Here is a 115343-nt window from a genome sequence, read left to right as displayed (position 1 = left end):
AAATTGTATCGATGAAAATGGACATGTAATGGACGGTGCATCTGATAAATTACGTACGCTCCGAACAAAAATTAGAACAAATGAAAGTCGGGTAAGAGATCGCTTAGACAGTTATACGAAATCCAAGGCTAAAATGTTATCTGATGCAATTGTGACGATTCGTAATGATCGCTATGTGTTACCAGTCAAACAGGAGTATCGTGGAGCAATTGGTGGAATTGTGCATGATCAATCATCTTCGGGACAAACGTTATTTATGGAGCCTCAAGCAGTTGTAGAGTTAAATAATCAACTACAAGAAGCAAGAGTACAAGAGAAAATGGAAGTTGAGCGGATTTTACGTGAGTTAACGATGCGAATTGCAGAAGATGAAGGGTTTTTAAGACAAAACGTTACAACATTAGCTACTTTAGACTTTATCTTTGCTAGAGCTAAATTGGGACAATCAATGCGAGCAGCTATGCCGAAAATGAATGATCAAGGAATTATTAAAATGAAACAAGCACGTCACCCATTATTAGGTGATGATGAAGTCGTGGCAAATGATGTTGAGTTAGGTGATAGTTACCATGCGATTGTTATAACAGGACCAAACACAGGTGGTAAAACAGTTACGCTAAAAATGGTCGGTCTCTGTACACTAATGGCACAATCAGGATTGCAAGTACCAGCACTTGATGGGTGTGAATTGGCTGTATTTGCTGATGTATTTGCTGATATTGGTGATGAGCAGTCAATTGAACAAAGCTTAAGTACATTTTCTTCGCATATGACAAATATTGTAGATATCTTAGAGCGTGTCAATGAGAAGACTTTAGTTTTATTTGATGAGTTAGGTGCTGGAACAGATCCACAAGAAGGCGCGGCTTTAGCAATGGCGATTTTAGATGACGTTGTAGGTCGTAATGCACGAATTATTGCGACAACACACTATCCTGAATTAAAAGCCTATGGCTATAATAGAGTTGGTGTAGTCAATGCCTCTGTTGAATTTGATATCGAATCATTACGTCCAACATACCGGTTATTAATTGGTGTACCAGGTCGAAGTAATGCGTTTGAAATATCGCGTCGATTAGGTTTGAGAGAGGACGTCATTGTTTCTGCTAAAAGTCATATTGGTACGGATTCAACCAGTGTAGAAAATATGATTGCTTCGCTTGAAACTGCTAGGCTTAACGCAGAGAATGACTATGAAGAGGCCGAAAAAGTTTTAGCTGAGTCAGAACAATTGAAAGAAGATTTAGAAAAACAATGGCAGTTGTTTGATCAAAAAAGGGAATCTCTTTATCAAAAAGCGGAGAAAAAGGCTGAAAAAGCATTACAAAACGCCCGTGATGAAGCAGAACAAATTGTAGCTACCATTCGTGAAATGAAGCACGGGGCAACATTAAAAGAACATGAATGGATTGAGGCGCGGAAATTATTTGATGAGGCACAACCGAACCTGTCAACGAAAAAAGCAACAAAACCATCGAAACAATCAGATAGCACAACTGAATTAAAAGTTGGCGATGAAGTGATAGTAGCAACTCTAAATCAGAACGGGATAATTATAGATCAACCAGGTAAAAATGAATACCAAATTCAAGTTGGAATGATGAAGATCAAAGCCAAACGTAAAGACTTACAATTCATTAAAAGAGATGAGCCAGTTGTAGAAAAAAAGGTGACTACTGTTAAAGGCTCGAATGGCCATGTGAAAACAGAACTTGATTTGCGAGGCGAACGTTATGAAGATGCACTTCGTGAATTAGAGAAATATGTGGATGATGCACTGTTAGCGGGTTATCCAAATGTTTCGATCATACATGGTAAAGGAACAGGTGCACTTCGAAAAGGTGTACAGGAATTCGCAAAAAAACATAGACATATTAGCAACCAACGAGCAGGAAGTATGAATGAAGGCGGTAGTGGCGTAACCATATTAGAATTTTGATTCGGGTTATATCACTATCTAAATGCCTATTTCTATGATAAAATGCTTAGTAATAATAGGTTGGGGTGTATACAATGACTTCTTTTTGGGAAAATATTTATATTGAAACTGCTGCACGCTATAGTGTTGTAATATTATGTATTATTCTATCTCTTGTCGTGTTTGAGTTAGTCACTTCTTATAAAAACTGGGATGAGATAAAAAAAGGTAACCTTGCGGTGGCAATGGCTACTGGCGGGAAAATTTTTGGTATTGCTAATGTCTTTCGTTTTTCCATTGAACATAATGATTCGATACTAGAAAGTGTTGGATGGGGTGCGTTTGGCTTTTTCTTATTACTAATTGGCTATTTCATTTTTGAATTTATAACACCAACGTATAAAATTGATACGGAAATTGAAAATGACAATCGTGCTGTTGGATTTATCTCGATGGTGATTTCAATTGGATTGTCGTTTATTATTGGAGCAAGCATTGGTTAAAAGAAGTTTGTATGAGGTCATTTTTAACGGGTAAAGTAAGCTATGAGCAAACTAGTAGCCAGAGCGTAAATGAGAATGATATACTCAATGAAGAATTAAATATTGTTTAGAAAATTAAGAGGAGGCTATATAAATGGCAATTGTAAAAGCAGACGACAAAACATTTTCAGAAGAAACGGGTTCAGGTGTAGTATTAGCAGATTTTTGGGCAACTTGGTGTGGACCTTGTAAAATGATCGCGCCAGTATTAGAAGAAATCGATAGTGAAATGAGCGATAAAGTTAAAATCGTTAAATTAGATGTTGATGAGAATCAAGAAACAGCTGGAAAATACGGTGTCATGAGTATTCCAACGCTTCTTCTTTTCAAAGATGGAGAAATCGTAGAGCAAGTTGTTGGCTTCCAACCAAAAGAAGCATTAGTTGAATTAATTAACCAACACGCATAAACAAAAAATAGTATCTAGCAATTTTAATCCCTTGTTACTTTTATGGTAGCAGGGGATTATTCTTTGTTATAATAGAGTATAAACTGAATGTGGAGTGTCTGGATATGTCTGATAAAATAAAAGAAAAATTGGCAGTGTTACCGGCACAGCCTGGTTGTTATTTAATGAAAGACAAACATGGTACGATAATTTATGTAGGCAAATCAAAATTATTAAAAAACCGTGTGCGTTCTTACTTTACAGGTGCAAATGATCAAAAAACACAGCGATTAGTTCAAGAGATTGTTGATTTTGAATATATAGTCACGTCTTCAGAAATTGAAGCATTAATTTTAGAAATGAATTTAATAAAAAAGTATGATCCTAAATACAATGTATTGTTAAAGGATGACAAAAGTTATCCTTATTTAAAAATCACAAATGAACGGCATCCTAGATTGCTAATTACTCGACGCGTATATAAGGACAAAGGAAAGTATTTTGGTCCTTATCCAAACGTTATTGCAGCAAGGGAAACAAAAAAATTATTAGATCGTATTTATCCGTTACGTAAGTGCAATAATCCACCTGGAAGACATTGTTTGTATTATCATATGGATCAATGTCTTGCTTGTTCAGAAGAGCAACCTTCAGAGGAAAGGTACAAAACAATCGTGCAAGATATTGTTTCCTTTTTAAATGGTGGGCATCAAGCAATTAAACGAAATTTAAAAGAAAAGATGGAAAAAGCTAGTGAGATATTGAATTTTGAACGTGCAATGGAGTTACGGGATCAAATCCAGCATATTGAAGCGGTTATGGAACAACAGAAAATGACATTAAAAGATGAAGTGAATCGTGATGTTTTTCATTATGCGTATGATAAAGGCTGGATGTGTGTCCAAGTTTTCTTCATCCGTCAAGGAAAATTAATTGAAAGAGATGTGTCTATTTTCCCGTTTTTTGATGAGGCAGAAGAGACTTTTATGAGTTTTATTGGTCGGTTTTATTTACATCAAAACCATCCAAAACCGAAACAAATTCTTGTTCCTGCACCGGTAGAATATCAGCTCCTAAAAGAATTATTGGAAGTAGATGTGACAATTCCGTATCGAGGAAGAAAAAAAGAATTGGTTGATTTAGCAGGTAAGAATGCTGAAATTGCTTTAGAAGAGAAGTTCTCCTTAATTGAACGAGATGAAGCACGTACGATTAAAGCTGTGGAAGATTTAGGTGAACGATTAAATATTGAAATACCACATCGAATTGAAGCATTTGATAACTCAAATATTCAAGGAACAGATCCTGTATCAGCAATGGTTGTGTTTAGTGATGGTCGACCATTAAAGAAAGAATACCGTAAATACAAAGTTCGTGATGTAATAGGGCCTGATGATTATGAAACAATGCGTGAAGTTATCCGTCGTCGTTACACGCGTGTTTTAAAGGAAGGGTATCCTCTTCCAGACCTTATTGTAATTGATGGTGGTAAAGGGCAGATGAATGCCGCATTTGATGTATTAGAAAATGAGTTAGGATTGGATATTCCATTGTGTGGTTTAGCGAAAGATGATAAGCACAAAACGAGTGAATTGTTATATGGAAATCCACCAGAAGTTATTGAATTAGAGCGACAGTCACAGGAATTCTATTTAATTCAACGGATACAAGATGAAGTGCATCGATTTGCGATTACATTTCACCGACAGTTACGTGGGAAAAGTGCTTTTAAATCAGAGTTGGATTCCATACCTGGTGTTGGAGAAAAGCGCCGTAAATTGTTACTAACACATTTTAAATCGATTACCGAAATTAAAGAAGCTTCTTTAGAAGAATTAAAACGGTTAGGGATCCCAGAACCAACTGCCCAGATAATATTAGAACATCTAAAGAAGGATAAAGGCCAGAACGAAACGGAGACCACTAAAGAATCATAAAATTTTCAGTGGCCTCCATTCACTTATTGTCTATTTATTATCTTTATGCTGAAAGTAATAAGGAGAATGTTTGTGTTTAAAAGAAAATTAGTAGTTGCACTTTTAACAACAATAAACGCTGGGATAATATATATGTTATTTAATAATGGTATTACTCTGGAAAATAGTATTATTAGTTTTATATCAGACTTATTTGTATTTACAATTTTGATTTCGATCGTCTATGTTGCACCAATAGTTTTTATTCTTGGAATCCCAATTTCAATTGGGATAGATAAAGTAACAAATAAAATAAGAAATACACTGACTAAAGTTGTAAGTCGATTTTTATTGCACGCGGTATCAGGAATCATTTTTTTATCAGTATTGTTTTTTTTACAGGGCTCTTTACCGATTATTTCGGATGGAGGCGATATAATAAATCTAATTCTAGTGAGTATTTATCCGAGTACTTTTTTTGGATTGATAGACCTAGTAATGAAGATACCGTCTGATGTCTTTGGAAATGAATTCAAGCCATTATCAAAATAAAAAAACTAGAGCAATTAATTGCTCTAGTTTTTTAGTACGTTAGTTGAGAAATACTTATAGTTAGATCTACTTTGTATATAAGATGTGAAAGGCAACAATATTTTTCTTAGGATAAATTTCTTCACTACATTCACAAGCTTGGCCTTTTATTTGTTGGAAAGCTTCTGCTAAAAAACCAGCCTCTAATCGATAATCAACGACAATATCGGACTTCATACGTTGGGTAATTGCTTCGCCTGTTAATTCGAAAATATGTTCGCTTCTTTTTTGTTTAATATCTGCTAGTGTTCCCCAACCAGTTTTGTTAAAAAAAGCAACGACTTGATCAAATGTTTGCCACTCTATTTGTCTTGCAATATTTTTACCAAGTACATATAAAATTGTAGTAGCATCTTTTCCAAGTAGGTCTGGTAGGCATACATAACGGAGTAAATCATAACCAGAACCAGTTGTTTGAAGTTGCTCTGCTACTTGATCTGTCATATTTAAATTGTGATGCACAAGTCTGTCCCCTTCCGTAACTATAACAATAAATTAGTCTATTCATTATTATCGCTTGAAATTGGAGTGATTGCAACCACCATTTAGCCCATGTAATTGTAAAAAAATAAAAAAAAGTCGTGACAGCTAAGCTAAATAGTTTTAAAATAGCTTCTATGACTAAAAAAATGGATTTAAATTAGAAAATCAACTAAGAGGTGTGTGCGTTTGCGAAATATAGGTAAAATCTTTAAAACGGACTGGTTAAATATAATTAAAACTCCAGTTGCTCTATTTTTGATTGTAGCTTTGATGATATTACCATCCCTTTATGCTTGGTTTAACTTAAAAGCTTCTTGGGATCCATATTCCAATACAAGTGATATTGCCATAGCAGTAACAAATGAAGATATCGGCGCAACAATCCGAGATGAAGATGTTAATGTTGGAAACCAAATTGTAACGAATTTAAAGGAAAATGATGGACTTGGTTGGCAATTCGTTTCAAAACAAGAAGCAGAGGAAGGCGTAAGGCATGGAGACTTCTATGCAAGTATATATATTCCAGAGGACTTTTCTGAAAAGATCGGAACATTATTAGGTGATGAACAAACTAAACCAGAGATAATATATAACGTTAATGAAAAAATTAATGCGATTGCACCAAAGATGGCATCTTCTGGAGCAACATCGATTATAGGTCAAACAAGTGATACTTTTATAGAAACAGTAAGCGAAGCCGTATTAACTATATTCAATGATATTGGAATCGAGTTAGAAGAAGAGTTACCTACAATAAGAAATATTGAAGGTAAAATTTTTGCGTTAGAAGATCGTTTACCAGATATTGAAGAGATGGGCAATAAAGCCATTCAATTGGAAGATAAAATTCCTGAAATTAATAAACAGGCAGAAAAGATTTTAGAGTTAGAAGCCGAGATGCCAGCAATCATGGATGCTGCACAAACAGTAGTTAAACTAGAGGATAAATTACCTGAAATAAAAAAAGTCGGGGATGAAATTTTAATTATCCAAGAAAAGATGCCAGAAATTCAGCGTATTGCAGATGCAATTATCGAAGTAGACGAAAATTTCAATCAAGTTGAGCAATTGGTAAGTGATGCATTAGTAGACATACAAAAGGCACAAGAAGTCGTATCACGTGCACAAGATGCTTTACCTGAAGTAGAACGGATTGCAGAAACCGGCACCGCGTATGCTGACGCAATGGCTACCTTTTTAGAGGAAAATAAAGATGCATTTGACACAGTTGCACCTGTATTAAAACAAAATTTACTTCTTTATCAACAAACAGCAGAAGAGGTTCACCAATTTGCGTTGGCACTTGATAACGATGAACTATCATCAAGTGAAATAGAAGAAAAAGTTCCAGCTTTAAAAGCCGATGTACAAGCGAGCATTACAAGTATTGATCAATCTGTACAGGTAATGGAAGCAATTAATCAACAACAAGGTGATGACGGACTTACATCCGATATAGAACAAATCCAAGCACTCCAAGTTAATTTTGAAGAAGAATATGCTTTACTAACGGAGATGCAACAAAGTGCGGATAATATTCCTCAAGGGCAAATTGATCAACTAGTTCATTTATCGGAACAGGCGGTAGTTACTTCCACTGATATGGTTGACCGATTTGATGAAACAATTAATCCGTTACTTAATAGTGGGCTTGGACAATTACAAGAAGATGCAACTAATGCGTCAGAAGATATACAACAAGCGCAAGAAAACTTACCTGAAGTTAAAACGATATTAGAAAACACAGAAAAATCATTACAATATGGTGAAGAAGAAATAAACCTATTACAAGAACAACTACCTGAGATTGGTGAGGAAATTCATCAAACAGCAACAACGATAAATGAAAAAATAGATGACGTAATGGCTGGAATTGATCAAGCAGCAGACTTTTATCAAAACAGTTTTCCAGAGATAGAGAAAAAAATTCACCAGGCAGCAGACTTTGTAAACAATGATTTACCAGAAGCTGCAGCCGAAATTGCAAAAGTAGCAGATTTCATTGAAAACAAACTGCCACAGGTAGAAGAAGCTGTTGGAAAAATTGCTGATCTTGTTCGAGATGATTTACCAGGTTTAGAAGACTCTGTTCGAAATACAGCGGATAAGATTCGAGAATTTGAATCAGAACAAGACTTAGCAGATATTATTAAGCTATTAAAGAATGATATCGAACAAGAAAGTGATTTCTTAGCAGAACCAATTGAATTAAAAGAAAACAAGGTGTTCCCAATTCCAAACTATGGGTCAGCAAACTCCCCATTTTATACAACATTAAGTTTGTGGGTGGGTGCATTACTTTTAATTTCATTACTTCGCGTGGATGTTGCGAATAAGGATGAGTTGTACAAACATACACATATCTACTTTGGTAGGGGACTAACTTTTGCTTCGATAGGTATCATGCAAGCACTCATCGTAACATTAGGTGATATGTTCATTTTGGATGCATATGTCGCAGAACCAATTTGGTTTGTTATATTCGGTATCTTCATTAGTATCGTGTTCATGTCGATTGTATACACGCTTGTATCTGTATTTGGCAATGTCGGTAAAGGTGTTGCAATTATATTCCTAGTGCTGCAACTATCTGGGTCTGGTGGAACTTTCCCAATTCAAGTCGCACCACCATTCTTTCAAGCGATTCATCCTTATTTACCATTTACCTATGCGATTAGTTTATTACGTGAAGCGGTAGGAGGAATGGTCCTAGGTATTGTGATTCGAGATATTTTAGTATTACTAGCCTTTATGATTGTTGCGATTATGTTTGCAGTGTTTTTGAAGAAACCATTAGCGAAAAAAATCGAACACGTTTCGAATGAAGCGAAGAAAAGTGGATTGATCCATTAAGAGCAATTTGTAAAGTTATATAGTAAAGCCACACTACAACTTAATGGTTAGTAGTGTGGCTTTACTTCTTTGTTTAAAAACAAGGTAAATGACTGCGTTACCATAGGACAAAGGTGTATTTCTATTTAATCGGGATAGAAGCAAGCACGGAAAGGATTTTTTTAACATAGAATACTTTGACTAAATAAATACCCTTCACAGTGTGACTCTAAAGACAGCAAGGAGGGGTTAAGACTTGACAGATAGTGACTACAAGCCGAAGCAACTATTAACGAAACGTGAAAAAGAAGTATTTGAGCTATTAGTACAGGACAAAACAACAAAAGATATAGCCCAAGAACTGTTTATATCCCAAAAAACAGTAAGGAACCATATTTCAAATGCAATGCAAAAGCTTGGTGTAAAGGGGCGTTCGCAAGCAGTAGTAGAGCTTTTAAGAATGGGTGAATTAAAGCTCTAATAAAAACCGACTTTCTAATGGGAAGTCGGTTTTTTGCTTACTGTTGCACAGTAAAAGAAACAATGTTGATGGACAGCAATATTGTTTATAAAAATGCTGGTATTTCAATCCATACATAGGTTATCTGAAAGAATTTTTGTAGGTATCAAAATAGTATATAATTAAATATAACAATTAGTGTATAAGGTATTATGTTTATGCATAGCAAAGAATAAAGTCTTATTCAACAAACGCTTTTAGCGTGAAAAACAGAAGATAATCATAGATTAATTTAATCGGTGTTATATTATATGAATTGTATAAAAGAATTTTGTTCATCTTTGAAGGAAATCCATTCATTTTGAATGAATACAAAATCTTGATGTGAAACGGAATTTGCAAGCAGTTGTAAAGCTACTGTGAACAGGTGAATTAATGCTCTTCTAATGGCAAGCCGCTTTTTTTCTACATGTTGCAGCGTAAAAGAAACAATGCTGTTAGAACAGCAATATAGCTCACTTTAAAAAATATGCATGATAAAGAAATGAACTCCATTTTTTAAAAAAATCGTCAAAGCAAAGGAAGGTAAGTATATGTCTAAAAGAATAGTGCTTTTTTTATTGAGTTGTGCTATATATTATTTCTTATTTAAAATTACTAGTTTTATATTTAATGTTTGGGCACCTTTCAATAATTTTTCTAATGTAATTGCTTTGTTCGTACTTACAATTTTTAATATACCTTTAGCTGTTATATTATCAACTTATATTGAAAAAATAATTAAAGATAATTAATGAAAGAACATATATGAATACTTCGGTTTTATTGATTGTCGTTTGTAATAAAGCTGTTAGTAATCGAATTGTAAACACCACACAATGGGTTCCAATAGACCGTAAGATTTAAATAGAAGGAAGTTTCGTTAAATAAATAAGGCCTCTGTTTCATCTAGAAACAGAGGCCTTATTTAATAGATTACTATAGTTGTTAGCTATTGACTGGACTAATTCTGACTGTGCTCACTTTAAAACCTGGCATTTTGCACTGAGGATCTAATTCATCAGAAACTAATCGATTTACATTTTGGGATTCTGTCCAGTGGAATGGCACAAAAACAGTGTCTTTCCGTATCGTAGTAGACCATTTGGTTCTAACAACAATAGAACCTTGTTTTGATTCAACTTTCACAAGCGTTGTTTCTTTAAGATTATATTTCAATCCTGTATCTGGATGGACCTCCATGAATGCTTCAATATTTCTTGCAGCAAGCGAAGGACTTTTTCTTGTTTGCTCACCAGTTAGGTAGTGTGACATGACACGACCGGTTGTTAAATAGAGTGGATATGTCTCGCTCGGTGTCGGCTTGGGTATTTTTAATTTGTGCGAAATGGCTGCCATTTTTGCTTTTCCATCTGTATGAGCAAATGAATTTTCAAATAGACGATCTGTGCCAGATTCATTTGGATCTGGACATGGCCATAAGACACCATCTTCTTTTTGAATCCGATTATAGGTGATGCCATAATAATCTGCTCTACCACCTCGGCTTGCGACTCTAAGTTCTTCAAAAATATCTTCAGCACTTTGGTATTGGAAGTACTGTTCTTTTCCTAATACTTTAGCTATATCACAGATAATTTGCCAATCATGTCTTACTTCACCAGGTAGGGGAAAGCTAGCTTCTCTTAACATGACACGACCTTCGACATTCGTCATTGTTCCTTCATCTTCTAGATATGAAGAGGCTGGTAAGATGATGTCTGCTAGTTTTGCTGTTTCTGAAATGAACATATCTACAACTACTAAATATTTTAATTGTTCCAATGCTTTTTTGACGAAGTTAGCATTTGGATTTGATACAACTGGGTTGGAACACATGACAAACATACCAGAAATGTTTTGCTGATCTATTTCCTCAAACATTTCATATGCTGATACGCCTTTCCTAGGAATGTCTTGTTCATTAACTCCCCAAACATTTGCAATGAATGCTCTATGTTCGTCATTTTCAATCGAGCGATAACCTGGTAATTGATCCGACTTTTGACCGTGTTCTCTAGCGCCTTGACCATTGCCTTGGCCAGTAACTGCTCCAAAACCAGAGTTAGGTTTTCCAATTTTTCCAGTAGCTAAAAGTATATTTATAAAACAACGTACTGCAGCTGTTCCATCAATTTGTTGTTCAATGCCTCTTGCGGTAAAGATCATTCCTGACGATTCTTGTCCAAAAGCAGTAGCAGCTTGTTTGATCTGCTCAACAGTTAAGCCTGTTAATTGCGCTGTTTCCTCAAGCTCAATAGATGTTACTAGTTCTTTTACTTCTTCAAATCCATTTGTTCTATCCTGAATAAAAGCTTCATCAACTAAGTTATTTTCAATAATTACCTTTAATAATCCATTAGCTAAGGCTACATCTGAACCTGGTTTGTTTTTTAAGTGCAAATCAGCTAGTTTGGTAGTTGCTGTTTCGCGAGGATCAATAGCAATGATATATGCACCATTTTCTTTTGCTCTTTCAAAATAAGGCATGATGGTCGGCTGACACTCAGCAATATTAGTTCCAGCTAGGATAATACAGCGCGTATTAGGAATTTCTTTTATTGTATTAGTAAATCCGCGATCGACACCAAACGTTTGATTTGCACCTGTTGCAGCAGCTCCCATACATAAACGGCCATTGTAATCGATGTGTTTTGTTTGTAAGCCAACCCGCGCGAATTTACCTAATAGATACGCTTCTTCGTTTGTAATTGAAGCACTTCCGTAAACCGACAAGGCATCTAGACCATCTTGTTGTTGGATCTCTTTGAAATTCTTTTTGATTTCTTCTAATGCGACTTCCCAAGAAACGGTGACGAATTCGCCGTTAACCTTCATTAATGGTTGTTTAATGCGGTCTTTATGAAGTGCATGCTGATGGGCATTTAATCCTTTTATACAAAGCCGTCCTTCAGAGGTTGGGTTATCTTTTCCAATTGTTTTATATGTTTTTCTGGAAACAACTTTTTGTTCTACTAATTGCATCTTACATTGCATACTACAATAAGGACATTGCGAATCGTAAACTTTCTCTGTTTCAGCTTTTTGTTGCTTATCTCTGAAGTATTTCAAAAGTAACTCTGTCAAGATATCTCATCCTTTACTCGCTGATTTTTAATTGAGTTCTAGTTTGTAGCGTTAAGAAAAGTATGAAATCTATCAGTTATTTAGTAACAGCCTTTTACGTTGCTTCACACTTTTTTCTAATCTATCAATTAAATAATACTGTAATTCTTCATCAAAAAGTACTTCGCGAAGGTGAACTAAACTTACACGCTCAATCCATTGCCATGTTCGTTCTAAATAATTGGCGGATTCACGATAATATTGGACAAATCCAAGAATAATATTAACTGCTTCATTTTGTGATTCTGCGACAGCTAACAATTCACCTAATCGACTATTGCGACCGCTACTTCCGCCAATATAAATTTCCCAGCCTCTATCCATTTTGATAATACCTACATCTTTTGTTGTGGAACCAGCGCCATTATGTTTGCAAGCAGATGCTCCAATCCTGAGATGATATGGTGTTTTTAGAAATTCCATTCTCCGCTCAAGTTCGTGTGCTATCTGATAGCCTGGTAATTTATCACACTCGCATAAATGGTCGCCACTACTAGTTTTAATACTTTGAACCGTATTTGCGGCTGCAGAGTGAAGGCGCATATTGAGATCTACCCAAACAGATGATAAATCTTCCTTTTTAATACCTTCTAAATGAATTCTCTGTGCACTTGTTAATGGTAGCGTAGTAATGTTGTACTTCTCTGCAACTTTAGCAATAGTTTTCAATTGACTGGTCTGAGCTGTTCCACCATACAGTTGTGGTACAACCGTATAAGTGCCATCTTTACGAAGTTTTGCATTCATTTTTTCATTTATATAGATTGTTTCTTGATTTTGTTCATATTCTGGATAAATCATTTCTAAATAATACTCTATTGCAGGAATACAAATGGCACAACCATCATTCGTTTCCCAATCTAGTGTCTCGATAACTTCCGTAACACTAGCTAAATTATTTGTTTGTATTTCTGTAACTATTTCATCTTCCGTTAATTTAGTACAAGAACAGAAACTTTTATCTTCAACTGCTTCATTAAAATATTCACTATTTATATATGCAAGGAGTTCACTAACAATTGGTTTACAACCACCACAGGAACTCGAAGCTTTCGTGCATTGGCGGACTTCATCTACAGTAGTAAGCGTGTGCTGTTGGACATTTTCAATAATAGTACCTTTAGACACGGCATTACATGTACAGACAAATTCACTTTTGGGCATTGTTGCTACATAAGATTCACTTGGATCTAAAGGCGTAAGTAAAGCAATTTTTTCTTGATCAGCGACAAATTTTTGTTTTACAATGATATCTAATAGTCTAGGACCTTCTTTGGTGTCGCCAAACATAACACTGCCAACCGCTTTGTTACCTCTAAAGAAAACTTTCTTATAGGTTGAAGCAACTTCGTCATGAAAATGAATTGCTTTTGTTTGGTCGTCGGTATAGAATTGTCCAACAGAAAATACATCGACACCGGATATTTTTAATTGCGTAGATAAAACAGATCCAGTATAGGGCTGATTATGCTTGGCGCACAAATGACGGGCAAGTACTGCTCCTTGTTCATAAAGCGGTTTGACAAGACCATAGACCATTTCGTTGTGTTCGGCACATTCACCAACAGCATAAATATCCTCTGAACGTGTAGCTAAAAAATCATCGACGAGAATACCTCTGTTTGTTTCAATTCCGGCTTTCTGGGCTAATTGAATGTTTGGTTGTACACCAACTGCCATCACAATAAGATCTGCTGCAGCTACTGTACCATCATTAAATCGGATTCCTTCAACCCTGGTGTCTCCAATGATTTCTTCGGATTGTTTTTCTAATAGAAAATTCATGCCTTGTAACTCTAATTCACTTTGAAGCATACGTGCTGCTGTTTCATCTAATTGTTTATTCATCAAATATTCAGAATTATGAACAACTTCAACTGCCATTCCTAAATTTAATAAGCCTCTTGCTGCTTCAAGACCAAGGAGACCGCCACCAATTACTATTGCTTTCTTGTAGTTTTTTGCTGTGTCTATCATTTTGTTACAATCTTCTATTGTACGAAAAGATACAACACCTTCTTTATCATTACCAGGTAACGGTAACATAAACGGGTTAGAGCCAGTTGCGATAATGAGTTTGTCAAAAGGAGTAATTGTTCCATTATCAGTCTCTATTATCTTTTTATCTTGATTGATATTTGTAACTGTTATACCGGTATGGAGATGAATATGATTGTCATCATACCAGTTACGGTCATTTATTGTTATATCATTAAATGTGGTATCCCCTTGCAGAACGGAAGATAACATAATCCGACTATAATTAACGTGGGGCTCACTGCCAAAAATGGTGATATCGTATAGGGTATTATCCTCTTTTAATATATTCTCGATACAGCGCAAACCTGCCATACCGTTTCCGATTAACACAAGTTTTTGCTTTCCCATCATAGTTATCCTCCAGAAAATTTGAATTTGGATTTAATGTTAGCATACATATGGTAAATAATCCGTTTGTTTGTAAGGAAATGTTACAAACATAATTATCGAAAATAGATTGGATATAAACGACGAAAGACTTATTGAAGCTAGCTTTATAGAAAGTCAAATGATAAAGTAAGTACATATATAAACAGTTAGGATGAAGGAAATGCAGAATGAAGTGCAATTGAAAATCAAAGATAAATTTTCCAATAAATTTAAAGCAGGTTTTCCACATATTTTTAAAGAAGCTATCTTAAATATGGAAGTATTACATCAAGAAGGAGTAATCGTTCAATTAGTTGATGAGAAAGATCATTTTCTAGGGAGAGGTTATTATGGAAGACAAAACAAAGGATTTGGTTGGGTTTTAACCCAAAACGAACATGAACCAATCGATCAGCAATTTTTTGATAAGAAGATAGATGCTGCATTAGATAAAAGAAGTACCTATTATAAAGATAAAGATACAACTGCTTTTCGTGTCTTTAATGGGGAAGGCGATGGAATTGGTGGTTTGACTGTTGAATACTATGCGGGTTTTTATGTTATAAACTGGTATAGTCAGGGGATTTACCAATTTAAAGATTTAATCCTTCAATCACTCATGAACTTGGTTGAATTTAAAGGTATTTACGAGAAAAAAAGATTTGATACTGGTGGTAAATACGTAGAAGACGATGATTTTGTTACGGGAGAACGTGGTGAGTTCCCGGTTATAATAAAGGAAAATGGTGTGAACTTTGCGGTCTATTTAAATGATGGTCCAATGACTGGAATATTCCTTGATCAAAGGCAGGTAAGAAAAACAATTAGAGATAAGTATGCGAATGGTAAAACAGTATTAAATACATTTTCATACACAGGTGCTTTCTCTGTTTTTGCCTCACTGGGAGGTGCTAAAGAGACGACGAGTGTTGACCTTGCGAATCGTAGTTTACCTAAAACGATTGAACAATTTCAGGTAAATGGGGTAGATGAGAACGATCATACCATTCGAGTTATGGATGTTTTTAATTATTTTAAATATGCAGTTAAGAAAGATCTAAGTTTTGACATGGTTATTCTTGATCCCCCAAGCTTTGCTAGATCAAAGAAACATACGTTTAGTGCATCAAAGGATTATGTGAACTTGCTTAAAGAAACAATTGCTATTACAGCGGACGAAGGAGTTATTGTTGCGTCAACGAATGCTAGTAGTTTTGGCATGGATAAGTTTAAGAACTTTATTGATCAGGCTTTTAAAGAAATGAATGAGTCTTATAAGATCATGGAAACATTTTCGTTGCCAGACGATTTCAAGACAATTAAACAGTATAAAGAGGGGAACTATTTAAAGGTACTCTTCATTAAAAAAGTCTAATAATACAGTATGTACATACAAAAAAAGGAATCCTTTCATTTAGCTAAGGATTCCTTTTTGTATTAAGAAACGATTTCCGCAATTTTCTTCTCGATTTTAGCTGGCTCAACTTTAGGTCCAAAACGTTCGATAACAGCACCATTCTGATCAACTAAAAACTTAGTGAAGTTCCATTTAATATTTTTACCTAAAAAACCTTTGGAATTACTTTTCAAATGTTGAAACAACTCATGTGTATTGTCTCCATTTACATCAATGATTTCATGGATTGGGAATGTTACGCCAAAATTGATTCGACAAGATTCTTCTGCTTCTTCTGATGTACCTGGTTCTTGGTTAGCAAACTGATTACTTGGAAACCCAAGTACAGCAACGCCTTTATCCTTATACTTCTGGTGAATTTCTTCAAGGCCATCAAATTGACCGTTAAGACCACAATTGGATGCGGTATTTACTATTAACATAACCTGATTCTTGTATGCATCAAGTTGATATGTTGTGCCATTAGACTTTTTAACTGTAATATCATAAATACTCATAACAAATCCACTCCTATTTTTTAAAAAATTAGATTGTGTACAATATAATTAGTATAACACTTTATCGAATAATGACTAGCAATATCACTTCATTTTTCTAATTTTTTATTGCGACTGAACCGTTTTTTTTAAAACAATGTCTTGAATATAGAGTGAATTATTTTATGAAAAAAAAGAAAGTTATTGTATTATATTTATTAGTCAACTTTCTCACTTGAAAAATAAACGCTAATCGTTTGCTGATATGAGTTTGGAATGTGTTCATTATAAAGCTTGAAACTATTTAAAAAAAGTTGTTTATTACTGAATAAACATAGAATTTGTCGTAACTGCATGTTGATTTCCGCTTCAGGCAGTCGCTTTCCGAGGGCAAGTCTTCAGCTAACTTCGAAAAGCAAAAAGCACTTTTCGAAGTGGATCTTCAGATCTTGCTTTTCCCGCAGGAGTCGACCGCCTTACGCTACAATCAATCAGCATAATGTGAGAAGCTGTTGTTATAAGCACAATAAAACTATATGACCAGCAGATAACGTACTACTTTTAAAGTCTATCCAGCGGAGGAAGTAAATGGGTGAGACTCCTGTGGGAACAGCACAAGTCGAAGATCCACTTGGTGAAACGTTTTTCTTTACCAAGTTAGCTGAGACTGTGCCCATGGAAAGCGAATCGATTTACTGACCTAGCGGGTAAGAGTCTTCTCTTACGACAGAGTTTCTCTCAAGTGCGTCAGATCAAAGCACTGATGATTACCAGTTAAGTGTGAAGTCTTGTTATACCAAGACTTAAGTGCTTGTTTTATAGTGAGAAATTTGGTTATTAGTTTGAATTTAGCTTTTAGCTGTAAAGGTGGAGAATAATGTATATAGAAGATATTAAGGTCGGTCAACAATTTAACTTGGAACCGATAAAAGTAAAGGAAGAAGATGTTTTAGAATTCGCGAAGAAATATGATCCACAACGTATACATACGGACCATGAATTTGCAAAACAAGGAATGTTTAAAGGGATTATTGCTTCTGGTTATCAAACAATTGGACTGGTGTGGTCCAAGTGGATTGAAGCTGATATATTGGGAGATGAGGTGATTGCTGGTACTGGAGTTGATCAGATTAGATGGACAAAGCCTGTTTATCCAAATGATATATTAATTGGTCATGTAGAGGCAATAAATAAGCGGTTATCATCAAGAGGTGGAAAAGGGACAGTAACTTTTTCATTCATTATAAATAATCAAAATAAGGAAACTGTGACAACCTTCTCAATTGATGTGTTGTTAAAAAGTAGAGAATGAAATAAATCGTACAATTATATAGTTTCAGACTAATCTAAACGCTATTCTTTCTTGAATAGCGTTTTTTTAGTAGGAATTGTTGTGGTAGTTATCTTCAGGTTTCATAGACATGAATTTATTATAGTTAATAAGATAAAAAGTAAAAGATAAAATTCTACTAAATATTTCAATATTTTGGTTGTAAATTCCTTGTTTATAAATGTATAATTAGTATTATATTGATAGATTAGTAGAAAATTTTGCGAGTAGTACCGAATGATTATAATGGCATAATTTTTGTGAATCTTGATTTATGTAATGTTTTTAATTTGAGGGGGTTAGTAATGAATTTTATTAAACGAGGGTTATTAAGTATTTCAAGAAAAAAAGGTAAGTCAATCATTTTATTGGCTGTTATTTTCATCTTAGGGAATGTCATATCAGGTGCTATCTCGATTCAACAGGCTACAGACAATGTAGAAACAAGTATTAAAGATAAATTAGGTGCCGCAGCAACTGTGGAGCTTGATTATGAAGCGCTAGAGAATATGGGCGAAGAAGATCAAATGACACTAGAGATAGATAATGTAGATCTTGAATTAATAAATCAAATTGGTGAATTGTCTTATGTGAAATATTATGACTATAACCTGTCTACATATTTAGGATCAGAGAACGTCCAAAGTTATCAAGGTGAAGCTATGGAAGAGATGGAAGAAGATATGATGTATGAGGGCTCTAGTGCAGACTTCCAGTTGAAAGGTGTTAACTATGCACCAGTTATTGATTTTGAAGAAGGAGTAGGAAATTTAATCGAGGGTCGTGTTTTTGAACCAGGAGAAGTAGAAAATGGTTCAAGTGTGGCGATTATATCTGCAAAATTGGCAGAGATGAATGATTTGCAAATTGGTGATAATATCACGCTAAATAACGCTATTTATACTTTTGATGATTCAACTGGAGAAGAAAAATTAGCAACTTCTCGTGACGTTGTTTTAGAAGTGATTGGTTTATTTACACCAGAATCTGCAAGTGTAGAAGAAAGTGAAGAAAACGGTGAAATGGTTGATTTCATGAATATTGAATATCAAAATACTGTCTATGTACCTAATGCAGTAGTCAGTAGTGAGTCAGCTTATTGGAATGATGAGTATATGAAGGTTGATGAAGAATATGCTGCAATGGTTGAAGAAAATGAAGAAGCTCTTACGGAATACTATGCACCTATCTATGTATTGAATAATCCAGAGGATAATGTTGCATTTGCGGAAGAAGTTCAACCGTTGTTACCAGAACTTTATAAAGTTACCAATGCAAGTGATCAATATGAGACAATTGCAGCGCCAGTTGAATCAATGTCGAAATTAGCTGGTTATGTCTTACTTGTAGCCGTAATTGCAACTGTATTAATTATTGGTTTGGTTGTACTATTGTTCCTTCGAGACCGTAAACATGAATTAGGAATTTACCTATCTTTAGGTGAACGACGGGCTCGTGTGGTAGGCCAAATTTTAATTGAAGTAATGGTTGTCGCACTAATCGGTATTACCTTATCGCTATTCAGCGGGAATTTTTTAGCTCAGGGTATATCTGAAACTTTGCTCAATGCTGAAGATACTCAAAGTGAAGAGGACATGATGTATTACAGTGAATTAGAAGCGTACCAATCTAGTGTAACAACGGATGATGTAATGGAGTCGTATGAGGTAAAACTAGATTCTAGCTATATACTGATGTTTTATTTAGTAGGACTATTAACGATTTTAGTATCAACGATTATCCCATTAATATATATTGTTCGATTAAATCCTAAAAAAATAATGATGTAGGAGAGAGGTGAAATAGATGATATTAGAAGCAAAAGATTTAAATTATTTCTATCAAGATGGAGAAAGTCGTCGTTATATTTTAAAGGATACAAATGTCGGATTTGAAAAAGGGAAGTTTTATACGATTTTAGGTCAGTCTGGATCCGGAAAAACAACACTTTTAGCATTACTTAGTGCCCTAGATTCACCACAGAGCGGTACGGTATTATTTAATGAAAAAGACATTAAAGAGATTGGTTATGAGAAATATCGTCGCAATAATGTCGGGATCATTTTTCAAAGTTATAATCTAATTCCTGCCTTTACGGCTGTAGAAAATGTACTGGTTCCGATGTCTATTACAGAAAATGAAATTCCAGAGGACAAAAAAACAGTTGCTTATAACCTATTAGACTATATTGGAATTGTGAAAAGTAAAGCAGATCGTTCTGTAAATAAACTCTCTGGTGGTGAACAACAACGCGTAGCCATCGCGCGTGCATTAGCTACAAATGTTGAATTAATTCTTGCTGATGAACCTACTGGAAATCTTGATGAGGAGATGGAACAAGAAATTATTGATATTTTCAAAAAGTTGGCGCATGAACACGATAAATGTGTTGTGGTTGTAACACACTCGAATGAAATTGCGCAACAATCTGATCAAACTTTCACCCTTCAGAAAGGTAGATTAGCAGCTTATGAGTGATTTTTTGTCAAAATTCAATAAAGAAAAGTATGATAGTACTTTGGGTGAACAGGATGAAGATAAATCAAAAGGAACGCAAGATTCGATTGAAGAACCAAAAGAAAGCCTTGTAGATGATAAGGAAGAGGAAGTTATACCTGAGGAAAAGCCTAGTACTTCAACTGGTAGACGTCGAAGTGTTGTAGGTGAAGAAGTAGAGATCGATCCAACTTACCAGAAGAAAAAGCGACGTAAGCTGTTCGTTATTATTATTGGATCAACTCTAGCTTTTATATTAATGTTCATTACGTACTATAATGTTGTTCATGCGGAAGTGGAAGATTTTACAGATAAACCAGTATCTGACGCCCGGGCATGGGCAAATACAAACGATGTAGAAATAGAGTTAACAGAGGAATACAGTTCAGATTTTGAAGCTAATCGAATTATCTCGCAAAGTTTAGATGAAGGGAAAAATGTTCGAAAAGGGAAAACGATTACGTTAGTTAGTAGCTTAGGGCCGGATCCAGAAGCTGTTATTCCCTTACCTGACTTTTCAGAAATGAATCAAAGTGATACAGAAGTCTGGATAGAGGAGCAACAGGCAGAAAACCTAAAGGTTGTTTCAGAATATAGTGATAAGGTCGAGTCTGGTTCATTTATTAAACTTGTTATTAAAGATAGCGAAATTGATGAAGCAACATATCGTCGCAAGGATAGCGCTGCTGTTTATTACTCTAAAGGGGAAGAAGTATTTGAGAAGAATATTAGTGTACCAGATTTTTCTGCAAGTACAAAAGAAGAAGTACAACAATGGGCAGATACGAATGAAATCGCATTAACGTTGGAAGATAAAGATTCTAATACGATAGAAGTTGGCAAAGTTATCAGTCAAAGTGTAAAAGCTGAAGAAAAAATTGCTAAGAAAGATAAAATGACCGTCGAGGTATCTGTAGGTAAAGCGATAGTCGTACCAAATTTCGGTGAACTTGCAATGGATGAAGCAGCAAGTTACCCTGGACTAACCGTAACGATCAAACAGAAATTTCAATCAAAACTATCTTATGGAAGATTAGTTTCTCAATCGATTGAAGCGGGCACTAAATTGACCGGTGATGAAGCTCCTGCTATCACAGTAACTTATTCAGAAGGCAGACCTTTTCTTGCTGATTACCGTGGTGTGTTGGAAGGGGATTTACCGAAGTTATTTTATGAAGATTATCAATCTAAAGGGGCAGAAATTGATTATATCGTTAAATATGTTGATTCTGCTGAAGTAAAAGGAACAGTAGTTAGTATGAGTAAATTTAATGCATTTGTTTCGATGGACTATACCGTTGAAGTACGGATTAGTAATAATGCTTCAGCTGCATCAACGTCTAATCCTATGGAAGATGACGAAGGAGAATTTGAACAACCAATAGAGCCAGTAACAGATGAAGAAATGCCAGAAGAAGTTGTGAAATAATATAAGGATAACGCATGGGTGCTAATCATGTCCATGCGTTATTTTGTGTTGCAGTATTTTTATCTGCCGCTCTAGTTATTTGCTTCTTTAATGAAATAGATAAATCAAATTTCGCCCTAATTTGATGAAAAAATGATATGATACAAGTAGAATTAGCTTAGTCAAAGGAGGTTAAGTTTTCGTGGATGAAGTGAAAAGCGCGGCGACAATTGCGGAAGTTGAGAGAGAACTCCGATATATTTCTGGAATAATTAAACAAAAGGGTCGTGAAATTTTAAAAAACTATCCGATAACGACACCTCAATTTATAGCGCTACAGTGGTTATTAGAAGATGGGGATTTAACAATTGGTGAAGTTTCGAATAAAATAAATTTAGCATTTAGTACAACAACTGATTTAATAGATAGAATGGAAAAAAATCTTTTAGTTGAACGGAAAAGGGATACAAAAGATCGGCGTGTTGTTCGAATACATTTATTAGACAAAGGTAAAGATATTATTCAAGAAGTAATTGAGAAAAGACAAGATTATTTAGAAGATGTCTTAGAAGATGTTTCAACAGATCGTGTTGATGTATTGTATGATATTTTACAGTTGCTTCACAATCAAATGAAAATCGACAAAGAAAAAAATAGTAATGTGTAAACATTTAAGATAAGAGGGGATTAATAGTGGATCAACCGATTGGAGTCATTGACTCAGGTGTTGGTGGTCTGACAGTAGCGAGTGAGCTTATGCGTCAATTACCAAAAGAGCGATTAATTTATTTAGGGGACACATTACGTTGTCCTTATGGTCCACGGCCAAAAGAAGAAGTAATTCAATACACGTTAGAAATGGTTAACTTTTTACTGAAGCAAGATATAAAGTTACTTGTTATCGCATGTAATACTGCAACAGCTTTCACTTTGGAATTGCTGCAAGAACAATTAGATATTCCTGTCATTGGAGTCATTCAACCGGGAGCGCGAGCGGCGATCAAGATGACGAAAAATATGCAAATTGGTGTTATTGGAACAGAAGGAACAATTAGAAGTCGGGCGTATCCCGACGCGCTACATGGCATTAATTCTGAAATAGAAGTTCAAGGACTATCATGTCCAGACTTTGTACCAATGGTTGAACAAGGTGTAATTACAGGTCCTGAGGCATATCAAGTAGTAGAGACCGCCTTACAATCTATAAAAGAAAAGCAAATAATTGATACATTAATTTTAGGCTGCACACACTATCCTTTATTAAAGGACACGATTCAAGCTGTGATGGGAGAAGACGTCCATATCATCTCATCAGGTGAAGAGACCGCGAGAGAAGTCAGTGTAATCTTAGGTTACCATCAAACATTGTACGAAGGTGATCGTTCACCAAAGCATCGGTTTTATACTACTGGTCCTTGGGAAATATTTGAACGCATTGCGATTCAATGGTTAGACATACCAATTAATATAATTGAGAATGCAAATATAGAAACGAATTAAACAAGTGTGAAGAAGCACTTGTTTTTTTAGTGTCTAAACTGTTGACAAAACAGTTTAGGTTAATTAAAATTCAAGTATTCAATTAAACGATTGAATAGATTGAGAGGATAATTTTCATGACGAATGAACGTAACTTAAAAGATCTTTTATATGGAGAATTTGCGAGAGTTGGTAAAAGTATTTCTAGCCCAAAGCGGATAGAGATTATTGATCTATTATCACAAGGTCCAAAGTCTGTTGATGCTTTATCAAAGGCTACTACTATGTCTATTGCGAACGTTTCGCAGCATTTACAAACGCTCTTAAACTCAAATATGGTTAAATACACGAAAAAAGGAAATTTTGTTATCTACCAATTAGCGGATGAAATAATAGCAGAATTTTTAGCTTCCTTGCACAAATTATCAGAGAGACAATTAGTGCAGGTACAACAAATTAAACAAGAATTTTTGAATAGTCACTTAGGATTAGAAGGAGTAACGCTTACGGAATTGAAAAATAAGATGGATAAGGGAGAAATCTTATTGTTAGACGTTAGACCGACTGAAGAATATATAGAATTACATATCCCTGGTGCTATTTCTATTCCAGTTGAGGAACTGGAGGATAAAATTGCAACACTCCCTGCTAATTGTGATGTGGTTGCTTATTGTAGAGGTCCATACTGCTTAATGTCGGCAGAAGCAGTGGAACTTTTGAAATCAGTCGGAGTGAATGCTTTTCGGTTGGAAGAAAGCGTACAAGATTGGTTGCAATTCGAAGGTAACATAAGATAAGAAGAGCGTTGGATTTTGACTAGAAGGTTATAGAAGTATTTAGATTTGTTAACACGTCGTACTTATTTGAAAGGGTTAGCTATAACTGAAATATAAATTTTATAAAAAGGAGGTTGAATATGTCTAATCAAGTAGATGATTTGACGCAAAGTTATATGAATTCTCCAAGTAAGCAAAAAAAATTGTATAAACGAACATTAATAATCGTTAGTATCTCACAAATTTTTGGAGGAGCTGGATTAGCTGCTGGTATTACAGTTGGTGCTCTTCTTGCGCAGCAAATGCTTGGAACAGATGCATATGCTGGTTTACCGACAGCTTTATTTACTTTAGGTTCAGCAGGAGCTGCATTAGTAGTTGGAAGACTTTCACAACGATATGGACGTCGTACTGGGATTACAACTGGTTTTATAGCTGGAGGAATAGGCGCAATTGGAGTTGTAATAGCTGCTATTATAAATAGTGTGTTCCTTTTATTTATTTCTCTTTTAATTTATGGGGCAGGAACAGCTACAAATTTACAAGTTCGCTATGCAGGGACTGATCTAGCAAATAAGGAACAACGAGCTAAGGCTATTAGTATTGCAATGGTTTCAACAACTCTAGGGGCATTCGCAGGACCTAATCTTGTAGACTTTATGGGTAAATTTGCTCTTTCCATCAATGTGCCCGAACTTGCAGGTCCCTTTATATTATCAGGATTAGCTTTTATATTAGCAGGTGTTATTATCTATCTATTTCTTCGCCCAGATCCTTTTTTAATAGTTAAATCAATGAATACCCATAAAATACATAACAATGAGAATTCTGTAGAAACCTACGAAGAAGGTAATAAAAGAGGTATAACAGTTGGTGCTAGTATTATGATCCTTACTCAAATGATTATGGTGGCTATCATGACAATGACTCCCGTCCATATGGCACATCATGGACACGGATTAGGGGCAATTGGCCTTGTTATTGGCGTTCACATAGGATCAATGTATCTTCCTTCACTTATCACTGGTGTTCTTGTGGATAAATTCGGACGAAAAATAATGGCTGGCGTTTCTGGGGTAGTTTTATTGCTTGCTGGTATGTTAGCGGCAATTGCACCAACTGATTCAGTAATTTCATTAATTATTGCTCTTTCTCTTCTTGGAATCGGATGGAATTTAGGTATAATAAGTGGAACTGCACTAATAGTTGATTCAACTATCAGCTCAAAACGTGCTAAGACACAAGGGTCAGTAGACGTGTTTATTGCGTTAGCAGGCGCATCAGGCGGTGCTATGTCTGGTATGATTGTTGCAGGTGCGAGTTATACAGCTCTATCACTTATTGGTGGAGTGTTGTCCCTTCTTATCGTTCCGATCGTGTGGTCTAACCGTAAGAAAGTTAAGATTTAGTGCTATTTAAAACACGTTATATATTAAAATCAATAAGAACAATTTCATATTCTGTGTTGTTTTAAAAGTATCAAAGAACCGAATCTACAATAGACGTAGACTTGGTTCTTTTTTATTTGAAAAATAATAGCGTTTATAAACGTGTTTTTCTTATCTGTTAATGCGCAAAGTTATTTCTTTATAATCTATGAGCGAAGATAGGTCTATTTTGCTGAATAGCTCGTATACATAATAATACAAACCATCGTAGGAGGGAAAAACATGAGTATGCGATTAGGCAGACTGACAATACGAATTGGATTACCGATTTTGTTTGTATTATTTTTGACAACTGGATGTGGACTTTTTCAAGGCGAACAAACATTGGAAGAAATAGATGTACCAGTTGGCCAAACAACTGATACGGACCAAACGGATGACACAGTTGAGGAAGAGACGATTGAAACGACAGATGAAGAAACAGACGCAGATGTTACAACAACAGAGGCAGAAACAGTTCCGAGAGAATTATATTTAATAAATGAAGAAGGAATGGTGGTTCCACAAACAATGGAATTACCTAAAACGGAAACAAATGAAGTAGCTACACAAGTATTAGAATACTTAATTAAAGATGGTCCTGTCACAAATAGTTTACCAAGTGGATTTGAAGCAGTATTACCAGCAGGTACACAAATTCTAGGTTTAAATTTAGAGGAAGATGGTACATTAGTTGTTGATTTATCGAAAGAGTTCACAGAATATCTACCAGAAGAAGAGCAGCAAATCATTCAAGCAATGACATATACACTCACACAATTTGATAATGTTAATAAAATTAATCTTTGGATTAATGGAATTGAACAAAAGGAAATGCCTGTAAATGGGACACCATTAACAGATGGGTATTCACGTGCAAATGGTATTAATGTTTATCATGCAGATGGTGTTGATCTATTGGATAGTAAAGCTGTAACGCTTTACTATCCCACACAGCAAGGTGAACAATTATATTATGTGCCTGTAACACAGCATGTTGAGATGATTGAAGATAATGTTTATCAATCAGTTGTACAAGCATTGTTAGATGGGCCGTCTTATGATCTCGGTTTACTAAATGTTTTCAATCCTCGTGCAACAATAATGGAAGAACCGACGATAGAGGACGGTGTCTTGCAGGTAACATTTAGCAAGGAAATTCTAAGTGATGAGGCAAGTGGAGCGATATCTGATGAAGTGATGGAAACACTCGTATTGACATTGACAGATCAAGTTAATGTAGAAGCAGTCTCTGTAAATGTCGATGATGTTGAACAAGTATTTAATGAACATGGTGTTCCTTATAGTGAACCTGTTTCAAGGGAAACCTTTGTACCAGTCGGAAGTTTGTAATAGGAAAAGGAGCTGGAACAATCAGCTCCTTTTTTCTTTGCATGAAGTTATCGAAATGGGTAAAAATATGTTACGATTAGAAAGAATTAGAAGGAGGAAGATTAGATGAGACCAAGTGAGCGTGAAGTAGATCAACTAAGAGATATAAAAATAGAGACCGGTTATACAAAACATCCAGAAGGTTCCGTGTTAATTACTGTTGGAGATACAAAGGTAATATGTAATGCAAGTATAGAAGACCGTGTTCCACCATTTATGCGTAATAAAGGAAAAGGCTGGATAACAGCAGAATATTCTATGTTGCCACGTGCTACTGACACAAGGAATATTCGTGAATCTTCAAAAGGAAAAGTATCTGGAAGAACGATGGAGATTCAACGTTTAATTGGACGTGCTTTACGTGCAGTTGTCGATTTAGATAAGATTGGCGAACGTACAATTTGGATTGATTGTGATGTTATTCAAGCCGATGGTGGTACACGTACTGCATCGATTACAGGTGCATTTGTTGCAATGGTTCATGCATTTGGTACATTGATCGAAAAAGGAACAATTAAAGAAATGCCAATAACTGATTATTTAGCAGCAATCTCTGTTGGGGTAATGCCAGATGGGACGGAAGTTTTAGATTTAGAATACATCGAAGACTCGCAAGCACATGTCGATATGAATATCGTGATGACAGGTAACGGAGAGTTTGTAGAGATTCAAGGAACTGGTGAAGAAGCTACATTTAGTCCAGCGCAATTACAAACGATGTTAGGTTTGGCAGATAAAGGTTTAAAAGAAATATTTGATGTCCAAAAAGATGCATTACAACAATGGGCAACTTATTTAGAAAAGTAGAGGGATAAATGATGAAAGAAATCATGATTGCGACCCAAAATAAGGGTAAAGTAAAAGATTTTCAATTATTATTTAAAAAATATAATATTAAAGTGACTTCTTTATTGGATTTAAAAGAACCGATTGACGATATTGAAGAAACAGGTAGTACTTTTGAGGAAAATGCCATTATAAAAGCGGCGACAATTGCAGAAAAGTTTAAAATTCCTGTTTTAGCTGATGATTCTGGTCTAGAAATAGATGCATTAGACGGACGACCAGGTGTATACTCTGCTCGTTATGCAGGAGAAGAAAAAGATGATCAAAAGAATCTACATAAAGTATTAGAAGAAATGCATGATGTAGCTGATGTAAACCGCTCTGCTCGTTTTGTTTGTGTACTTGCGGTAGTAAGACCAAACCAAGAACCAATCGTTAAACGTGGAACGTGTGAGGGGAAGATAACACATGAACCAATTGGCACGTCTGGATTTGGTTACGATCCAATTTTCCAACCACATGGGAGTAGTCTAACAATGGCGCAGCTCACCTCTGATCAAAAAAATGATATTAGTCACCGAGGAAATGCGTTAAAACAAATAGAAGAATGGGTAAAGAATCTTTAGAAAGCGAGGGGTACTATGCCAAAAGTATTAATAACCAGTGATAGTCACGGGTTAACAGAAGAACTTGAAAAAATTAAAGAACGTCACAAGGATGAGGTTGACCAAATGATTCACTGTGGCGATTCTGAATTAGACTTTGATGCTAGTTCAATGGATAACTTCATGAAAGTCACTGGAAATTGTGACTTTGATTCACAATATCCGGATGAATTAGATTTTGCTGTCGATGATTTAAAATTTTATGTAGCTCATGGTCATATGCATCAAGTGAAAACTTCTCTGAAGCCGATTGTTAAACGAGCAGAAGAATTAGGAGCAACAATCATTTGTCACGGTCATTCCCATATTGCTGTAGCACAGAAAATAAACAACAAAGTAATCATTAATCCCGGTAGTATCCGATTACCGCGCGTTCGTGAAGAAAAAACCTATGCGATTTTATCTTGGGAAACAAGTGGACAATTAGCAGTTGATTTTTATGATGTTGATGGTAATCGAGTAAAGGATTTAGGCCTCGAGACAACAATAAAATGATATTCTATACAAGAAATATAGATTATTTATATTTCTTGTATAACTTTTTTCTTAAATATATTGACAAAAGCCTAAAAACTTAATATAATAAGTCTTGTCTGTTGCGAAAGTTAGTGTGTTTTTCGTACATAAATCAATACCACGCGGGTGTAGTTTAGTGGTAAAACCTCAGCCTTCCAAGCTGATGTCGAGGGTTCAATTCCCTTCACCCGCTCCATTATGTCCCAGTAGCTCAGCTGGATAGAGCAACGCCCTTCTAAGGCGTGGGTCGGGAGTTCGAATCTCTCCTGGGACACTATTAAAAAACGGCGCTAAGCCACGTTATATAAGCCTTCTAATCCGTTAGTTGTATCGGTCACTGAACCGGTCAACCTGCGATTAGGAGGCTTATTTTTTTATGACCAAACGCAAACCCTCGCTCACAGTTCGAACGGACTTATCCGGTTTATTCAACTCGAACTCAAAACCCAAACGAAATAACGGGCCTTAGCTACGGTGTCGAGACAAATGAAGGCGGCTGGATTAAATGATAGAACTATTAGCGATTACGAGTTACATCGTTTATTCGTTCGTAAGTATATTAACGCTACGATCGGCGCGGGATAATAACATTAGTTCGTAAAATAAACCTCCAGGGACATGACCGCCGATGACCGCCTGCCACGTCGCGACATATTGCTTACAGAAATTGAAACGTCACGGACTAAAAAGAAGGGCGAGCGTATTCTCGTCCTTGCCCACAGGGGTGAATTACTAGATCAAGCTGAAGATAAGTTAGAACAAGCAACAGGACTAAAATGTGCGACTGAAAAAAAGCAGAGCAAACATCATTAGGTAGCTTTTATCGAGTGGTAGTAGGTAGTGTTCAAACATTAATGAGAGATAAACGATTGAGAAAATTTGATGCAGACTTTTTTGACACGATTATCATTGATGAAGCACATCACTGTATATCTGATAGCTATCAAAGAGTTTTGAATCATTAGCTTTCGAATATACCTTGCCAAAAGCCATAAAAGAAGGATATCTAAGCCCAATAAAGGCATTAACAATCCCTTTGAAATTAGACTTGTCAGCAGTTGGCCAACAAGCAGGTGACTTTAAAACAAGTAAATTAGGAAGTGCGCTTGATCCATATCTTGAATCAATTGTAGATGAAATGGTTAGAGTGGCTAGCGACAGAAAAATAGTAGTTTTTCTTCCACTTGTCAAAACAAGTCAAAAGTTTACGGAATTACTTAATCAAAAGGGATTTAAAGCAACAGAAGTTAATGGAGAGTCAAAAGATCGAGCAGAAATATTAAGAGATTTTGATAGTGGTAAATACAATGTCCTTTGTAATTCTATGTTATTAACAGAAGGTTGGGATTGTCCATCCGTAGATTGTGTGGTTGTTTTAAGACCTACCAAAATAAGAAGTCTTTATATCCAGATGATTGGGCGTGGTACCCGACTATATCCTGGGAAAACTGAATTATTGTTACTTGATTTTTTATGGCATCCAGCTCATTTGATTGCCAGCTATTACTGCAGGATCTAATTTAAAGAAATAATTTATAACTGCAATAATAACTATGAAATTCACTATTGTAATTAAGGAATTAATAATATATGTTGATAATAAATTTACTTAATTAGGTATCTTAAACTGTCTTTTTATCATGATAAAACAATCCAATAACTGATAAAATTTTATAACAATACAAATGAACCTTTAGTAGAAGATTCTGAAACCATTGAATATAAAGTTGGTAGTTACAAGATAATAATTTCCAATTTTAGTATAGGAGAATCTATCGTCAATGATGGAATAACATTTAATTTCGACAAGAAATCCAAATAAGGTTGTCCATTGTTAATTTAATGTGGGAATTGCTTTCTTTTTGACGAATGTAACAGTTATAGAAAAGGAGATGATTTGTATGGGTAATGAGAATTATAGTTATGATGATTTCCATGCTGATTTAGTTAAAAGACAAATTCCAATATATTTTGATTTAACTAAAAAGCTGCCTAGAGAATTAGAAGAAGTTATTGAAAAGAAAGATGTTAAGCATTTTTATGGAAAAAATATCTTTGCCGAAGGAAAAAAGATATTTACCTCTTCTACACCGATAAAGTAATTCATGTAATCATAGACCAAAGATCAGTCGATTTTGAAACAATAAAAAGTAAAATTGTAAAAGCTGATTACAATCAAGGCGATAGTTATAATGCAACCCTTAAGATCCATTTTGAAAACGGGCAAGTATTTAACTTCAACAATAAAGAAGATAATGTTAAGCAATGGAGAGAAATTTTTTCAGAAAACCTAAAAGAAATATACAAATCAATATGAGAGAAACAAGCATCCAACATGGGTGCTTTTTCTTTTGGGATACGTGAAGGGATTGTAGCAATAGGCGGAGGTTGCACTTATATCATGTCGAATAAAGCTATTCTAAGCAGGATTATTATTGTATAAGATAGAAGAATCCAATATAGAGGAATGGATAAATATGAGTAATACGTTTTATAACAAACTAGGAATTTTTATTATTATAGTAGGTGCAATAGGAGCTATCGGAATTATATCAGCATTTGATTGGGAAACATGGAATGATATTAAGGACTATCCTTCTACGCATGCTGATGAAATATTGTTTTTAAAACCACAACTAACTAGCATGTGGACTTCAGCAATTACTGCATTATTAGGCAGCGTAGTGCTTGGTGCCATATTGATGGCTTTAGGTAAAATTGTTGAACAACAAGCAGAAGGCAATGAGTATTTGAAAATGATATATCGAATCGAAAAGCAAGATAAGACATCTGAATGAGGTGTCTTTTTTGTAATTTATTGCAGGAACCGAAAGAAAATATTAACCTATGAAAAATTCTACTAAGCACACAATACAGTGCTTTTGAATTATGGTAAAAGAATCCAATAAATGATATAATTCTATGTAATAATACATAGGGGGTTAGGGTTTGAAAAAGTTATTGGTTGTTTTAATTAGTTTTTTATTTTTACTAGGAGCATGCAATGATAGTGAAGCTACTAGTGAAAATGAACTGCAAGAAGAAGAGGCTAACAGTGATGAAGTGTTAACAGAAGAAGATACTCTAGAAATTGAAGAGAAAATTGAAGAGAAAATAGAAAAGTCGAATGAAGCACTGCCAACAGACGCAATCGGAAGGGCTGAGTATCGCTTAGACAATCAAGCGTTCTCTAAAATTGGATTAAAAGAGCAGCTAGAGTCTGAAGAATTTAGCACTGAAGAAGCAACTGACGCAGTAAACCAAATAAGTGTTGATTGGAAAGAACAAGCGATACTAATGGCTGAAGGATATTTAGTAGATTCATCGTTCTCTAAAATTGAATTAATAGGGCAGCTAGAGTACGAAGGATTTAGTAATGAAGAAGCAACTTATGGAGTAAACGAACTAAGTGTTGATTGGCAAGAACAAGCAGTACTAGATGCTGAAGTTATTTTAAAATATAATGAAAATTACACAAGAAGTTCATTGATTAACCAGCTAGATTTCAACGGATTTAGTGAAGAACACGCAAATTATGCCGCTGATGAAGTAGGACTTTAACATTATTGAAAATGATAACAGAAGAAAAACAAACCTAAAGTCATCTCAATGAGGTGTCTTTTCTTTTTGTGATTAGTTGCAGGATTTCCCTCATTTCTTGTCGAAATATATTGATAGGGAGGGTGTTAATTTGAGTTTAATAGAAGACATTGAAGGACTAATAATTGATGCAGAATTCAAAAACCTTAAAAACTTTAATAAGTATTCACTGTTGGTAAAGGCGAATGATATTAGTAAGGAACATTATAAGACTAAGACCGATGACTTTATTATAGATCCTGCTGGTAATATACCTGAACAATTTAGACTACCTGTAGAGATTGTTTCTTCTGACTTGCGTAGGGACAGAATAGTGAACATGTTCGAGGGTGAACTGAAGAATGTTGTTGTAGAAGATTATTTTATACGAACGATAAGTATTCTAGATATATTACTGGAGGAGATATACTCCGCTATTCTTAGAGACCAAGGGAAGGAGGAAAGAAAGATTTCCGAAGAGGTTGGCTTTAGCCCCAAAAAACTTCCTCATGTTTTATTGGCAGAGATACCAAAGTTCAAAACTTTTACTAATAGTAAAGGATTTGGAGTAGTTGATTACTTTTATATATATGAAATTTACAGGCAATATAGACACGCTATCATACACAGTAATGGCACATTAAACGAAAGACATCTTAAAAAAATTAAGAATACTTGCACAACATTAACTTCGCATACTGGACAGGAATTTAAGTATGAAGACCTAATGTTTATAAAGGATAATAAAATTGAACTAACACTCGAAGGAATGGCCATTTTGAGACACTGGGTAATTACATTTTCATCTAGTATGTTAACAAGTTTATCTAAATAGTTTATGTAATAAACATAATGAAATCGATGCGTGAAACGAGAGCAGTCATAAAGCAATACAATGGCTTGCGCGAAGAAGTTGGTCTTGTAAGAGAAGATTGATTACCCTCAACTGTGTCTAAATCTGTGCTTACAGTGGTCATAAACATTTAGTTTACAAGGTTTCTGATAGTGTCCCAGGAGAGATTCGAACTCCCGACCCACGCCTGAATCATTCTTCTCTTAATTTATAAATAATGATACGATTACAAACCCTACAATGAGTAGGATAATCATAGTTCCAGTGAATTTCCAACTTGTGCCACCGAGTGAGCGAGAGAGGTTGCTTCCTTGAAAACTGCTAGAGGAATGTTTTAGTTCTTTTTGAAGCATTCTTTCCCTTCTAGCTTCAGGTTTTTCTTTCTCTTTATCCATTCCTTCACCTCCAGTTTCTTTTTATTTTAACACTTACATACTGTTTTTTTGTAATTAAATGAAAAATATTACAGAAAATCTAGGTTTTTAGATTAAATCATAGTATTTCCTATTAAATGCTAAAAAGATTTTTAATCTTCACGTCCTTATCAAAACGCAAGCATTCTGGCACTAAGGTGTATATTTTAACTGTTTTCAAACAAAATATACAGGCAGAGTTCAAGCGTGAATAAGGAGTGGAGCAATAAATGAAACAATCATTAAAACCAGTTATTGGCATTACAAGTTCAAACGTTACACATAATAAACTCCCGAGTATTAATTTGCATGAAAAATATATTCAGGCAATAGTAACAGCAGGAGGTGTGCCAGTTGTTATTCCGACAGGTCCGAAAGATATGGCTGAAGTATGGGTGTCCATCTGTAATGGAATCATTTTAAGTAGTGGTGAAGACGTTGATCCTTATTCATATCATGCCAATCCTGAACCGAAATTGCAGCAAACCAATTTAAAGCGAGATCTAATGGAGATTGATCTTGTTAAAAGTGCGCAACAACAAAATAAACCACTCCTTGGAATATGTAGAGGTATAACGATGTTAAATGCCGCGCTGGGTGGAACGGTTATTCAAGATATTGAAACGGCTAACTCTAAAGCAATTAAGCACTACCAGCAAAGCGATAGGGAAGATCCAACACATGACGTACAAATTAAAGAAGGAAGTTTATTATATAAAATCCTTAATGATACGAAAATACGGGTAAACAGTATGCATCACCAATCGATTAACAAGCTTGCACCTAATCTTATAACGGTAGCAACTGCTCTTGATGGTGTAATAGAAGCAGTCGAAGGACCGAGTGATGCTCCGTTTATGTTAGGCGTACAGTGGCATCCAGAGGAGATGGCACATGTAGATTCTCGAATGCAAGATCTTTTTCAAGTATTTGTTCATGCCTGTAGCAAAGTTGAAAATATTAATTTCTCTAAATCTCCTTAGGATGTGACGTAATGGATCAGAAGTTGAAAAAGCTCGAATATGTTTGGTATGCCAGCTATGGCTCAAATTTAAATAGAGATAGATTTTTATGTTATATAAAAGGTGGCAAGCCAGAGGGTTCTTCTAAAGTAGAAGTCGGGTGTAAAGATAAGTCACTACCATTAAAAGAAGCAACATATAAAATGAATTTACCTTTATATTTCGCGAAAAGTTCTGTACGTTGGCAAAAACAAGGGGTAGCATTTATTGGATTGAAAAAGGATGGAAAATATCTTACATATAGTAGAAAATATTTAATTACAGTCGATCAGTTTTTGGATGTTGTTAAACAAGAAAATAATCAAGCGGAGTTAGATATAGATTTAGCTGAATTGATTAAAAATGGTGTCATGACATATAGAGATTCGTGGTATGGTACGCTACTTTATTTAGGTGATGTAGATGGCTATCCAATTGTAACATTTACGGCAGACTGGGATTTAGATGTTCCTTTTCGTAAACCTTCTGAGGAATATCTCACCATGATTATCAAAGGATTGAGACTCACCTTAGAACTTGAAAAAGATGTAATTGTCGATTATATATCTTCTAAGCCAGGTGTGATCAATCATTACAAAAGAGATGCTATTGAAAAATTGATCAATTGAGACGGGCTATTCGCAATTAGCAGCTATATCTAGACAGTGCATTTGATTCTCTGAGTAGATGTGTGAAATAATGTAAAGGTATTCATTAAATGTAATCAGAATTTAATGGAAATAGTACATTATGAATTGGATTTATATGTTAAAATTAAGATTATGTAAGCTTAGGTGATTGAGAAGGGGGACTTTTCATTGTTTATAAATGATATTAAGAATCTTGAGTTTTTTAGCCATCTTTCCTTAAAATATGTGGAAGACCGTCTGCTCATTAATGCAGTGTTTCCTAAAGAATTTCTTGTTGAAAACAATATGACAGAGCCTTTCCTATACGTAACGCTTTATGTTCGTGGTGGTGAAAGAATTAAAATAATTGATGAAGGGACAGCAAAGATCTATAGTCCTTCTAGAAATCAATTTGATCAACATACCTACAAACAAATTATTCAGTTTGCAATGGAACATTCGAAGCAGTTTACGCATTTAGTTGAATAGTAATTTTATGGAATTATAGTTGGGCAAAAGGCAATCTACATACTAGTAGGTTGTCTTTTTTGTGTTATTTATCTGCGTTTTAATGTAAGCGCACGCAATAATTACACTGTTAGCTTATCTAACAAGTAAATTGAATACATGTTTTAAGTGTGTTTATATTAGTTATAAGATAAATTATCAGAAAATTAAACTATTTGGAGGAGTTACTCACATGCCAAAACAAAAGTTGCTTTTAATTGGAAACGGGATGGCAGGAATTAGAGCGATTGAAGAAGTATTAAAACTTAAACCAAATGAATTTGAGATTACCGTTTTCGGTAGCGAACCATATCCGAACTATAATAGAATTCAATTATCAAAAGTTCTACAAGGTGATACAGATGTAAGTGATATCACATTAAATGAATGGCAATGGTACGAAGATAATAATATACGACTATACCCAGGCGAAACAGTCATAAATATAGATAAAACAAACCAAGTAGTATTTACGGATAAAGGTCGAGAAGAGCTATACGATAAATTAATTATAGCAACTGGATCTAAGGCGTTTATTTTACCTTTACCAGGTGCTGATAAAGAGGGTGTTACAGGATTTCGCGATATTAAAGATTGTGAAAAAATGATTGAATATTCCAAAAAATATAAAAAGGCAGCAGTTATTGGTGCTGGTTTACTTGGTCTTGAAGCAGCTCGTGGTTTACTAAACTTAGGTATGGAAGTGGACGTGATCCATATAAATGATTATTTAATGGATCGTCAGTTAGATGAATCAGCAGGACGACTTCTTGAAAAAGAATTAAAAGAACAAGGAATGAATTTTCTATTAAATAAACAAACGGTAGAAATTACTGGCGACGAAAAAGTGAGTGGTCTTAAATTTAATGATGGTGAGGAAATTGAGGCTGACTTAATTGTTATGGCAGTTGGTATCAAGCCTAATGTAGCATTGGCGATAGAGAATGGAATTAAGGTTAATCAAGGTATCATTGTTAATGATTATATGGAGACTGAGACGCCAAATATATTTGCTGTTGGTGAGTGTGTCGAACACCAAGAGATGGTATATGGACTAGTAGCTCCTTTATATGAACAAGGGCAAGCATTAGCAAAGCAGTTATGTGGTGTTACAGGTGTTGGTTATCAAGGAACGGTTGTTTCTACACAATTAAAAGTTTCGGGTGTTGATGTCTTCTCAACGGGTAAAATAGTTGAAGATAAAAATACGAAATCAATAAAAGTATTTGATGAATGGAATGGCACTTATAAAAAGTTAATAGTAGAAGATGGTAAATTAGCAGGTGCTGTTTTATTTGGTGATACAAAAGATGGTACACGACTGTTAAGTCTTATTAAAAAGGCAGCAAACGTAGAAGAATATTTAAATGCTAACGATAGTGAACAGTCAGGGGCAAGTTTAGTAGCTGAAATGCCAGATGATGAATTAATATGTGGATGTAACGGGGTAAGTAAAGGCACAATTGTCGATGCAATTAATACAAAAGGTTTAACGTCACTTGAAGAAGTAAAAGGCTGTACAAATGCATCTCGCTCTTGTGGAACCTGTAAATCACTTGTATCTGATTTGCTAGAATACACACTTGGTGATGATTATAATGAAAATCAAAAGGTATCTGTTTGTGGTTGTACAACGTTATCTAGAGATGAAGTAATCGAGGAAATTAAAGAAAAAGGACTAACACATACGCGTGAAGTTATGAATGTTTTAGGTTGGAAAAATGAAGAAGGTTGTTCGAAGTGTAAACCGGCTTTAAATTATTATTTAGGTATGCTTAATCCAACTGATTATGAGGATGAAAAGGAATCTCGATACGTTAATGAACGTCTACACGCCAATATTCAAAAGGATGGCACGTTTAGTGTTATTCCTAGAATGTATGGTGGTGTAACAAATGCTGTTGATCTTAGGAAAATTGCAGATGCAGCAGATAAATATGATGTCGGTATGATTAAGTTAACAGGAGGACAACGAATAAATTTACTTGGTGTTAAGAAACAAGACTTACCAGATATGTGGGCAGATCTAGGGATGAAATCTGGTCATGCGTATCAGAAAGGTCTTCGTACAGTTAAAACGTGTGTAGGTTCTGAATTCTGTAGATTCGGTACACAAGATTCAACAGGTATGGGAATTAAATTAGAGAAAAAATTTGAAGGTATATCTGGACCACATAAATTAAAAATGGCTGTATCTGCTTGTCCTAGGAATTGTGCAGAAGGCGGAATTAAAGATGTCGGTATCGTTGGTCTAGATGGTGTCTGGGAGTTACATGTTGGTGGTAACGGAGGTACAGAACTTAGACAAGGTGATCTATTGTGTAAGGTGAAAACAGAGGATGAAGTAATGGAATGGGTCGGAGCATACTTGCAATATTATAGAGAAACAGGAAATTATTTAGAAAGAACTTCTGGCTGGGTAGATCGCTTAGGTATTGACCATGTTAAAGAAATATTAGCAGTCAAAGAGACTCGTGATGAGCTAAATGAACGGATGGATATTGCTTTGGATGCCATTCAGGAACCTTGGAGTGAAGTAATTAATAATGAAGAAACACTAAGAGAACTGTATGAAAAAGTAAATGTTCCGTCTATTTCTAAATAAATCAATCGGGGGATATCGATATGGAAAAAACGCAACGACGCATTTTCGTGGGCAATTATTCTGAATTGCCGAAAAAGCTTGGAAAAACTGTTATAATTGGTGATCAAGAGGTTGCGGTCTTTAAATTAGCTAGTGGAGATATCCGTGCCATTGAAAATCGTTGTCCACACAAAGGCGGCGTATTAGCTGAAGGAATGGTAAGTGGTGACCATGTTTTTTGCCCAATGCATGATTGGAAGATAAGTATGGTTGATGGAAAGGCGCAAGCACCAGATGAAGGTTGTGTCCAAACTTATACTACTGAGGTTACGGAAGATCAAGTATATGTATTAATGGATCAGAAGTAAGTAGACTTTCTATATGAAAGTATAGTAGTCTCTTCATGTTAGTGGCATCAACAGTGACGGTCTTAAATCTAGAGAGGAGGGTTCATTATGGGGAAAGTGTATATTGTTGGAGCAGGTCCAGGTGATCCCGAATTAATAACGGTAAAAGCATTAAAATTGATTAGACAAGCGGATGTTATTTTATATGATCGCCTTGTTAATAAAGCGTTACTTAAAGAAGCTAAGACAAATGCCAATTTAATTTATTGCGGAAAACTACCAAAGTATCATATGATGATACAAGAAACGATTAATAATTTATTAGTTAAATATGCATTGCAAGGTAAAACAGTTGTAAGACTTAAAGGTGGCGATCCTTTTATATTTGGGCGTGGCGCTGAAGAAGTGGAAGTGTTAGCTGAAAATGGAATAGATTATCAAGTTGTTCCTGGAGTTACTGCAGGAATTGCTGCCCCAGCATATGCGGATATTCCGTTAACACATCGAGAGTTAGGTAATTCTTTTGCGGTAGTTACTGGACATTGTCAAAAGGGTAAGCCTAATGATATTAAATGGGAGAGTCTTGCCCATGCAGTGGATACGTTAGCTATATATATGGGGATAGGAAATTTACCTTATATTTGTGATCAACTTTTAAAGCATGGAAAGAGTGAGGATACACCTGTAGCAATCATCCAGCAAGGAACAATGGATGAGCAGAAGACAGTAGTAGGGACAATAGAATCAATCGTTTCTATTGTTGAAGCGGAAGCGATTCAAAATCCAGCTATGATTGTTATTGGAGAAATTGTTCGTTTCAGAGAAAGAATTAACAAATTGAAGCAAATTAATTCTAGTAAGGTTGATTTTGAATTAAAAGAAGCCTATTAGAATGGAACGTTTATGTGTAATAGCAAAAAGGAGTGGTTAAGATTCAAGCTGTATTATATGTTTGTCATGGTAGTCGCGTAAAAAAAGCAGCACAAGAAGCAATTAATTTCATTGAGAAGACAATGAAGTTAGTTGATACCGAAATACAAGAATATTGTTTTTTAGAGCTGGCAAAACCATCTATTATGGAAGGTATCGATCAATGTGTTAAGCAAGGAGCAACAAAAATTGCTGTTGTACCTGTTTTGTTACTAACAGCTGGTCATGCTAAGAAAGATATACCGGAAGAGTTAGAACACGGCCAGAATAAGTATAAAGACGTGCAGTTTAGCTATGGGAAACCTATTGGTGTTCAGGAGAGAATGAATGATGTATTAGTAGAGAGATTAGAAGAGCAGACTGTCTTAACGTCTAATACGAAAATCTTACTCGTTGGCAGAGGTAGTAGTGATCAAGATGCCGTAAATGATATTCAATCAATTGCAGATTCTTTGCAAGAAAGAGTGCATGTATCCTCTATTGAAAAATGTTTCCTCGCTGCAGCTACACCTAAATTCAAAGAAAAACTGCAAGCAACAGTCTCAACTGGTGCAGAACATATCGTAATCCTGCCTTATTTGCTTTTCACAGGGATATTAATGAAGGAAATAAGAGAATTCGTAGATGAACTAAGTTTGAAACCAGAGCAAGAAGTAATTATTTGTGATTATCTTGGAGACCATGACTATGTTTGTGAACAATTAAAAAATAGAGTAGAAGAAGCAATTAAGAATGAAGAACCTATTCCAACATTGATTTGATAATAAAAAAGCTAGCGAATGATTTATCAATAGATCATTCGCTAGCTTTTTTATGTAATTCTATTCTTAAAGAATGAAGTGTTTTTTTTTGTAAGTGTGAATCAAGTAATTCTTCATTAATAAGTGAATGTAATATTTTTTTCTTTTCGTTACTATCTATGTTTGCAGTTTTTACTAATTGACGTGCATCAAATAAAAAATCCATATAGGCTTGATACCGTTCATCATATTCATTTTCTAATTCATGTTTTATTTTTTTTGCAAACGCTGGACTTGCGCCAGTTGTTGAGATCGCAATGGATAGTTTCCCACGTTTCAAATGGATCGGAAACTGTACATTTCCTTGTGTAGCATCTTCAACTGCATTAATTAATGCGTTTTTAGGAGCTGATTCAATCACCCAATGGTTAATAGCGGAGTTATTAGTTGCAACAATGATAAGAAAAGCATGATCTAAATCACTTTCTTCAAACACCTTTTCCTGCCAATAGACACTTTTTTGAATATGTAATGATTCGATTGTTTTCGTTACTGTTGGACTTATTACACTAATAATCGCATCAGTATCAAGTAGGGTCGTAATCCTTCTTTGGGCTATCTTTCCACCACCAACTACTACAACCTTTTGTCCTTTTACATCAATCATCATTGGTATAGAAGCCATCATTATCACAACCCTTTGTTAGTATTATCTTGTGTTACCAAACTAATAATTTGCATCTTGTACGCCAAGATGGTTTAACAAATTACGTAATTCTTCAGCCGCTAGGCCCATCATTTTAAAGTAAGTTTTTGTATCACAGTCATTTAGTATTCTATAGTTATCAATCATAGAGTCTAAGGTAATTCTTTCTTCGCTGGTTGCATTTAGATAATAAGGAGCAAGAGAAGCGCAAATAATTGTAAAGGCGCCATTTTGATGCAATATAAAATCCTTTGAGATAGTACCAGACATTCCGCCTTTATGCTTTATATTTAACGCCCTTCTAGCAACAACTTCTAATTTAATCGCACTCTGTTCGTTAGACATGAATTACACCTCCTATACCTCATATTAACCTATAAAAGTAGTATGATATACAAATAAGTAGTGTTATGATAACAGAATTTTCAAATAAATAAAATGAAAGTTTTTAATTTTGATGTAAAAGTAGTATTATAATAAGTAATAAGGAGGAGCATTTAATTAATATGTAGATAAACGGATAATAATTTAAAATATCGGTTAAAGTAACACCTTCTAAATTGTTACAAATATAAATATAAATTGATTGGAAAACAGATTACGTAGTAAGGATTTGTATTTTAACTGAAAAACTGTCTTGTTTGAATCGATTTAAAAAAGGGAATGATTTATAAGATAAAATAGTAAAAATAGAATAATATTGCCTAGGTTTATTGTTTCCAATAACATAGCAATACAAACTATTATCTGAGAGTGGGATGTCTCATGCAACATAATGAACAAAAAGTCGTCCTTTTCCCAAAATGGAAGAAGGATTTAGAAAGTGAAGCGTATCAAGCTTTGCGTGAAAAAAGGTTTCATGAAGCTTTAGATGGATTTGACACATTACTTTCGTATGAAATTAATAATCAAGAAATATCCGTTGGAAAGCTAACGTGTTTAATGGAACTTGGGATGCAGGAAGAAGCAGAAGATTTATGTGAAACATTACTTGCAAAGAAAGATGATAATTACTTCTCATACATACATATATATGCTACCTTATTGTTTCAAGCGAGTAAATATCAAGAAGTATCTGAATTGTTAGAGGATGTAATTCACGAACGACTTCCTGACCCTTTCAAAACGCAATTAGAAACGCTTTATCATTTAAATGAAAGGTTACGAGAAGAGCAACAAGAAAAACAGGCTATGTCGACAGTAAAAGAGCTAGAGGCTGCTGTTGAGCAAGAAGATACAGTATTACAATGGCACTTAGTTAATCATTTACATCAAAGTGATTTATCAGCGTATCTAAATCTATTTCAAGAAGTCTTATTAAATAAGACTGTGCATCCAGTAATTAAAACCTCCATATTGGGTTTATTACAAGCAGAGTCAATTGACGAAGACATAAGTATTGAGAAATTTTCAAAAGTAATGGTTATTAATTCAAGTACATACCCTTTTATTATGGATCACCCTTTTCGTAATGACATAAGAAAAAGTTTAGAGAAACTCGAACAAGATAATCCATCATTATTTGAGCTTGCAGATCAATTGTTATACAGATACTTATATGTAAGATATCCCTTTATTGTGGATAAGTCGGAAACAAATACGATGAAAAAAGCTTTATTATACCTTGTTAATTCATCGTTTATTGACGAAACAAAAGTAGTTGAAACACTACAAAATGAAGATGTTAAGCATTACATAGATGAAATATTATATTGCGAGAAAATCTACTTCTCAATAATGGAAGAATAAGTAGAATTAGAAATAACATTTGATCTTGATTCTAAATCTTGAAAGGCCGGACGTTTATGTTATAATAAGGTGGTTGCAATTTGCGTTCGGTCTCGTATAAGAAGTATCGTACAATGAATGAACGGCAAATATAATTATTTATAGATTTTTTTGGAGGGAATAGTATGACAGCAAAATGGGAAAAACAAGAGGGTAATAAAGGCCTTTTAACAGTTGAAGTGGAAGCTGAAAAATTCAACGAAGCATTAGATCAAGCTTTCAAAAAAGTAGTGAAAGATGTACAACTACCTGGATTCCGTAAAGGTAAAGTACCTCGTGGATTATTTGAACAACGTTTTGGTGCAGAGTCACTTTACCAAGACGCGGTGGATATTATTCTACCAGAATCTTACACACAGGCTATTGAAGAGACAGGTATTGAGCCAGTTGATCAACCTGAAGTTGATATTGCTCAGATTGAAAAGGGAAGTAATCTTATTTTCACAGCGACTGTTACAGTTAAGCCTGAAGTAACATTAGGTGATTATAAAGGTTTAGTAGTTGAAGAAGAAACTGTTGACGTAACAGATGAAGATGTTACAGGTGAATTAGAACACCAAAGAGGACACCAAGCTGAGCTTGTTGTTAAAGATGAAGGTTCAGTAATAGAAAACGGAGACACTGTTGTAATGGACTTTGACGGTTTTGTAGACGGAGAAGCCTTTGAAGGTGGAGCTGCTGAGAATCATTCATTAGAAATTGGTTCTGGTTCATTCATTCCTGGATTTGAAGAACAACTAGTTGGTAAAAAGGCTGGAGAAGAATCAGAAGTTACAGTAACTTTCCCTGATGAGTATCATGCAGAGGAACTAGCTGGTAAAGAAGCTACATTTAAAGTGAAAATCCATGAAGTTAAAGGTAAAGAGTTACCAGAATTGGATGATGAATTCGCTAAAGATGTTGATGAAGAAGTAGAAACTCTTGCAGAATTAAAAGAAAAAATTAAAACGCGTTTAGAAGAAGAAAAGAAAACAGAAGCTGAAAATAATAAGCGTGAATCACTTATTCAACAAGCATCTGATAATGCACAAGTTGACATTCCAGAAGTAATGGTGACGAGTGAATTAGATCGTATGTTACGTGAATTTGAACAGAAGTTACAACAACAAGGTATGACACTAGATATGTATTATCAGTTCTCTGGTCAAGATGCCGACGCGCTTAAAGAACAAATGAAAGAAGATGCTGGAAAACGTGTAAAAACAAACCTTACACTTGATGCAATCGCAATTGCAGAAAGCATTGAAGCAACTGACGAAGATGTAAATAAAGAATTAGAAACAATGGCAGGTATGTATCAAGTTGATATCGAACAACTTACACAAATGCTTGGTGGAAATACTGATGCGATTAAAGACGACCTTAAATTCAAGAAATCAATAGACTTTCTTGCAGAAAACAGTAAAACAAAATAAGAAGTTTAGATTGAGTTAAGAGATTATAGGGATTAGAAAACGAGGTACATCGAATACGTGCCTTGTTTTCTCTTCTATAATTCAAAGAATAGAACAACATACATAACATAACTTACAACAAATCATTTGACATGTAACAAATATTATACATAATAGAGTGAACAATTAATTAAAAGTAAACAAACGTTGTAGGTGATTTTAATTCAACGTTTGTTTAGTAACAAGTAAGATAGGAAAGACTGTTTTTAGATTTAAATGTGTATTACTTTGTAATCATGCTTTTATCTGATATCATGTTGAAGAGAGGCTATAAGGTACAGGGATGTAGACGCTTCTTCCTATCAAATAGATATTTTTACACTTGAGGGGTGAAATAGTTGTATAAATTTAATGAAGAAAAAGGACAATTGAAGTGTTCGTTTTGTGGAAAAAGCCAAGATCAAGTAAGAAAGTTAGTTGCTGGTCCAGGAGTTTATATATGTGATGAATGTATTGAATTATGCACAGAGATTGTGGAAGAAGAGTTAGGAACAGACGAAGAAGTAGAATTCAAAGATGTTCCAAAACCACAAGAAATACGTGATATTTTAAGTGACTATGTAATTGGTCAAGATAAAGCGAAGAAGAATCTTTCTGTAGCCGTATACAATCACTATAAACGAATCAACGCAACAAGAGGTACTGATGATGTAGAACTTGCGAAGAGTAATATTGCTATGATCGGTCCAACTGGTAGTGGTAAAACACTATTAGCACAAACATTAGCACGTATATTGAATGTTCCATTTGCAATTGCTGATGCAACATCATTAACGGAAGCTGGGTATGTTGGTGAAGATGTAGAAAATATTCTATTGAAGTTAATTCAATCAGCTGACTACGATGTAGAAAAGGCTGAAAAAGGTATTATCTATATAGATGAGATTGATAAAGTTGCTCGTAAATCTGAGAACCCATCGATTACACGTGATGTTTCTGGTGAAGGTGTCCAGCAAGCATTACTGAAAATTCTTGAAGGTACTACTGCTAGTGTGCCACCTCAAGGTGGACGTAAGCATCCGCACCAAGAATTTATTCAAATAGATACAACGAACGTTCTATTTATTTGTGGTGGAGCTTTTGATGGTATTGATCAGATTATTAAAAGTCGTTTAGGTAAAAAAGTGATTGGTTTTGGTGCTGACACAGAGAATAACGAAATGGATAAAGGTGAACTTCTATCAAAAGTGTTACCAGAAGATTTATTGAAGTTTGGTCTAATACCTGAATTCATTGGTCGTTTACCTATTATTGCGAGTCTAGAGCCATTAGATGAAGCGGCACTAATAGAAATTCTAACAAAACCAAAAAATGCATTAGTTAAACAATATGAACGATTGTTCCAAATCGATAATGTTGAATTAGAATTTGAGGAAGATGGACTTGTAGAAGTTGCTAAAAAAGCAATTGAAAGAAAAACAGGTGCACGTGGACTGCGTTCAATTCTTGAAAGTATCATGTTGGATGTGATGTTCGAATTACCTTCACGTGATGACATTGTTAAATGTGTTATTACAAAGGAAACTGTTACATTGGAAAATGGTCGTCCGAAATTGATCTTAGAAGATGGAACAGTGCAAGATGAAAATAAAGAGACACCTAAAGAAGAAAGTGCTTAAAGCATTATAATTTGATAGAAATCCCTTGTTATCTAATAGCAAGGGATTTCACTATACATATAAGTTAATTCGTTTTTTTTTGGTTTAGGTATTGAATTTGAGGAAATACTAACAAGTATCTTAAATTTCGGAGGTAGCATATGGATCTTGTTAGTATAGTAATGATTATTCAACTGTTTTTTGGCATTATTATTGGGCTTTATTTCTGGAATATGTTAAAGAGCCAGCGATCTAGTAAAAATGTCATTGAAAAAGAATCAAAGAGAGAACTTGAATTATTACGTGCAATGAAAAATATCCGATTGACCAAGCCATTATCAGAAACAGTTAGGCCAAAAGTTTTATCAGATGTGGTTGGACAAGAAGATGGAATTGAAGCATTACGTGCAGCAATATGTAATAGTAATCCGCAGCATGTTCTAATTTATGGACCACCAGGCATTGGGAAAACGGCTGCAGCAAGATTAGTATTAGAAGAAGCGAGAAAAAATAAAGATTCACCTTTTGTTATGAGCGCTCCTTTTATTGAATTGGATGCAACAACAGCGCGTTTTGATGAACGTGGTATTGCTGACCCCTTGATTGGTTCTGTTCATGATCCTATTTATCAGGGTGCAGGCGCGATGGGGCAAGCTGGAATCCCTCAACCTAAACGTGGAGCAGTTTCAAATGCCCATGGAGGAATATTATTTATTGATGAAATTGGCGAATTACACCCAATTCAGATGAATAAATTACTAAAAGTGCTCGAAGATGGTGTTGTCCATTATGAGAGTGCTTATTACAGTGAGGAAAATCAAAATATTCCACGTCATATTCATCGGATCTTTACAGAAGGATTACCTGCTGATTTTCGTTTGATTGGTGCAACAACACGCATGCCAGAAGAAATTCCGCCCGCAATCAGATCGCGTTGTTTGGAAATATATTTCCGTGACTTAGAGAAAGAGGATATGATAACAATTGCAAAGCGCGCCAGTGGTAAAGTAGGTGTGCCATTATCAGATGAAGCTTTAAATATGTTAGCTGTTTATGCACAAAATGGTCGTGAGGCAGTTAATCTTATTCAAATAGCTGCAAGTGTTGCAATGAAAGAAAACAGACAATCAATTGAAATAGCTGATATGGAATGGGTTACTGAAATAAGTAGGTTAACACCACGTCCTATTAGTCAAATACCATTAGAAAGTAAAATTGGTAAAGTAAACGGATTGGCCTTGCTTGGTCCTAGTACAGGTTATTTGTTGCCACTTGAAGTATTGCTGTTACCAGCAATAAAAGATTCTAAAATAATCATTACAGGTATAGCAGAGGAAGAAACGATAGGAACGCAATCAAAGTCGATTAAACGAAAAAGTATGGCCAAAGCTTCTGTAGAAACTGTGGTCACCTTTTTAAAATCAATTGGCGTACCAGCACATCAGTATGATATTCATGTCAATTTTCCTGGTGGGACGCCAGTTGATGGTCCTTCGGCAGGTTTAGCCATCGCAATGGGTATATACTCCTGTATGAAAAAGATTCCGATTAGTTGTAATGTGGCAATGACGGGAGAAATGGGTCTTTATGGACAAGTCTTACCTATTGGTGGCGTTACAATAAAAATAAAAGCAGCCAAAGATGCTGGCGCTACAAGGGTATTAATACCGAAAGCAAATCACCAAGCATTAACACAAAAGATTGAAGGAATTAAAGTCATCCCTATTGAGACATTTCAAGAAGCATTACCGTATGTGTTAGAAACAAATACTACATCAACAGAAAAGCTTTATAATGATAAGAAATCAAGTTAATTTATGCGATTTGGAGGTACAGAAATGACTGAAACAAGCAATATTAAAATACCACTACTTCCATTGCGGGGCATTCTTGTGTTTCCCACGATGGTTTTACATTTAGATGTAGGTAGAGAACGTTCCGTACATGCCTTGGAACGTGCAATGGTAGAAGATAATACCATTTTTCTTGTAGCACAAAAAGACAGTTCAATAGATGATCCAAACGAAACAGATTTACATCGAATTGGTACAGTCGCAAAAGTAAAACAGATGTTGAAGCTACCTAATGGCACCTTTCGTGTGTTAGTAGAGGGTTTAAACAGAGGGCAGATTGTTCAATTTATCGAAGACAAAGAACAATTTATTGTAGAAATAGAAAACTTTAAGGATGAACATGCTAGTAAAAATGAAGAAATCGCTTTAATGCGTTCTTTATTGGAACAATTTGATCAGTACATAAAGATTTCAACAAAGCTAAATAAAGAAACCTACGATGCAGTAAAAGATATAGAAGAAGCAGGTACTTTAGCAGATATTGTTGCTTCTCATTTGTCGCTTAAAATAAAAGTTAAACAAGAATTATTAGAAACAAATGAGGTAAAGAAACGCTTAAAGTTATTGATTCAATATATCTCAAATGAAAGAGAAGTATTGGATTTAGAAAAGAAAATAGGACTACATGTAAAAAAATCAATGGAAAAAACCCAAAAGGAGTACTACTTACGTGAACAAATGAAAGCTATTCAAAAAGAATTAGGCGATAAAGATGGCAAAACAGGTGATGTTGCAGATTTAAAAGAAAAGATCCTTGCATCAGATATGCCAGATCGTATCTTGAAAATTGCAAATAAAGAATTGGATAGATTTGAAAAAGTACCCCAAACATCAGCAGAAAGTTCCGTAATAAGGAATTATATTGAATGGTTACTAGCATTACCATGGACGAATAAGACAGATGATAATTTAGACATTCATCACGCTGAAATGATCTTAGATGAAGATCATTATGGTTTAGAAAAAGTTAAAGAAAGAGTATTAGAATACTTAGCTGTTCAACATTTGACAAAATCATTAAAAGGACCAATTCTCTGTTTAGTTGGTCCACCAGGGGTTGGAAAAACCTCGCTAGCTAAATCTATTGCCCGGGCAATAAATCGAAAGTTTGTTCGTGTTTCTTTGGGCGGTGTTCGTGATGAAGCTGAAATTAGAGGGCATCGTAGAACATATATTGGTGCAATGCCTGGAAGAATCATGCAAGGCATGAAAAAGGCGGAAACAGTGAACCCTGTCTTTTTATTAGATGAAATAGATAAAATGGCAAGCGATTTTAGAGGTGATCCATCATCAGCAATGTTAGAAGTATTGGATCCAGAACAAAATAGCAACTTTAGTGATCACTTTATTGAAGAAACATACGATTTAAGCCAAGTGATGTTTGTTGCGACAGCTAACACGCTACAAACCATTCCACGTCCTTTATTAGATCGGATGGAAATTATTTCGATAGCAGGGTATACGGAGTTAGAAAAACAACATATAGCTAAAGAACATCTACTTTCTAAACAGACAAAAGAAAATGGACTACAAAAAGGGCAACTCCAATTAAGAGATGATGCCTTGTTAAAATTAATTCGTCGCTATACGAGAGAAGCTGGTGTTCGTGGATTAGAACGTCAATTAGCGTCTTTAAGTCGAAAGGCTGCCAAGATTATTATTTCAGAAGATAAAAAGAAAGTGATTGTAACAGATAAGCAATTGGAAAACTTATTAGGTAAACCTTTGTTTCAGTATGGTATGATGGAGGAAGTAGATCAGATTGGAACGGCAACGGGACTGGCTTATACGTCTGCTGGCGGAGATATACTTTCGATTGAAGTTAGTATTGTACCTGGTAAAGGTAAGTTAACGTTAACCGGTAAGTTAGGTGATGTCATGAAAGAATCCGCACAGGCAGCCTTTAGTTATATTCGCTCACGTGCCGAAGTGCTAAATGTGGATCCGGATTTTTATCAAAAAAATGATATTCACATTCACGTACCTGAAGGTGGAACACCTAAAGATGGTCCTTCTGCTGGAATTACGATAGCAACTGCATTGGTATCAGCACTTACTAATCGTGCTGTAAAAAAAGAAGTTGGTATGACTGGTGAGATAACCTTACGTGGTCGAGTGTTACCTATTGGTGGTTTAAAAGAAAAAGCTTTGAGTGCACATCGTGCTGGAATAACAACCATTATTATTCCAAAAGAGAATGAAAAAGATTTAGACGAAATACCTAAAAGTGTACGTGAGGAGTTAACATTTATACCTGTGCAACATTTAGACACAGTATTAGAGCATGCTTTAGTGGGGGATTAATATGAAAGTAACAAAAGCAGAAATAATTATAAGCGCCGTTTCACAAAAACAATATCCAGCAGGGGGTCTTCCGGAAATTGCGTTAGCCGGGAGATCAAATGTTGGAAAGTCTTCATTCATTAATAAATTAATTAATCGTAAGGCGTTAGCTAGAACATCTTCAAAACCAGGAAAAACACAAACACTTAATTTTTATAAAATTAATGATTTCTTTCATTTTGTCGATGTGCCTGGCTATGGTTATGCAAAAGTTTCAAAATCAGAACGTGAAGTATGGGCAAACATGATTGAAGAATACTTTTTGGAACGTGATAACTTACGAGCTGCTGTTCAAGTTGTAGATATGCGTCATCAGCCTAGTGTAGATGACGTTTCGATGTATCATTTTCTAAAACATCATGATATTCCGGTTATAGTAGTCGCAACAAAATTAGATAAAATTAAAAAAAATCAAGTTGCAAAAAATGTGAAAAGAATAAAAGAGACGTTGAATCTAGAAGCAACAGATACGATTATTCCTTTCTCTTCCGAAACGGCACAAGGGAAAGAAGAAGCATGGAAAACAATAGATTCTTTTCTTCAGAATAAATAACAAAAAAAATAGCAAGTCAGCATAATACTATGCGACTTGCTATTTTTTATTGAATAATAAATAGGCACCAAACAATACAAGTGCGAGTGGCCAAAAAGTTTCTAATAAAGCCATAAACTCATTTATCCAGTGGAACCAGCCAGGTTGATTAGACGCAAAGATAGCAATAAATGATAGTGCTAATAAAATTAAACCAAGAAATAAACCTGACTTTGTTTTTTGATAACGTATTAAAAATGCCAAACCAATTATTATCGTGTAAATTCCCCAATGATCAATCCAGAAAGCATAATGCGTTAATCCATGGTGATGAATTCCAATACCTAATATAATCACACCAGGAAATAATTTATCATAGTCCTTAGCGATATAACTATGTAAAAGAAAAGCAATTCCAACAATGATCAATAAAGTAGGCCATGAGTAAAAATCAGTAATAATTGGGAATTGTAATTGTTTTAATAAAAAATAAGTTCCAATTCCAATTAACAAAAAAGCCGTTAGCGTGTGTTTTTTGCGCATTTGTAACTCCTTTTTATAATAATTATTAAATAGTATTAATTTGTTGATTGTAGCTATTAAATATGATAAAGTATGTATATAATTAAGTTTTATACTTATACAGCCGACATTACTTATCTTACCATAATCTTGGTAGGTAAAGATAAAAAAGTGATGTTTTTAATTTTGAGAATATATTGTCAAAAAGTTGTGCTATTTAATAACGTTTGATTCATATAAAAAATGATATAATAAGATATGTAACCGTGTGTTACGGAAACTTGGGGGTAGATAGTGTGCATATCCTGATGGTTGGTGTCAATTATAGAACTGCTCCAATTGATATCAGAGAGAAGTTAACGTTTCAAGCGGATGAGCTTGTTGAAGCGATGCAAACGTTAAATAAACAGAAAAGTGTCTTGGAGAATGTAATTGTTTCTACTTGTAATCGTACAGAGATATACGCTGTTGTAGATCAAATACACACAGGACGTTATTATTTGAAACAGTTCTTAGCGAATTGGTTCGATATAGATAAAGAAAGCTTTTCTTCTCATTTAGTTATTTATGAAAATGATGGTGCAAAAGAGCACTTGTTTCGTGTGACATCTGGACTTGATTCAATGGTTGTCGGAGAAACACAAATATTAGGACAAATAAAACATTCATTTTTACTTGCGCAACGTAATAGTATTACAGGGACGATGTTTAATCAGCTATTTAAACAATCGATTACCCTTGCTAAACGTGCGCATAAAGAAACAGCAATTGGAGAGAATGCTGTCTCAGTAAGTTATGCAGCAGTTACATTAGCCAAAAAGATGTTTCCTAATTTAGCTTCTAAGCATATTGTGATTTTAGGTGCTGGAAAAATGGGAGAACTAGCTGCGAAAAATTTACAGGGTTCGGGTGTTGAACAAATTACTGTGATAAATCGTACGTTTGAAAAAGCACAAGCACTTGCAAAGCAGTTCCGAGGACAAGCACGTTCGGCACAAGAATTTGATGATGCGTTATTAGAAGCTGATATTTTTATTAGCTCAACGGATTCTAAAGATTTTGTTTTGACAAAGGATATGCTTGCGCCAATTGTAGAAAATCGACAAGGAAAACCATTATTTATTGTAGATATTGCCTTGCCGCGTGATATTGATCCTGCTATTGCAACGTTAGAGGGTATTAGCTTAAATGATATAGATGATCTACAAGGTGTTGTAGATCAAAATAATTATTCAAGACAATTGGCGTCAGAACAAATTGAAATGATGGTCGAAAAGGAAATTGTTGAATTCAATGATTGGGTAAAGACCTTAGGTGTTGTTCCAATTATTTCATCATTACGCGAACATGCATTAAGTATTCAAGCTGACACAATGAAAAGTATTGAACGGAAAATTCCAGGACTAACAGAACGTGAACGTAAAGTGATTAGTAAGCATACGAAGAGTATTATTAATCAGTTATTGAAACAACCTATCTTACAGGCCAAAGAATTATCAGGAGGGCCTGAAGCCGATGAATCGTTGAAGCTATTAACTAAGATTTTTGGAATTGAAGATTTAGTGAAAGATAAAATAGCTGAACAAACGGAAGATAATAATGTGATCGCATTAAAAACTGTTAATAAAAAAGCCAATATAAATTTGGAACCAGTTTTAATGCGTTAAACAATACCCCACCCTTTGTAATTAATGGTGGGGTATTGTTAAAATGAATTACATAAATGTTTTAAATTAGAGAGGAATGATAAAGCGTGCGTAATATCATTATTGGTTCACGAAAAAGTCCTTTGGCTATAACGCAAACAGAATGGGCAATTGAGCAATTAAAAAAAGTAAATGCACCATTTACTTTTGAGATAAAAAAAATATCTACTAAAGGAGACAGAATTTTAGATGTAACCTTGTCAAAAGTTGGAGGTAAGGGATTGTTTGTTAAAGAAATTGAACAGGCAATGTATAACGAGGAAATTGATTTAGCGGTTCACAGCATGAAGGATATGCCTTCAAAAGTTGCTACAGGTTTACTTATTGGAACGATCCCTTCAAGAGAAGATCATCGTGATGCGTTTATATCAAACAATCATATTGCATTTAAAGATTTACCTGAGGGTGCAATCGTTGGAACAAGTAGTTTACGTAGAAGTTCACAAATTCTAGCAATTCGTCCAGATATAGAGATTAAGTGGATTCGTGGTAATATTAATACACGTTTAAGAAAGTTAAAAGACGAGGATTATGACGCGATAATTTTAGCTGCAGCTGGCCTTAGTAGAATGGGATGGAGTAAAGAAGTCGTAACAGAATATCTCGATCCAACTATTAGTGTACCAGCTGTTGGTCAGGGCGCATTAGCCATTGAATGTCGTGAAACAGATACAGAGCTAATTTATTGGCTAGAGAAAATTCGTGATGAAGAAACCACTCGGACGGTAACAGCAGAACGCACATTTTTACATCTATTACAGGGCGGATGTCAAGTTCCTATAGCAGGCTATGCTCAATTAGATGGGAATGATATTGTATTATCTGCACTTGTGTCAACACCAGATGGAAAAACGATTTTACACGAAATTGTACGTGGAGAAGACCCGGTAGCAGTTGGGCAAGAGGCTGCAGCACGTTTAAAAGAACAAGGTGCAGATGAAATAGTACGGAAAGTGAAAGAGGAGCTAGAAAACGAATGATTGCCCCATTGCAAGGAAAAACAATTCTTGTAACACGTGCAGAAGAACATGGTGAGATTTTCTCCAAGCAATTAGAAAATGAGGGCGCTAAAGTTATTCATATTCCATTATTAACTTTTCAATTGCACAAATCTTCTAGTACGCATCGATTATTAAAAAGTATGGAAGATTTTAAGTGGATTTTTTTCACAAGTGCGAATGGTGTTATTTATTTCTTTGAGCAGTTAGTTAGATATAACATTAATGAATCTGTATTAAAAGGGCTACAATTTGCTGTTGTTGGTAAAAAGACAGAGCAAATGCTACAATCATATGGATACGAAGCTGCTTTTTATCCTACACATTATCATGGTGAGGCAATGGCTGAAGAGTTTGTTGCCCATTTTGGTTCAGATGAAAAAGTGTTGTTGGTGGTAGGAAACCGCTCTCCATTAGAAGTGAAAGCTGTATTAGAGAAAAGTCAGGTCTACATAGATTATGTGATTGTCTATGATACGGTGGTGAACCGAGACAATCAAACTGAATTAATAAAACGTATTAAGCATAATGAAATTGACGGTTATACTTTTACAAGTCCGTCAACCGTTGAAGCATTTGATGAGCAATTAGAATCTGTTCAAGCAGAATTAGTTAGGATAAAGCAAAATCGTTTATGTGTTTGTATTGGCACAACGACTGCTAAAACAGCAAAAATAAATGGTTTTAAAAAAATACGTTTACCTCAAGAATTTACCACAGAAAAAATGGTAATAGAAATAGTTGACTTTTTTTCACAAGAAAGAGAAGGTGAAGATAATGAAAGAACATAATTTTAAAAGGCACAGAAGGTTAAGATCCTCGGCTAATATGAGAGCTTTAGTAAGAGAAACAGTGTTATCAACAAATGATCTTATTTATCCCATGTTTGTTGTTGAGGGTGAAGACATCAAAGACGAGATTTCTTCTATGCCAGGTTGTTTTCAAGTATCATTAGATAATTTGAATGAGGAAATAAATGAGCTAGTGCGCCTAGGGATTCATGGCGTATTGTTATTTGGAATTCCAAAAGAGAAAGATGAAGTTGGCACACAGGCTTACTGTACAACTGGTATCGTACAACAGGCTTTGCGTCAAATTAAAAATAACTTCCCTGAAATGTTGACGATTGCGGATACATGTTTATGCGAATATACCTCACATGGACACTGCGGTGTGATACATAACGGTGATGTTGATAATGATCAATCATTACAATTAATTATAGAAACAGCTGTGTCTCAAGCAAAAGCTGGTGCAGACATTATTGCACCATCTAATATGATGGATGGCTTTGTTGCAGGTATTCGTCAAGGCTTAGATGATGCAGGTTTTGAAAACACTCCGATTATGTCCTATGCAGTAAAATATGCATCTGCTTTTTATGGTCCTTTTCGCGATGCAGCTCAAAGTGCGCCGCAGTTTGGTGATCGTAAAACATATCAAATGGATCCTGCTAATCGATTGGAAGCACTTCGTGAGGCAGCAAGTGATGTAGATGAGGGCGCGGATTTTTTAATCGTGAAGCCAGCATTAGCATATATGGATATAATAAGAGATGTTCGGGAACGTCATGATGTTCCAATTGTTGCTTATAATGTTAGTGGAGAGTACTCGATGGTGAAAGCTGCCGCGCAGAATGGCTGGATAGATGAGCGAAGTATTGTCTTAGAAAAATTAACATCGATGAAACGTGCGGGGGCAGATTTGATTATGACCTATCATGCAAAAGACGTTGCTAAGTGGTTGCAAGAATAGCAGGAAGAGGTGCATTACAATGAGGAATTTCGATAAATCAATTGATGCTTACAAAGAAGCGGTTGATCTTCTACCAGGAGGAGTTAATTCACCGGTTCGAGCATTTAAATCAGTTGGAATGAATCCAATTTTCATGGAAAGTGGAAAAGGATCAAAGATTAGCGACATTGATGGTAATGATTACATTGATTACGTCTTAAGCTGGGGCCCGTTAATTTTGGGTCATGCGGATCCTAGAGTGGTTGATAAATTAAAAGCGGTAGTTGAAAAAGGTACAAGCTTTGGTGCTCCAACTTTATTGGAAAACGAATTAGCAAAACTCGTCATTGATCGAGTTCCATCAATTGAAATGGTGCGAATGGTTAACTCAGGGACAGAAGCAACAATGAGTGCTTTAAGACTTGCTAGAGGATATACGGGTCGCGATAAAATCCTTAAATTCGTTGGGAACTATCATGGACATGGTGATTCATTGCTAATTAAAGCTGGTTCTGGTGTGGCTACCTTAGGATTACCTGATAGCCCTGGCGTGCCTCGCTCTGTTGCGCTGGATACCATTACTGTGCCATATAACGATTTTAAGAGCGTTCAGTATGCATTTGATCAGTTTGGTGATGATATTGCTGCGGTAATTATTGAGCCTGTTTCAGGTAACATGGGTGTTGTGCCACCACAAGCTGGTTTTTTACAAAACTTACGGGATATTACCGAAAAAAATGAATCCCTTCTTATTTTTGATGAAGTGATGACCGGATTTCGCGTTGGGTATAATTGTGCACAAGGACACTTCGGTGTAACACCAGACTTAACTTGTCTTGGTAAAGTGATTGGTGGAGGACTTCCTGTAGGTGCCTACGGTGGAAAAAGAGAAATCATGGAGAAGGTTGCTCCCACTGGTGATATCTATCAAGCAGGTACATTATCGGGTAATCCACTAGCAATGACTGCGGGTTATGAAACATTAAAAGCAATGGATCAGGACGCATATGTGAAGCTTAATCAAAAAGTCGATCGCTTAGTCGATGGGTATATGAAAGCCGCTAACGAATTTGATATAGACTTACAAGTTAATCGTGCAGGCTCAATGATTGGCTTCTTCTTTAATGCAGAGCCAGTGACTAATTACGAAACAGCGAGTAAATCTAATGTAGATTACTTTGCGAGTTACTACCGTTCGATGATTGAAGAAGGCATCTTCTTACCTCCGTCTCAGTTTGAAGGCATCTTTTTATCTACCGCACATACTGATGGTGACATCGACAAGACAATTGCAGCGGCTCACGTTGCATTTAAAAAAATATCAAATGAATAAATGAAAAGTGTAGCTGAGAATTAACTCAACAGCTACACTTTTTTTTGTTCTTTTGGTAATCAAATTTAGTAACGATCATATAATTAGAGTAGGTTAGATTTTTGCTTCTTTATCCAATGATTTTTTTGCATATATTTTAATTTGGTACATATATCTGTAAAAGAAAGGTACGTTGTTTTATTAGGAAGGAGGAATAGCAATGTCCTATGATGATTCATCTGTCTTTACATTTGATTTAAATGAAGTGCTAAGCTTTAAAAACGGACAGGAAGTTAAAGAAATGATTGGTATCTCTTTAGAACCGGAAATTTCGGTTCAAGAATATCGAGAGTACGTTTCAATTCGAGGTGTTATGGAATTAAAAGGAGAGTATTTTTTTGAAGATCAAAAATTAGATCTTGAAGCTGTTGCTAATAGAGAAGATATCGACAGTATCGACTATCCAACGCATCGTTATATGGATGAAGTTAAACCACAAGATGAAGGTGTGAATCAATTTTCGCATCATTTTCCTGTTGAGGTGTCTATCCCATTGAATAGAGTAACCAATTTAGATGAGATAATGGTCGGAATTGAAGCATTTGATTATGAACTACCGGATAGTAGTCAATTGAAAATCCGTGCTTCCATTGCAATTCATGGTGTGCATGATGATGAAGTAAAGGAAAGAGAAGAGCTAGAAGAAATAAAACAATACGAAGTTGAAGAAGAATTAACAGAAACAGTGAGTGATGTAGAGGATCCTTGGATTAATAGCGAGGATACATTTACTTTTGATCTTAAAGAAGCAGCAGATGAAAAAGAAGCTGAAGATAATCGTAGTCCAGAACCTCCAATAATAAAAGATGTTTCAAAAGAAGTACCAGAAGAAAAAGAGGTAAAGGAAGAAAAGGAAGAAAAGGAAGAAAGTATCGAACGCTGGCCAAACAAAAAGTCACAATCTTTTGCTACCTTTTTTGATCATGAGGATTCAAATGAGGAATCAATAGAATCCATTGCATCAGTCGAACTAATCGAGTCGGTTGAATCCATCGAATCCATTGCTTCAGAAGAATTATTAGAAGCAAATGTAGAAGATGATGTAGAAGTTAATCGAATAGAGGTAAAAACAAAGGATTCAAAACGAGTGGATGACGAGCAGCAAGAAGCAACTTATTTGTTAGATATATTTAATGAAGAAGAAGAGGAACAAGCGTATACAAAACTTCGAATGTGTATCGTTCAAGGCACAGACACGTTACAGACATTAGCAGATCGTTATGATCTATCTCCTTTACAATTATCACAAACAAATAATTTAGCGAATGATGATTTGAAGAGCGGCCAAATTTTATATATACCAGAAAAACGTAAAAAAGAGAAGAAATAATAGGTGTACGGTAGCATTCACTTCTAGCCATGTGGGTGTTATCGTTTCTTTGTTTCAATACAAAGGTGGAGGTGTTTAATGGTGGAAGGTATAACAGAAATTTTGCATGCTTATGGCATTCATTCATTCACTGTAACAAAAGTAACTCCAAGACTTTGGAAAATCACTAGTAATAATTATAATTTCGCTTTAAAACACGCAAGATTGGAAGAAGATACGGTTGAACAGTGGCAAGAACTATATCAATTAAAGGCTGCTAGAGATCTGTCTTTAATTTCACCTGTTTATCGAACTATTGAAGGACAAATTTATTGTAAACATCAAAAGGGAATTTACTATTTATCCCCTTGGTTTGATAGTGAAAAAGGTGATCATACAACCGATAAACAACAGGCGATATTTGCAACTGTTGGTCGTCTGCATGTGGAAACCAAACAAGCGTATTCAATAGAAATAGAGACAATCGAAAAGAAAATTGAGGATGAAAAGAAGAAGCATGAAGATGTTAAATCCTTGCTCCTTCAATACATAGTTCATTTTGAACAGATTCGTTACATGCCACCATTTGGTTTAGAAGTTTGTACACAGCTTCGAGATATATTAAATGCTTTGAGGCAACTTTCTAAATGGTATGACAATTACTTAACCGATATAAAGGAAGAACAAACAACGTATCAATCAATCTGTCATGGTTATTTGTCTGCAACGCATCATATATTTACATCGGATCAAACAGTTCTAATTAACTGGGAGCATGCACATTTTGGTGATAGTATGCTGGATCTCCAAAACTACTTGCATCGAGCGTGTTTTCAGCACGACACAAACATGACAAAAATCATTGAGGATTTTTCTTATTACGAAAATCAGAATCCACTAAAAAATAGTGAGCGAAGTTTATTGGCGATTCATTTATTACAACCTTTCCCCTACTTACAAGTCATACAAGAGTTCGATCAAGCCCAAGCACATCCTTTTCAGATTAGACAGCTGTTGCAACAGTATCGTCGGTTGTTAGCTGGTGTAATGTTTCAAGAGATGCTTGAACATAATCGGAACGCAGTAATTGAAAATCAAACAAAAGAAGAGAATGACTAGATCCATTTAAAATAGAATGCAATATATATCCCCATAAAAACACCTAGTAATAGCACATCAAATGTGGTTGGAAAAAATAAAGTTCTTACGCATTGTACGATTAAGATAGGCATCATACAACGTTCAATAATAAGTAACCACTGCTGACACCATGGAGGCAAACGAAAACGATAAAAGCGGCTCATTTAGGTTACTCCTCTCTAATTCTTTTGGTGTATTTTATGACAGGTAGCATGAATTGTGCCTGTCTTTTTGAGTTGCTTATTGACTTTTCACTAATACATTGTATAAAATAGCTGTTATAAGTATAATTGAAATTAAAATGCGAAGAAAAGGAAGAGTACAAAAGAGATGCCATTAGAGAGAGAAATCATTTGCTGAAAGATTTCTTAGGATAATCTGTTTTGGAATGTCGCCTTGGATGCAGCTTCTTTGAATGTTGAGTAGGAGAAGCCGGTGAAGAACCGTTATATCCTATTGAGTGTGCATTTTTTTAGAAAAATGTAAACAAAGGTGGTACCACGGAAATCAAGCCCTTTTCGTCCTTTATTGGATGTTAAGGGTTTTTTTATGTTTTCGGAAACGAATTGATGATAATGAGGAGGAAAAATGTTATGAGTGAAGAGAGTAAAAATTTACCGCCAAAATATGATGCAACAGCAGTTGAAAAAGGACGCTATCAATATTGGGTTGATGGGAAGTTTTTTGAAGCTGATGGAGATAAAAAGAAGAAGCCATATACAATTGTAATTCCACCACCAAACGTGACAGGAAAACTGCATATTGGTCATGCATGGGATACAACGTTGCAAGACATGATTACACGTATTAAACGGATGCAGGGCTATGATGTTTTATATTTACCTGGAATGGATCATGCTGGAATTGCTACGCAAGCAAAGGTAGAAGCTAAACTTCGTGAAGAGGGTATAAGTAAATATGATCTTGGTCGTGAAAAGTTTTTAGACAAAGCGTGGGAATGGAAAGATGAATATGCTTCATTTATCCGTGACCAATGGGCAATGCTAGGACTTGGTTTAGATTATTCTCGTGAACGTTTCACATTAGATGAAGGTTTATCTGAAGCTGTAAAAGAAGTTTTTGTTACGTTATATGAAAAAGGTTTAATTTATCGTGGAGAATACATTATTAACTGGGATCCTGCGACAAAAACAGCTTTATCGGATATAGAAGTTATTCATGAAGAGATCCAAGGACATTTTTATCACATGCGTTATCCGCTTAAAGATGAAGAAGGATATATCGAAATTGCTACAACTCGACCAGAAACGATGCTTGGTGATACTGCCGTTGCTGTTCACCCGAAAGATGAGCGTTATCAACATTTAATTGGTAAGAAAGTTATCTTACCAATCGTTGGACGTGAAATTGAAATTATCGCGGACGATTATGTCGAGATGGATTTCGGTTCTGGTGTAGTGAAGATAACCCCGGCCCATGATCCAAATGATTTTGAAGTTGGTAATCGTCATAATCTAGAGCGTATTTTGGTAATGAATGAAGATGGGACAATGAATGATAAAGCTTTAAAATATCAAGGTATGGATCGTTTTGATTGTCGCAAACAGATAGTTGCTGATCTTCAAGAAGCAGGTGTTTTATTCAAGATTGAAGAACATATGCATTCTGTAGGTCATTCGGAACGCAGTGGTGCTGTTGTAGAACCCTATTTATCAACACAATGGTTTGTTAATATGCAACCACTGGCAGATCAAGCGGTTGAATTACAAAAAAAATCTGAAGATGAAAAGGTTAATTTTGTACCAAAACGTTTTGAAGGAACTTATTTAAATTGGATGGAGAACATTCGAGATTGGTGTATTTCACGCCAATTATGGTGGGGACACAGAATTCCAGCTTGGTACCATAAGAAAACTGGTGAAATATATGTAGGTAAAGATGCGCCAACAGACATTGAAAATTGGGAGCAAGATAACGATGTATTAGATACCTGGTTCTCTTCCGCGTTATGGCCTTTTTCAACATTAAATTGGCCGAATACAGAGGATGAAGACTTTAAACACTTCTTTCCAACAAATACGATTGTAACTGGTTATGATATTATTTTCTTCTGGGTTGCTCGTATGATTTTCCAATCTAAAGAATTTAATGATGAACGTCCATTTGAAGATGTCTTAATTCATGGACTAGTACGTGACGCTGATGGTCGAAAAATGAGTAAGTCTTTAGGTAATGGTATAGATCCAATGGAAGTGATTGAGAAGTACGGTGCGGATTCATTACGCTACTTCTTAGCAACAGGATCAACTCCAGGTCAGGATCTACGTTTCCAATGGGAAAAGGTAGAATCAACATGGAATTTCATCAATAAGATTTGGAATGCATCGCGATTCGTATTAATGAACATGGAAGAGTTGAAGTACGAAGAAATTGATCTGACTGGTGAAAAGTCTGTTGCAGATAAATGGATTTTGACGCGCTTAAATGAAACGATTGAGCACGTTAATAAAAATGTTGAGCGCTATGACTTTGGTGAAGCTGGTCGTTACCTGTACAACTTTATCTGGGATGAATTTTGTGATTGGTACATTGAAATGGCGAAACTTCCTTTGTACGGAGAAGATGAAGAACAGAAGCACACGACACGCTCTGTCCTTGCTTATGTATTAGACAATACGATGCGCATGCTTCATCCGTTTATGCCATTTGTTACAGAGGAAATTTGGCAGTACTTGCCACATCAAGGTGAATCAATTACGCGTGCAGCATGGCCAGAAGTTCGTAATGATTTACACGATGAAGGTGCAGCAGATGAAATGAAACGTCTTGTTGCAATTATACGTTCTGTTCGAAACATTCGTGCGGAAGTAGATACGCCAATGTCGAAACAAATTGTCTTATTTGTTCAAGCAAATGATACAGAAATAGAAGCACAACTAGAAGCAAATCGACATTATCTCGAGCGTTTTTGTAACACAAGTGAATTAACAATTTCAATAAATGTAGATGTGCCAGAAAAAGCGATGTCTGCTGTAGTAACAGGTGCAGATCTTTATTTACCATTAGAAGGACTAATTGATACAGATAAAGAAATTGCGCGATTACAGGCAGAATTTGATAAGTTAAATAAAGAAGTAGAACGTGTACAGAAAAAATTAGGCAACGAAAGCTTTGTTAGTAAAGCACCAGAAAAAGTAGTTGAAGAAGAAAAACAAAAAGAAAAAGATTACGTAGTTAAACGAGCAAAAGTTGAAGAACGTATTAAAGAACTACAAGGTTAATCAAATGAAAACAGCTAAAGCGCGGTGCTACCGTACTTTAGCTGTTTTCATTTGATTAAATATATAAGAAAGATCTAACAATATCGGGCGAACAGGAGTTGGAATCAGGCGATAAATCAAATAATCGGGCGAACGCAGGCAGAATCGAGCGATAAATTTAATAATCGAGCGAACAGCAAACTGAATCGAAATCCAAGATTCATTTATCTTTCGCTAAGTTGCATTTTAATAAATGCAACGATGTGATCTGCAACATTTACGCCTGTGTGATGAAAAATATTTTCTATATGTGCATTTGTATTCACTTCACAGATAATCGGGTTACCGTTTTCTCCAAACAACAAATCCACACCAGCAAAATCTGCTCCAACAGCTTGTGTGGCTTTAATAGCAAGATCTTTTTCAACTTCTGAAGGTTGATATGCTTCCATCGTACTGCCTAATTGGACATTGGCTCGGAAGTCATCTGCAGCAAAGCGTGTTACTGCAGCCACTACCTCATTTCCTACAACATTGATTCGAACATCCCGTCCATAGCTTGATCCAATAAATTCTTGAAATAAAAAGGGACGATCATAAATCAGTTGTATTCTCTCTACTAATTGATTGCGATCAGCTATTAAATAAACTTGTTCTCCATAAGAACCATAGCCTTCCTTAATAATAAGTGGATACGTTAATACTTTTTCAATTTCATAAAAGTTTTCCATCGCTATTGTATCTGCACCTGTGAAAATTTTTGGTGCAATAATTGTTTTAGGAATGGGCAGCTTTTTATGTGCTAATGCTTGATACATTAACACTTTATTGTCACATAATTCAATCGCATCAGCGGAATTAAAGACTCGTATGCCTATCAATTCTAATTGCCGTGCTAATGCAATATCTTTATCAATAAATAGTACGAAGTCTGGTAAATGACCTTGTTCAATTGACTGAAGTAAGTTTAATCCAGTAGAATCAACAATAGAAAGAATTTGATCATTCTTAACTATTTTTATAGTTATGCCTACTTTATTACCTGCATGTTGTATCCACGTTGAAAAGCTGATAAATTTATCACTCGACAAATTACCATTATAAATAACCCAACCATTCATAAAAATAATCCCCTCTCAAACCGTTAATTACTAATTGTTTGATATAATATTTTATTATGAATGAAAAAGTAGGTTTAGGAAAGTAGGTTAAAGCGATTGTTTTATAAAATAGAAGAAATAGATGCATTTTTAGATGCTCGAACAAGAGGCGGAATAAAGCCTGGATTAGAAAGAGTAAACAGCTTATTAGAAGCAATTGACCATCCAGAGAAGAAATTTAAATCAGTACATATAGCAGGAACAAACGGAAAAGGATCAACACTAACATATATATCGACTTGTTTGGTTTTGAGTGAGTATAGAGTGGGTACATTTACTTCGCCAAGTATAACGAAGCGAAATGATATGATTCAAATCAACCATCAAGCCATATCCGATCAATCATTTATCGAACTATTTAATCAGTTACTACCAGAAATTCAAACACTTGAGATACAGGATAATCCACCAAGCTCGTTTGAAATAATTGTGGCTATTGCTTATGGATACTTTGCTGGGAATGTTGATGTAGCAATTATTGAAACAGGGATGGGTGGACTTGAGGATGCAACCAACTCAATTAAGCCTATTTTATCAATTATCACAACTATTGGTATTGATCATCGGACATTTTTAGGTGAGACATATCAAGAAATAGCACAGCACAAAGCTGGAATTATCAAATCTAATGTTCCAGTTATTTTAGGAGAAATGCCAAGCGAAGCAGAGAGAGTTATACAAAGAATTGCTAAAGAAAGGCATGCGTCCTTTTTACAAATTGGAAAAGGTTTTAACTATTTGAATGTACAGTTAGATAATAATAAACGGGAGACATTTACTTTTCAATTAAAAGATGAATCATATCCAATCACTCTAATGATGAGAGGTCGACATCAAATTCATAACGCTACACTTGCTGTAATGGCACTGTTGCAACTACGTGATCGCGGATTCGTCAAAGCAATCAATGCAGTTGAAACGGGAATGCTTCAGGCAACGCTTTTTGGTAGGTTTGAACAGATTTCAAATCATCCAATAGTAATTGTTGATGGAGCACATAACGTGGAAGGCGTTACAGCATTTCTGGATACCGTGAAACGATATTTTCCAACCGAAAAGAAACAATTACTTTTCGCAGCTTTTGCTGATAAGCCAATAAAAGAAATGATTGCTCAACTTGATGGGAATTTTGATTTGATAACATTTACAAGTTTTGACCATCAAAGAGCAGCGAAAGCATCCGTTTTATATGAATACTCAGAAAACCGTGTGAAGGGTCAAGAACCGGATTTGCAGAAAGCACTTGAACAGATTCTAAATAAAGATAATAAAAAAATTACTTTTATAACTGGTTCATTAGATTTCATTGGAAAAGTTAGGGATTTCTTTGAGTAATTAGAATTATTATGGTATCTTTAATATATTCTGAAAACTTAAAATATGAATATATATGACTATAACTATATGACTTGTCGTTATTAAAGGAGGAAGCTAAATGGTCTCAAAATCAAAAAGAATGTTACTTTGGATAGTTTGGTTAGTTATTTGGCCATTATCTATAGTTTGGACTTATACTAGTTGGCCGATTTATAGTGGCGATCAGTTGTTTAGCATCTTGTCATTTGCGATCATTATGGTCACGGTTTCCTTTTTTCCTATTATTGTTAATAAAACACCGATTTTTTTGGTGAATTGCATTGGGTTTGCAGTCTTTTTAATATTTGGGTTATTTATTGAAGTATTACTAACTCAAATTGCATTAGTTGTTGTCTTAATTAAACTTAAAATAGATAAAAGTCAGGCATTTAGGGTCCCACTTAATCTACTCATGTTTCTATTTATATCGATATTGTCAGCGAGTGTATATAAATGGGTAGGCGGCTTACAGGAAACGATTGTTTTAGACTCTTTCACGCAACAATTGCAATTAATAGGTTATGTGGTAACTGTTTTTCTGTCTAATCAAATTTTTCTTTATTTTGTTAAACGTTTCTTTTATGTGCAAGAAACAAAATTCTTTGATGAAGGTTTTTTATGGGAAATGATTACGACTTTAATTGTTTTACCAATTGGTTTTATTCTCTATTTAATGTATGACAAGTTTGGTGTTATCGGTATCTATGTAGTTGGCATACCATTTATCAGCATATCTATTATTATGAAACTATTTTATTCTAGTAGAACAGTAAATTACTATTTAAAACAAACGAATGAAATAGGTCAAGCATTAACAGGTAAGTTAGAACGAAATGATGTTATTTCTGTTTTTTTAACACATATTACAGAAATTTTCGCTGTGGACTATGCTACGGTTTATGATGTTGTAGATCAAAATAGTTTAAAATTAATTCGCTCTTATACTAAATTAGAAGGCCTTATTTATCCAGACTCTATTTGCGTTGAAGAAGGAAATACGATTATCCAGCAAGCATGGAGAAAAGAAGAAATGCTGCATTATAAACATAAGAAAGAATGGGATTATTTACGTGATAGCTCAATACCTGAAGACGGGGAAAGTATCGTTGTTATGCCTGTCAAACGAAATAATGAAATAGTTGCGATTATCGTTTTTGTATCGAAACATAAACAAGCCTTTACGGAACACTTATTTACGTTACTAAATATACTTAATAATTTTCTGGGAATTGCGTTAGAAAACGCAAAGAATTATGAAGATAGAAAAATCCAAAGTGAAACCGATCAGTTAACTGGTCTATATAATTTTCGTTATTTTGAAGCGTATATGCAAAATTATAGTACACAAACGAAAGAATCCAATAGATCAAAAATTGCTTCGCTTATTTTGTTTGATTTAGACTATTTTAAAAAGATTAACGATACCTATGGCCATGAATGTGGTAATGAGGTTTTAAAAGCTGTAGCAGAACACGTTAGCACATTTATTGGTGATAAAGGGTTAGTAGCACGATATGGTGGCGAAGAATTTGTTGTGTTTTTACCTGGAAAGGATGCAGAAGAAAGTCAGCAACTTGCGGAAGAATTACGGCAACTCATTATGAGTAAAACAATTACAACCTATACACATATCCAAGAAAATGAAAAATGTGTTGATGTTACGGTAACCATTAGCATAGGTGTTGCAAGCTATCCAGAACATTGTGAAGATCCATTTGAATTGGTTCGATTAGCAGATCGTGCGATGTACGTAGGGGCTAAGCAAAAAGGTAGAAATAGAGTTGCTGTTTATCAGTCATAAATGAAAAACATATACAAGTAGTTTAAATTGTACTATATTTAAGATAAGAATATAGTTAAAAAGGCTGAGATAATAATGACAAAAAGTTTTTCGCGGATAAACAATCAAAAAGGTATGACATTAGTAGAGATAATTGTTTCCATTGCTATACTTTCGATTATAATTGTTACTTTTTTAACGTTTTTTATTCAATCAACCAAAGTAAATAATGTATCAAAGGATATCACTGATTCGTCATATGTTGCGCAAACAGAACTGGAAGAAATATATCATTTAAGTAATACGATGAGTTATACCGATACAATTACCTATTTATCGAATACATATAATGTGAATAATTCAGATAGTAATTATGATTATATATTCACGAAACAAATTGAAGATACTAATATTTATAATATTAGTATTACATTTAGTACTACTGACGATATAAATGACGTGGTCGTGAAGGTATATAATGACTCAAATAAACTAGAAGCACAGTTGGAAACAAAACTATTATGGGAAAGTTAGAAGGTGTGCTAATGTTCAAAAATGAAAAAGGTATGACATTAATTGAATTATTAGCTGCTCTAGCTTTAATGTCAATCATAATTGCTTTAATTGGATCTGCGCATATATTTGGTCAAAAACAATATCGAAACCAAACGGAAGAAATCAATTATCAGGAACAAGTTCGTTATGTTATGGCGACTATTACCAAGGAAATCCGATCAACTGAAGCTGACCAAGTAAGTGTTATAAGTGAAAACGAAATAACAATTGGTACAAATAGTTATGAACTAGTACAACCAATTTTTTATAAAAATAGTACTGTCCTTAGCGACCAAATATCAGATTTTAATATTGTTGAAAAAGATGGAAAACTCGAAATATTGATTAGTAGTCTTCAAAATCGGAATGGAAAAATAGAAACACTGTCTACAGTAATTTATTTGCGAGAGTAGGTGAAGTTTATGCGTAACCAGTACAAACATATCAAAAAAAATCAAGATGGTGCAATTTTAGTTATCGTAATGATGGCCTTAACAGTATTATCTTTATTAGGTTTGGCGTTAGCTACAGCTTCATTTGCTAATATCAAATTAACTACTGTTGATCGAGATTATCAAGCTACCTACTATGTAGCTGAGGGCGGAGCAAATCAAACATACGCAGAGATAAAAACTCTCGTTGAATCGATATACGAAACCTCAAACACAGAAGCTTCTTTTTATTCTGATTTTAATTCTCGCATTGATCAACAATTAAATGGTACTAGTATTTTAGATTTTGAAAAGAGTTTTACTGAACAACCAACTGCTAAAGTTAAAGTAGAACAATTAACAGAAGGTAATCCTCGCTCTTATCAAATTGTATCAGAGGGCATAATTGGAAAGCGAACGCGTACAGTAACAAAACCCTTTCAAGTAAATTGGAAGTCTGGAAGTGGAAGTGCGATTGAGATACCAGATAATTTAGCAGCTTTAGTACAGAATGAAATAACTGTAAGGTCTTCGATAACGGGGAATATAGCTACAAATCTTAGCGAAATAGATGGTGTGTCTTTAGAATATGGTGGTTCTATTAATGGTATTGTACATGCTCCTGAACTAATAGGAAGCAACGTATTAAATTATCCTGGAAAGTATAATAATGATGGATTTTCCGGTAAGATACCCGAAGTTAAACCTATAGGAAATATGAATCAGATTTTTCTGACTGCAAAAGAGATTATTAATAATTTCCCTGTATATCCAGTTTTTGAAGTTATGCCTGATGAACAAATAGAAAGGTGGGGATCTAACCATGATGTAATAAAAAGTGGTACATTGACAATATATCAAGCAACAAATGAATATGTATTGAATCTTGATAAAAACATTTCATTAAAAAAGTTGCACATTACAGGTAATAATACATTAGAAATTGATACAAATGGGGAAAATAGAGAAATTGTACTAGATGAGTTATCCATTGAACAGGGAGAAATTAAAATTACTGGTGGAGGTAAGGTTACAATATATGTTAAAGAGACAATTAACTTTCATAAAAATAATAATGCGAAACTAAATATAGACGGAACTATTGATCAATTAACAATATATTTGAAAGGAACTAATAAAGAGGTAGATCTGAGTGAAGATAAAGTTATAGGATCTTTATTTGCTGAAGATGCTGATATTTATACTACTAGTTCAGGAGGAATACAAGGTCATCTTTTAACGGGCGGGGATTATGTCAAAGTAAATGGTGGATATGAAAACAACACCTTGTTATTGGCTCCATATGCAACTGTTGATATTGTAGACGGTGGTAAGTTTAGAGGAACTGTTATAGCGAATAGACTATCAGTTGGATCAGGTGGCTCTTTAACTTATAAAAAAGTTAATTTTGATGACTTCCCTTTTGGATCTAGCAGTTCGCCATCAACGGACGACTTAATTGAAAAGCAGCCTACAGTAGAATTAAACTAGGGTTTTAATCATTGTTATGAAAAGAGGGGTCAGATGGCGATTCGGAATAAACGCAAACTTGGTGACGTTCTAAAAGAAAATGGTCTAATTACCGAACAACAGATAATTGATGCAATAGCTCAAAAAAAATCGAAACAAAAACTTGGGGATGCACTTGTTGAACAAGGCTATATTACGGAAAAACAATTATTAGAAGTATTAGAAGTACATTTGAAAATCCCCAGCGTTTCTTTATATCGTTTTCCAATTGATGAAGGTTTAATGGATCTTGTTCGAAAAGAAACAGCACGTGAAAATACGTTGTTACCTATTCAGCAACAAGAGAATATATTAACTGTTGCGATGAATGACCCACTTGATTATTACGCAATTGATGATTTAGAGCTATCAACAGGGTTTACGATCAAACCTGTAATTGCAACAAAAGATGATATTTTACAAGCAATAAATAAATATTATGATATGGAAGACGCGTATACAGAAGAAGCAGCTGAGAATGAAGAAGCGCCTGCCATTCGGATATTAGATCAAATATTACAAACAGGTGTAACGTTAAAAGCGAGTGATGTACATATTGATCCTTCTGAATCAAAGGTCATGATTCGATATAGAGTTGATGGTATGTTACGAACAGAGAAAACTATACCAAAACGATTACAAAATGCTTTAATTGCTCGTGTAAAAATCTTATCGGAATTAAATATAACGGATACACGCTTACCACAAGATGGAAGAATACGTTTGATCATTGATGCGAAGCCAGTCGATTTACGGATTTCAACTTTACCAACAGTTTTTGGTGAAAAAATTGTTATTCGTATTTTAGATTTAAGTAATATTTTCAAAACATTGACAGAACTAGATTTTTCAAAAGATACCCTAGATAAGTATCAAAAGATAATTGAACAACCTTCAGGGCTAATTTTATTAACAGGTCCAACAGGTTCTGGAAAAACAACGACACTTTATGGATCAATAAATGAATTGAATCAGGAAGATGTTAACATTATTACGATAGAAGACCCAGTTGAATATCAATTAGAAGGTATCAATCAGGTTCAAGTAAATAATGCGGTAGGTCTTACTTTTGCCAAAGGCCTACGTTCGATTTTACGTCAAGATCCAAATATTATTATGATTGGAGAAATTCGTGACCGTGAAACAGCTGAAATAGCAATACGTTCAGCATTAACTGGGCACTTAGTTTTTAGTACATTACACACAAACAGTGCGATTGCAGCGATTCCACGTTTATTTGATATGGATGTTGAACCTTATCTTGTCGTTTCCGCTTTATCAGCCGTAATGGCCCAACGTTTAGTTAAGAAAGTTTGCGTGGATTGTAAACAGACACGACCAGTGACTAAAATGGAAAAGGAAATATTTGAACGTCATCATATAGATTTAACCGAAGTGGTCGAAGGTGTTGGTTGTGATAGTTGTAGATCAACGGGTTACCGTGGTAGATCAGCAATTCATGAGCTTTTAGTAATTGATGATAAAGTGAAAAAAATGATGATGAATCAATCTGATATGACGGATATTAAAGAATATGTGAAGCAAAGTGGCATGCGCTTTTTGCTAATGGATGGTCTATTAAAAGTTCAACAGGGTATTACTACATTTGATGAAGTATTACGCGTGGCAACGGAAGAGTAGGTGAGGAAGCATGGAAAATAGACTAGAAGAATTATTAACAATAGCATTTCATAAAAAAGCGTCAGATGTTCATTTAACTGTTGGTTCACAACCAATTTTTCGTGTGGACGGTCGGTTACAACTTCATGGACAGAATAGATTAGAACCAACTGATACAGAGCAAATGGCTAAATCGATTCTCACTGAAGATATGTGGTCTAAATTAGTAGAAGAAAGAGAACTAGATTTATCGCATGGAATTGCTGGTGTATCACGCTTTCGGATGAATATTTTCTTTCAGCGAAATTGTATCTCATTAGCTATCCGGACAATTCCAACTACGATTCCATCAATTGAAGAATTAGATTTACCTAACGTATTAAAGGAGATAGCAGGGCTCCCGCAAGGTTTAGTATTAGTTACAGGTCCAACTGGAAGTGGTAAAAGCACTTCTTTAGCAGCAATGATTGATTACATGAACAAAACAATGAACAGACATATTATTACTTTAGAGGATCCGATCGAATATCTATACCAGCATAACAAATGTATTATTGATCAAAGAGAAGTAGGATTCGATACAAGTAGTTTTCAAAAAGGATTACGTGCGTGTTTGCGTCAAGATCCAGATGTAATACTAGTGGGTGAGATGCGCGACTTAGAAACAATTTCTACAGCAATAACTGCTGCAGAAACCGGCCATTTAGTTCTAGGTACGCTACACACAACTGATGCGTCCTCAACGATGGATCGGATTATTGATGTTTTTCCTGCCCATCAAAAGAGTCAAATAAGAATTCAACTTGCTAATGTGCTGGAAGCCATTGTATCCCAACGTTTGTTTCCTTTGGCAAAAGGAATAGGACGGGCAGCAGCAACCGAAATATTAATCAACACACCTGCAGTGAAAAATTTAATTCGATCAGAAAAAATGCATCAGATCCCTAACACCATGCAAACTTCTAAAGAGTATGGTATGCATACCATGACAATGGATATTAAACGTATGTTGCAACAAGGGATAATAACGCAAAAACATGCGGCTCCCTATTTAAAAGATATGACTTTTTAGTACAAGTTATGATGGGGGAAGAGGTGGAAATCTATGAACTATTATGCGTATAAAGCAAAAACTGTCGATGGTAAGATAAAAAAAGGCAAGATTAGTAGTGAGAATGAAAAAGAAGCTATTAAGCAATTAAAGTCTCAAGGACTCATTTTATTTGAGATAAATGAATTAAACTCACTTTTATACAAAGATATTTATATTGGTAATCCAATAAAGAATAAGGACTTTGTTATTTTTCTGCGTCAATTTTCGACGTTAATAGATGCCGGTATAACATTAGTAGAAACGACGTCTATTTTAGAAGAACAAACACATAGTAAGCCACTTAAAAAAGCGCTACAACAAATTCAAAGCGATCTAGAAGAAGGAATAGGACTATCTGATGCCTTAGCAGAATTCCCACGTCTTTTCCCTGAATTATTAATTAGTATGATCCATGCTGGAGAAGTTAGTGGTAATTTAGATGAAATTCTTGATCGGATGGCTACCTATTATGAAAAACAGTACCAGTTAAAGCAAAAGATCATAACTGCGTTAACATATCCAATTGTGGTTGGAATTGTTGCCGTATTTATCACTATTTTTTTACTTGCATTTATTGTACCGATTTTCACGGACATGTTCCTATCTTTCGACCAAGAAATACCACCATATACGGCAGCAATATTAAGTATTAGTGATATTGTTCAAGCTTATTGGTGGGTTATGATGTTACTAGTACTAGTATTGGGTGTGACTATTAGATTATTAAATCGAAGACCAAACATTTCTTATTTATTTGATGTCGTAAAACTTCGTATTCCAATATTCGGTATGTTTATTCAAAAGTCTTTACTTGCTAGAATGACACAAACATTGAGTTCATTGTTAAATAGTTCTGTACCAATCTTACAAGCTGTTACAATAACGGAACGTGTTATAGATAATAAAGTGATCAAACGCGTTTTGCGTGAAAGTAGGGATTCACTTGAAAAGGGAGAGTCATTAGCAACACCGATGGAAAAACATTGGGTCTTCCCTAAATTAATTACGCAAATGATTGTTGTAGGAGAGCGAACAGGTTCCATTGATGCGATGTTGAAAAAAGTTTCTGACTTTTATGAACAAGAGTTAGATGAGTCATCAGAGAAGTTTAAGTCGCTCATTGAACCGGTAATGATTATATTTTTAGCAGTAATAGTAGGCGCAATTGTTTTAGCGATCGTAATACCTATGTTTAGTTTATTTGAAAACATCTAAAAGTGTAGACAGGTTACAAAAGTATAGTATAATAGAACTATTAGTATAAAACGAATAGTAGAAGCGATGAGGGTTTATCTGTAACTGGGCACTTGGATAAACTTGAGCTAGTAGTGCAACCGGCTGACACCATTTTTTATGCTGTGAGTCTTTTTTTATCAAAAAAATTAAATGAGGAGGAATAATAAAATGTTAACTAGAATGAAGAAAATGTTACGCAATGAGAAAGGTTTTACATTAGTAGAGCTTTTAGCAGTTATTGTTATCTTGGGTATTATTGTAGCAATTGCCGTTCCTGCAATTGGGAATATTATTGGTGATGCAGAAGAGGATGCTGATGAGGCACAAATTGAATTGATACTTGATGCAGCAAGATTAGCAGATGTACAAGATGAATTCACTGATGGTATGGATGCAGATGATCTTGTAGGACTTGGTTATCTTGAGGATAATGATGAACTACCAGAGGGTACAGTCTCTTTTGATACAGATACGAATCAATATGAATACACCCCGTAATAATAATTTAAAAAGACCCCTTTTCAAAGGGGTCTTTTATACATAATTAGGAGATAAAAAATATGGAAGTCTATTATATCGTTATTTTTTTTGTTTTTGGAAGTGTATTTGGTTCATTCTACAATGTTGTTGGTTTACGTATACCAAATGACAACTTTTTAGAATCTGATCGTTCTTATTGCCCCCGTTGTGATAAGACATTGCATTGGTATGAGTTGATTCCGATTATTTCGTATCTGTTTCAAGCTGGTAAATGCAGAAACTGTAAAGAAAAGATTTCTCCTCTTTACCCTACAATAGAATTATCTACAGCTTTCCTTTTCAGTTTTAGCTATTATTTTTTTGGTTTTCAACTGGAGTTAGTAATGGCAGTTTTACTCACTTCTTTATGTGTAATTATTGTTGTTTCAGACATCACATATATGCTAATACCTAACAAAATCTTATTATTTTTCCTACCGTTTTTAATTATCTTACGTATCATAGATCCGTTAGAACCATGGTGGTCTTCATTGGTTGGTGCAGCGGTGGGATTTTTATTATTAACACTTATCATTCTGGTTAGTAAAGGCGGGATGGGCGCGGGTGATATGAAGTTATTCACTATCCTAGGAATTGTGTTAGGATATAAAGGAATCCTGCTGACATTTTTTCTAGCTACTATTTTCGGTACACTTATAACATTACTATTATTGGCTACTAAAAAAATTAACCGTAAAAGTCCGGTACCATTTGGCCCTTCTATTTGTCTGGCTGCATTAACTACTTATTATTTTGGTAATTACATAATCAATTGGTATATTACATCATTTTTTTAAAGGATGAACACAAATGAATCTACTTAATAAAGATAGAATAAACATCGCCATAAATGATACGATGATTCGATATCTTGTTTCATCTAAAAAAAACGTTACAGCTGCTAGTGACTATGGAGAAATACCATTGGAACAAGGCGTTGTTGAGGATGGTAGAATTTTAGATCAAAAAAGATTAACTACTATCTTTAAAAATCTAGTTAAAGATAAAAAATGGAAGAATAAGCACCTTACATTTTGCGTCCCGGATGCTTTCGTTACGATGCGAGAAGAATCTGTACCTAAACAATTAACTAAAGATGAAGTGAAAAAATATATCGAATTAGAATTAGATGGTAGTATTCGTCTTCCTTTTCAAAATCCAGTTATAGATTTTGAAGTTATTACAGAAGAAGAACAAACGAATAAAATCCTTTTATTTGCATATCCAAATGAACGCTTAAAAGCTTACATAGAGGTGTTTGAGCAAGCGAATGTAAAACTGATAGTTGCTGATCTATCTTTTCTGTCAGCATATCGGACTTATTATAATTTGGACCTTGCAAATAAAGATGAACATCTGCTTATGATCCAGTGGTATAAAACGGATTTAGTTTTAACTGTTTTTAATAACCAGAAGCCGATCTTTAATCGCCATATTCATTTGAATAGTTATGATGTGGTCTTGAATAATGAGGTTTTTGAAGATTCGATGCAAGCTGATGAAAATATATGGAGAGAACTGGTCGATGAACAGTTCGTAACGATAGAACGTTTTATGGATTTCTATCAATATTCTATTATGTCAGGCGATGCTCAAGTTTCTGATTTATTATTAATCGGTGATTTTCCAGGACAAAAGTCAATAAATGAATTATTGACTTCACGATTTAATTTACCAGTCAAAACCATTGCATTTCCGAACGATTTACCAGCAGAGTATGCAACTGTATATGGATTGACACTAAGAAAGTAAAGAAAAAACCAATTAAACTTCATGGTAAGGGGACTAACCATATGGTAGAAATAAATTTTGTTGAAAAAAGGAAAGTAAATACGGCCCTATATCTACTAATTGCTATATTTATGTTCAGTCTGCTTCTTATTAGTATTAGTCTCTTTCTTTTCCATACAAATATTGAGAACAAGTATGATTCTTTACAACAAGAAAAAATAGATAATACAGAGATTATAGCTGAAATTAATACGCTTAACATGGTAGAACAACAAAAACAGACCTTGCAAATGCAAATTAAGCAATTAGAAACTGCTATTTATCCGTCTTTATTTTTATTAGACGATGTCCGTGCCAATTTGCCAAACGATACGTATATTGAGAACTATTCATTTTCTATTACAAATGGTATAACGATAGGTATTCATTTAAGTGCGTTATCGCAAGCTGCCAACTTCAGTCAAAATATTAACGAATCGACATATGCTGAGAATTTAAATTTAATAAATTTAGAAAAAATGGATGATTACTATGTTGCAACTTTTAATTTTGGGATTAATGCAGATTATTTAGTGGAAGAGGCTGATTAAAATGATATTTAAATGGTCACGTATCTATTCATTAATGTCGATTGGTGTAGTGTTACTAGTTATTATAATTGCCTTTTTATCTTATTATCAATTTATTTATCCTAGTCAACAGGAAGTAAGATACTTACAAGAAGAACTTGAAGAACAGGATCAATTGATCAAAAATGCAGATGTAAGTAAACAAGAGGTTGAAGATGATGTTGCTAATTCATTGAATTTACAAAGGCAATTACCGATAGATAAGGCAATTAATCAACTGATTTTGAACGTTGAAGAAATTAAGAATAAAACGAACAGTACAATAACCTTGTTGACGAATAGTGAAGATCAAGTAGCTAGTGATCAGGATACAGATGCTACATCTGAACTTACAAAAATGAATTATCAAATGGAAGTACTAGCAACAAATTATGATGTAATGAATCAGTTTTTAACAGAGTTGACTAATATGGATCGCATCGTGGAGATTAATAATATTGAATTTGTTCAGACAGAAGATGAGAGTATTGAACTCTCCATCGGTTTAACTACCTTTTACAATCCAACTCTAACTGCATTACAAACAGAAACACCCGTATTTGAATATGACCAAGAGCAAGATCAAGATCAAGATCAAGAAGATGAGGAACAGGAACAAGAGGACCAAGATTAATGGTCCTCTTGTTTTTTTGTTTACAAGAAAGAAATCACTGTTATTTTGCAAGTTTATGTTGGTAATTGCCTATCGCGTGCTGACAAAACTCGTCCACCTTTTCATATCGATTATGATAGAGTGAACCCAATGTTATAGGAAACGAGGGAATTAAGGTGGATGAAAATAATAAAATCACGGTAAAAATAAATAATAAAAAACAGCAAAGTCAGGATAGTAAAGATCATAGCAGGGACTCTTATCCTGAAAAAATCACTTGGTTTGAGCAAGCGGCTAGTGTAGATAAAGATGATAGGATCGAAGAGGTGGATGTTTTTGAAAAAAATCACTCAACCGATAGTCCATTGAATAATAAGAAAAAAAGTAAAAGTAATAGTTCGGTTGTAAAAGCGTTTATTTTTACTGCATGTGGTGCGATTGGGATTAGTGTTATATTAGGATTTATTATTTTAAAGATGTTTGTTGAAATAGATGATAAAGATACTCTGGCGACAAATGATAGAATATCCTCAGAAGCTACTAGGACAAATACTGACGTGGCGGCTGAAACTGTTGATGGGGAAAGTATGACATTAGAGGCATTACAAGCCTTTGTTGTTCAGGTAGGTGTATTTTCAACGAAAGAAAAAGCAACTGAATGGCAGGATAAAGTAGTAGCCACTGGATATAATCCAATGGTGTGGGACGAAGGAGATCAACTTCGATTATTTGTCGGAATCACTTCTACGGAAGAAGCGGCGAAATCCATCGCAAGTGATATGGAAGCAAAAGGGTTGGAAGCATATGCACGTGCATGGTCAACAACAGAAAGGAATGCCGATTTTAATCCGCAAGTGATAGAATGGTTACAAACATTCCCTACTTTATGGACAGATACAGTTGAGGGGGTTAACCAAGCTTCAGATTCCGAGCAACTTGAGGCGTGGAAGAACTGGTTGGCAGAAGTGCCGGAAGGATTACCAGAAAATGTTACAGTGTGGAAAGAATCGATTGAAAAAATTGTCACCATGATCGCTGCTGGTGAAAGCATTGAAGATAAACAACTACAATTACTAGAGATATGGCAACTTTATCAAAGAATATAAAAAAACTTAAGAATTAGTTGAAATGTAATTCCTACCATTAATAAAATAAAGAAGTGTTGTTTTTGTCTGAGCTAAATTATATTTTTATATACTAATTAGAGGGCCGAATTTCAGAAATGCAGATTTGTTTTCTATTCCGTTACTCGGTAAAATTACTTATATAAAATGTGTACTGAGGTGAATAGATGACAAGCATACATGTAACGATGAAAGATATACCAAAACAAGACCGTCCTCGTGAGAGATTGATTGAATTAGGCGCAAGTCATGTTTCGAATCAAGAGTTGCTGGCAATATTATTAGGTACTGGAACAAGAGAAGAATCTGTTCAGGACCTAGCTCAACGCGTATTGATGCACTTTGAAGGAATCAATTTATTACGTGAATCAACATTTGAAGAATTAACAGCGATTAAAGGAATAGGTATGGTGAAAGCTGTGCTGATCTTAGCGTCTATTGAACTTGGTAAACGTATGAATCAATTAAAGCCGCAAGAGAGATATGTTATCCGTAGTCCTGAAGATGGTGCTAATTTCGTCATGGAAGAAATGCGCCTATTGAACCAGGAACACTTTGTTTGCCTATTTTTAAATACAAAAAACCAAATTATTCATAGGCAAACAGTATTTATTGGAAGTCTTAACGCCTCAATTGTTCACCCCCGTGAAGTTTATCGAGAAGCTGTTAAACGTTCTGCTGCTTCGATTATTTGTGTGCATAACCATCCATCTGGTGATCCTTCTCCCTCCCAAGAAGATATTCAAGTAACAAAACGTTTAGCGGAATGTGGTAAGATGATTGGCATAGAACTTTTGGATCATTTAGTTATCGGTGATCAAAAGTTTGTTTCATTAAAAGAAAAAGGATACGTATAAGACTATCTATTTTTTGTTTTTTTTCGTATAATTAAATAGACGAAGTTTAAATTCGGCGCCACTTTACAAGTTTTTTCTTGTATATGGCGCTTCTTGTTATGGTGAATTACAGCCATAACAAACTTTTCATGTTATGATACTAATAAGGAATTTACACATAACATGATGAAACTAAAAATTAATGAGATGAAACAATAAGCATCGTGAGATTAGAGAGGAAGATTGATTTGGCTGGATTTAGTTTATCGCAAGATTTAGGGATTGATTTAGGAACGGCAAACACACTAGTTTATGTAAAAGGAAAAGGAATTGTTGTTAGAGAACCATCTGTTGTTGCAATAAATAATTCAACAGGTGAAATTGAAGCTGTTGGTGGCTCAGCGCGAAATATGATAGGTAGAACGCCTGGTAATATTTCCGTTATTCGACCTATGAAAGATGGCGTAATTGCCGATTACGATACAACAGCAACAATGATGAAATATTACATTCGTTTAGCGCAAAAGAATCGTTCATCCTTTGCCAGAAAGCCAAATGTAATGGTTTGTGTACCATCTGGGATTACGATGGTTGAAGAACGAGCAGTAATTGATGCAACAAAACAAGCTGGGGCTAAAGAAGCTTATCCAATAGCAGAACCATTTGCTGCGGCAATTGGTGCTGGTTTACCAGTTTGGGAACCAACAGGTAGTATGATAGTGGACATTGGTGGAGGTACTACTGAAGTAGCAATTATATCGCTTGGTGGAATTGTAACAAGTGAATCGATACGTACGGCCGGAGATGATATGGATGAAGCTATTGTTCAATATGTCCGTAAAAAGTATAATTTAATGATTGGTGAAAGAACATCTGAAGCGATCAAAATGGATATTGGTAATGCTGGGAAACCAGTTGAAAATGATGAGATGGATATTAGAGGTAGAGATTTATTAACTGGACTTCCAAAAACGATTACAATTACAGCAGAAGAAATTTCAAATTCATTAAATGATGCAGTCACTGCAATCATTGATGCTGTCAAGAACACATTGGAAAAAACACCTCCTGAATTAGCAGCTGATATTATGGATCGTGGCATTGTCTTGTCTGGTGGAGGCTCACTCTTAAGAGGATTAGACCAAGTGATTAGTGATGAAACGAAGATGCCTGTATTTGTAGCAGATAATCCTTTAGATAGTGTTGCAATTGGTACTGGAATGTCATTAGACTATATTCAACATTTCAGATCTCATCCTAGTATCTCTTCTCGTTCTACAATGAATTAAGTAGGTGTGTTAAATGTCATTTTTTAAAAGAAAGCGACTTTTTACCATTTTAATTGGGTTTATTATTTTGGTTGGTTTAATTGGTTTTTCACTGCGTGAACGTGAGGAATTATCAGCAGTAGAGCAATTTTTTCAAGACGCTGTTGGATGGATGCAGCAAGTTGTTCATGTACCAGTCGAATATACGACAACTATAATTACAAATATCGATGATTTCAAGAATGTTTTTCAAGAAAATCAAAGATTAAAAGAAGAACTAGCACAATATCAACAAACGTTATATGAGGTTCAAGAACTTCGAAAAGAAAATGAAGAATTAGTAGCGCTTAATGATAAAACAGACGCTGACTCAATTTCAGATTATGAGCCTATTCAAGCTTCTATATCAGCTAGAAGTTCAGATCAATGGTTTAAGCAAGTGACGATTAATAAGGGCAAGCAAGATGGTGTTGAGAGAAATATGGCTGTAGTCACTGGGGAAGGTATGATTGGAAAAATTCAAGATGCCTCACAATTCACATCTACAGTACTGTTATTAAATGGCTTTGATCGTTCCAATCGAATTTCAGTAAATGTAAATATTACAGATGAAGACGAAGATGCGAGTGGTTTTATTCTTGGTTTTGATGAAGAACGTGAAGCATTATTACTTGAATTCACGGAATATGATGGTGAAATTCCTGAAGGTGAATTTGTCTTTTCATCAGGTTTAGGTGGCGTTTTTCCAAAAGGACTTGAAATTGGTGAAATTCTTGAAGTGACGACAGATCAGTATGGACTAACACAAGTTGCTTATATTGAGCCGTCAGCAGATTTATATCATTTAAATCATGTAATTGTTTTGGATCGTACAATGACAACAAATGATGAAGTGGTAGAAGAGGAGGAAGAATAATGTCTCGACTTTATCTCCCTCTTTTCCTGCTATTCTTACTTGTAATAGAAGGAGTGGCGTTTGACTTTTTACCATTGATAGTGATTGAAAAGGGTTGGTTATTAGCTGCGCACTGGCTATTTGTTTTTCTAGTACTTATTGCTTTGTTTTATGATCTAGAATACACGTATTATTCTATTTTATTTGCTATTATTTCTGGATTAATGGTTGATCTCGTTTATACAAATGTGATTGGCGTCTATATGTTTATGTACGGCATTACAATTTATTTTATACATGGTATGCGAAAGGTTTTGCATACAAACTTCTTGGTTGCATCTTTATTAACTGCCGTTGGTCTTAGTTTAGTAGATGGTGGGATTTATTTGATTTATTCTTTTATAGGGATTAGTCAAATAGATGGTATGATGTACATAACCAATCGTTTGTTGCCAACACTTGCGGCAAATATGATTTTCTTTTTTGTACTTTATCTTCTAATGAAGAAAAAATTAGTACGGTGGGCTGCAGAGCGATTTGATTCAAATAGCTCCTAATTGCAGTGGAATACATGTAGAATGAGGTGAAACCGTGATTACTAATAAGCAACTAGTGACGATTAAAGGCACGCGAGATGGCTTGACATTATATATCGATGATACTTGTTCGTTCACGGCAATTCTAGATGAACTTGAACAAGTACTTTCAACTGAATATACGTCTGATGACGAACCAATGATTACTGTAACGATTCAACTTGGTAATCGTTATTTACATACTGAACAAGAACAGATGCTACGCGATTTAATACGCAATAAAAAGAAATTAGTAGTTGAATCTGTTGAATCTAATGTTATTTTGAAGCGTGAAGCATTACAATGGAAAGAAGAAAGTGAAATCAAAACGGTAACGAAAATGGTACGTTCTGGTCAAGTATTAGAGATTACTGGCGATCTATTACTTATCGGTGATGTAAATCCTGGTGGGAAAATCGTAGCAACTGGCAATATTTTTGTTTTAGGTAGTTTACGTGGTATCGCGCATGCGGGAAGTGAAGGTAATAGAAATGCAATTATTGCTTCTTCTTATATGCAACCAATGCAATTAAGGATTGCTGATTTTATCAGTCGTTCTCCTGACTATGAAGCAGATGGTGTTTACATGGAATGTGGTTTTATTGATGAAACCAAAGAGAAAATCGTGATAGACCGCCTTCAAGTTCTAACACAAAAAAGACCTGATTTAAATGGGTTTGAAAGGAGAATTTTAAATGGGTGAGGCAATCGTAATCACTTCCGGTAAGGGTGGTGTTGGAAAAACAACCACTACAGCTAATTTAGGGACAGCACTTGCGTTAATGGATAAAAAGGTCTGTTTGATGGATACAGATATTGGATTGCGTAATTTAGATGTGGTTATGGGATTAGAGAATCGTATAATCTATGATATTGTTGATGTTGTTCAGAAACGCTGTAAATTAAAGCAGGCCTTAATTAAGGACAAGCGATTTGACTGTTTATACCTTCTTCCAGCTGCTCAAACGAGCGATAAGTCTGATCTAACGCCAGAAGGTATGATAGAGATGATAGCGGAGTTGAAAGAAGAATATGATTATATTTTAATAGATTGCCCGGCAGGAATAGAACAAGGTTATAAGAATGCTGTTGCTGGTGCAGATAGAGCTATTGTTGTTACCACACCTGAAAAATCAAGTGTTCGTGATGCAGATCGTATTATTGGACTACTTGAAAAAGAAGATATTGAGCCACCACATTTAGTAATTAATAGAATTCGTAATCATATGATGAAAAACGGAGATATGTTAGATATCGATGAAATTGTTCAAATTTTATCGATCGAATTATTAGGCGTAATTGCAGATGATGATGAAGTAATTAAAGCATCTAATCACGGTGAGCCTGTCGTGTTTCAACCGAATACGCGAGCATCTATTGCTTATCGCAACATTGCTAGACGAATTCTTGGTGAATCTGTACCACTTTTATCGTTTGACGATGAAAAAGGTATGTTTTCAAAAGTGAAAAAATTCTTTGGTATGCGTCCATAATAACTATGAAAAGGTACTTACATTTCTTATGTAAGTATCTTTATTTTTTATTAGTAATGTGCGGCCGATTTGTAAATGGGAGCATATTCATTTTGAATCCTTCATAGACTTGTACAAATAGCTAATGAAGGATTGTGAATAGGATGAAAAAGGATATTGTACAAGTTAGAAAAGATATAGCAAAACGAAAGCAACAGAAGCTACCATCTGTGAAAAATGATCCTAAAGTATATCGACAGAATTTATCAAGTCATGTCTTGCAAGATGAGGAAAAGCATGGATACATGCCTACACACTTTCCTACGACAGGAAAAAAACAAGAGGATACATCGGCTTTTTTTTCTTCATTTATTTTTAAAACAATCATTGCTGCTAGCATCTTTTTTATATTAGCCTTAGTTAATCAGGTGGATCATTCTTCATTATCTAAACCAAAAGAGTGGACAACCTCTGCCTTAACAGAAGAATTCCCATTTGCAACTGTGAACCAATGGTATCAAACGACATTTGGTTCACCACTAGCTTTTACAGACCAAAGTGTTATTGAAACCGCTGGAGATGCGCCAGTACTTCCTGTTAATGGTACGATAAGTCAATCATTCCAGGTTAATGGAGAAAGTGTTTTTATAACTTCTGAAGAGACGTCCGATGTATACGCGATGGAACAAGGTACAGTTATTTTTGCTGGTAATGATAATAAAACGAATAAAACGATTATAATTCAGCATCCTGATAAAAGTAAATCTATCTATGGCAACTTGTCAGACTTTACTGTTAATCAATATCAATTTGTAAACACCAATCAAATTATTGGTGAATTTATTCCTTCTGTTGCAAATGAGAGTAAATTATACTTTGCAGTTGAAAAAAATAATACGTATCTTGATCCAGTAAAGGTGATGAAGGTTGATGAAAATCCTTAATAAATTCCCACCACTATCCATTCATCCCACTCTTTGGTTTAGTATTGTTGCATCAATCCTGACTGGTACTTTAATGGAGATGGCGATTATTTTTTCGATTGTATTGATTCATGAATTAGGACATTATATAGCAGCAGCTTATTATGGATGGAAAGTTAGAAGGATAATGCTCTGGATGTTTGGTGGTGTTATGGAAACGGATGAATATGTAAGTAAACCATTAAAAGAAGAGTGCGTCATTACACTCGCAGGTCCATTTCAACATGTTATCATTTATGTGTTACTTTTTTGTTTGCAACAATTAGAATGGCTAAACCCTTCACTGATTCTGTTAGGGTATCAATATAATACTACTATTCTGTTGTTCAATCTATTACCTATATGGCCATTAGACGGGGGTAAATTATATCTGATAACATTGTCTACCTTTTTGCCTTTTCGTAGAGCACATGCTTTAACGATCATGTCATCTATTTTTGTTGTATGTGGTATTTTAATTGTATTATTAACTTCTTTTTCATTCATATTAAGCACTGTTTTATTGTTTACTTTTATCTTATGGGAAAATCGATTAGAATGGAAACAAAGGTTTTATGTATTTATGCGTTTTTTATTAAAGAGATTTGAAACGAATCAAGTAAATAAAAAAGCTCTACCGCTTGTTGTGACGAATGATACGCGTCTAATTGACATATTCTCAAAATTCCATCGTCAATATCGTCATGATATTTTCATTGAAAACGATTGCTATGTAACAGATGAAGCTACATGCTTACATATTTATTTTAATTTAAAACAACATCAAGCTACTATAAAAGAAGTGAGTCATGAAATTCAGAAATGAGGAAGTAATTTGGTTTCCCTATATATTCATACACAACCAACAGAAAAAATTGCCTTAGCAGTAGAAAATAATCAGATTAAAGAATTTGTTATTGATCGTCCAAATCAACCGCAACTTGTTGATTCTATTTTTGTTGGAAGAGTCGTTAAGATCGAGAAGGGTCTACAGGCTGCTTTCGTTGATATTGGTTCAGAAAAGTTAGGTTTTTTGCAACGAAAAGAATTACCTGCAGCTAGAGCGAATCCAACTAAAAAAATGGAATCACTAATTACAGAAGGTGAGCGTTTGATTGTGCAAGTTACAAAAGATGCTTATGATACAAAAGGTGCACGATTATCTGCGAATATAACGATTGCTGATCAAGCAATCGTTTATTTACCTTTTGGGAACTATATAGCATTATCTAAAAAACTTGCGCATGATGATGCAACTGAAAAAAAAGCTATCATAGAAAATGTTCGTGAAGATAATGAAGGCGCAATAATTCGTACAGTCGCATCGGATCTTACAAGTGATGAGATGGAACAAGCTTTTTTACATTTGCGTAATCGTTGGACATTACTGGAAAAGGAAAGTAAGCAATTAAAGGTGCCAAGCTGTTTGTATTATGATGCACCGGTTTTGGATCGTTTTATTCGAAAATTCGCCTCTGAACATATCGATCATATTTATATAGATGATGCCTCAATTGCAACTGAAATCAGAGAGCGTTATCGACATTTAAAAGCTGCAATTACATGGGAGAAAAACCTTGAAAGCCAATTGCCCTTATCAATTGATCAAGTAATGCAGGCATGTGTGCATCCGAAAGTAGACGCAGAAAATGGTGTGAGTTTGTATATCGAAGAAACAGAAGCGATGACAATTATAGATGTTAATTCAGGTGGCTTTACAGGCAGGAATGATAAAGAACGTACACACTTACATGCAAATATATATGCAGCAAAGGAAATTGCGAGACAGGTTAGATTACGTAACCTTTCGGGTATTATCATCCTGGACTTTATCAGTATGAAAAACCCAACAGATAAAAAAAAGGTGCTAGATATTTTAAGAGCCGCACTTGATAAAGATCCTATTCGGTCAGAAGTCTATGGCTTTACGCAGTTAGGGTTAGTAGAGATGACCCGTAAGAGAGCTACAGCACCACACAGTAAACTTATTTTGGATCAAACGGATTCTCAGATTACTTTATCGAATATGACGCATGTCTATGCATTAGAACGGGTTCTATATAGTTATATAGACACAAATGTTGAATCTGTTATAATAGATATTAATCCGCTAATTTATAAGTTGTGGATAAAACACATTGATCTTGAAAAAGTAAAGAGACGTCTACATCATTCCGTTTATATGAATAAAACGAAGGGTGTTATGTCCTATCACGTGAAGTTAGCTGGGAGTAGTAAGCTTGTCAAAGACTTTATAGAGACAAATTCCAGTGCTATCATTGACAAAGTACTATGATTCGTGATAATATCAATACGTTATTCATTGTAGCGCCCGCTGCTACAACCGCACAGATCGGGTAAATAGAAAAGAGAGCTACATAGTTCGTATTTTCTTATGTAAGTCATAAATTATGACACCTGTATGGCGAGTCTGAGTTCTTGAAGGAGGTGCAAGCAGTATGTATGCTATTATTGAAACTGGTGGTAAACAAGTTAGAGTTGAAGAAGGTCAAGCTATCTACATTGAAAAATTAGAAGCTGGAGCTGGTGAAGATGTAACATTTGATAAAGTTCTTTTTGTTGGTGGTGACGACGTAAAAGTTGGTTCTCCATTCGTAGAAGGTGCTACAGTTGCGGCTAAAGTTGAAGAACAAGGTCGTAAGAAAAAAATCACAATTTACAAATTCAAAGCTAAAAAGAACTATAGCCGTAAACAAGGTCATCGTCAGCCATATACGAAAGTTACGATTTCAAAAATCAACGCGTAAGGTTGTTTCCGTATGATACAAGCAACAATTTATCGTAAACCAAATAAGCAAATATATGCTTTTGAACTGAGTGGGCACGCTGAGAGTGGACCGCATGGGCATGATTTAGTTTGTGCCGCGGTTTCTGCTATCTCATTTGGATCCGTTAATGCAGTAATAAAGCTTTGTGAGATTGAACCGAATATTGATCAAGGTGGCGAAGGTGGTTATCTACATGTTGCACTTCCTGAGCAATTGGATGAAGGTAAGCGTCAAGCTGCTGAATGGTTGCTAGAAGGAATGTTTGTTTCATTAGAAACCGTCGAACGTGACTATAATCAATATATACGAATCTTTGAAAAGTAAGGAGGTGCAAACCAATGTTACGTTTAGATTTGCAGTTTTTCTCATCTAAAAAAGGTCAAGGTAGTTCAAGAAACGGCCGTGATTCTCAATCAAAACGTCTAGGCTCAAAACGTGCTGATGGACAAATGGTTACTGGAGGATCAATTCTTTACCGTCAACGTGGTACTAAAATCTATCCAGGAACTAACGTAGGACGTGGAGGAGACGACACACTTTACGCTAAAACTGATGGTATTGTTCGCTTTGAACGTGTAGGACGCGATCGCAAAAAGGTAAGTGTTTATCCATTACCAGTTACACAAGAAGCTTAATACCAAAAAGGCTCTATCCTGAATAAGGATAGAGCCTTTTTCTTTATACTAGTAACTCAACAGATTACTTCGCTCTGAAAATCCACTACGCTTTCCGCAGGGACGTCTTTAGCTAACTTGGAAGAAAGACACTTCCAAGTGGATCTTCAGATCGCGCTTTTCCTGCAGGAGTCGTAGTGGATTTTCATCGCTGGTCAGTAATATGTTTATTGATGAATTTGCTTTATCAACGATAACAGGCCTTTTCGAACCTTAAGTTCTTTCTAGCGAAGGAAGCAAATGGTCGACTCTCCAGCAGGAACAGCACGGGCTGAAGATCCACTCGGAAAGCGATCTTTGCTTATCCGAGTTAGCTGAAGCCGTGCCTGCGGAAAGGGAGACCATTTGCTGACGTAGCGGATAAGGGTCTTCTGTTACGTCGCAGTTTCTATCAATTGTGCATTATATTATAATTAAATTACCTTAATTAAGACTATACTACTGACATGGCCTTTCACAGTTAGCCTTTTTTTGCTATAATTTTTATGATATGAAATGAGGCGATGAAATATGAAAGATGAGGATGTAGTGGACCTATTACGTCATTATCGACATGATTGGATGAATGAGCTACAACTGATTATGGGATATGCACAATTGGGTAAGTTAGATAAAGTCCAGCAGAAAATAGAACAATCTGTAGAACGTGCTGTATCAGAGCGGAAAATGCAAAATATGTCATTACCTAAAATGGTACTTTGGCTTACGCAATTTAATTGGCGATTTGATAATTATCAATTGACTCATATTATTAATACTAGTGAGACACTTTCTATTGATGATCAAAAACTATATGAACAGTTAGAAAGAATAATGGTGCATTTTACTAAGTATTGTATGAAAACAGAGATGTATCATGGTACAATAAACATTCAACAATTAAATAACCAGCAATTAAAAATACAGCTTTCTTTCTCAGGTATTTTTGAAAAATCAAATGAGTTAAAAAATGAAATAGAACACTCTGATAAATTGTTAAATGTTGAAATAGAAAAAAGTCAACATGATCACGAAATTTGTACCGTGACATGGATAAGTGAATGAAGAGGTGACAGGATGTTTGTCGATCAGGTAAAAGTTTATGTTAAGGCTGGAGATGGCGGAAATGGACTAGTATCATTTCGTCGTGAGATATATGTACCAATGGGTGGACCTGCTGGTGGAGACGGTGGGAACGGTGCCGATATTATTTTTGAAGTAGATGAAGGATTAAACACATTAATGGATTTTCGTTATCAACGACATTTCAAAGCAAAACGCGGAGAAAATGGTATGAGTAAAGGACAACATGGCAAAAACTCATCTGCTATGGTATTAGCGGTCCCACCTGGGACAACCGTTCGAGATGATGCAACAGGTGAGGTTCTAGCAGACTTAGTAGAACATGGCCAGCGAGGTGTTATTGCAAAAGGTGGACGTGGTGGTCGTGGAAATATTCGTTTTGCTACTCCGAAAAACCCTGCTCCTGAAATAGCGGAAAAGGGCGAACCTGGTATAGAACGTGATATCACGCTTGAGCTTAAATTAATAGCGGATGTTGGTCTTGTTGGTTTTCCAAGTGTAGGTAAATCGACATTGTTATCTGTTGTAAGTGCAGCAAAACCGAAAATTGCTGATTATCATTTTACAACATTAGCACCTAATTTAGGTGTAGTTGAAACCGAAGATCTACGCGGATTTGTAATGGCTGATTTACCAGGTTTGATTGAAGGCGCGCATGAAGGTGTAGGACTAGGTCATCAGTTTTTACGACATGTTGAGAGAACACGTGTAGTTATTCATGTTCTTGATATGGCAGCAACAGAAGGTAGAGATCCTTTTGAAGATCTTGAAACAATTAAAAGAGAGTTACGCGCATATGATCCTGCTATATTAGAACGCCCACAAATTATTGTGGCAAATAAGATGGATATATTTGAAGCGGAAGAAAATTTAGAGCTATTTAAGGAAAAAATGGGTGATGAACATCCGATATATCCGATCTCAACGCTAACACGAAAGGGTATACGTGAACTTTTATTTGCTATTGCAGATAAATTAGCAGAAATACCGAAAACTGTTGCTGTAGAAGACGCACCAGAGCATATTGTCTATCGTTTTAAAGAAGAAGCACCAGCCTTTCAAATTACACGTGATCCAGATGGTGCATACGTGTTATATGGTGAAAAAATTGAGAAGTTATTTAAAATGACGGATTTAAATCGTGATGAATCTACACAGCGTTTTGCACGTCAATTACGTGGTATGGGTGTAGATGATGCGTTAAGGAAAAAAGGAGCAGAGAATGGAGATTCTGTTCGTTTGCTAGATTATACTTTTGAGTTTATAGAATAATCATTAAAAAATATATTAAAATCCTACTATCTAGTTGTATTTCTTCAAAAAGGGGATTGTTTTAAATGGTGGAGAATGCTGGGAAGTTTTACTTAATCAGAGGTGATTTTCTTCCGGAATCAATGCGTAAAACAATAGAAGCAAAAGAATTAATTGAGCGTGGAAAGGTAGATTCTGTTTTTGAAGCAGTGAAGCAGGTTGGTATTTCTAGAAGTGCATTCTATAAATATCGAGATGCAGTCTATCCTTTTCAGGCCATGCTTGAGGAGCGAATTATAACATTATCTTTTCATTTAGAAGATCGTGCAGGAACACTATCCAATCTTCTAACTACTGTTTCTGGAGCTGGTGGGAATATATTAACCATCCATCAAACAATTCCAATTCAAGGAAAGGCTAATGTAACAATTTCACTAAATACTGAAAGTCTAGAGGTAGGTATTGAGGAGTTATTGGAAAACTTACAGCAACTCGAATTTATAGATAAAGTAGAGATTTTAGGCTCGGGTGCTTAGGGAACTGGGGGAAATAATTGTGTCCACAAAAATTGGTTATTTAGGTCCTAAGGGGACGTTCACCAAAACAGCAGTAGACGCACTATTTAATGATGGTGAAAAAGTAAGTTATTTAACGATTCCAGAATGCATCGATGCTGTAAAATACGGTCATATTACGTATGGTGTCTTACCGTTAGAGAATGCACTTGAAGGAACAGTTAATATAACGTTAGACTATCTGATTCAATATAAGTCGCTCAAGATTGTTAGTGAAGTTGTTGTTCCAATTCGACAACACCTCATGGTTCACCCAGATCATCTAAATGATTGGAAAAGTATTACTACTATATATTCACATCCGCATGCGTTAGCACAGTGTCATCGATTTCTTCATAATGGAATGAAACATGTATCTGCAGAAACGTTTACTTCAACGGGTGCTGCTGCTAAGTTTGTTAGTGAGAATGCTGATTTGAAAATTGGAGCTATTGCAAATGAACTGGCTGCAAAAGAATATGGACTAGAAATTGTCCAAGCAAACATCCATGATTTTAAAAATAATCATACTCGGTTTATTGTATTACATAAAAATGATACAGAATGGCATCCAGAAAAGCTAACTTTAAAAGGGTATAAAACAACATTAATGATTTCCTTGCCAACTGACCATCCTGGTGCGCTACATCAAGTTTTGTCGGCATTTGCTTGGCGTAAAATTAATTTATCTAAGATAGAATCACGGCCAATGAAAACAGGTTTAGGGAATTATTATTTCTTAGTAGATATAGAAAAAAAGATGGATGACATTCTTATTCCGAATACAATTACTGAAATGGAAGCCTTAGGTTGCTCAGCTGAAGTATTGGGTAGCTATCCGTATTTTTTATATGATGATACATTAAAATGATGAAACAGTTGGTGCCACTTACTATAAGTGGCGCCAACTGTTTTTTTAGAGTGGAAAAGAGGTTTTAACTATTGATAATGATACCTAATTCTTTTAATTTTTGATAGGCAGCCTCTAATTTTTCTTCTTGATCTGCTTCAATTGTATGCAAATGGACACCATTCGTTAGATTCAATAAATAAGGTGCATTTGTCATTTTTATTTTATTTAAAAACTGTATAACTTCACTCCTATTACTCACCATAATAGAAGCTTTTAAGTCACCATATACTGGGTGTTCTATAATAACGTTTCTAACAGTTACTCCCTGGTCTACAATACATTCTAGTTCTTCTTGTGTTTGCTCTGGTCCATGCTCACAAGCTATAATTCGTTGGTAAATCTTATTTTTAGGTTCCTCTTCTAAATAAATATACCCTTGGCTTGTTGCCATGATTGGTTCGTTTTTTGCTTTTAATAAAGAAATATCTTGCACAATAACTTGGCGACTGACTCCAGCTTTTTCAGCTAATTCACTGCCTGTGAGAGCACCTTTATGTTCTTGTAACCAGCTTAAAATAGCTGTTCTTCGTTTAGATCCAATCATTTTATTTGTTTGATTCATTATAAAATTCCTTTCTATACATTTCCCCATTGCTTCACTACATTTTCGCATACTTCTATCGCTTTATCTAGATCATTTTGCGTGGTAGTCTCACCAAAAGAGAAACGAATAAAGTGCTTTGATTCTTGAAGAGGTATACCAATTGCTTGCATCATACGTGAAGGTTCCTCACTTCCAACACTACAAGCACTACCGGTTGAGATAGCAATACCAGCTTGATTATAAGCTAACATCGTATAGTCGCCAGGAATTGTGTCAAATAAAATTCCTACGATATGTGGTAGTTGTCTTGAACTGGTGAAAGTTCGTAATGGAAAATTCCGTTTATTTAATTCGCTGATAAACGCAGCACGAAGATTTCCAATACGTTGTGCTTCATGTTGAATAGTTGATACTGTCTCATTTGCTGCTGTAACAAATGCTGCAATTGCAGGGATATCCATTGTACCTGTGTGAAGGACAGACTTTTGCCCTAAAATGGCTGGATTTACATATAATGCTCCGATCCCCTTTGGTCCGTGCACTTTATGACTGGAAATTGCATAACTGTCGACTTTTAGGTCTGATATACAAACAGGCAACTTCCCGAATGCTTGCACGCCATCACTATGAAACAGTATATTTTGTGTTCGTAACCATGCACCAATCTCCTCAATAGGCTGAATTGCGCCAATTTCTGAATTCACATGTTGAACGACGACGAGGACAGTATCCTTTTTAACACTAGTTTGTACTGTCTTTAGTTCAACTTCACCAGTTTGATTAGTTGGTAAATAGGTAATCTGATACCCTTGATACTTCTGTAAATCTTTTAAATAGTTCGTAATTGACTTATGCTCAAATGCGGTTGTAATGATATGTTTCCCTTGTTTTTTTGTGGAACGTAGTAATAATTGGATCGCTAGTTGATTTGCATCAGTTCCGCCACGTGAAAAATAGATACTATTAGATGGTGCTTGTAGAATCGATTCCATTTCATTTTGGCTAAATTGTAAGACGTCTGCAGCAGCTGAACCAATATCATGTAAACTATTGGTATTTCCATAACATTGTACGGCAACTTTTTGATAGACCTCCAATGCATGTGTGCTTATAGGTGTTGTAGCGGCATTATCTAAATCAATCATTGGGTTATTTCCTCTCGAACATAATAGTTGTTATTATTCATTTTAAAATAAGTATTGTCATCTGTAAACAATTATGTAAAGATAGGTGTAAAGACAGAAGTAATGTTTAGGGGAAGGGGTGCACGAACAATAGAAAAAGATTGCGTACTAATAATTGGAAGCGGAATAGCAGCATGTACTGCAGCACTTCAACTAGCAAAAGATAAACGTGTATTACTTATTACAAAAGGAGAACTTACAGATAACAACACGATTCGTGCACAAGGTGGAATTGCTGCTGTAGTTGATCAGAGAGATAGCTGGGAGTTACACGTACAAGATACAATCAAAGCAGGATATAATTTGAACAACGAAGAAGCTGTAGAACTCTTAGTGAAAAAAGGCTCAAGCTATATTCAAAAACTTGCTCAAGAAGGTTTTCCTTTTGATTATGATGCTAATCAAGTGCTATCACTTGGAAAAGAAGGCGCACACAGTCGCAGACGTATTTTACATGCAGGGGGAGATGCAACAGGAAAAGCAATCATTACCTTTTTACATCAACAAATTAGTACTGCTATTGAAATAATTACGAATCGGACCGTTATTGAGCTAATCATGGAAGGAAACAGGTGTATAGGAGTCCAGGTGATCGATGAAGAAGGTGTTGTATCCAATCTATATGCTGATTCTGTTGTGCTAGCTACTGGAGGATGTGGCGCCCTATTTGACGTTACATCGAATCATCCAGCCATGCTAGGCGAAGGGATTGGGTTAGCCTATCAAGCTGGAGCAATATTGACTGATCTAGAATTCATTCAATTTCATCCTACATTATTGTGGAAAGATAATCAGAGCTTTGGATTAATCTCAGAAGCGGTAAGAGGAGAAGGAGCAAGATTAGTTACGGGTAATGGGGATTTTATTATGGAAAATGTTCATCCGCTCCTTGATTTAGCTCCGCGTGACGTTGTTGCCCGTACAATTCAAACTGTTCGAAACAAAGGCACTGCTGTCTATTTAGATATTTCACAGATAAAAGACTTTCGCATGCGCTTTCCATCGATTACAACTCTATGTGAAGAAGCGAACGTAAATATATCGAAAGGTCTATTACCTGTTTCACCAGGCGTACATTTTGCTATGGGTGGTGTACAAACCGATAAATATGGCAGAACATCTGTAGCAGGCTTATATGCAGTTGGTGAAGTAGCTTGTACTGGTGCTCATGGTGCAAATCGCTTAGCAAGCAATTCGCTCTTAGAAGGTCTTGTTTATGGTCAACAAGTTGCAAGACATATTTCAAAATTACCAAATAAGCAACAAAATAATAGGAAAGTAGATGAAACAAGCAGCCGTGATTTGCATTGCAGTAAGATATCCTTACCAGAACAAGCAGAGATAAAAAAGATCATGACAGAATATGCGGGAATTCAACGTGATTATCAAGGATTACAAGTAGCAAAGAATTGGTTAGAAAACTTTTGTGTGCATAAACCGATTGCATCCGTTCCATCTACTCAAAAAGCGCTATTTAACCAATTAACGGCAAGTTGGTTGTTGGTTACCTCTGCTCTGGCTCGGAATGAAAGTCGAGGATCGCATTACCGGATGGATTTTCCGGAGAATAGGGAATCTTGGGAAAATAAACATATCGAAAGATATAAAGAGATAGATTGGCAACAAGCGATAACTGGAGGAGAATTATGAACGATTTAAAAGCAAAAGAAAAGCTAAAAGAATTTTTATTAGAAGATATAGGAGATCATGATCTAACAAGTCGACTGCTTTTTTCAAGAGATGAAAAAGCACAAGCATGGATTATTGCAAAAGATGCAGGGATTTTAGCTGGAGTAGATTTAATTGACATGACCTATCAACTAATTGACCAGACAGTAGAAGTTATCAAACATAAGAATGACGGCGAGCGGTTTGAAAAAGGTGATCGCATTGCTAAGGTAACAGGGGAAATGAGCACGATACTTACAGGTGAACGGGTTGTATTAAATTTATTACAACGAATGAGTGGTATTGCCACACTCACTGATCAGGCTAGTAAGCAATTAAACAGTAATCATACAAAAATAGTTGATACAAGAAAAACGACACCTGGATTACGTATGTTTGAGAAATATGCTGTTACATGTGGTGGGGGGTATAATCATCGTTTTGGATTATATGACGGGGTGATGATTAAAGATAATCACATTGCTTTATATGGTTCGATTGAAAAGGCAGTTGAAAAAGTAAAAAGTAAACTCGGTCATATGGTGAAAATAGAAGTAGAGACTGAATCAATTACACAAGTAGAAGAAGCAGTTAGGGTTGGAGCAGATATCATTATGTTTGATAATCAGTCACCAGAAGCAATTATAGAAGGATTAAAAATTATTCCGGATAATATCGTAACAGAAGCATCTGGAAACATCACCCTCGATACGATTGCTAATTTCCGTGATACCGGAATTGATTATATTTCTTTAGGTTTTATAACACATGCTGCAAGATCGATTGACATTAGTATGGATATTCAGTTAAAGGGGGAATTAGAGCATGCAAGTACTTGACTTCTTAAAAGCATCACATCAACTTCCTGAAAAATATAAAAGTCTAACAAAAGTAGAAATGGAGAATGAAGTAAAACGTATAAAGGAACAAATGGGAGATCGTTTATTTATACCTGGACATCATTATCAGAAAGATGAGGTGATTCAATTTGCTGATGTAACTGGTGATTCACTACAACTTGCACAGCTAGCACAAGCAAATACAAAAGCGGAATATATCGTGTTTTGTGGTGTTCATTTTATGGCTGAGACAGCGGATATGTTAACAAATCAGAAACAAAAAGTAATTCTACCAGATATGCGTGCAGGTTGCTCAATGGCAGATATGGCAAATATTGATCAAACTGAAAACTGCTGGACATCTTTACAACAGACGTTTGGTGATACAATTGTACCTATAACATACGTGAATTCTACCGCTGCTATTAAAGCTTTTGTCGGTAAAAATGGTGGTGCAACAGTTACCTCATCAAATGCTACAAAAATAGTCGAGTGGGCATTTACGCAAAAAGAGCGAATTCTATTTTTACCTGATCAACATTTAGGTCGAAATACTGCTTATGATTTAGGAATACCATTAGATGCGATGGCAATTTGGAATCCGATTAGCAACCAACTCAAGTATGAAGGAGATGTCACTCAAATTAGAGTTATTTTATGGAAGGGGCATTGCTCTGTTCATGAAAACTTCAGCGTTGCAAATGTAGAGAATAATAGAGAAACAGATGCCGAACGAAAAATTATCGTCCATCCAGAATGTAGTTGGGAAGTCGTTCAAGCGGCTGATTATGCCGGCTCTACAAAATACATTATTGACAAGATATCAAAATCTGCACCACAGAGTAAATGGGCAATTGGAACAGAAATGAACTTAGTGAAGCGATTAATAAAGGATAATCCAGATAAGGATATTACCTCATTGAATCCTTTTATGTGCCCTTGTTTAACAATGAATCGAATTGATTTACCTCATTTGTTATGGGCACTAGAATCGGCAGAACAGGGTGTTATTACGAATCAGGTTATCGTAGACCATGAAACAACAGAAGCGGCAAAAAGCGCTTTAGAACAAATGCTCATTCATACCTGATCATGCATGTTAAACACTTCAACTACATATATGTAGTTGAAGTGTTTTTTTATTTTATTTTTATTTTTTATCAACTTTCTAGGTGAATCGCATATGTTGATAATGAATTATACTGTTATATGCCTAATTCACCCAGTGCTAAAATATAGGAAGGAGTTTTCACTGTTGAAAATTCATATTGTACAAAAAGGTGATACGTTATGGAATCTTGCTCAGAAATATGGGGTTAATTTTGAAGAAGTAAAGCAATTAAATGCACAATTAGCAGATCCAAATCAGATTATGCCGGGTATGAAAATTAAAATACCTACGTCGACTAAACAAGTACAACAACCTGTAAATGACAAAACGATGCATCCTTATAAAGATACGTCAAAAAAAGCGCAACCGGTTATGTATGAGGATGATACAAAAAAAACAACCCAAGTAAAAAAACAAATGCCAGTAAAAGCTGAACCGATGCCAATGCCGCAACCAATTCAGTTGCCGAATTTGCCTAATTTTTATTCCACTAATTATAATATTGATGTAGACATTGAAGATAATGATACAGAAATTAGCCAACATAATTTTCATTATATGGAACAACCAACTCAACAACAACCAGTGCAAAAACCGGTACAACAGCAAATGCCACCACAACCGATGCCACAACCAATGCAACCAGCTTATCATATGATGCAGCCATGTATGCCATGTATGCCACCGATGCAGCACATGCCATGTCCACCACAACACATGCCAAGTTTATCTGCAGCTCCAATCGATCCTTGTCAACAATTTCAATCACCACAGAGTTTAATGCATGGTCAGCAACAGCCACCTGTTTACCAAGGATATGAGGCGTACGATGAAATGGAATCGTCTAGTATTGAAATGCCACCAATGCCTAACCAATATACGCAACAACCAGCCAAGTGGGAAATGAATCCTGGTATGTATGGAGTTGGGCAACAAGGTAATGCGCCGATGGCTCAGCAGAATATGATGCCTAATGGGTTTAATCAGTCACCACCTCCAAATGGTATGAATATGCCACAGGGTATGCCACAAGGAATGCAACCAGGGATGCAAATGCCGGATCAACCGTTTTATCCAACCCAACAAGGGGATCCAGGTATGATGCCACCACAAATGGGCTCTAATATGCCATTTCAACCAATGCGACAAATGGGTTCACCTTATCCGTATCGTATGACTGAAGATGATGAGGGTAATGAATAGGAGTAAACGAGACGATTCAACAAAGAGTCGTCTCGCTTCTTTTTTCTTAGAAGAAGGTGATTTAAAAATAGCTACAATAAACATCGTAAAGTATCCGATATTTAAATTAAAGACAGTAACGGATCAACTTTACATTATTAAAGGTTATAAACAGTTTTCTGTTATGGATAAACAATGGAAGTTTTTTACTGAAGTGAACCAATCCTTTATAACGGGGTTTATTGCGTTTCCGAATAAGAAACATTTCATAGAGGGGTTTGGGTATTATTGGGCATTGCAACCTTATCATCATGCTACAAAACTTGATTATCAAAAAGAGGAAGATCGGCAAGCAGCACTACAAACATTAACAGACTTTCATGAAGTTACGCGAGGTATACGTATTGACACTAAAATGAGTCAGACTGACATAATAGGTAAGTGGTTCAGACGTTTAGAGAAGTGGCGTCAAACTAAACAGATATTAATTAATACTGGGAATCTAGTATTGTATAGTGAAGTAGAAAATGTAATGTTAGAACGAATCGATCTGTACCGATCGGAGAATACACCGGAAATTGAAGCTAATAAGCTTTATCTTTTAAATTGGAATCACGGTGATGTTGCTTCTCACAATTTTTTGAGAGATAATAGAAATAGAATATACATGATTGATTTTGACTTGTTGTCAAATGCTCCACCAATATATGATTATATCCAGTTATGTCAACGCTTCTTGCCATATATTGATCACAGTCTTGATCAATTATTCACGTACATACAAACCTTTTCACTTAAAGAATGGCGCCTGTTATTAATTGGTCTAACAGTGCCAACGGATTTAATACGTGAATGGTGGTATTATACGATAAGACCTCATACAGAAGCAGAAATAGAAGCATATATTGGCCAGTTTTCTATCAGTTGGCAGGAGCGGAAAAAATTTGTTGATCAAGTCGATACCATGCTAAAATAATAGTAATTATAGTGGAAGGGGATAATCAAAGATGCAAGAAACAGCAGATAAACTCGTAAAATGGTTGCAAGACCAAATCAAAGAAACGGAATTAAAAGGCCTAATAGTTGGTGTAAGCGGAGGAATTGATTCAGCGGTTGTTGCAAATCTTATTAAACGTGCTGCTCCTAATGCATCTTTAGGTGTTATGATGCCATGTAAAAGTAACCCTGAAGATTTAGCGCATGCAAATAAAGTGGTAGAAGCTGCTGGAATAGACAATGTAACAATTGATTTAACGCAAACACATGAAACGATGCTAGCTGAAATTAATAGCCAATTGACTCAGGCAGGTACACTAAATCCTGAACAACAGCAATTAGCAGATGCTAATTTACGTGCGCGTTTACGTATGAGCACATTATATGCATTAGCAGCAAACCATCAGTATTTAGTCGTAGGTACAGACAATGCCGCAGAATGGTATACTGGCTACTTCACTAAATTTGGAGACGGTGGTGTTGATTTAGTGCCATTAGTACATCAAACTAAAGGTGAAGTAAAAGACTTAGCAAAAGTGTTAGGTGTACCAGATGAAATTATCAATAAAAAACCAAGTGCAGGTTTATGGGAAGGCCAAACGGATGAGAATGAAATGGGCACAAGTTATGCAACTATTGATCGTTATCTAAAAGGAAATGAAGTACCTGAAAAGGATAAAGAGATTATCGATCGAATGCATCGTACAACTGCACATAAACGTGAAATGGCTAAAGCTCCTGAAGCTTTTTAACAGATTGGGATAATTAGTAGAAGGCTCTTCGTCGGTAACATGACAAAGAGCCTTTTACCTATTTTTAAGGAAAATGTAGATATGTTATAGTAATATATAGAAAAATAATAATAACGGTATATTTAAGAAAGGATGTTATTCAATTGGCAGGTCATTCGAAATGGAAGAATATTGAACGTCGTAAAAACGCACAAGATGCAAAAAAAGGTAAAATATTCATGAAGGCAGCAAAGGACATCTTTATCGCAGCAAAACAGGGTGGAGGGGACCCTGAAATGAATCCTTCCTTACGTCTAGCTATAGATAAAGCAAAAGCAACTAACATGCCAAATGATAATATTGATCGTGCAATTAAAAAAGCAACTGGTGATTTAGATGGTGCAAATTACGAAGAAGTTATCTATGAAGGATATGGACCTGGTGGTGTGGCAGTAATGGTCGAATTGTTAACAGATAATAAAAATCGAGCAGCAGCTGATGTACGCCATGCATTTACAAAAAATAATGGTAATTTAGGCGAAAATGGCTGTGTTGCTTTTATGTTTGAACGGAAAGGATATCTAGTGATTGAAAGGTCCACAACGGATGCTGATGAAGACACGATGCTTTTTACCGCAATTGAAGCAGGGGCAGACGAAATGGAAACGAGTGAAGACGTATTTGAAATTTATACAGCGGTAGAAGATTTCCAAGAAGTTAAAACTAATTTAATGGAAGCAGAATACAAGTTAGAAACAGCAGAAGTAACAATGTTTCCCCAAACGTATACCGATTTAAGTAAAGAGGATTTGGAATCAATGGAACAGCTACTAACTGTATTAGAAGATTTAGAGGATGTTCAAGAAATTCATCATAATGGATTGATAGAATAAAAATGACTGAAAATAGATAAAATTCTGACACATCTTTATATTTTTTAAAGAAAAATGGGCATGAAGCCATTTCTAAATCAAGTAAATTAGAATATAATGATAAAAAACATAACGAGGTGTCTTAAATGAGTGAAATAAATGATAGTGACGCTTTACAAGATCAATTTACTGCTGAGAGAGAAGATGCGCTCAAACGTTTAGATCATTTTATAAATGATGACAAAGATTACTATGTAATCTATCAAAAAGCGAATCAAAGTGCAAAAAGAGAATTGAAATTTAATCAGGTTAAGAAAATGAAAGAAAACAAGTATGCTATTGCCATGCATAATGAAGATTTTAATGATGCTATTCGTTACTATAATGGTGAAGAAATTATTCTTGAAGAAAATGAAATATTCGAAGTGCGAATCATTGATCCAGATGAATATGATTTTGTTGTGTATACCGACTAAATTTATTAGTCGGTATTTTTGTTGATTTTTGAATAATTTTTAGAAAAAAGGGATAAATAATTAACTATTGGTCAAACATAATAATGATAGGACAAACTATTGTTGCATAAGTTTAAATGACCGAGGTGAAACAAGTGCATAGAAAAAAACTTTATATAAGTTTGGTAATTAGTATAATAGCAATTGGGATTTTAATAGTTAGTGTTAACAACATACAAGATGATGTTAATGAAGTTGAAAAGGAAGTTACGCCAACGACAAGCCAACCAGCAATAAATGAACAGCTCGTTTTAGAAGTAACATTACAGAAACAATATGTTGATGGTAAAATAGAGCAAGAAACGCATGAAGAGTCTATTGGTGCAATGGAAGACTTTTGGGCAACTTATGAAGATTGGCAATTAATAGAACAGTCTTCAGGAGAAATGACTTTCAGAAAACAAGTGGATGATATTTCTCCTTACTTAAAAGCAAATGGTTATTTTGGTTTGCAAGAAGGAATGCTGTCTATTTTTGAGGGTGCACCATTACATCAACAAGTAATTCAATCGTTTTATCAAATTGATACAAGTACATTAGAGAGTTTTCAAATAGAAGAATTAGAATCAGGAATTAAGATTGAATCCATAGAGACTTATCATAAAATTTTAGAAGTTTATCGTGATCTCTCTCCAACAAAACAAGTGCAAGGTTAACAAGTAAAGCGGATAGATGCTTTGCTTGTTTTCTTTTGTTTTATTGTTACTTTCTCAACTTTCGCAATGTAAAACAGGCACTTAAGTCTTGGTATAACAAGAAATTCTCACAATCCAAAATAGAAGTTGACTTCACGCTTCTTTGGTAATCATCTGCGTTTAATCTGACGCAATTGAGAAAAACTCTGTCGTAAGTGGTTTACAACTCTAGACACGCTACGGTAGCAAATGGTCTCCCTTTCCGTGGGCACAACCTCAGCTATCTATAGAAGCGAAGAGCACTTCTATAGAGGATCTTCGGTTTGTGCTGTTCCCACTGGAGTGTCAACCATTTGCTACCTTCGCTGGATAGCGTATCTCTGTTTTAAACAGGTGACAATATCACTTTTTATTGAATCTAAAGCATATTCTAGTTACGCTTTAATTACAAATAATAGTGCATTTTACACAATTTCTATTCACGGACTAAAACTAGCGGATCAAGCGAAATGGGCGATATCCTCGAAAATAATAATATTTTCTTCGTGCGATGTTTCGCTGTCGTAGCATTCCTTGTCCTGTAGGAACAGCACGTGCCTACGGAAAGGGAGACCATTTTGCTTGAGAAGCGAGGCGAAAGTTCTGTTAGATGCCCATTTATATAAAGATCGTTACGACAGAGTCTATGGTTATTCACTAATAAACAATTTTTAAAATTGTGTCAAGCTTTATAAGGAACACACGCTACACTCATAAAAGCCAATGTTTAGCGCTTATTTTTTAAGTGAGAAAGTTGCGTTACTTTTTAACGTATTATGCTCAAATGTCTGAAAGTGATGTTATACGAACGTACGATTGTGTGATAAACTAGAGTAAAGATTTTTTGGCAAAATGTTAGGGAGAGATGATGATGATTGCATACATAAATGGTAAACTAGATACGGTGACTGAAACCACTGCTATTGTTGAAGCGAACGGGGTAGGCTATGAGATTATTTGTGCCAATCCGTTTAAGTTTCAAGATCAGTTAGGTGAGCAGGTGCGTATTTATACGTATCACTACATAAGAGAAGATGCGCAAACTTTATTTGGTTTTTCAAAAGTAGATGAAAAATCCTTATTTGCACGGATTTTAAATGTTTCTGGAATTGGACCCAAAGGTGCTTTATCAATTGTCGCAACTGCTGGTGTACAAGATTTTGTTGTAGCGATTGAAGAGGAAGACGAAAAATTCTTAACGAGCTTTCCTGGTGTAGGAAAAAAGACTGCACGCCAAATGATATTAGACCTTAAAGGAAAGTTAACAATAGAATTTGATGTATCTGCTCAGTCATCTGATCCTAAAACTGTTAAGGTTACAACGGATCAAATAAAAGCACTAGATGAAACGACTGAAGTTCTGAAATCACTAGGATACTCTGATCGAGAAATTAAACAAATTACGCCAAGTTTAAAAGAAGAGGCTTCTAAAAATACGGATGAATTAGTGCGAAAAGGTTTAGCACTACTTATGCAGAATTAATGGGGTGAGAAAATGGAAGAACGTATGATTTCAAGTGAAATACATGAGGAAGACACATCCATCGAATTAAGTCTGCGACCCTCCACATTAGCTCAGTATATTGGCCAACATAAAGCGAAGGAAAACTTAGCCATTTTTATTGAAGCGGCGCGATTACGTAATGAACCTTTGGACCATGTTTTATTATATGGCCCACCAGGATTAGGGAAAACAACGATGGCTTCGATTATTGCAAATGAAATGGGTGTACAATTTCGGACAACTTCTGGGCCAGCAATTGAACGTGCAGGTGATCTAGCTGCAATTTTATCCTCGTTAGAAACTGGGGATGTTCTATTTATTGATGAGATTCATCGTTTACCACGGGCTGTTGAAGAGATACTATATCCAGCGATGGAGGACTTTTGTTTAGATATTGTTATAGGTACAGGTTCTACGGCTCGTTCTGTTCGTTTAGAACTGCCACCATTTACGTTAGTAGGTGCAACAACACGAGCTGGGCTATTAACTGCCCCATTACGTGATCGTTTTGGTGTATTAAGTCGTTTAGAATTTTATGAAACGAATGATTTATGTGAAATTGTTGAGCGAACTGCTTCGATTTTTGAAGTAACAATTGAAAAACAGTCAGCATTAGAGATTGCAAGAAGATCTCGTGGAACGCCGCGAATTGCTAATCGATTGTTAAAGCGGGTGCGTGATATATCTCAAGTTCGTGGAGAATCTGCAATTAGTTTAGCAATAACAAAAGAAGCATTAAAGATGTTGCAGGTTGATCAATCTGGGTTAGATCACATTGATCACAAACTATTAATCGCTATAATTGATTCTTTCCAGGGTGGTCCAGTTGGAATAGATACATTAGCAGCAACAGTTGGAGAGGAATCGCAGACGATTGAAGATGTCTATGAACCATTTTTATTGCAGATGGGCTTTATTCAACGTACACCAAGAGGACGTCTTGCGACACCAAAAGCGTATCAGCATGTTAATCGTGAGGTGCCAAAACCTTGACCGATTTCGGTAAAATGCTTATTGTTATAGGGGTTGCATTAATAATAGTTGGGGTTTTTTCAGGTTTCTTTGGTAAACTACCTGGTGATATTAGCTTTAAGAAAGGTAATTTTTCATTTCACTTCCCAATTGTGACATCTATTATGGTTAGTGTGATTTTGTCGGTTATTTTATTTATTATCAGTAAGTTTCGTTAAGGAGTGCAACATGGAGATAAAAGATTTTGATTTCAATTTACCAGAAGAATTAATAGCACAAACACCATTGAAAGATCGTACGTCATCTCGATTATTAATAATGAATCGAAAAGATCGAAAAATGGAACATAAAAAGTTTGTTGATGTACTAGATTATTTAAATACGGGCGATTGTTTAGTATTAAATGATACAAAAGTACTGCCAGCGCGTTTATTTGGCAGTAAAATTGAAACTGGTGCAAAGATAGAAGTACTATTGCTTCATCAACAAGAGGAAGAAGATGTTTGGGAAGTATTAGTTAAACCAGGGAAAAAGGTCAAAATAGGAACTGAAATAAGTTTTGGAAGTGGGAAATTAACTTGTGTCTGCCTTGATGTAAAAGAGCATGGTGGTCGTATTGTGAAGTTTAACTATCAAGGCATTTTTTTAGAAGTATTAAATGAACTTGGAGAAATGCCACTTCCTCCATATATCAAAGAACAATTACCTGATCAAGACCGCTATCAAACGGTATATGCGCGCGAGCAAGGATCTGCGGCTGCGCCAACAGCTGGCCTGCACTTTACGGAAGATCTTTTAGAAAAAATTAAAGCAAAAGGTATTACGGTTGCTTTCTTAACGTTACATGTTGGTTTGGGTACATTTCGTCCAGTAAGTGTTGATACGGTTGAAGAGCATGATATGCATGCTGAATTTTATCAGATGTCACAAGAAACAGCTGATACGATTAACAATACGAAAAATAATGGTGGTAAAGTAATAGCAGTAGGAACGACATCTACCAGGACGTTAGAAACGATCGCACGCGATTATAACGGTAAACTAGTTGCTGCTAATGGTTGGACGGATATCTTTATTTATCCACCGTACAAATTTCGCGTAGTTGATGGTTTAATTACTAATTTCCATTTGCCAAAATCAACACTTGTTATGTTAGTTAGTGCTTTAGCAGATAGAGATTTTGTATTAGAAGCATATAACGAAGCAGTACGTGAAAAATATCGCTTTTTTAGTTTTGGCGATGCAATGTTAATTCTTTAAATTTTACAACTAGAAAGGAAAAATACAAAACATGGCAGCAATCACATATGAATTAATTAAAACGTGTAAACAAACTGGGGCTAGACTAGGTAAGGTCCATACACCACATGGTTCTTTTGATACACCGATGTTTATGCCAGTCGGCACATTAGCAACTGTTAAGACGATGAGTCCTGAAGAATTAGAAGAGATAGGTTCAAAAATAATACTATCAAACACCTATCATTTATGGCTTCGACCTGGTGAAGATATTATTAAAGAAGCTGGAGGCTTGCATAAATTCATGAATTGGGATAAGGCGATTTTAACCGATTCAGGAGGTTTTCAAGTTTTTAGTTTAAGCGATTTACGTGATATAGAAGAAAAAGGTGTCCATTTCCGCAATCACATTAGTGGAGAGAAATTGTTTCTGTCACCAGAAAAAGCAATGGATATCCAAAATTCCTTAGGTGCGGATATTATGATGGCTTTTGATGAATGTCCACCATATCCAGCAGAACATAAATATATGAAAGATTCAGTGGAACGAACGAGTAGATGGGCCGAGCGATGTCTGGAGGCACATAACCGTCCTGGAGATCAAGGTTTATTTGGTATTATTCAAGGAGGCGAGTATGAGGACCTTCGCCGTTTAAGTGCTAACGACTTAACATCACTTGACTTTCCAGGTTACGCAATTGGTGGACTTTCGGTTGGTGAACCGAAAGATGTGATGAATCGTGTTTTAGACTTCACGACTCCGATGCTGCCAACTGAAAAGCCACGTTATTTGATGGGTGTAGGATCGCCTGATTCTTTAATTGATGGTGCAATTCGAGGAATTGACATGTTTGATTGTGTTTTGCCAACGCGAATCGCTCGTAATGGTACGTGCATGACATCAGAAGGACGAGTTGTTATTCGCAATGCAAAATACGCACGTGATTTCTCGCCAATTGATCCAAATTGTAAGTGTAATACTTGCCGAAACTACTCACGTGCTTATATTCGTCATCTTGTAAAAGCAAATGAAACTTTCGGTTTTAGACTTACTACTTATCATAACCTGTATTTTCTGTTAAACTTAATGGAGCAAGTCCGCGAAGCGATAAAAGAAGATCGTCTTGGTGATTTCAAAGAGAAATTCTTTGAAGATTATGGTTATAATAAACCAAATGCTAAAAACTTTTAAGAAGGAGGGGAATAGATTGGATATAATTGCAACGGTATTTCCATTTATATTGATGTTTGTGATTTTTTATTTTCTTTTGATTCGTCCGCAACAAAAACGACAAAAGAAAGTAAAACAAATGCAAAGCGATCTACAAAAGGGAGACAAAATTATCACGATTGGTGGCATGCACGGTACAGTGTTTGCAATCGATGAAGATACGGTTGTTCTTGAAGTAGATGGAACGAAGCTTACATATGATCGTTCGTCTGTTAGAGATGTAGTCTCACAGATAGAAGCTTAATAATAAAATGCAATAGATTAACGAATAAAGAGGACATGCACAAAGTGCTGTCCTCTTTATTTTTTATTAATTCAACTTTCACAGAGTAAATTTGGCAAATAAGTCTTGCAATCTAAAGTTGACTTAGGCTCTTTTCATAATCATCATTGCGTTTTATCTAACGAACGTGATGGAAAATGGATTCCCTTTCCGGCACAGCCACGTATGTAGCGAGACAGTCTTTTAAAGGGGGTGTCTACTAAAAGATTGTTGTTTATTAGAGACACCCATACACTCCACCATAACGTACTCGCTCCTCAAGTAAAATTGGCTCCCTTTCCACAGGCACGGCTTCAGCTAACTCGGAAGCAAAAAAACGCTTCCGAGTGGATCTTCAGACCATGCTGTTCCTGTAGGACAAGGAAAGCTTCGACAGCGATACATCGTACGAGAAATTGTTTTTTATTTTCGAGGATGTCGCCAATTTCACTTGATACACTAGTTTAGTACACAGTAACATAAAAAGAGCGTAAATTAATTACATGAGACACAGCTATACTCCAAACTTAAAATAGCTAATGATTAGACTTATTTTTTTGGTGAGAAATTTAATTTACTAAGCTTTACGATACATATTAACTCCGAAAATTGCCCCAACTAAACCTGTTACTAAAAACCCAGTATGATAGAAAATCTGTGATAAAGAAAAAACAGTTTGAAGTCCTAAGTATTGGTATAAGAAAATAAATAAAGAAAATCCAAGGCTAGTAAGAATACCAATTAGCCATCCTTTCTCCCCAGCTTTTAACCCAGCAACCCAACCACCAGCAAATAATGCAAGAAAGCTAATAATCGTTGTTGTCCCACTTAGTGTAGATGCTCCCAAAGAAGTAAATCGCAGTAATAAAGATAAAATAAGACTTGCTAATAATAGGATAGCTAATATGACAATCCAGCCATGTAACAGTGCCTTAAACCTTGTATTTACCATAAGTGTCCCTCCTTCGCTTGTCCAAAATTACGTGTTAGTTAAATCTATGCAATAGTTACTAAAAAAGACTTAAATATTTCCGTTTTCTCAGCATATATTGATAGAAAAGCTCTATGTATTAGACAGGTTAAATTACCCTTGGAAAGGGGACAAGCAATGGCTTTTACAATAGCAATTATCATTTTTATCATATGCTACCTATTTATCATTTCGGAAAAAGTTAATCAAGCGTTAATAGCCCTCTCAGGCGGCGTTTTGTTATTGCTTACAAAGGTATATTCATGGGAGGATGCATTCACCAATTACATTGATTGGAATACAATTGCGTTGCTTTTTTCAATGATGGTCTTAGTTTCAGTAACGAAGAAAACGGGATTGTTTACTTATATTGCAATCATATTTGCACAGAAAGTAAATGGTGCTCCAATACCGTTGTTAATAGGGACTGCTGTCTTAACTGCCTTAGGCTCTGCATTACTTGATAATGTAACGACAGTGCTGTTATTTGTTCCAATAATTTTAACATTAACAAAGCTGTTAGAGTTACCGACCTTCCCTTATTTATTAACGATTATTTTGAGTTCTAATATAGGAGGAACGGCTACACTAATTGGAGATCCACCAAATATTATGATTGGTCAGGCAGTTGAACATTTTACGTTTTTATCATTCATTACTAATTTAGGGCCTGTTGTTATTATTTTATTTGTCTGTATGGTTGCGTTTGTTGTGGTGCGATTTAGAAAAGAGTTAATCATGCAACCACATTTAGTAGACAATTTACTAAAAATTAACGCAACTACATACATTAAAAAAAGTCCCATGCTGTATCAATCTATTTCTGTACTTGGTATAACAATTCTCGGATTTCTACTTCATCCAGTATTTCATATTGATCTAACGACTGTTGCAGTTTTTGGTGCCCTACTTTTACTGATGTTAACCGAAAAAGAACTAGAAACAGAAAAAGTATTTCAAGAGATTGAGTGGATTACTTTATTCTTTTTTATTGGATTGTTCATGCTAGTTGGTGGTCTTGAAGAAGTAGGTGCTATTGATGAATTAGCACGATATATTATTTGGGTAACGGAGGGTGACCTGCCTTTAACGGCTATTATACTGCTATGGATATCAGGTTTAATCTCTCAAATTATTAATAACATTCCATTTGTGGCTGCGATGATACCAGTTATTGAAGAGTTTCAAGCGTATGGCATGACAAACGTTGATCCATTATGGTGGTCGCTAGCACTAGGCGCATGTCTAGGTGGTAATGGTACATTAATTGGTGCATCGGCTAATGTTGTCGTAGCTGGATTAGCTGAGGGTGAGGGTGAAAGTATATCCTTTATGCGTTATTTAAAGTATGGTGTACCGTTTGTTTTATTTTCAATGCTTATATCTACACTATATATATATTTACGTTATTTGCGTCCTTTTATCGATTCTTTTTTGTTAGGATAATAACTAGGAAAAAGGTGATATTAAAAGGGGGAATAGACCATCAAGTGAGGACGTGATAATGGTGGAATTTGAGTTAGGAACCTTAATGTTTCGAACATTCTTTATGTATATCGTAGTTGTCATTATCTTCCGTTTGATGGGTAAACGTGAAATTGGTGAGCTAAGTATATTGGATATTGTTGTGTTTATTATGGTGGCAGAAATGGCGGTATTAACAGTCGAGGATACTGATAGGATGTTGGTTGAAGCTTTAATTCCAATGGTGCTTTTATTATTTATTCAACGAACTGTTGCATGGCTATCATTAAAAAACAAACATTTCAGGGATTGGTTTGAAGGGAAAGCCTCTGTAATTATTTCACGTGGCAAAGTGGATGAATATGAAATGAAGAAAAATCGTTATACTTTTGATGATTTATTACAACAACTGAGAGAGAATGGAACGAAGAGTATTCAGGATGTTGCATTTGCAATTTTAGAACCATCAGGTAAATTGTCCATTTTTGAGCATCCGAATCAAGAAGAGGAAAATGGTTTTGTTGTACCGCTTATCATGGATGGTGATATTTTACTAGAAGAATTAGAGAAAATAGATCAAAATGAAGCTTGGCTTATAGCGAAACTAAAACAAAAAGGATATTCTGATATAAAGCAGATATCCTTTTGTTCTTTAGATCAATCAGGCAACTGGTTTGTAGATATTAAAAATGAATATACTAAGAGATAAAACGATTAATAAAGGGGATTTGAGCTAATTCGTCTTTTGTAATAAATCGTAATAAAAAAAGTAAACCAATATATACAACCATAATTGAAAACAAGATAAATAATAATGGGAGCAAGGTAGTTTCGTATCCTGTAAAAACTTGTTTGAAAATAGTTGCTGTGAGCCAAGTTAATCCTAATAAAGCAAACATTTTAAATAGATCAGCTTTAGGAATGCTAAATTGAATTACTTTATATAATGTCGCTAGGTGTAAGAAGGTACCTAGCACAACTCCTACGGTCATCGCGATCGCTGCCCCCATAATACCAAATGCTGGATTTGTTGTTAACATAATTAATATAACAAATTTCACACCTGTACTGATTATATTATTCCACATCGCTTTTTGAGCAAAGTCTAATGCTTGCAAGGTAGCGTTCAATGGAAATTGAATGTATAAAAATAAAAAGAAAGGCGCCATTAGAATTAGAAATCCGCTAGCATTCGTTGACCCGTACATAAAATGTAATATAGGTGAAGCGAACATAGTTAATATAATTGTTGCTATTGCACCGGAAGCAAAGGAAATTCGGATTGCTTGGTGGATGCGATAATGCACTAGGGAATGATTATGTTTTGCTTCTGCTTCACTGATATTTGGAATTAAAGCAACAGCTAATGAATGTGTAATAAAAGTAGGTAAAAATAACAGTGGAATAGCGTAACCAGTTAATGCGCCATATTGTTTGGTTGCTGCGATAGTCCCAATACCTGCAATTGCTAAACTTTGCGATACTAAGATGGGTTCTAAAAAATTTGAGATTGAACCAACTAACCGACTTCCTGTACTAGGTAACGCAATTGATAATAAAGATTTTAATGTATCTTTCCCTGAAGTGATATAGGAAAAAGTAGCATGATGTAACGTGATTCGCTTGTGTCTACGAAACATTCGTAACATGAACATAAGTGAAATGAATTCCCCAATTATGACTGAAATCATGGCCCCACAAGCAGCGAACTCAATGCCATATGGAAGTAATAATCTTATGAAAAATGCAACACAAGAAATACGAATTACCTGTTCAATAACTTGTGCATAACTTTGTGGTTTCATATTTTGCCTTCCTTGAAAATAACCCCGAATAACAGATGAAATTGCACTAATAGGCACCATTGGCGTAATAGCTAGTAACGGATATAATGTTCTTGGGTCTGTTAAAAAGTACTTTGAAATAATGGGTGCACTAATAATCATCCCTATTGTAAAAAATATACTCAATGTACCAGTAATAACGAGTGATATTATAAGGATTTTTTTAATTTGTTTTGTGTTATTATTTGCTTCCGCTTCCGCTACTCGTTTGGAAATTGCGATAGGTAGTCCAAACTGTGATAAAGTATAGATGAGAAACAAGGTTGGTAAGGCCATATTGTAAAGCCCAATACCTTCTTCACCCATTAGCCTAGCTACAACAATTCGATTAACAAAACCTAGTAATCGAGTGATTAGTCCTGCTACTATTAAAATAAGTGTACCTTGTAAAAATGTTTGTTTTGTCATTAGTGACAATCCTACCTTCTCAAAAAAATGAAATTCCTATACAATAATGTATATGCAGGTAGATTGGTCAAGCATGACAAGCAGTTAGATAAATTCCTTAGGAGGTTTTATACATGGCGTTAGTAAAACAAGTAGAAGACTGGAAAAGCTCAATTTTAATGGTCTTAGACAGTAAAGTAGAAGAATTAATTTTAATGGACTATGATAATGCGACGCGAGAAATTGTTTGGAATTGCTTAGTAGAAAAAGTTTGGAAAGGTAATCCTGAAAAACGGTTGTTTCAAATTGTAGAAGATATTTTACATTTAAGTGCGAGTAAATATATGAGTTATTTAACAATGCAATCCTATCAAAATGAAGATTTGATGGCTTCTATCACTGCAATAAGTGAAATGAATGAAGTGAAATAATCAATTATTTAGCGATTTTCGGATTGACATTAGGTGTTCTTCGTTTCATAATATTTTGGTAGTATAGTTTTAAATATATAAATGTAATAGAGTTTAAATGAGTTACGCTATTCTTTCATAAAGTAGTCTTACATAGTTTTTTTAAAAAGAAAGAATAGGGTAGAGGAGGCGCAATTGTCTATGGTAAAACGAGGCAGAATTATTGCCTTTTTTCTGATCGTCTTAGTGTTAGCAGGTACAATTGGGACGACAATAACAGGTGTTACGAAAGATATAAAGTTAGGTTTAGATCTGCAAGGTGGGGTTGAAATTCTTTACGATGTTGAGGCACTCGATGGTGGGGATATAGACACGGCTGATCTTGAAGCCACTGTTGAATCATTGCGTCAACGTGTCGATGTGTTAGGTGTAAGTGAGCCTAATTTCAATATTGAAGAGCCAAATCGGATAAGAGTTCAATTAGCTGGGATCGAAAACGAAGATGAAGCACGTGAATTACTATCCACTTCTGCCCAATTGTCGTTTCGAGATGTCAATGATGTAGAGTATTTAAATGGATCAGACATTGTTGAAGGTAGTGCGAAACAAGATTTCGATGCCACGACAAATCAACCGATTGTAACCGTCCAATTTAAAGATGCTTCCGCATTTGCAGCGGTAACGAGTGAAATTTCTCAAATGTCAGATAATCGTTTAGCAATTTGGATGGATTTTGAAGAAGGCGATTCATTTGAGGAAGAGTCTCAAAAGACAGACCATAAATATATCTCTGCTCCGGCTGTCAGCTATACGATTGATCAACCAAATGTACAAATCGATGGTAGTTTTACAGTTGAATCTGCTAAACAACTTGCAGATATTCTAAATGCTGGCTCACTACCCGTAAAATTAACGGAAGAATATACAACATCTGTAGGTGCTCAATTTGGTTTGCAAGCACTAGATAAAACAATCTTTGCAGGTATGCTCGGGATTGCATCTATCTTTCTATTCATGCTTGTTTATTATCGCTTCCCAGGCTTTATAGCTGTTGTAACATTGAGTATATATATTTATTTAGTATTACTCGTATTTGAATTAATGAATGGTGTATTAACGTTACCTGGTATTGCTGCCTTGATACTCGGGGTAGGTATGGCAGTAGACGCTAACATCATTACCTATGAACGAATGAAAGAAGAATTAAAGCAAGGTAAGTCTATAGGTGCTGCATTTAAATCGGCAAATAGTAATTCACTTTCAACTATTTTTGATGCGAATATTACGACTTTAATTGCAGCAACAGTCCTATTTACATTTGGTACAAGCTCTGTAAAAGGGTTTGCGACTTTATTAATAGTAAGTATAATCTTAAGCTTTATCACTGCAGTTTTTGGTGCGCGATTCTTCTTAGGTCTATGGGTTAAGAGTAAGTTCTTGAATAAGCGTCAAGGCTGGTTTGGTGTTAAGAAATCTGAAATAAAAGACATAGCTGATACAAGCGAAGTGGAGCCGAAAGTTTTTGGTCGTCAAATTGATTTCGTGAAGCATCGCAAAAAGTTTTTTGCGCTCTCAGGTATTTTAGTTATAACTGGTATCGCATGTTTAAGTATTTTTGGATTAAACCTTGGAATTGATTTCGAAAGTGGTTCACGTGTTGAAATTAATGTAGGTGAACCAATTACAATTGAGCAAATTGAACAAGACTTTGAAGCAATTGGAATAGAACCAGAAAACGTTGTTTTATCTGGTAATGCTAATGATATTGCTGTCGCACGTTTTGATACTAAATTGGAACAAGAGACAGTAGCTGACGTTCGAACATACTTTAATGAGACATATGGTTCTGATCCGAATGTAAGTACTGTATCACCTGTTGTAGGTCAAGAATTGGCTAAAAATGCCGTTTTAGCAGTCATAATTGCTTCAATTGGTATCATTATTTATGTAACGATTCGTTTTGAATTTTATTTCGCATTAACAGCGATTCTAGCTCTACTACATGATGCTTTCTTTATACTCGCATTATTCAGTATTACTCAACTAGAATTTGATATAACGATTATTGCTGCAATACTAACGATAGTCGGTTATTCAATTAATGATACAATCGTTACATTTGACCGAATTAGAGAAAATCTTAAAGTGAAGAAGAGAGTACGATCATTTGACGAATTAGCTGAGATCGTCAATAGGAGTTTAATGCAAACATTGGGTAGAAGTATAAATACCGTACTGACTGTTATTATAGCTGCTGTTTTCCTATATATTTTCGGTGCAACTTCGATTACCAACTTCTCATTTGCACTCGTTGTTGGTTTAATCGCTGGTACGTATTCATCACTATTTATTGCCGCTCAAGTATGGTTAATATGGCGTGGTAAGAACATAAAAGAAAACCCAATTGTATATACTGAGAAGAAAAGAAATGATGGTCCACAGGTTTAATAAGTATAGCTCTTCCTAATAAGGAAGAGCTATTTTCAGTACGTTTTATATGTATCAATTTAGGGAAATATACTACTAATTAAATAGAATGAGGTGATAACATGAAAGGACAAACGCATATTATTTTGGCACTTATTTTCGCACTTATTGTTGCTGTTTTTGCAGTTATTAATGTTGCTCCTGTTGAAGTGGATTATCTATTTGGCACTGGACATGCACCATTAGTACTTGTCATTTTGGTATCCGTTTTAATGGGTGGTTTAATTACAAGTGCATTTGGTGTTTTTCGACTAATAAAATATCAAAAACAAGTTCGTTCACTCGAAAAAGAAATTGCAAGTTACAAGACTATTGAGAAAGAAAATGATACGTCCACATTAGATGAGAAAAATGAAGATCAAGATGAAATTAATAACACAATTAACACTTCTAAGGAATAATAAGAAGTAATTGTATTTGAACCCCCTGGCATACTCTTGTATAATAAGTGAGTCAGGGGTGAATTAATGTTACAGAGTCAATCAAAATGGAATTTTACATATAAACAACAGGTTGCAATGTCTGAGGAACTTGCATCATTAAATGTGTCACCTATGATCAAAGGAATGTTAGCTAAACGAGATATTTCTACGAAAGAAGAAGCGGAAGCATTCTTAAATCCAGATTTGAAGCATTTATATGATCCTAGTTTATTAAACGATATTGAAAAAACAAAAATACGCATTGATCAAGCAATTGATCAAGGAGAAAGTATTTTAGTTTTTGGCGATTATGATGCTGATGGTGTAAGTGCTACAGCTGTATTAATTGAGGCATTGCGTGAGGCGGGAGCAATGTGTGATTATTATATTCCGAATCGGTTTACAGAGGGTTATGGACCTAATGAACAGGCTTTTAGAGATGCGAAAGAACAAGGTTTTCAACTTATTATTACCGTGGATACTGGAATTGCAGCAATAGAACCAGCCGCTGTGGCGAA

112 protein-coding genes, 2 tRNA genes, 1 riboswitch and 2 other annotated features (2 of these 117 cut by a window edge) are annotated in these 115343 nt (G+C 35.1%); of the genes, 100 read left to right on the top strand and 14 right to left on the bottom strand.

Going from position 1 to position 115343, the window contains the following annotated elements; translation table 11 throughout:
- From D2K60_RS18310 to D2K60_RS18290, 5 genes are all read left to right on the top strand, one after another.
- Positions 1 to 1939 carry the 3' portion of an endonuclease MutS2 gene (locus tag D2K60_RS18310; protein WP_117170510.1) on the top strand. The gene continues 404 nt to the left of window position 1, outside the view, so only the last 1939 of its 2343 coding nucleotides appear in the window; its start codon lies off the left edge, out of view; it ends in the stop codon at positions 1937 to 1939.
- Positions 1940 to 2013: 74 nt separating this feature from the next.
- Positions 2014 to 2421: a DUF350 domain-containing protein gene (locus D2K60_RS18305; protein WP_117170509.1), complete on the top strand. Its 408-nt coding sequence runs from the start codon at positions 2014 to 2016 to the stop codon at positions 2419 to 2421.
- 133 nt (positions 2422 to 2554) lie between these two features.
- Positions 2555 to 2869 carry a thioredoxin gene (gene trxA, locus D2K60_RS18300; RefSeq protein ID WP_117170508.1) on the top strand — a complete coding sequence of 105 codons (315 nt, stop codon included), beginning with the start codon at positions 2555 to 2557 and terminating at the stop codon, positions 2867 to 2869.
- Between the two features lie 104 nt (positions 2870 to 2973).
- Positions 2974 to 4785 (top strand): excinuclease ABC subunit UvrC, encoded by a 1812-nt coding sequence (gene uvrC, locus D2K60_RS18295; protein ID WP_117170507.1) that lies wholly within the window; start codon positions 2974 to 2976, stop codon positions 4783 to 4785.
- A gap of 72 nt (positions 4786 to 4857) precedes the next feature.
- Positions 4858 to 5316, top strand: a complete 459-nt coding sequence (locus tag D2K60_RS18290) for a hypothetical protein (RefSeq protein WP_117170506.1) — start codon at positions 4858 to 4860, stop codon at positions 5314 to 5316.
- 66 nt (positions 5317 to 5382) lie between these two features.
- On the opposite strand, the gene D2K60_RS18285 is transcribed toward D2K60_RS18290, so the two are convergent.
- Positions 5383 to 5817 (bottom strand): YslB family protein, encoded by a 435-nt coding sequence (locus D2K60_RS18285; RefSeq protein WP_240335349.1) that lies wholly within the window; start codon positions 5815 to 5817, stop codon positions 5383 to 5385.
- A 207-nt stretch (positions 5818 to 6024) separates the two neighbouring features.
- On the opposite strand from D2K60_RS18285, the gene D2K60_RS18280 reads away from it, so the two are divergent.
- Positions 6025 to 8691: a YhgE/Pip domain-containing protein gene (locus D2K60_RS18280; RefSeq protein ID WP_117170505.1), complete on the top strand. Its 2667-nt coding sequence runs from the start codon at positions 6025 to 6027 to the stop codon at positions 8689 to 8691.
- Between the two features lie 235 nt (positions 8692 to 8926).
- A complete protein-coding gene (locus D2K60_RS18275; protein ID WP_112181553.1) occupies positions 8927 to 9151 on the top strand; it encodes a helix-turn-helix domain-containing protein in 225 nt (74 codons plus the stop codon).
- Between the two features lie 966 nt (positions 9152 to 10117).
- On the opposite strand, the gene nasC is transcribed toward D2K60_RS18275, so the two are convergent.
- Positions 10118 to 12256: an assimilatory nitrate reductase catalytic subunit NasC gene (gene nasC, locus D2K60_RS18265; protein ID WP_117170503.1), complete on the bottom strand. Its 2139-nt coding sequence runs from the start codon at positions 12254 to 12256 to the stop codon at positions 10118 to 10120.
- Between the two features lie 72 nt (positions 12257 to 12328).
- A complete protein-coding gene (gene nirB / locus D2K60_RS18260) occupies positions 12329 to 14683 on the bottom strand; it encodes a nitrite reductase large subunit NirB (protein WP_117170502.1) in 2355 nt (784 codons plus the stop codon).
- A gap of 202 nt (positions 14684 to 14885) precedes the next feature.
- Here nirB (D2K60_RS18260) and D2K60_RS18255 point away from each other — a divergent pair, with 202 nt between their 5' ends.
- On the top strand, positions 14886 to 16079 hold the full coding sequence (locus tag D2K60_RS18255; RefSeq protein ID WP_117170501.1) for a class I SAM-dependent rRNA methyltransferase: 1194 nt from the start codon (positions 14886 to 14888) through the stop codon (positions 16077 to 16079).
- 62 nt (positions 16080 to 16141) lie between these two features.
- Here D2K60_RS18255 and D2K60_RS18250 read toward each other — a convergent pair whose 3' ends face one another.
- Complete coding sequence (locus D2K60_RS18250; protein ID WP_117170500.1) at positions 16142 to 16618, bottom strand: glutathione peroxidase; 477 nt, start codon at positions 16616 to 16618, stop codon at positions 16142 to 16144.
- A gap of 856 nt (positions 16619 to 17474) precedes the next feature.
- On the opposite strand from D2K60_RS18250, the gene D2K60_RS18245 reads away from it, so the two are divergent.
- The 20 genes from D2K60_RS18245 to D2K60_RS18145 all read left to right on the top strand — a co-directional run bounded on the left by D2K60_RS18245 (position 17475) and on the right by D2K60_RS18145 (position 33286).
- Entirely contained in the window at positions 17475 to 17909 is a 435-nt protein-coding gene (locus D2K60_RS18245; RefSeq protein WP_117170499.1) for a MaoC/PaaZ C-terminal domain-containing protein, read from the top strand.
- A 323-nt stretch (positions 17910 to 18232) separates the two neighbouring features.
- Complete coding sequence (locus D2K60_RS18240) at positions 18233 to 19717, top strand: ABC transporter permease (RefSeq protein WP_117170498.1); 1485 nt, start codon at positions 18233 to 18235, stop codon at positions 19715 to 19717.
- Between the two features lie 16 nt (positions 19718 to 19733).
- Complete coding sequence (locus D2K60_RS18235) at positions 19734 to 20405, top strand: ABC transporter ATP-binding protein (protein WP_117170497.1); 672 nt, start codon at positions 19734 to 19736, stop codon at positions 20403 to 20405.
- Between the two features lie 4 nt (positions 20406 to 20409).
- The gene (locus D2K60_RS18230; protein ID WP_240335348.1) at positions 20410 to 21852 is read left to right on the top strand and encodes a PASTA domain-containing protein; all 1443 of its coding nucleotides are present in this window, start codon (positions 20410 to 20412) and stop codon (positions 21850 to 21852) included.
- A gap of 181 nt (positions 21853 to 22033) precedes the next feature.
- A complete protein-coding gene (locus D2K60_RS18225; RefSeq protein ID WP_117170495.1) occupies positions 22034 to 22498 on the top strand; it encodes a MarR family winged helix-turn-helix transcriptional regulator in 465 nt (154 codons plus the stop codon).
- A gap of 26 nt (positions 22499 to 22524) precedes the next feature.
- The gene (gene racE / locus D2K60_RS18220) at positions 22525 to 23331 is read left to right on the top strand and encodes a glutamate racemase (protein WP_117170494.1); all 807 of its coding nucleotides are present in this window, start codon (positions 22525 to 22527) and stop codon (positions 23329 to 23331) included.
- Between the two features lie 116 nt (positions 23332 to 23447).
- Positions 23448 to 24107: an ArsR/SmtB family transcription factor gene (locus D2K60_RS18215; RefSeq protein ID WP_117170493.1), complete on the top strand. Its 660-nt coding sequence runs from the start codon at positions 23448 to 23450 to the stop codon at positions 24105 to 24107.
- 119 nt (positions 24108 to 24226) lie between these two features.
- Positions 24227 to 25495: an MFS transporter gene (locus tag D2K60_RS18210; protein WP_117170492.1), complete on the top strand. Its 1269-nt coding sequence runs from the start codon at positions 24227 to 24229 to the stop codon at positions 25493 to 25495.
- A 261-nt stretch (positions 25496 to 25756) separates the two neighbouring features.
- Entirely contained in the window at positions 25757 to 26866 is a 1110-nt protein-coding gene (locus tag D2K60_RS18205) for a GerMN domain-containing protein (protein WP_117170491.1), read from the top strand.
- 105 nt (positions 26867 to 26971) lie between these two features.
- Complete coding sequence (rph, locus tag D2K60_RS18200) at positions 26972 to 27712, top strand: ribonuclease PH (RefSeq protein ID WP_117170490.1); 741 nt, start codon at positions 26972 to 26974, stop codon at positions 27710 to 27712.
- An 11-nt stretch (positions 27713 to 27723) separates the two neighbouring features.
- Complete coding sequence (locus D2K60_RS18195) at positions 27724 to 28317, top strand: XTP/dITP diphosphatase (RefSeq protein ID WP_117170489.1); 594 nt, start codon at positions 27724 to 27726, stop codon at positions 28315 to 28317.
- Between the two features lie 15 nt (positions 28318 to 28332).
- Entirely contained in the window at positions 28333 to 28851 is a 519-nt protein-coding gene (locus D2K60_RS18190) for a metallophosphoesterase (RefSeq protein ID WP_117170488.1), read from the top strand.
- Positions 28852 to 28994: 143 nt separating this feature from the next.
- Positions 28995 to 29068: transfer RNA gene (locus tag D2K60_RS18185), tRNA-Gly, on the top strand.
- A gap of 4 nt (positions 29069 to 29072) precedes the next feature.
- Positions 29073 to 29146 (top strand) — tRNA-Arg (locus tag D2K60_RS18180).
- Positions 29147 to 29741: 595 nt separating this feature from the next.
- Positions 29742 to 29837, top strand: coding sequence for a DEAD/DEAH box helicase family protein (locus tag D2K60_RS21050; protein WP_240335347.1), 96 nt, complete (start codon positions 29742 to 29744; stop codon positions 29835 to 29837).
- 14 nt (positions 29838 to 29851) lie between these two features.
- Entirely contained in the window at positions 29852 to 30391 is a 540-nt protein-coding gene (locus D2K60_RS21045) for a DEAD/DEAH box helicase (RefSeq protein ID WP_240335346.1), read from the top strand.
- Between the two features lie 382 nt (positions 30392 to 30773).
- Positions 30774 to 30974, top strand: coding sequence for a hypothetical protein (locus D2K60_RS18165; RefSeq protein ID WP_117170486.1), 201 nt, complete (start codon positions 30774 to 30776; stop codon positions 30972 to 30974).
- Positions 30975 to 31307: 333 nt separating this feature from the next.
- Positions 31308 to 31670: a hypothetical protein gene (locus D2K60_RS18155; protein ID WP_162880789.1), complete on the top strand. Its 363-nt coding sequence runs from the start codon at positions 31308 to 31310 to the stop codon at positions 31668 to 31670.
- Between the two features lie 151 nt (positions 31671 to 31821).
- Entirely contained in the window at positions 31822 to 32433 is a 612-nt protein-coding gene (locus tag D2K60_RS18150; protein ID WP_117170484.1) for an Ltp family lipoprotein, read from the top strand.
- Positions 32434 to 32563: 130 nt separating this feature from the next.
- The gene (locus D2K60_RS18145) at positions 32564 to 33286 is read left to right on the top strand and encodes a hypothetical protein (RefSeq protein ID WP_117170483.1); all 723 of its coding nucleotides are present in this window, start codon (positions 32564 to 32566) and stop codon (positions 33284 to 33286) included.
- A 221-nt stretch (positions 33287 to 33507) separates the two neighbouring features.
- Here D2K60_RS18145 and D2K60_RS18140 read toward each other — a convergent pair whose 3' ends face one another.
- The gene (locus D2K60_RS18140) at positions 33508 to 33699 is read right to left on the bottom strand and encodes a DUF6366 family protein (RefSeq protein WP_117170482.1); all 192 of its coding nucleotides are present in this window, start codon (positions 33697 to 33699) and stop codon (positions 33508 to 33510) included.
- A 248-nt stretch (positions 33700 to 33947) separates the two neighbouring features.
- Between D2K60_RS18140 and D2K60_RS18135 the strand changes: the two genes are divergently transcribed.
- The 7 genes from D2K60_RS18135 to D2K60_RS18105 all read left to right on the top strand — a co-directional run bounded on the left by D2K60_RS18135 (position 33948) and on the right by D2K60_RS18105 (position 40476).
- The gene (locus D2K60_RS18135; protein ID WP_117170481.1) at positions 33948 to 34700 is read left to right on the top strand and encodes a gamma-glutamyl-gamma-aminobutyrate hydrolase family protein; all 753 of its coding nucleotides are present in this window, start codon (positions 33948 to 33950) and stop codon (positions 34698 to 34700) included.
- Between the two features lie 11 nt (positions 34701 to 34711).
- Positions 34712 to 35347 carry a hypothetical protein gene (locus tag D2K60_RS18130; protein WP_117170480.1) on the top strand — a complete coding sequence of 212 codons (636 nt, stop codon included), beginning with the start codon at positions 34712 to 34714 and terminating at the stop codon, positions 35345 to 35347.
- A 189-nt stretch (positions 35348 to 35536) separates the two neighbouring features.
- Positions 35537 to 35836, top strand: coding sequence for a hypothetical protein (locus D2K60_RS18125; RefSeq protein WP_117170479.1), 300 nt, complete (start codon positions 35537 to 35539; stop codon positions 35834 to 35836).
- Positions 35837 to 36047: 211 nt separating this feature from the next.
- A complete protein-coding gene (gene nirB / locus D2K60_RS18120) occupies positions 36048 to 38459 on the top strand; it encodes a nitrite reductase large subunit NirB (protein ID WP_117170478.1) in 2412 nt (803 codons plus the stop codon).
- Positions 38460 to 38479: 20 nt separating this feature from the next.
- Positions 38480 to 38806 (top strand): nitrite reductase small subunit NirD, encoded by a 327-nt coding sequence (nirD, locus tag D2K60_RS18115; RefSeq protein WP_117170477.1) that lies wholly within the window; start codon positions 38480 to 38482, stop codon positions 38804 to 38806.
- A gap of 87 nt (positions 38807 to 38893) precedes the next feature.
- Entirely contained in the window at positions 38894 to 39676 is a 783-nt protein-coding gene (gene cobA / locus D2K60_RS18110) for a uroporphyrinogen-III C-methyltransferase (protein ID WP_117170476.1), read from the top strand.
- A 32-nt stretch (positions 39677 to 39708) separates the two neighbouring features.
- Positions 39709 to 40476 (top strand): sirohydrochlorin chelatase, encoded by a 768-nt coding sequence (locus tag D2K60_RS18105; RefSeq protein ID WP_117170475.1) that lies wholly within the window; start codon positions 39709 to 39711, stop codon positions 40474 to 40476.
- A gap of 34 nt (positions 40477 to 40510) precedes the next feature.
- Here D2K60_RS18105 and D2K60_RS18100 read toward each other — a convergent pair whose 3' ends face one another.
- A complete protein-coding gene (locus D2K60_RS18100; protein ID WP_117170474.1) occupies positions 40511 to 41143 on the bottom strand; it encodes an NAD(P)-binding protein in 633 nt (210 codons plus the stop codon).
- Between the two features lie 39 nt (positions 41144 to 41182).
- Complete coding sequence (locus D2K60_RS18095; protein ID WP_117170473.1) at positions 41183 to 41506, bottom strand: hypothetical protein; 324 nt, start codon at positions 41504 to 41506, stop codon at positions 41183 to 41185.
- A 420-nt stretch (positions 41507 to 41926) separates the two neighbouring features.
- Between D2K60_RS18095 and D2K60_RS18090 the strand changes: the two genes are divergently transcribed.
- The 6 genes from D2K60_RS18090 to yihA all read left to right on the top strand — a co-directional run bounded on the left by D2K60_RS18090 (position 41927) and on the right by yihA (position 50750).
- A complete protein-coding gene (locus tag D2K60_RS18090) occupies positions 41927 to 42910 on the top strand; it encodes a hypothetical protein (protein ID WP_117170472.1) in 984 nt (327 codons plus the stop codon).
- Between the two features lie 164 nt (positions 42911 to 43074).
- A complete protein-coding gene (gene tig / locus D2K60_RS18085; RefSeq protein ID WP_117170471.1) occupies positions 43075 to 44364 on the top strand; it encodes a trigger factor in 1290 nt (429 codons plus the stop codon).
- A gap of 377 nt (positions 44365 to 44741) precedes the next feature.
- A complete protein-coding gene (gene clpX, locus D2K60_RS18080; RefSeq protein WP_117170470.1) occupies positions 44742 to 46022 on the top strand; it encodes an ATP-dependent protease ATP-binding subunit ClpX in 1281 nt (426 codons plus the stop codon).
- Positions 46023 to 46162: 140 nt separating this feature from the next.
- Positions 46163 to 47815 (top strand): ATP-dependent protease LonB, encoded by a 1653-nt coding sequence (gene lonB, locus D2K60_RS18075; RefSeq protein ID WP_117170469.1) that lies wholly within the window; start codon positions 46163 to 46165, stop codon positions 47813 to 47815.
- A 24-nt stretch (positions 47816 to 47839) separates the two neighbouring features.
- A complete protein-coding gene (gene lon / locus D2K60_RS18070; protein ID WP_117170468.1) occupies positions 47840 to 50158 on the top strand; it encodes an endopeptidase La in 2319 nt (772 codons plus the stop codon).
- Between the two features lies 1 nt (position 50159).
- The gene (yihA, locus tag D2K60_RS18065) at positions 50160 to 50750 is read left to right on the top strand and encodes a ribosome biogenesis GTP-binding protein YihA/YsxC (protein WP_117170467.1); all 591 of its coding nucleotides are present in this window, start codon (positions 50160 to 50162) and stop codon (positions 50748 to 50750) included.
- A gap of 39 nt (positions 50751 to 50789) precedes the next feature.
- On the opposite strand, the gene D2K60_RS18060 is transcribed toward yihA, so the two are convergent.
- Entirely contained in the window at positions 50790 to 51272 is a 483-nt protein-coding gene (locus D2K60_RS18060; RefSeq protein ID WP_117170466.1) for a LiaI-LiaF-like domain-containing protein, read from the bottom strand.
- 275 nt (positions 51273 to 51547) lie between these two features.
- Between D2K60_RS18060 and hemA the strand changes: the two genes are divergently transcribed.
- From hemA to D2K60_RS18025, 7 genes are all read left to right on the top strand, one after another.
- Positions 51548 to 52918, top strand: a complete 1371-nt coding sequence (hemA, locus tag D2K60_RS18055; protein ID WP_117170465.1) for a glutamyl-tRNA reductase — start codon at positions 51548 to 51550, stop codon at positions 52916 to 52918.
- 86 nt (positions 52919 to 53004) lie between these two features.
- On the top strand, positions 53005 to 53937 hold the full coding sequence (gene hemC, locus D2K60_RS18050) for a hydroxymethylbilane synthase (protein WP_117170464.1): 933 nt from the start codon (positions 53005 to 53007) through the stop codon (positions 53935 to 53937).
- The gene (locus D2K60_RS18045) at positions 53934 to 54746 is read left to right on the top strand and encodes a uroporphyrinogen-III synthase (protein WP_117170463.1); all 813 of its coding nucleotides are present in this window, start codon (positions 53934 to 53936) and stop codon (positions 54744 to 54746) included. The genes hemC and D2K60_RS18045 overlap by 4 nt, the downstream gene beginning before the upstream one ends.
- Positions 54733 to 55710 carry a porphobilinogen synthase gene (gene hemB, locus D2K60_RS18040; protein WP_117170462.1) on the top strand — a complete coding sequence of 326 codons (978 nt, stop codon included), beginning with the start codon at positions 54733 to 54735 and terminating at the stop codon, positions 55708 to 55710. Before D2K60_RS18045 ends, hemB begins: the two co-directional genes overlap by 14 nt.
- Positions 55711 to 55729: 19 nt before the next feature.
- Complete coding sequence (hemL, locus tag D2K60_RS18035) at positions 55730 to 57022, top strand: glutamate-1-semialdehyde 2,1-aminomutase (RefSeq protein ID WP_117170461.1); 1293 nt, start codon at positions 55730 to 55732, stop codon at positions 57020 to 57022.
- Between the two features lie 199 nt (positions 57023 to 57221).
- Positions 57222 to 58391, top strand: a complete 1170-nt coding sequence (gene spoVID, locus D2K60_RS18030; protein ID WP_117170460.1) for a stage VI sporulation protein D — start codon at positions 57222 to 57224, stop codon at positions 58389 to 58391.
- Positions 58392 to 58469: 78 nt separating this feature from the next.
- Positions 58470 to 59489 (top strand): protein kinase family protein, encoded by a 1020-nt coding sequence (locus D2K60_RS18025; protein WP_117170459.1) that lies wholly within the window; start codon positions 58470 to 58472, stop codon positions 59487 to 59489.
- Here the strand turns inward: D2K60_RS18025 and D2K60_RS18020 are convergent.
- Positions 59486 to 59674 (bottom strand): hypothetical protein, encoded by a 189-nt coding sequence (locus tag D2K60_RS18020; RefSeq protein ID WP_117170458.1) that lies wholly within the window; start codon positions 59672 to 59674, stop codon positions 59486 to 59488. The two genes, D2K60_RS18025 and D2K60_RS18020, sit on opposite strands and share 4 nt — an antisense overlap.
- Positions 59675 to 59807: 133 nt before the next feature.
- Positions 59808 to 60039 (top strand) — a binding site (T-box leader).
- 64 nt (positions 60040 to 60103) lie between these two features.
- Here D2K60_RS18020 and D2K60_RS18015 point away from each other — a divergent pair.
- A complete protein-coding gene (locus D2K60_RS18015) occupies positions 60104 to 62752 on the top strand; it encodes a valine--tRNA ligase (RefSeq protein WP_117170457.1) in 2649 nt (882 codons plus the stop codon).
- 203 nt (positions 62753 to 62955) lie between these two features.
- Here the strand turns inward: D2K60_RS18015 and D2K60_RS18010 are convergent, their stop codons facing one another.
- Positions 62956 to 63852, bottom strand: a complete 897-nt coding sequence (locus tag D2K60_RS18010) for an ATP-grasp domain-containing protein (protein WP_117170456.1) — start codon at positions 63850 to 63852, stop codon at positions 62956 to 62958.
- A gap of 96 nt (positions 63853 to 63948) precedes the next feature.
- Between D2K60_RS18010 and D2K60_RS18005 the strand changes: the two genes are divergently transcribed.
- The 30 genes from D2K60_RS18005 to pheA all read left to right on the top strand — a co-directional run bounded on the left by D2K60_RS18005 (position 63949) and on the right by pheA (position 91275).
- Positions 63949 to 65226: a bifunctional folylpolyglutamate synthase/dihydrofolate synthase gene (locus tag D2K60_RS18005; RefSeq protein WP_117170455.1), complete on the top strand. Its 1278-nt coding sequence runs from the start codon at positions 63949 to 63951 to the stop codon at positions 65224 to 65226.
- 100 nt (positions 65227 to 65326) lie between these two features.
- Positions 65327 to 67048 carry a sensor domain-containing diguanylate cyclase gene (locus D2K60_RS18000; RefSeq protein ID WP_117170454.1) on the top strand — a complete coding sequence of 574 codons (1722 nt, stop codon included), beginning with the start codon at positions 65327 to 65329 and terminating at the stop codon, positions 67046 to 67048.
- A 75-nt stretch (positions 67049 to 67123) separates the two neighbouring features.
- Positions 67124 to 67561: a type IV pilus modification PilV family protein gene (locus D2K60_RS17995; RefSeq protein ID WP_117170453.1), complete on the top strand. Its 438-nt coding sequence runs from the start codon at positions 67124 to 67126 to the stop codon at positions 67559 to 67561.
- An 11-nt stretch (positions 67562 to 67572) separates the two neighbouring features.
- Positions 67573 to 67995 carry a PilW family protein gene (locus D2K60_RS17990; RefSeq protein ID WP_162880788.1) on the top strand — a complete coding sequence of 141 codons (423 nt, stop codon included), beginning with the start codon at positions 67573 to 67575 and terminating at the stop codon, positions 67993 to 67995.
- A gap of 9 nt (positions 67996 to 68004) precedes the next feature.
- Positions 68005 to 69504, top strand: a complete 1500-nt coding sequence (locus D2K60_RS17985; protein WP_117170451.1) for a pilus assembly PilX N-terminal domain-containing protein — start codon at positions 68005 to 68007, stop codon at positions 69502 to 69504.
- A gap of 33 nt (positions 69505 to 69537) precedes the next feature.
- Complete coding sequence (locus D2K60_RS17980; RefSeq protein ID WP_117170450.1) at positions 69538 to 71163, top strand: GspE/PulE family protein; 1626 nt, start codon at positions 69538 to 69540, stop codon at positions 71161 to 71163.
- Between the two features lie 10 nt (positions 71164 to 71173).
- Positions 71174 to 72214, top strand: coding sequence for a type IV pilus twitching motility protein PilT (locus D2K60_RS17975; RefSeq protein ID WP_117170449.1), 1041 nt, complete (start codon positions 71174 to 71176; stop codon positions 72212 to 72214).
- A 33-nt stretch (positions 72215 to 72247) separates the two neighbouring features.
- Complete coding sequence (locus D2K60_RS17970) at positions 72248 to 73450, top strand: type II secretion system F family protein (RefSeq protein WP_117170448.1); 1203 nt, start codon at positions 72248 to 72250, stop codon at positions 73448 to 73450.
- 53 nt (positions 73451 to 73503) lie between these two features.
- Positions 73504 to 73584: riboswitch (cyclic di-GMP riboswitch) on the top strand.
- 55 nt (positions 73585 to 73639) lie between these two features.
- On the top strand, positions 73640 to 73969 hold the full coding sequence (locus D2K60_RS17965) for a competence type IV pilus major pilin ComGC (RefSeq protein ID WP_117170447.1): 330 nt from the start codon (positions 73640 to 73642) through the stop codon (positions 73967 to 73969).
- Positions 73970 to 74031: 62 nt separating this feature from the next.
- Positions 74032 to 74787 carry a prepilin peptidase gene (locus D2K60_RS17960; protein ID WP_117170446.1) on the top strand — a complete coding sequence of 252 codons (756 nt, stop codon included), beginning with the start codon at positions 74032 to 74034 and terminating at the stop codon, positions 74785 to 74787.
- Between the two features lie 13 nt (positions 74788 to 74800).
- A complete protein-coding gene (pilM, locus tag D2K60_RS17955; RefSeq protein ID WP_117170445.1) occupies positions 74801 to 75742 on the top strand; it encodes a type IV pilus biogenesis protein PilM in 942 nt (313 codons plus the stop codon).
- 41 nt (positions 75743 to 75783) lie between these two features.
- The gene (locus D2K60_RS17950) at positions 75784 to 76311 is read left to right on the top strand and encodes a hypothetical protein (RefSeq protein WP_117170444.1); all 528 of its coding nucleotides are present in this window, start codon (positions 75784 to 75786) and stop codon (positions 76309 to 76311) included.
- Position 76312: 1 nt separating this feature from the next.
- Positions 76313 to 76963, top strand: coding sequence for a type 4a pilus biogenesis protein PilO (gene pilO, locus D2K60_RS17945; RefSeq protein WP_117170443.1), 651 nt, complete (start codon positions 76313 to 76315; stop codon positions 76961 to 76963).
- Between the two features lie 155 nt (positions 76964 to 77118).
- Positions 77119 to 78048: an SPOR domain-containing protein gene (locus tag D2K60_RS17940; protein WP_117170442.1), complete on the top strand. Its 930-nt coding sequence runs from the start codon at positions 77119 to 77121 to the stop codon at positions 78046 to 78048.
- A 185-nt stretch (positions 78049 to 78233) separates the two neighbouring features.
- Positions 78234 to 78923, top strand: a complete 690-nt coding sequence (gene radC, locus D2K60_RS17935; RefSeq protein WP_117170441.1) for a RadC family protein — start codon at positions 78234 to 78236, stop codon at positions 78921 to 78923.
- 227 nt (positions 78924 to 79150) lie between these two features.
- Positions 79151 to 80191: a rod shape-determining protein gene (locus tag D2K60_RS17930; protein ID WP_117170440.1), complete on the top strand. Its 1041-nt coding sequence runs from the start codon at positions 79151 to 79153 to the stop codon at positions 80189 to 80191.
- Between the two features lie 13 nt (positions 80192 to 80204).
- On the top strand, positions 80205 to 81086 hold the full coding sequence (gene mreC, locus D2K60_RS17925; protein WP_117170439.1) for a rod shape-determining protein MreC: 882 nt from the start codon (positions 80205 to 80207) through the stop codon (positions 81084 to 81086).
- Positions 81086 to 81622, top strand: coding sequence for a rod shape-determining protein MreD (mreD, locus tag D2K60_RS17920; protein WP_117170438.1), 537 nt, complete (start codon positions 81086 to 81088; stop codon positions 81620 to 81622). The genes mreC and mreD overlap by 1 nt, the downstream gene beginning before the upstream one ends.
- Before the next feature lie 34 nt (positions 81623 to 81656).
- Positions 81657 to 82343, top strand: a complete 687-nt coding sequence (gene minC, locus D2K60_RS17915; RefSeq protein WP_117170437.1) for a septum site-determining protein MinC — start codon at positions 81657 to 81659, stop codon at positions 82341 to 82343.
- Entirely contained in the window at positions 82336 to 83133 is a 798-nt protein-coding gene (gene minD / locus D2K60_RS17910) for a septum site-determining protein MinD (protein ID WP_117170436.1), read from the top strand. Before minC ends, minD begins: the two co-directional genes overlap by 8 nt.
- A 143-nt stretch (positions 83134 to 83276) precedes the next feature.
- The gene (locus tag D2K60_RS17905; protein ID WP_117170435.1) at positions 83277 to 84056 is read left to right on the top strand and encodes a M23 family metallopeptidase; all 780 of its coding nucleotides are present in this window, start codon (positions 83277 to 83279) and stop codon (positions 84054 to 84056) included.
- Positions 84043 to 84900, top strand: coding sequence for a M50 family metallopeptidase (locus tag D2K60_RS17900; protein ID WP_117170434.1), 858 nt, complete (start codon positions 84043 to 84045; stop codon positions 84898 to 84900). Before D2K60_RS17905 ends, D2K60_RS17900 begins: the two co-directional genes overlap by 14 nt.
- A 9-nt stretch (positions 84901 to 84909) precedes the next feature.
- Entirely contained in the window at positions 84910 to 86370 is a 1461-nt protein-coding gene (locus tag D2K60_RS17895) for a ribonuclease E/G (protein WP_117170433.1), read from the top strand.
- A gap of 36 nt (positions 86371 to 86406) precedes the next feature.
- Positions 86407 to 86517, top strand: a sequence feature (ribosomal protein L21 leader region).
- 16 nt (positions 86518 to 86533) lie between these two features.
- On the top strand, positions 86534 to 86842 hold the full coding sequence (gene rplU, locus D2K60_RS17890) for a 50S ribosomal protein L21 (RefSeq protein WP_117170432.1): 309 nt from the start codon (positions 86534 to 86536) through the stop codon (positions 86840 to 86842).
- A gap of 12 nt (positions 86843 to 86854) precedes the next feature.
- Entirely contained in the window at positions 86855 to 87187 is a 333-nt protein-coding gene (locus D2K60_RS17885; protein ID WP_117170431.1) for a ribosomal-processing cysteine protease Prp, read from the top strand.
- A 14-nt stretch (positions 87188 to 87201) separates the two neighbouring features.
- A complete protein-coding gene (gene rpmA / locus D2K60_RS17880; RefSeq protein WP_112181481.1) occupies positions 87202 to 87498 on the top strand; it encodes a 50S ribosomal protein L27 in 297 nt (98 codons plus the stop codon).
- 549 nt (positions 87499 to 88047) lie between these two features.
- The gene (locus tag D2K60_RS17875; protein ID WP_117170430.1) at positions 88048 to 88581 is read left to right on the top strand and encodes a Spo0B domain-containing protein; all 534 of its coding nucleotides are present in this window, start codon (positions 88048 to 88050) and stop codon (positions 88579 to 88581) included.
- 12 nt (positions 88582 to 88593) lie between these two features.
- On the top strand, positions 88594 to 89871 hold the full coding sequence (obgE, locus tag D2K60_RS17870) for a GTPase ObgE (RefSeq protein WP_117170429.1): 1278 nt from the start codon (positions 88594 to 88596) through the stop codon (positions 89869 to 89871).
- A gap of 65 nt (positions 89872 to 89936) precedes the next feature.
- A complete protein-coding gene (locus D2K60_RS17865; protein ID WP_117170428.1) occupies positions 89937 to 90386 on the top strand; it encodes an ACT domain-containing protein in 450 nt (149 codons plus the stop codon).
- Positions 90387 to 90402: 16 nt separating this feature from the next.
- Positions 90403 to 91275, top strand: a complete 873-nt coding sequence (gene pheA / locus D2K60_RS17860; protein ID WP_117170668.1) for a prephenate dehydratase — start codon at positions 90403 to 90405, stop codon at positions 91273 to 91275.
- Positions 91276 to 91339: 64 nt separating this feature from the next.
- Here pheA and D2K60_RS17855 read toward each other — a convergent pair whose 3' ends face one another.
- Together D2K60_RS17855 and D2K60_RS17850 are read right to left on the bottom strand one after the other, a co-directional pair.
- Positions 91340 to 91879 carry a transcription repressor NadR gene (locus D2K60_RS17855; protein ID WP_117170427.1) on the bottom strand — a complete coding sequence of 180 codons (540 nt, stop codon included), beginning with the start codon at positions 91877 to 91879 and terminating at the stop codon, positions 91340 to 91342.
- 14 nt (positions 91880 to 91893) lie between these two features.
- Positions 91894 to 93006: an IscS subfamily cysteine desulfurase gene (locus D2K60_RS17850; protein WP_117170426.1), complete on the bottom strand. Its 1113-nt coding sequence runs from the start codon at positions 93004 to 93006 to the stop codon at positions 91894 to 91896.
- 102 nt (positions 93007 to 93108) lie between these two features.
- Here D2K60_RS17850 and nadB point away from each other — a divergent pair, with 102 nt between their 5' ends.
- The 15 genes from nadB (at position 93109) to yajC (ending at position 106823) form a co-directional block, all read left to right on the top strand.
- The gene (gene nadB / locus D2K60_RS17845) at positions 93109 to 94695 is read left to right on the top strand and encodes an L-aspartate oxidase (RefSeq protein ID WP_117170425.1); all 1587 of its coding nucleotides are present in this window, start codon (positions 93109 to 93111) and stop codon (positions 94693 to 94695) included.
- The gene (gene nadC, locus D2K60_RS17840) at positions 94692 to 95552 is read left to right on the top strand and encodes a carboxylating nicotinate-nucleotide diphosphorylase (protein ID WP_117170424.1); all 861 of its coding nucleotides are present in this window, start codon (positions 94692 to 94694) and stop codon (positions 95550 to 95552) included. Before nadB ends, nadC begins: the two co-directional genes overlap by 4 nt.
- Entirely contained in the window at positions 95539 to 96642 is a 1104-nt protein-coding gene (nadA, locus tag D2K60_RS17835) for a quinolinate synthase NadA (protein WP_117170423.1), read from the top strand. The genes nadC and nadA overlap by 14 nt, the downstream gene beginning before the upstream one ends.
- Positions 96643 to 96807: 165 nt before the next feature.
- Positions 96808 to 97866 carry a SafA/ExsA family spore coat assembly protein gene (safA, locus tag D2K60_RS17830; RefSeq protein WP_117170422.1) on the top strand — a complete coding sequence of 353 codons (1059 nt, stop codon included), beginning with the start codon at positions 96808 to 96810 and terminating at the stop codon, positions 97864 to 97866.
- Entirely contained in the window at positions 97859 to 98821 is a 963-nt protein-coding gene (locus D2K60_RS17825) for a phosphotransferase (RefSeq protein WP_162880787.1), read from the top strand. Before safA ends, D2K60_RS17825 begins: the two co-directional genes overlap by 8 nt.
- A 31-nt stretch (positions 98822 to 98852) precedes the next feature.
- On the top strand, positions 98853 to 99593 hold the full coding sequence (nadE, locus tag D2K60_RS17820) for an NAD(+) synthase (protein ID WP_117170420.1): 741 nt from the start codon (positions 98853 to 98855) through the stop codon (positions 99591 to 99593).
- Between the two features lie 143 nt (positions 99594 to 99736).
- Entirely contained in the window at positions 99737 to 100465 is a 729-nt protein-coding gene (locus D2K60_RS17815) for a YebC/PmpR family DNA-binding transcriptional regulator (RefSeq protein WP_117170419.1), read from the top strand.
- Positions 100466 to 100590: 125 nt separating this feature from the next.
- On the top strand, positions 100591 to 100920 hold the full coding sequence (locus D2K60_RS17810) for a hypothetical protein (protein ID WP_117170418.1): 330 nt from the start codon (positions 100591 to 100593) through the stop codon (positions 100918 to 100920).
- Between the two features lie 134 nt (positions 100921 to 101054).
- Positions 101055 to 101615 (top strand): BofC C-terminal domain-containing protein, encoded by a 561-nt coding sequence (locus tag D2K60_RS17805; RefSeq protein WP_162880786.1) that lies wholly within the window; start codon positions 101055 to 101057, stop codon positions 101613 to 101615.
- An 889-nt stretch (positions 101616 to 102504) separates the two neighbouring features.
- Positions 102505 to 103116, top strand: a complete 612-nt coding sequence (ruvA, locus tag D2K60_RS17800; protein WP_117169119.1) for a Holliday junction branch migration protein RuvA — start codon at positions 102505 to 102507, stop codon at positions 103114 to 103116.
- A gap of 12 nt (positions 103117 to 103128) precedes the next feature.
- Positions 103129 to 104130 (top strand): Holliday junction branch migration DNA helicase RuvB, encoded by a 1002-nt coding sequence (gene ruvB / locus D2K60_RS17795; RefSeq protein ID WP_117169120.1) that lies wholly within the window; start codon positions 103129 to 103131, stop codon positions 104128 to 104130.
- Entirely contained in the window at positions 104127 to 104327 is a 201-nt protein-coding gene (locus D2K60_RS17790; protein WP_117169121.1) for a DUF2905 domain-containing protein, read from the top strand. The genes ruvB and D2K60_RS17790 overlap by 4 nt, the downstream gene beginning before the upstream one ends.
- A gap of 10 nt (positions 104328 to 104337) precedes the next feature.
- The gene (queA, locus tag D2K60_RS17785) at positions 104338 to 105369 is read left to right on the top strand and encodes a tRNA preQ1(34) S-adenosylmethionine ribosyltransferase-isomerase QueA (RefSeq protein WP_117169122.1); all 1032 of its coding nucleotides are present in this window, start codon (positions 104338 to 104340) and stop codon (positions 105367 to 105369) included.
- A 31-nt stretch (positions 105370 to 105400) separates the two neighbouring features.
- The gene (gene tgt / locus D2K60_RS17780) at positions 105401 to 106540 is read left to right on the top strand and encodes a tRNA guanosine(34) transglycosylase Tgt (RefSeq protein ID WP_117169123.1); all 1140 of its coding nucleotides are present in this window, start codon (positions 105401 to 105403) and stop codon (positions 106538 to 106540) included.
- 16 nt (positions 106541 to 106556) lie between these two features.
- Positions 106557 to 106823, top strand: a complete 267-nt coding sequence (gene yajC, locus D2K60_RS17775; RefSeq protein WP_117169124.1) for a preprotein translocase subunit YajC — start codon at positions 106557 to 106559, stop codon at positions 106821 to 106823.
- Between the two features lie 595 nt (positions 106824 to 107418).
- Here the strand turns inward: yajC and D2K60_RS17770 are convergent.
- Positions 107419 to 107793: a TIGR04086 family membrane protein gene (locus D2K60_RS17770; RefSeq protein WP_117169125.1), complete on the bottom strand. Its 375-nt coding sequence runs from the start codon at positions 107791 to 107793 to the stop codon at positions 107419 to 107421.
- A gap of 156 nt (positions 107794 to 107949) precedes the next feature.
- On the opposite strand from D2K60_RS17770, the gene D2K60_RS17765 reads away from it, so the two are divergent.
- Complete coding sequence (locus D2K60_RS17765) at positions 107950 to 109257, top strand: ArsB/NhaD family transporter (protein WP_117169126.1); 1308 nt, start codon at positions 107950 to 107952, stop codon at positions 109255 to 109257.
- A gap of 58 nt (positions 109258 to 109315) precedes the next feature.
- Positions 109316 to 109984, top strand: a complete 669-nt coding sequence (locus tag D2K60_RS17760; protein WP_117169127.1) for a DUF421 domain-containing protein — start codon at positions 109316 to 109318, stop codon at positions 109982 to 109984.
- Here D2K60_RS17760 and spoVB read toward each other — a convergent pair.
- A complete protein-coding gene (gene spoVB, locus D2K60_RS17755; RefSeq protein WP_117169128.1) occupies positions 109974 to 111527 on the bottom strand; it encodes a stage V sporulation protein B in 1554 nt (517 codons plus the stop codon). The two genes, D2K60_RS17760 and spoVB, sit on opposite strands and share 11 nt — an antisense overlap.
- A 113-nt stretch (positions 111528 to 111640) precedes the next feature.
- Between spoVB and D2K60_RS17750 the strand changes: the two genes are divergently transcribed.
- From D2K60_RS17750 to recJ, 4 genes are all read left to right on the top strand, one after another.
- Positions 111641 to 111937, top strand: a complete 297-nt coding sequence (locus tag D2K60_RS17750; protein WP_117169129.1) for a post-transcriptional regulator — start codon at positions 111641 to 111643, stop codon at positions 111935 to 111937.
- Between the two features lie 180 nt (positions 111938 to 112117).
- Positions 112118 to 114364: a protein translocase subunit SecDF gene (gene secDF / locus D2K60_RS17745; protein ID WP_117169130.1), complete on the top strand. Its 2247-nt coding sequence runs from the start codon at positions 112118 to 112120 to the stop codon at positions 114362 to 114364.
- A gap of 101 nt (positions 114365 to 114465) precedes the next feature.
- Positions 114466 to 114804, top strand: coding sequence for a LapA family protein (locus D2K60_RS17740; RefSeq protein WP_117169131.1), 339 nt, complete (start codon positions 114466 to 114468; stop codon positions 114802 to 114804).
- A gap of 66 nt (positions 114805 to 114870) precedes the next feature.
- Positions 114871 to 115343, top strand: the 5' portion of a protein-coding gene (recJ, locus tag D2K60_RS17735) for a single-stranded-DNA-specific exonuclease RecJ (RefSeq protein ID WP_117169132.1). 1879 nt of this gene lie beyond the right edge of the window; 473 of the gene's 2352 nt are visible here — the first part of the coding sequence; its start codon is at positions 114871 to 114873; its stop codon lies off the right edge, out of view.

This window comes from Paraliobacillus sediminis (genome assembly GCF_003426055.1).
The sequence above is the reverse complement of the archived record's forward strand: the minus strand, read 5'-3'. Positions and strand labels throughout refer to the sequence as shown.

Excerpts from the sequence above, each read along its gene's own strand:
- D2K60_RS18305 (WP_117170509.1), top strand. The coding sequence starts at position 2,014 with ATGACTTCTTTTTGGGAAAATATTTATATTGAAACTGCTGCACGCTAT.
- trxA (WP_117170508.1), top strand. The coding sequence starts at position 2,555 with ATGGCAATTGTAAAAGCAGACGACAAAACATTTTCAGAAGAAACGGGT.
- uvrC (WP_117170507.1), top strand. The coding sequence starts at position 2,974 with ATGTCTGATAAAATAAAAGAAAAATTGGCAGTGTTACCGGCACAGCCT.
- nirB (WP_117170502.1), bottom strand. The coding sequence starts at position 14,683 with ATGGGAAAGCAAAAACTTGTGTTAATCGGAAACGGTATGGCAGGTTTG.
- D2K60_RS18255 (WP_117170501.1), top strand. The coding sequence starts at position 14,886 with ATGCAGAATGAAGTGCAATTGAAAATCAAAGATAAATTTTCCAATAAA.
- D2K60_RS18250 (WP_117170500.1), bottom strand. The coding sequence starts at position 16,618 with ATGAGTATTTATGATATTACAGTTAAAAAGTCTAATGGCACAACATAT.
- D2K60_RS18245 (WP_117170499.1), top strand. The coding sequence starts at position 17,475 with ATGTATATAGAAGATATTAAGGTCGGTCAACAATTTAACTTGGAACCG.
- D2K60_RS18240 (WP_117170498.1), top strand. The coding sequence starts at position 18,233 with ATGAATTTTATTAAACGAGGGTTATTAAGTATTTCAAGAAAAAAAGGT.
- D2K60_RS18235 (WP_117170497.1), top strand. The coding sequence starts at position 19,734 with ATGATATTAGAAGCAAAAGATTTAAATTATTTCTATCAAGATGGAGAA.
- D2K60_RS18215 (WP_117170493.1), top strand. The coding sequence starts at position 23,448 with ATGACGAATGAACGTAACTTAAAAGATCTTTTATATGGAGAATTTGCG.
- D2K60_RS18210 (WP_117170492.1), top strand. The coding sequence starts at position 24,227 with ATGTCTAATCAAGTAGATGATTTGACGCAAAGTTATATGAATTCTCCA.
- D2K60_RS18205 (WP_117170491.1), top strand. The coding sequence starts at position 25,757 with ATGAGTATGCGATTAGGCAGACTGACAATACGAATTGGATTACCGATT.
- rph (WP_117170490.1), top strand. The coding sequence starts at position 26,972 with ATGAGACCAAGTGAGCGTGAAGTAGATCAACTAAGAGATATAAAAATA.
- D2K60_RS18195 (WP_117170489.1), top strand. The coding sequence starts at position 27,724 with ATGAAAGAAATCATGATTGCGACCCAAAATAAGGGTAAAGTAAAAGAT.
- D2K60_RS18190 (WP_117170488.1), top strand. The coding sequence starts at position 28,333 with ATGCCAAAAGTATTAATAACCAGTGATAGTCACGGGTTAACAGAAGAA.
- D2K60_RS18165 (WP_117170486.1), top strand. The coding sequence starts at position 30,774 with ATGGGTAATGAGAATTATAGTTATGATGATTTCCATGCTGATTTAGTT.
- D2K60_RS18140 (WP_117170482.1), bottom strand. The coding sequence starts at position 33,699 with ATGGATAAAGAGAAAGAAAAACCTGAAGCTAGAAGGGAAAGAATGCTT.
- D2K60_RS18135 (WP_117170481.1), top strand. The coding sequence starts at position 33,948 with ATGAAACAATCATTAAAACCAGTTATTGGCATTACAAGTTCAAACGTT.
- D2K60_RS18130 (WP_117170480.1), top strand. The coding sequence starts at position 34,712 with ATGGATCAGAAGTTGAAAAAGCTCGAATATGTTTGGTATGCCAGCTAT.
- nirB (WP_117170478.1), top strand. The coding sequence starts at position 36,048 with ATGCCAAAACAAAAGTTGCTTTTAATTGGAAACGGGATGGCAGGAATT.
- nirD (WP_117170477.1), top strand. The coding sequence starts at position 38,480 with ATGGAAAAAACGCAACGACGCATTTTCGTGGGCAATTATTCTGAATTG.
- cobA (WP_117170476.1), top strand. The coding sequence starts at position 38,894 with ATGGGGAAAGTGTATATTGTTGGAGCAGGTCCAGGTGATCCCGAATTA.
- D2K60_RS18100 (WP_117170474.1), bottom strand. The coding sequence starts at position 41,143 with ATGATGGCTTCTATACCAATGATGATTGATGTAAAAGGACAAAAGGTT.
- D2K60_RS18095 (WP_117170473.1), bottom strand. The coding sequence starts at position 41,506 with ATGTCTAACGAACAGAGTGCGATTAAATTAGAAGTTGTTGCTAGAAGG.
- D2K60_RS18090 (WP_117170472.1), top strand. The coding sequence starts at position 41,927 with ATGCAACATAATGAACAAAAAGTCGTCCTTTTCCCAAAATGGAAGAAG.
- tig (WP_117170471.1), top strand. The coding sequence starts at position 43,075 with ATGACAGCAAAATGGGAAAAACAAGAGGGTAATAAAGGCCTTTTAACA.
- lonB (WP_117170469.1), top strand. The coding sequence starts at position 46,163 with ATGGATCTTGTTAGTATAGTAATGATTATTCAACTGTTTTTTGGCATT.
- lon (WP_117170468.1), top strand. The coding sequence starts at position 47,840 with ATGACTGAAACAAGCAATATTAAAATACCACTACTTCCATTGCGGGGC.
- yihA (WP_117170467.1), top strand. The coding sequence starts at position 50,160 with ATGAAAGTAACAAAAGCAGAAATAATTATAAGCGCCGTTTCACAAAAA.
- D2K60_RS18060 (WP_117170466.1), bottom strand. The coding sequence starts at position 51,272 with ATGCGCAAAAAACACACGCTAACGGCTTTTTTGTTAATTGGAATTGGA.
- D2K60_RS18045 (WP_117170463.1), top strand. The coding sequence starts at position 53,934 with ATGATTGCCCCATTGCAAGGAAAAACAATTCTTGTAACACGTGCAGAA.
- hemB (WP_117170462.1), top strand. The coding sequence starts at position 54,733 with ATGAAAGAACATAATTTTAAAAGGCACAGAAGGTTAAGATCCTCGGCT.
- hemL (WP_117170461.1), top strand. The coding sequence starts at position 55,730 with ATGAGGAATTTCGATAAATCAATTGATGCTTACAAAGAAGCGGTTGAT.
- spoVID (WP_117170460.1), top strand. The coding sequence starts at position 57,222 with ATGTCCTATGATGATTCATCTGTCTTTACATTTGATTTAAATGAAGTG.
- D2K60_RS18025 (WP_117170459.1), top strand. The coding sequence starts at position 58,470 with ATGGTGGAAGGTATAACAGAAATTTTGCATGCTTATGGCATTCATTCA.
- D2K60_RS18020 (WP_117170458.1), bottom strand. The coding sequence starts at position 59,674 with ATGAGCCGCTTTTATCGTTTTCGTTTGCCTCCATGGTGTCAGCAGTGG.
- D2K60_RS18015 (WP_117170457.1), top strand. The coding sequence starts at position 60,104 with ATGAGTGAAGAGAGTAAAAATTTACCGCCAAAATATGATGCAACAGCA.
- D2K60_RS18010 (WP_117170456.1), bottom strand. The coding sequence starts at position 63,852 with ATGAATGGTTGGGTTATTTATAATGGTAATTTGTCGAGTGATAAATTT.
- D2K60_RS18000 (WP_117170454.1), top strand. The coding sequence starts at position 65,327 with ATGGTCTCAAAATCAAAAAGAATGTTACTTTGGATAGTTTGGTTAGTT.
- D2K60_RS17995 (WP_117170453.1), top strand. The coding sequence starts at position 67,124 with ATGACAAAAAGTTTTTCGCGGATAAACAATCAAAAAGGTATGACATTA.
- D2K60_RS17990 (WP_162880788.1), top strand. The coding sequence starts at position 67,573 with ATGTTCAAAAATGAAAAAGGTATGACATTAATTGAATTATTAGCTGCT.
- D2K60_RS17985 (WP_117170451.1), top strand. The coding sequence starts at position 68,005 with ATGCGTAACCAGTACAAACATATCAAAAAAAATCAAGATGGTGCAATT.
- D2K60_RS17980 (WP_117170450.1), top strand. The coding sequence starts at position 69,538 with ATGGCGATTCGGAATAAACGCAAACTTGGTGACGTTCTAAAAGAAAAT.
- D2K60_RS17975 (WP_117170449.1), top strand. The coding sequence starts at position 71,174 with ATGGAAAATAGACTAGAAGAATTATTAACAATAGCATTTCATAAAAAA.
- D2K60_RS17970 (WP_117170448.1), top strand. The coding sequence starts at position 72,248 with ATGAACTATTATGCGTATAAAGCAAAAACTGTCGATGGTAAGATAAAA.
- D2K60_RS17965 (WP_117170447.1), top strand. The coding sequence starts at position 73,640 with ATGTTAACTAGAATGAAGAAAATGTTACGCAATGAGAAAGGTTTTACA.
- D2K60_RS17960 (WP_117170446.1), top strand. The coding sequence starts at position 74,032 with ATGGAAGTCTATTATATCGTTATTTTTTTTGTTTTTGGAAGTGTATTT.
- pilM (WP_117170445.1), top strand. The coding sequence starts at position 74,801 with ATGAATCTACTTAATAAAGATAGAATAAACATCGCCATAAATGATACG.
- D2K60_RS17950 (WP_117170444.1), top strand. The coding sequence starts at position 75,784 with ATGGTAGAAATAAATTTTGTTGAAAAAAGGAAAGTAAATACGGCCCTA.
- pilO (WP_117170443.1), top strand. The coding sequence starts at position 76,313 with ATGATATTTAAATGGTCACGTATCTATTCATTAATGTCGATTGGTGTA.
- radC (WP_117170441.1), top strand. The coding sequence starts at position 78,234 with ATGACAAGCATACATGTAACGATGAAAGATATACCAAAACAAGACCGT.
- mreC (WP_117170439.1), top strand. The coding sequence starts at position 80,205 with ATGTCATTTTTTAAAAGAAAGCGACTTTTTACCATTTTAATTGGGTTT.
- mreD (WP_117170438.1), top strand. The coding sequence starts at position 81,086 with ATGTCTCGACTTTATCTCCCTCTTTTCCTGCTATTCTTACTTGTAATA.
- minD (WP_117170436.1), top strand. The coding sequence starts at position 82,336 with ATGGGTGAGGCAATCGTAATCACTTCCGGTAAGGGTGGTGTTGGAAAA.
- D2K60_RS17905 (WP_117170435.1), top strand. The coding sequence starts at position 83,277 with ATGAAAAAGGATATTGTACAAGTTAGAAAAGATATAGCAAAACGAAAG.
- D2K60_RS17900 (WP_117170434.1), top strand. The coding sequence starts at position 84,043 with ATGAAAATCCTTAATAAATTCCCACCACTATCCATTCATCCCACTCTT.
- rplU (WP_117170432.1), top strand. The coding sequence starts at position 86,534 with ATGTATGCTATTATTGAAACTGGTGGTAAACAAGTTAGAGTTGAAGAA.
- D2K60_RS17885 (WP_117170431.1), top strand. The coding sequence starts at position 86,855 with ATGATACAAGCAACAATTTATCGTAAACCAAATAAGCAAATATATGCT.
- rpmA (WP_112181481.1), top strand. The coding sequence starts at position 87,202 with ATGTTACGTTTAGATTTGCAGTTTTTCTCATCTAAAAAAGGTCAAGGT.
- D2K60_RS17875 (WP_117170430.1), top strand. The coding sequence starts at position 88,048 with ATGAAAGATGAGGATGTAGTGGACCTATTACGTCATTATCGACATGAT.
- obgE (WP_117170429.1), top strand. The coding sequence starts at position 88,594 with ATGTTTGTCGATCAGGTAAAAGTTTATGTTAAGGCTGGAGATGGCGGA.
- D2K60_RS17865 (WP_117170428.1), top strand. The coding sequence starts at position 89,937 with ATGGTGGAGAATGCTGGGAAGTTTTACTTAATCAGAGGTGATTTTCTT.
- D2K60_RS17855 (WP_117170427.1), bottom strand. The coding sequence starts at position 91,879 with ATGAATCAAACAAATAAAATGATTGGATCTAAACGAAGAACAGCTATT.
- D2K60_RS17850 (WP_117170426.1), bottom strand. The coding sequence starts at position 93,006 with ATGATTGATTTAGATAATGCCGCTACAACACCTATAAGCACACATGCA.
- nadB (WP_117170425.1), top strand. The coding sequence starts at position 93,109 with ATGTTTAGGGGAAGGGGTGCACGAACAATAGAAAAAGATTGCGTACTA.
- nadC (WP_117170424.1), top strand. The coding sequence starts at position 94,692 with ATGAACGATTTAAAAGCAAAAGAAAAGCTAAAAGAATTTTTATTAGAA.
- nadA (WP_117170423.1), top strand. The coding sequence starts at position 95,539 with ATGCAAGTACTTGACTTCTTAAAAGCATCACATCAACTTCCTGAAAAA.
- D2K60_RS17825 (WP_162880787.1), top strand. The coding sequence starts at position 97,859 with ATGAATAGGAGTAAACGAGACGATTCAACAAAGAGTCGTCTCGCTTCT.
- nadE (WP_117170420.1), top strand. The coding sequence starts at position 98,853 with ATGCAAGAAACAGCAGATAAACTCGTAAAATGGTTGCAAGACCAAATC.
- D2K60_RS17810 (WP_117170418.1), top strand. The coding sequence starts at position 100,591 with ATGAGTGAAATAAATGATAGTGACGCTTTACAAGATCAATTTACTGCT.
- ruvA (WP_117169119.1), top strand. The coding sequence starts at position 102,505 with ATGATTGCATACATAAATGGTAAACTAGATACGGTGACTGAAACCACT.
- ruvB (WP_117169120.1), top strand. The coding sequence starts at position 103,129 with ATGGAAGAACGTATGATTTCAAGTGAAATACATGAGGAAGACACATCC.
- queA (WP_117169122.1), top strand. The coding sequence starts at position 104,338 with ATGGAGATAAAAGATTTTGATTTCAATTTACCAGAAGAATTAATAGCA.
- tgt (WP_117169123.1), top strand. The coding sequence starts at position 105,401 with ATGGCAGCAATCACATATGAATTAATTAAAACGTGTAAACAAACTGGG.
- D2K60_RS17770 (WP_117169125.1), bottom strand. The coding sequence starts at position 107,793 with ATGGTAAATACAAGGTTTAAGGCACTGTTACATGGCTGGATTGTCATA.
- D2K60_RS17765 (WP_117169126.1), top strand. The coding sequence starts at position 107,950 with ATGGCTTTTACAATAGCAATTATCATTTTTATCATATGCTACCTATTT.
- D2K60_RS17760 (WP_117169127.1), top strand. The coding sequence starts at position 109,316 with ATGGTGGAATTTGAGTTAGGAACCTTAATGTTTCGAACATTCTTTATG.
- spoVB (WP_117169128.1), bottom strand. The coding sequence starts at position 111,527 with ATGACAAAACAAACATTTTTACAAGGTACACTTATTTTAATAGTAGCA.
- D2K60_RS17750 (WP_117169129.1), top strand. The coding sequence starts at position 111,641 with ATGGCGTTAGTAAAACAAGTAGAAGACTGGAAAAGCTCAATTTTAATG.
- secDF (WP_117169130.1), top strand. The coding sequence starts at position 112,118 with ATGGTAAAACGAGGCAGAATTATTGCCTTTTTTCTGATCGTCTTAGTG.
- D2K60_RS17740 (WP_117169131.1), top strand. The coding sequence starts at position 114,466 with ATGAAAGGACAAACGCATATTATTTTGGCACTTATTTTCGCACTTATT.